Source organism: Planococcus citreus (genome assembly GCF_003664125.1).
In the GTDB taxonomy this organism is placed as follows: Bacteria; Bacillota; Bacilli; order Bacillales_A; family Planococcaceae; genus Planococcus; species Planococcus citreus.
This window is the reverse complement of the sequence record NZ_RCCP01000001.1, coordinates 344370-459712: the sequence shown is the minus strand read 5'-3', so window position 1 is coordinate 459712 and position 115343 is coordinate 344370. Positions and strand designations below refer to the sequence as shown.

Sequence of the window (115343 nt, the reverse complement as noted above, 5' to 3'; positions counted from 1 at the left end):
GAGCACGCGAACCGTTATCCGCATGAATTCTCAGGCGGGCAGCGCCAGCGTTTAGGTATTGCGCGTGCTCTGGCGGTAGATCCGGACTTTATCATCGCGGATGAGCCGATTTCTGCTCTCGATGTTTCCATCCAGGCCCAGGTCGTCAACTTGCTGAAAGAGCTTCAGGAAGAAAAAGGTTTGACGTATCTGTTCATCGCACACGATTTGTCGATGGTTAAATACATTTCAGATCGCATCGGCGTTATGTACTTTGGTAAGTTGGTGGAATTGGCGCCAGCTGACGAATTGTACGAAAACCCTATGCATCCATATACGCAATCATTGCTTTCGGCGATACCGCTTCCGGACCCGAACTATGAGCGCAACCGTACGCGTAAAGCATACGACCCGGCAGTCCATAACTATGTGGATGGGGAAGATGTGAAAATGCGCGAAGTTTCACCGAACCATTTTGTCGATTGTTCAGAGAAAGAATTTGCTGAGATTCAAGAGCATCTAGCAGCCAAAAAATAGAACTCGTAAAGCACGTACCTGTTTATAAGGTGCGTGCTTTTTTTTGAACGGAACAAATGCTGGGGATATTTTCTCAAAACAAATAAATGTCTGAGTTTCTCTAAATTTACTAAATTATCCTGCTTAAAGTACGTAAAAATGGTAGACTGGAGAAAAGCGGAAAAGGTGTGTGAATTTTTGTGAAATCCTTGAAATGGCTTGCTGCATCCCTAGTTTTAGTGGGAAGTGCCAATGTAGTGCAGGCAGCTGAAACCGCAACAGAAGACTTTTCGACCCGAACATATGAATTAGCGAGCATCGACTCTGGCTTGCTTGGGACATCGGAACGATTCCGCTTCGATTCAGGATTGAATTTTGATTATCCTGATGTGGTCCGGGGAATATTCGTCACTGGAAACTCAGCCGGGGGAGAGCGATTTTCTTCACTGGTCGATCTCATAGGAAATACCGATTTGAACGCGATGGTCATTGACGTCAAGGAAGACATGGGGCATTTAACGTATATCCCGGAAGAAGATTCCTCGCTGGCTGATAAAGACATCGGAACTTCATTGATTAAGGATCCCCGTGCAATGCTTGAACAAATGGAACAGGAGCAAATCTACCCGATTGCGCGCGTGGTTGTCTTCAAGGACACAGTGCTTGCAGAGCAGCAGCCAGAGCTTTCATTTACTTCCGGAGGGGAAGTATGGAAGAACAACAGGGGCGAGGCGTTCGTCAATCCGTTCATGCAGGATGTGTGGGATTATAATGTAGAAGTGGCGATCGAAGCAGCTAAACTAGGTTTCAAGGAAATCCAGTTCGATTATGTGCGCTTTCCAGAAGGGTTTGAACGGCTTGGTGAGCAACTTGACTACTCGATGGGCGATTATGCAGAATCCAATTTAGACCCGGTTCAGCGCCGTGTGGAAGCTGTGACAGATTTCGTCGCTTATGCGAAAGAAAAGCTTGAACCTTATGGAGTAGAGGTATCGGTTGATATCTTCGGCTATGCAGCCACTGTTTCGGAAGCACCTGGCATCGGCCAGAACTTCTCGAAGATCTCCGAGAACGTCGATGTCATCTCTTCAATGATTTATCCGAGCCATTGGAAAAAGTACTTCGGAATCGAAAAGCCAGATCTGGAACCTTATAAATTGGTCGCTGAGTATGCTAAAGTGGAAAACGATGTTCTTTCCAAGCTAGACGATGCGCCCGTATCGCGCCCGTGGCTACAGGATTTCACGGCTAGCTACCTGGGGGCAGGAAACTATAAGCGCTACGGTAAGGCAGAAGTGGAAGCCCAGATTCGCGCTTTAAACGAACAAGGAATTGATGAATTCCTTCTTTGGAACGCTGGAAACCGCTATTCAGCTGGAGTCGACTATACACCCGAATAAACGAAATGCCCTTGCTGTCATACAGACGACCAGCAAGGGCACTTTTTTGCAGGCGTTATGCTTTTTAAATAAACTTTAAATTTGAAACCTTTCACGATATGAAACGTACTATATGATAGAAGCTTTGTTTTCAAAAGAAATTTGTAAATGAGAATAAAATTTTCTTATTGAAGTTTAATTGATAAAAGAAGCGGGTAAATTCTTAATGTATAAGTTTTACAAACTCTCAGAAAATGTAGCGAGACTGTGACAAAATCAATGTTTTTTTGAAATTCTCGCCGTTAGCTATATATTACTGAAGCCCAATGTTGTATAATGATTGTAGAGCTTCTAAACGATAGTGATTCTAATTTAAGAATGAATTTCCTCAACACCTATGAATCCGAAAGGAAGTGCTTCATTATGATGGTTACATTATTCACTTCTCCAAGCTGTACGTCTTGCCGTAAGGCGAAAGCGTGGCTGGAAGAACATGATATCCCATATACAGAACGCAATATTTTCTCTGAACCTTTGACAATTAGTGAAATCAAAGAAATTTTACGTATGACAGAGGACGGAACCGATGAAATCATTTCGACTCGTTCGAAGATCTTCCAAAAACTGAATGTAGACGTAGAGAGCTTGCCATTGCAGCGCCTCTATGAATTGATCCAAGAACATCCGGGCTTATTGAGACGCCCGATCATCATGGATGAAAAACGCCTGCAAGTCGGTTATAACGAAGACGAGATTCGCCGGTTCTTGCCACGCAAAGTGCGCGCGTATCAATTGCTGGAAGCTCAGCGCATGGTCAACTAAGAATAAGGAGAAAAAGCTGTCCGGTCTTTATGGTATTTCATAAGGGATCATGGGACGGCTTTTCTTTATCTTTTTACAGAACGCCTAGAAAAAGTTTTCTGTCGACCCTATGTCGATCAACCTGATTAGTTGCAAAAGTCTGTCGATTCGATTAGACTCTAAGATAATTATCTTCTGGTGCCGCCTATAGGCAGAAAAATGTTTTTAAGCCTTCAGGAAAGGTATAATGAAGGTAGTAATAAATCACGGCTTTTGAGGAACTTCCTCTTAATCCGATCCGAAAAGGAGAGGTGTAAAATGGAAATAGAACGCATTAACGACAACACAGTGAAATTTTACATTTCCTATCTTGATGTTGAAGAGCGAGGGTTCAGCCGTGACGAAATTTGGTTTAACAGAGACAAAAGCGAAGAGCTTTTCTGGGAAATGATGGATGAAGTCAATGAAGAAGCCGATTTCGTTATGGAAGGGCCGCTGTGGATCCAAGTGCAAGCCATGGACAAAGGACTTGAAGTCACTGTCACTCGTGCGCAATTGACGAAAGACGGGCAAAAACTTGATTTGCCGGATGATATAGAAGAACGCCGCAAAATGTTTTCAGGGGAAGAAGCTGGTTCCCAGGAGTTTGATGAATTTGAACCGGTTTATGACGAGGGTGATACGAAGAAACTCGAATACTCGTTTGTTCTTTCTGAAGTGGAAGAATTGCTTCCGATTGCGAAGCGCCTCATGTATATGCCGGTCGATACGGCATTGTACCACTTTGACGGAAAGTATTATATGCACGTGAAATTTGATGAAATTCTGCATTCCGAAAAAGACATTAAAGACCAGTTGAGCGTCATCACTGAGTACTTGCAGCAAACCCCGATGACGATTCACCGTCTTGAAGAATACGGCAAGCCAATCTTCAAAGAAGATGCGTTGTCGAATGTATTGCATTATTTCGGCTAAAAACCTCCTCTTGGGAGGTTTTTTTTATGCTATTTTATGTAGGGGAAGCTGTGGCAGATTTTTAGAAGCCGCAGTATTTTTCGTATTGCGCATAATGGCTCTTCAACGTAAACTGAAAAAAAGGAGAGTGATTTATATACTGACAGCGCTCGATAATGGCTATTTATTCACGTTGCAAGCTTATCACACCAGGCAAGAGCTGATTCAGCTGCGAAGGGACCGAACGTTTCTATGTCCCGCCTGTGAATCCCCAGTCGTCTTAAAAGTCGGCACGACGAAAATTCCCCATTTTGCCCATCTCCAGCAATTCTCCTGCACGCCGGGCGGTGAACCGGAAACTCCGCTTCATCTGCTCGGAAAATCCCGCCTGTCCTCTTTTTTTTACGACAACAACATTCCGGTCCATGTCGAGCATTACTTACCCGCGATCAAGCAGCGGCCGGACCTGTTGGCCGAGAAATCTGCGATTGAATTCCAATGCAGCACATTAGCTGTAGAGCAAGTTGTGAAGCGCAGCCAAGGATATGCCAAAATGGGTCTTCACGCCGTATGGATCCGCGGCATAGAAAATGTGCCGGCTCCAGGACTGGGTATTTTCCAAATTCGCACCTTTGAAAGAGCAATGTTCCGCAGCACGCCACTTCATCCCCATCTCCTGCAATTCAACCCCAATCATTCCCTCTTCGTCTACTACTCCAACCTTTTTTATGTACAAGGAAACCGCTGGATCGGGAAGGCGTCGCTTTTGCCAATGAAGGAACAAGTTTTTCCTTTCGCGGTGCCGAAAAAATTAACAAAAGCAGAATACAAGCAGGTAATATCGCTCATGCGGATAGAAAAGAATAAATACATCCGTTCCCAATTATTTGCGAAAAATCGGATGAGAAACCCATTTTGGCGATTAAGCTATGAACTGCAACTCGACAAGGGGGACATCCCGGAAATTTTCGGGTTGCCGCTTGCAGGCGGGCATCTTTTTTTAGAGCATCCTCTTATTTGGCAAATGAAAGCAGCGCTTATAATCGAGTCTGGAAAACCTGTGGAGACCTTATTGGCTGATCAGCTGGTCAAGCTTGCGCCTTCTAGCATAGACAAGTGCAAGCCCTTGGAGGTGCTTTCGGCGTATGAAACTCTCTACAGAAATGGCCATTCCGTGTGTTTTTCGGAAGTGGTGGATATTTCCTATCATCTGCTTGCAAAAGCGTGGGAAAATTGAGAAAATAAGGTGTAATTCGTTTCCCGAAACAAGGGAAAGAGGAGGCAGCCAAATGACGGAAAAATTATTGACCAGAGATCAAGTGCCTGCAGAACTGACGTGGCGCTTGGAAGATATTTTTGCTACAGATTCACAATGGGAAGAGGAATTCAAAGCCGTCTCAGCACTGGCTGAGAAAGCTGGACAATATGAAGGTACTCTATCAGGAGGCGCGGACGCTTTGTATGACGCGCTAAGCTATAAAGATGAATTGTCGGAGCGATTGCGCAAACTCTATGCATACGCTCATATGCGCTACGACCAAGATACGACGAATTCAACATATCAGGCGATGGACAGCCGCATCAAATCGCTTTTCGCCAAAACAGCAGCAGGCTTGTCATTCATGACGCCTGAAATCCTGTCTTTGGATGAAGCAGAACTGAACCGCTATGTAGATGAACATCAAGGTCTGAAGCTATATAAGCATGCCCTTGAAGAACTTAATACGATGCGTCCGCACGTACTGAAAGCGGAGCAAGAAGCGCTGCTTGCACAATTATCGGAAGTGGTCGGAGCATCTTCCGAAACCTTCGGCATGCTTAACAATGCCGATCTGGAGTTTCCGGAAATCGAAAATGAAAACGGCGAAAAAGTGCAGATCACACATGGCAATTACATCCGTTTCATGGAAAGTAAAGACCGCCGCGTACGTGAAGACGCATTCAAAGCCGTTTATGCAACATATGGAAAATTCCGTAATACGTTTGCATCCACTTTATCCGGAAATGTTAAACGGGATAACGTTCACGCGAGAATCCGTAACTATTCATCGGCTCGCGAAGCGGCACTGTCGGATGACCATATTCCGGAAGCTGTCTACGATCAATTGGTCGAAACCGTCAACAACAACCTTCATCTATTGCAGCGCTACGTAGCGCTCCGCAAGGAAGTATTGGGCCTTGACCAAGTCCATATGTATGACATGTATACGCCGCTTGTTAAGGAAGTCAAGATGGAGATCCCTTATGACAAGGCGACAGGCATGATGCTCGAAGGCTTGAATGCGCTCGGTGAAGAATATGTCGGGATCGTCAAAAACGGCATCGACAACCGCTGGGTCGACGTGAAAGAAAACAAAGGCAAACGAAGTGGCGCTTATTCTTCCGGCGCTTATGGCACAAATCCTTATATACTGATGAACTGGCAGGACAATGTAGACAACCTGTTCACTTTGGCACATGAATTCGGCCATAGTGTACACAGCCACTACACAAGAGAAAACCAGCCGTTTGTCTATGGCGATTATTCCATCTTTGTGGCGGAAGTTGCATCGACGACAAATGAAGCCTTGTTGAATGAACACTTGGTCAATACGACAGAAGATGAGCAAGAACGCATTTACTTGCTCAACCACTGGCTGGATGGTTTCCGCGGCACAGTTTTCCGCCAGACGATGTTTGCTGAATTCGAGCACACAATCCACCAGATGGACCAGAACGGTGAAGCTTTGACGGCTGACCGGTTGACGGAAGTGTATTACGAATTGAACAAAAAGTATTTTGGTGAAGACATGGCAGTGGATGAAGAGATCGGCCTCGAATGGGCACGCATCCCGCATTTCTACTATAATTACTATGTATTCCAATATGCGACAGGATTCAGCGCAGCTACTGCATTAAGCAAAAAGATCCTTGAAGAAGGGCAGCCAGCTGTAGAGCGTTATATTAACGAATTCCTGAAAGCGGGCAGCTCCGATTACCCGATTGAAGTATTGAAAAAAGCCGGTGTGGACATGACCTCATCCGAGCCGGTCGAAGAGGCGTGCAAAGTCTTCGGGCAAAAGCTTGAAGAACTCGAAGGATTGCTATTGAAGAAATAAAAGACCGACGAAAACCTCTGCAGCGTGAGACCTGCAGAGGTTTTTTATGCGTTGTCTAGGGATTGTGATACTTGCATCGGTGGAAGAGGAGGGATGATGGACGATATTATAGCGAAATGGAAATAGGTAAGGATGGACAATGGAAAAAGGGGGTATTAGAGGATAATAAGTTATTCTTAAATAACTTATTTATCCGTTATGTTTATGTAAGCGCTTGATATTATGACAGATTTGTGAAATGGTTTGTGATTTATTGCATTAACTATTATGGCGTGATATTATTAGGTTGTGAAATTAATCACATACAAACATACACCCCTTTGTTTGAGCGTGAACATTTCTCCCATCCCCTTTGTGTAAGATAAGAAAGGCGCCTTCCGGACGTGGAAGGCGCCTTTCGCTATTATATAAAAGAAAAAATAAGCTAAGCTCCTATTGGGAGCTTAGCTTATTTTACTTTCCACAATGTGTCGTCCTGCATCGGGATGCGCTCCAGTTTCTGTTGCAGCACTTGCTTTTTCAGCTCGCGTTCTGCGGTTTGCTCGCTGATATTGTAGATGCTTGCGACCTCGTGCGTCGCCATTGTCGGATACTTTATGAACAGGTCATAGAGAGAAGGCGGGGATTGCCGGTTGAGCCGGTCTTTTCCCAGCATTTCCTGTAGGATGGTCAAATAGACGTCGTATGAATAAAGGCCTGAAACTTTGACGCCTTCGTCTTCGATGCATTCATTGAAAAAGACGATGCTTGGTACTTCGGAAATTTCCATTTCCCGTGTGATGCGAAGATCGCATTGGAATGCTTTGGCGCTGTGGACCGAATGAAAGTCATCCTTGAATTCAGCTTGGTCCAATTCCGCTTCTTCCGCAATTTCAAGCAGTACATCGTAGGATGTGACGTTTCTTGATTGTAGAAAAAGTTGTTCTTGCAGTTTGTGCAGGAAGCGATTGCCTGCCCGTTTGCCCTGGAGCTCTGCCGCTTTGATGGCGACGGACGGAAGTGCGGGATGTTCAAGCTCGTCTCCGGTCATATCGGCATTTTTTACGCTCATATTCAGGGCGGATAATTGTGTGCTTAAGATCATCCGCATGGAAAAATAATGGCCATACTCGATTTGTAATTTACGGATGATGGATTGAAGTTCCCAGCATGCGGGATTCATCGGATCCATGAACACGTATAATTCCATTGGTTTGCAGGAAACTTGGTGTTCGCGGATATCCTCTGCCAGATCCAGGTTGCTCACTCCAACTCCTCCTCACTGTCGTAATCATTTACCATATGGTGGGCGGTCAAAACGAGGCGGTTGAAAAATGTCTCGCGGAATTTGCCGCTGAGCCCGACTTCATCCATAGCTTCACTCATGCACTCAAGCCAAGCTTGTGCACGGTCTGGAGTGATTGGAAATGGATGATGGCGCGCTTTTAGGCGCGGGTGCCCGTGTTCCGCTGAATAGATATTTGGGCCGCCTAAGTATTGTGTTAAAAACTGTTTTTGTTTTCTCGCTGTTTCGGTCAGATCATCAGGGAAAATGGGTGCAAGTTGCGGATGTGCTGAGACGCGTGCGTAAAAGGCGTCCACCAGGTTTGATAAAGTTTCCGCGCCGATTTCATCGTACGGAATAAGCGGTTTTCCAGTCATCAGTCTTGTCCCCTTTGTGTTTGCTGTAAATCCATTCTATCAACGCCTGGTAAATATCTCAAACAAATCGCATGCCACCGAACGGCTGTGCTGCCTTTAGCGCTTGGAAGCCGCCTTCATAAAACGCGCGATTTTCTTGTCTGCCGGACGCAACGGGATGCATTTTTCTTCGAGCAAAGAGAGGAAACTCCGCTTGCCGGCAGCTTCGTCTGTAACTTCATATTCCAGCTCGTAATCTTCCACCCCTAAGTATTCCGAATGGTCCAGTACGAGAAGGCCGCCTTCGTAAGCAGCTTCTGCACGATGGGTCGTTAAAGAACCGATAAGCACCAATTCGGACGGGGACACCCCGAGCCGTTCGAGCTCAGCGGAAACATCCGGGGCATCGAATCGCTCCAAGTCCAGGATGGCGGACGCCTGTTGTTCGTCCAAGCTATCGGTCGTTTCGTAATTTCCGGAAGCGGCCGGTGTTTTAAGTGTGCATTCAAAACGGCTGCCAATGCTGCGCAGGCGAAGGGCCGCCTTTTGGTCGCGCAGCTGGAAATCCGCTGTGTCGAAATAATGGTTGGTCTGGCTGATCGGGGAGGTATTTTGCTCCGCCAATAATTTGCTATACTCTTCTTTTGTCAGCATGTTCTTGAATTCAATTTCAAGTTCTTTTGTCATTTGTTCACCTCATTAATCGCGCTTTTGCAATACTGTTTCCTTTTCTATAGGAAAGAAGCGGCATTTCAAAAGCGCGGTGGGTCAACCGGCGAGGAGCGGGAATTTCATGCTCACGCCGATTGCTCTTGGAATAGCCGTTAATTCATTATCGGATAGTTGGGTGCAATCTGCAACGCAGAGCATTGCTGTGGTAAAATAACGGTATGAAGAATCAGCCCTGTGCTGGGCTTAATGGATAGTGAAATGGGCAAAGCAGTGAGGAGGGCCAGACATGGGGCAATGGAATCGTTTTTTGGCGCCGTATAAACAGGCGGTCGACGAGATGAAAGTGAAATTTAAAGGCATGCGCAAGCAATTTGAAACGAATAACACGAATTCACCGATTGAGTTCGTTACCGGGCGCGTCAAGCCGCTGGCGAGCATTTATGACAAGACCTTGGAAAAAGGGCTATTATTTGAACCGTCGGAAGAATTGGCCCGCAATTTGCAGGACATCGCCGGGTTGCGGATGATGTGCCAATTCGTTGGAGATATCGAAACCGTCGTGGAGCTGTTGCGCCAGCGCAACGATTTGCGCATCGTTGAAGAAAAGGATTATATTTCGCATGAAAAGCAAAGCGGCTATCGTTCGTATCATGTCATCGTCGAGTATCCGGTACAAACCATCGACGGCGAGCAGCTGATCCTAGCGGAAATCCAGATCCGCACCTTGGCGATGAATTTCTGGGCGTCGATTGAGCATTCCTTGAATTATAAGTATAAAGGCGTCTTCCCTGAGGAGATCAAACTCCGGCTGCAGCGTGCGGCGGAAGCGGCATTCCAGCTCGACGAGGAAATGACGCAGATCAGGGATGAAATCCAGGAAGCGCAAGCATATTTCAGCGAATACAAAGAATCTCCGGGAACACGATTTCCGGCGGATGCGGAAGGAGGTCGAAAGGATACATGAAATTTTATATCATATCGAGAAGTGATGATCTGTCCAATCGATTGATGAAAGAGGCCCGTGAATATCTAGAGGATTTCGGCATGGAATGGAACGAGGAATCCCCGCAGATCGTCTTATCGATCGGCGGGGACGGTACTTTGCTCCATGCATTCCATAAGTACAGCGACCGTTTGGATGCTGTCGCATTTGTTGGAATCCATACAGGCCACTTAGGGTTTTATGCGGACTGGAAGCCGATCGAGATCGAGAAGCTCGTCTTGGCAATCGCGAAAAAGGAATTTGAAGTCATTGAATATCCTTTATTGGAAGTGACGGTGCATTACCGAAGTGACCAGGAATCTTCCACTTATTTGGCTTTGAACGAATCGACCGTGAAATCCCCGGACGTCACGCTTGTGATGGATGTCTTCCTGAACGACAGCCATTTTGAACGGTTCCGCGGAGACGGCTTGTGCATGTCGACTCCTTCAGGAAGCACGGCGTATAATAAAGCGCTCGGCGGGGCGATCATCCATCCGTCTTTGCCGGCGATGCAATTGACCGAGATGGCTTCAATCAACAACCGGGTGTTCCGGACTGTCGGGTCACCGCTTGTGTTGCCGTCCCATCACCGCTGCACTTTACTTCCGGTGAAGGCGCCGGATTTCATGGTGACGATCGACCATCTTCAATTGCTGCATAAAGATGTCGAATCGATCGAGTATCGGGTGGCGAAAGAAAAAGTACGCTTCGCCCGTTTCCGTGCATTCCCGTTTTGGCGCCGCGTCCATGACTCATTCATCGACAGCGAACTGTCGGAGGATTGAAAATATGAAAGCATTTCAAGTTGAATTCACTGCAAAAAAGCGCGGCCTGTTACGGGAAGCGCTGCAAAATTATGGGATTTCCAAAAGGACCTTGGCTTCTGTGAAGTATAGCGGAGGCCATTTGCTGGTCAACGGTTCGGAAGTGACGGTCAGGCATCCGCTCGAAGTTGGGGATGCCGTGACCGTTATTTTTCCGATAGAGACACAGGGCAAAGGCTTGACCGCAGAAAACGGGCCGCTTGCCATCGTTTATGAAGACGACGCACTTTTAATTGTCGAAAAGCCGCCAAGGCAAAACACTATCCCGTCACGTGAACAGCCGTTCGGCAGTTTGGCGAATATTGTCGCCGGGCATTTCGAACGTCATGCAATCCCGTCTACATTGCATATTGCGACCCGCCTTGATAAAGACACATCGGGGCTAGTATGCATCGCCAAAAACCGCCATATCCATCATCTGCTCTCCGTACAGCAACAGGAAAAGCGGATGAACCGGCGCTATGAAGCGTTTGTGCACGGCGAAGTGGCTGCTGGAAAATCGGTAATCACCGCCCCAATCGCCCGAAAAGGAACCAGCATCATCGAACGTGAAGTAAGGGAAGACGGCAAATTTGCAGAGACTGAGATAGAGTTAATCCAGTCAATCGGCGGCATCAGCCATGTTCGGCTGAAATTGAATACTGGCAGGACACACCAGATCCGCGTCCATTTATCCCATATCGGGCATCCGCTGCTGGGGGATGATTTATACGGCGGCGGACGCGAGTTGATCGACAGGCAAGCGCTGCATTGTACGGAATTGCAGCTCGATCATCCTGTCTCCGGGGAGCGGCTGGCATTTACATCTGCGCTTGCCGGTGATATGCGTATACTGATTTAATTATAATGGTGGAAGCGTTCTGGTTGGTAAGCCTGTTTTGACGGCACTTGGCAAATCTCCATTTCTGGAAAACGCAGTGCGGTCAAGGTTCCGCCGAAGACGCAGCCTGTATCGATATTGACGGTGTTATTCTGGAAATGCGGCTTCCTGACCGGAGTATGGCCGTAAACGATCCACGGTTCGCCTTTATAGCGCTTCGCCCAATTGCCGCGCACTGGACGGCCATCGGAATGGTACCTGCCGGTGATTTCGCCGTATAGAGCGAATGTGATCATTTGACGGTTCAATGCCTGACCGATCATATCCTCTCGCAGGCCCGCATGGACGACAATCAACTCATCCCGCAGCTGGTGATAAAGGGGAAGAGCTTCATAAAACTGGAGATAGCGATCCTTGAACTTTTTCTGTTGTTGCTTTTCTAATCCGCGCCATTCGGCAACGGTCATTTCCAAGCCGTGTAAAAGCTCAACGGGATTTCCCTTGAAAAAACGATAGAGTTTGTTGCAATGATTGCCAGGGGAATAATAAAGGATGCCCGCATCTTGCATCGCGAATAATAATTGCAACACCGCGAGGGATTCCGGGCCGCGGTCCATGGCGTCACCGACAAAAGCGAGATGGCGGCCTTCGGGATGAACAGGCAGGCCATTTTCGAAATGGTAGCCGAGTTGTTCGATCAATTCGATCAACTCATTGAAGCATCCGTGGATATCACCGATGACATCATATTTCATATTCTTCAGCTCCTAACTGCCAACTGGTGATTTCAGTGTAACGCATATCGGGAAAAAAGCTGAAACAATTGAAAGGAGGGAGTATACATGATGGACGAAACGAAGATCCGTGACGAGGAACTGAACGAAGAATTGATGCATGAATTATTGCAAAAAGGGGATGTTGAAGCATTCCGAGAAGAATTTTTGTCCCACCATCCATACGACCAAGCAAGCTTTTATGAGAAAGCGGACGAAGAAACGAGGCATTTGCTCTATCAGTATCTCTCTCCGAAAGAAATGGCGGACATTTTTGAAGCCATTGAAGTGGACGATGACGAATACGAAGACCTGTTTAAGGAAATGGATGCTCGCTATGCTGCAGATATCCTGTCTTATATGTATACCGATGATGCAGTCGATGTACTCAATGAATTGAACAAAGACCAAGTCGCCAGCTATTTGACGATCATGGACAAGGAATCTGCCCAGCAGATCAAAGACTTGCTGCATTACGAAGAGTATACGGCGGGCTCCATCATGACGACGGAATTTGTCGCGATCCCGAAAAACTCGACGGTGCGTTCAGCGATGAACATCCTGCGCAATGCCGCACCGAACGCCGAAACGATCTATTACGTTTTTGTTATCGATGAAGATCGAAAATTATCGGGCATCGTGACTTTGCGTGATTTGATCGTTGCGGATGAGGACACCTTGATCGAATCGATCATGAACGATCGTGTCGTCAGTGTCCAGGTAAGTGAAGACCAGGAAGAAGTCGCGCGCATGATCAAAGACTATGACTTTCTCGCATTGCCGGTAGTTGATTTCCAAGACCACCTGCTCGGCATCATCACAGTTGATGACATCATCGACGTGTTGGATGAAGAGGCGTCTGATGACTACTCCAAATTGGCTGCCGTATCCGATATGGATACCTTTGACCGTGGACCGCTGACAGCAGCGAAAAAACGCTTGCCGTGGCTCATCCTGCTGACCTTCCTTGGCATGCTGACAGCGAATTTGATGGGCATGTTCGAAGCGACGCTCGACCAGGTGGCGCTGCTTGCCGTGTTTATTCCCTTGATTGCCGGAATGGCAGGGAATAGCGGCACGCAGGCGCTGGCGGTTGCTGTCCGCGGTATTGCCACGGGTGATATCGAAGAAGAAAGTAAAATGAAGCTGTTGTTCCGCGAGGCGGGGACAGGCTTGATCACGGGCGTCATTTGCGGCATCGTGGTCGTGGGACTGGTTTATTTTTGGAAGTCTGAACTCCTGATTGGAATGTTGGTTGGCACGGCGGTCGCCAGTTCGATTTTTGTCGCGACATTGGCCGGCTCTTTTATCCCGTTATTGATCCACCGGATGAAGATCGACCCTGCCGTAGCGTCTGGGCCGTTCATCACGACTTTGAACGATATCATTTCCATCCTCATTTATTTGGGCTTGGCGACGACATTCCTGACGAATTTATAAGCCGTCAACTGACTAAATGAAGCAATATCCTAGAAAGTGCAATTGCACTTTCTTTTTTTATGGGGTAATATTAGTACCAGGTAATAATATTAGGAGGTATATATATGTCAATTTCATTAAAAGATAAAACATACGTCATCATGGGTGTCGCCAATAAGCGCAGCATTGCATGGGGAATTGCGCGTTCGTTGGACGCAGCTGGAGCAAACTTGATCTTTACATATGCAGGGGAGCGCTTTGAAAAGTCGGTGCGTGATTTGGTCGCGACACTCGATGGCAATCATGAGCAGATCTTGCCGTGTGATGTGACCAGTGATGAAGATGTGGAGAAATGCTTCAACACAATCAAAGAAAGCGCTGGGAAAATTGACGGGCTTGCGCATTGCATCGCGTTCGCGAAAACCGAAGAATTGTCAGGCGACTTTTCCGATACCTCCCGCGACGGCTTTTTGCTCGCGCATAACATCAGCTCGTACTCATTGACAATCGTTTCGAAATACGCAAAACCGTTGATGACAGAAGGCGGTAGCATCGTTGCCTTGACATACATCGGCGGAGAGCGCGTCATGCCGAACTACAATGTCATGGGTGTTGCCAAAGCATCGCTTGAAATGTCTGTCCGTTATTTGGCAGCGGATCTTGGCAAGCACGATATCCGCGTCAATGCGATTTCATCCGGCCCGATTCGTACACTTTCTTCCAAAGGCGTCAGCGACTTCAACTCGATTTTACGTGAAATCGAAGAGAAAGCACCGCTTCGCCGCAATACCACCCCGGAAGAAGTCGGCGACACGGCCGTCTTCCTGTTTAGCAATATGTCCCGCGGCATCACTGGCGAAGTCTTGCACGTCGACAGCGGCTATCACGTATTATAATATTCATGAAAAAACCCTTCCGGAATTCCGGAAGGGTTTTTTATTATAGCGTTTTTTCCATTTGGCGATGCGGAATGCCGGCGTCCATGAATTCTGGAGAGACCACGTCGTAGCCAAGCCGTTCGTAAAACGGGATGGCATGGCTTTGGGAGTTGAGCTGCAAGCGGAAATAGCCGATCGAGCGGGCATATTCCTCGAGCTGTTCCATCATCTCCGCGCCGAAATGATGTCCACGGTATTCAGGCAATACGCAAACGCGTTCGACTTTGCCGACGCCTTGTTCGTATTCGCGGATCCGGGCAGCGGCAATCGGCTGTTCGAGTTCATATCCGATAAAATGAGTGGCGCTGTCGTCATGTTCATCCATTTCCACATGAAGTGCGACGCCTTGCTCATCGACGAAAACTTTCCGGCGGATTTCAAAAGCCTGTTCTTTTTCGAGTTCGGTTTCAACGATTTTCACTTTCTGCAATTAAGCTTCATCTCCTGACAACCGGAATGTGTCGTATACAGTCCACGATCCATCTTCCAATTGGTAGAGCAAGTGGACGCGGTCGATCGTCTCTTCGTGGTCGATGCCAGCCATTTTCAATTGGCCGTACACATCAGCATGCTCCGAATCTGAAAGTTTCTGTGCAATGGTGATGTGGGGCACAAAAGGATGATCCGGCATGCCGCCTAGAAAATCGGAGTGGAGGTCTTCGTGAAGATCCATCAGCTCTTTTGAAGGCTCGATCTTGAAGTACAAAGCGTTCGTCACCGGGGTGAACGTGCTGACGCGCGTCGCATGGATGCGGAAAGGCTTTTGGCGTTTGGCGATATTGCCGAGCTCCTCCGCCATTGCTTTGACTTCAGAGTCATCCGCTTCGAAAGGCCCTTTCAATGTAATATGGGGCGTGATCAACTCGTAATGCGGGTCATAGCGTTTCCGGTAGGAATTCGCCAAGTCTTGTAGTTTTTTTGATGGAAATGCTGCAATACCATATTTCATAATCAATAGACCTCCTCATCTAATAAATGATCTTCTCTTCAATTATATCAAATTGTTCGCTTTGTTTCCTTAAGGCCTACATGCCGAAATTCATCAACAGCGCCCTCTTCAGGTCCGGCTGCCAGTATTTCCATGTATGGTCTCCTTTGAATTCTTCGTAAAAGAGCGAAAACCCTTTATTTTTCATCAACTCATTCAACTCACGGTTCGGCGTGAGAAAGTCGGCGGTTTCCCCGTTGGTCAACTTGACTTCGGTTTCTTCCGAGCCGATGACATGGTAGACCGTGAATGAATTGTTCATCGGAAACTTCTCGACGGCTTCCATCATTTCCGGCCCGACTTTTGGCGACTGGAGAATGACGCGCCCGAAAATATTCGGGTATTTAAGTGCGGCCATCAAGGAAGCGGTGGCTGCGAGTGAATCGCCAATCAATGTCCGGCCCATGCCCACTTGGTAGGTCGGGTATTTTTCGTCTAGATAAGGTGCCAGCTCATGGGCCAGGAAACGCAAGTATGCGCCATGCTGTTCGCCGGTCGGTTCGTATTTCCGGTTGCGGTCTTCTACGCTTTTATAGGGAATGCCGACGAAGATGATGTTTTCGATCTCCTGGTTTTCAAGTAATTCGTCGACGACCCGTGGAACACGGCCAAGCTGGAAATAATCCTTGCCATCCGATGCAATGACGAGGCTGTATTTATAGAGGGGAGAATAATTTGCGGGCAAGTGGACGAGCACCTGCATGTCTTCCCCAAGAGCATCGCTATAAAGCGTGAAATCTTCTACGCTTCCTTTGTTCATGATGTTGCCTCCTTCTAATTCTATTGTACAAAAATTGTAACATATTCCACTATGCAAGGTATAATGGACAGGAAGACAAATCCAAATAGAGAGAGGGGATGGCAACATGGATGGAGGACATTTCCGTGTGCATTCAGAAGAAGTGAATAAAGCGACGCATGATGCTTTGGAAAGAAGAGGCGTCACGAAAGAAGATATCGCGAAAATCGTGTTGGAAATGCAATTGCCTTTTAATGAAGGATTGACATTGGCCCATTGCGTCGAGTCGGTCGAAAGCGTCTTGCGCAAACGGGAAATGCAGCATGCCCTGTTGGTTGGCATTGAACTCGATGAACTGGCTGAACAAGGGAAGTTATCCCAACCGCTTCAGCAGATCGTCGGTTCGGATGAAGGCTTGTTCGGAGTCGATGAAATGATCGGCCTCGGAGCAGTGCTCACGTACGGCAGCATCGCCGTGACGACGTTTGGCCATTTGGACAAAAACAAGACCGGCATCATCCATAAACTCGATACGAAATACGGCGAGCATGTCCACACCTTCCTCGACGATCTTGTAGCAAGCATCGCAGCGTGTGCCTCGGCCCGCATCGCACACCGCACGCGCGATTTGGAAGAGGAAGGCAGAAGCTTCGAAGACCTCACTCCTGAAGAGACGACGCCGGAAACTCATGTGCCTGGAGCAGAAATATAAAAAAAGGGTTTTATTGCCAGAAATTTGGTTTGAAACCGATTCCATTTGAAAAAATTAAATTGACAGATGGACAGAAAGTCATGGTATTATGAAGGATGAAAGAAACTATAGATAAAGGGAGGCCGATTTATGTTAAACAAAAAGTTTGGATTCTACGCGACTGTCGCTTTGGCCGGATCCGTATTCCTAGCAGGCTGTGGAGACGATGCAGCAAATGAAGGAGAAGGCGGCGGAGCAGCTGAGCCGGAATTCATCAGTGTATTGACTGGTGGAACAACGGGAACTTACTACCCGCTTGGTGGAGCGATGGCGACGATCATCGAAAATGAGACAGGCATCGATACGACTGCCGAAGTGTCCCAAGCATCTGCAGCCAATATGACATCACTTGCTGATGGCACGGGCGAAATCGCTTTTGTGCAGACAGACACGGCTTTCTACGCATCTGAAGGTTCGAACATGTTCGAAGGGGAAGTCATCGACAGCGTCTCTGCAATCGGTGCTCTATACCCAGAAACAATCCAGATCGTCACGACTGAAGGATCTGGCATCACTGCGTTTGAAGACTTGGCAGGCAAATCGGTATCCGTCGGTGCACCTGGTTCAGGTACGTATATCAACGCTGAGCAATTGCTTGAAATCCATGGCATGACAATGGATGATGTAGACGCACAGAACTTGGACTTTGGCGAGTCGCAGGAAAGCTTGCAATCCGGACAAATCGATGCAGCATTCATCACAGCTGGAACGCCAACAGGCGCGGTTGAAAGCTTGAGTGCAACATCAGATGTCAATATTGTCCCAGTAGCAGCGGAAAAAGCAGCGGAATTGATCGAGAAATATCCGTACTATGCAGAAGATGTCGTCCCATCTGGCACTTACGGGTTGACTGAAGACGTTCCAACGGTTTCCGTTCTTGCGATGCTTGTTGTGCAGAACGATATCTCTGAAGACACAGTCTACGATATTACAAAAGCGATTTATGAAAACACAGATCAAATCCAACACGCTAAAGCAGAATTCATCAAGGCGGAAACAGCTCTAGATGGCATCGGGATTGATATCCATCCTGGCGCTCAGCGTTACTTCGATGAAGTAAACCAATAAGAACTGGTCAAAATAACTGACGATAAAGCGCAAGCTTTATCGTCGTTATTTATTTTTTGTCGCTAGGGGGATCATCTTGCAGAATAAAAGAATTCTCAAAGTCCTTCTTATATTAATCATCCTCATCCTTATCTGCTCCGCACTTTTCTTCATCCCATATCAGAAAAACTTCATCTTCATCGATTCGGAAACAAACGAGATTGCAGCGCGTGTTCCAGTTATAGAAGACCGCTTTAAGATCCGCTATACGCATTCGATCCATCTATCGGATGTGATCGAAAGTTACCGCCTTGATGATGAGGGGCAATTGGTGATGACGGAACTTGAGTACGAAGATTTCAATATCGGCATGCCGTCGAATGCAGGAGAAGGGGAGCGCTTTGTCGAAAAAGACGGGAAATACTTTATTAAGGATATGAAGCGGAAGCTGCCCGAATTCCGGTTGCTAGTCGGGGACGTGGACGCGGAACTCGCTTTCCTGTTCGCAGGGAAAGAACTCGATTTGAAAAAGAGTTTGGAAAGAGGCAAGATCTACACATTCCGTGCCAAGCGCCTATCCATTTATCAGCAATTAGAAGGAGTGAACATCTATGAGTGATAAATTATCGCCAGAAGAAAGAGAAAAGAAAAAGCTTCCGCCAGAAGACGAAAGCCATTTTTCAGAGGAGCAGCAAAAAGAGCTTCTCCAGAAGTACGATCCTGAGTCGAATACACGCGATTTGTCAGGCATAATCAAACATGTTGTGTTTTTTGGGCTTTTGGCCTTTTCACTGTTTCAATTATATACAGCCATCTTCGGCCAATACACAGCGTACATCCAGCGTTCTGTCCACTTAGGATTCGCATTGTCACTCATTTTCATCCTATTCCCGCTGCGCCGCCGGAAAGGCGCGCGCCATAAAGTGGCCTGGTACGATTACATATTCGCCTTATTGTCTATCGGAGTCGGTGCATATTGGCCGATTATGTACGATGATTTGGTCTTCCGCATCGGCCGCGTAACGGAACTGGATTTGATCGTCGGGATCTTAGCGGTCATTTTAACGCTTGAAGCAACACGGCGGGCCGTTGGGATGCCGATTACAGTCATTGGCATACTGTTTTTGACTTATGGTTTCTTCGGGCCTTATTTCCCGGGATTCATGCGCCACCGCGGTCAAGACCTGGAATCTTTGATTCAATTGATGTTTTATACAACGGACGGGATTCTCGGTACCCCGATCGGTGTTTCTGCAACATTCATCTTTACGTTCCTTTTATTTGGTTCGTTCCTGGTCAAAACAGGCGTGGGCCAGTATTTCAATGACCTTGCTGTGTCGCTGGCAGGTAACTTGACCGGTGGGCCCGCAAAAGTAGCGATTTTCTCCTCTGCCTTGCAAGGAACTATTTCGGGGAGTTCGGTCGCAAACGTTGTTACATCCGGGTCTTACACGATCCCGATGATGAAAAAGCTTGGATATAAGAAAGAATTTGCTGGCGGCGTTGAGGCAGCGGCTTCGACAGGCGGTCAGTTAATGCCACCGATCATGGGGGCCGCAGCGTTCCTGATGGTCGAATTCATTGGCGGTGTCACCTATTGGGAAATCGCCAAAGCGGCAGCCATCCCGGCGCTTCTTTACTTCACGGGCGTTTGGATCATGACGCATTTTGAAGCGAAACGCATCGGCTTGAAAGGCCTGTCGCCGGAAGAAATGCCCGATCGCAAAGAAGTATTGAAAAAAATCTACCTATTGACGCCGATCCTTGCAATCATCGTGTTCTTGTTAATCGGAATTCCGACGATGCAAGCGGCTTTATACGGGATTTTGCTGACAATCTTCGTCAGTGCCTTCAATAAAGAAACCCGCCTTGGCTTTAAAGACATCATCCATGCACTTGTGGATGGTGCGAGAACTGCACTTGCGGTCGCAGCAGCGACAGCAACAGCAGGAATCATAGTCGGGGTGGTCGTAAAAACCGGCTTGGGCTTGTCCTTGGCAAACGGGCTCGTTTCCGCATCCGGCGGGAACGTCCTCTTGACATTGTTCTTCACCATGCTTGCAGCAATCGTGCTCGGTATGGGATCGCCGACAACGGCTAACTATGTCATCACGTCCACCATTGCCGCTCCTGCCATCATTACTTTGCTGATGGTCGACGAGCCGGCTGGCGCAGCTGTTCCGATCGTCGTTGCATTGTCTGCGCATTTGTTCGTCTTCTATTTCGGAATCATTGCAGATATCACACCGCCGGTCGCGCTTGCTGCGTTCGCAGCTTCCGGGATTTCCGGCGGGGAGCCGATACGGACCGGGTTCAATGCGGCGAAGCTTGCTATTGCGGCATTCATCATTCCGTATATGTTCGTCTTGTCTCCAGAACTGTTAATGATCGATACCACCTGGACACAATTGATCTGGGTGTTGATCACCGCGATCACTGGTATGATCGCTATCGGGGCCGGTTTGATCGGCTATTGGTACCGCAAGCTCAATTGGCTTGAGCGGATTATCACGTTCGTCACAGGGATCGCCTTGATCTATCCGGAAGGTTTCACAGATCTCATCGGGGCGGCTGTCTTTATCGTCTTGTTCGTAATTCAATGGATGTCGAGAGACAAAAAGACAAGTAAAGCTCAAACTGCATAGAAAAAAAGATGGAAGCCCGCGGACTTCCATCTTTTTTTGTTTGCAACAATAATATTAAAAAACCACCAGCCGGAAAACCGGCTGGTGGTTTGTGCAGCGCGTAGCATGCATATGATGATTCCTACTGGGCTCGAACCAGCGACCTCTACCCTGTCAAGGTAGCGCTCTCCCAGCTGAGCTAAGGAATCGCAATCTCAAGGACATTTATTATTATATATGCCAGTTTGAAAAAAGACAATAGTTTTTGTAAAAAAACTTTCAGCTTTTTAAAACCGGCATTATTGTTTAGCTTTCCAAGAACAAGCTCCATTCGATTGTCGTGCGGTTGCCGATCACAGACCAGCATTCCAATGCAGCACCTGTCCCTTCTAGCGGATTGAACTCCAGCGCCAACCTGGCAAACAACGGGCCCCAAAATGGAGCGGGAACATTGTCGATGAGTGGAATATGCGGCTGCCACTGTGCATTAGCGCCATTCGGAAATTCGTGTGCTGCCAATTTCAGCGAGCTGTAAAGTTCGTTTAGTGTTTCATTCGGAAGGACCTGCAGATAAAATCGGGCACCTTCTTTAGAAAATCCGATATTACTGGCATGAAAAGAAGGGGGCTCGATATTTTTTGCGATCGGTTCCAGTGCTGCCTTCAAATGAAGCGGGTCGGTATTTTCATAAGCCAGCAGCGGGACATGCGGCAGTTGCAACGCCAGTTTGGAATTCGGCTGGCGGAGCTGTCTTTGAAGGCTTTCAATCATTTTAGAGCTGCGGTAATCAAGGCGCAGGACAAGCAATTGCATCGTATTCCTCCTCTGGTTACTGGCCGGAACTGCGGAAACCAGCATCTTTTGCTTGCTGCTCTGTGCAGAACCATTGTTCGGGATTGGTTTCTTCATATGAAGGGGAGCCCGGCAAGTGATAGATTTTATTGCCACTCCGGTTAATATTGCCTTTGATGCGGCAGTCTCCATCGATATCCGGGGCGTCAGTTTCAGTTTGCTGGTAAGCATCCTCATTGAATCCGCGGTCCGTTGAATAATTTTCATATTCCCATATACCGATTTCGGCATCTTTCGCTTCAGATTCGGCAGCACGGAATTCATCGACATAGCGAGTGTTCGGCGGGAAGACATAGGCGACGCGAGCGAAGCCTTCTTCAAGTAACTGTTCCTGTACGCTTTCCCCATCAGCGTAAAAATACGCGAGCAGGCGGTCATAGTCGTCGAAACGGTCGCCGACATCGAATTCGATTTCGATTTGCTGTGCCTGTTCGATCAGTTCGCGGTTGCGCTCGGTCGCTTCTGGGCCGAGTGGCTGCTCGCCGAACCTCGGGTGATTCGTTTCCGGCGTGTCGACCAACAAATAACGGACCGTGGTCTCTTTGCCGTCATAGATGATTTTCACCGTGTCCCCGTCGATGACCTCAGTGACTTCCACAGCCGTCCTGTCAGTGGAGCTTCCGGTATCGGTAGCTCCAAGTAGATTGCATCCAGACAACAACAGCAGGCTGATCAATAATAAGATGAATGATTTCATGGCAACCCCTGCTTTCTATCTCGAATTATAGCGAAAACAACTGCAGCCGACAATAAAACTTCCGGATTCCATAAAAAAGCGCTTGCTCCGCATGAGGCCGGATCAAGCGCTGCTATGTACTTGCGAAATAGTTGAACATCTTTATTGCTCTAAAGTGTTTGCTGCATCCTCAAAGTATAAAAGGCTGTCCTCGTTGATTGTTTCGAGTCTTTCTTTGTCGACGCCCATTTCCAATGTTCCCGTAAAGATCGGCTCCCACCAGTTTTTCTGTTCATTCATGATGATTCCTCCTAGTTTTCCGAATGTAATTGTTTGACTATTCTATACCCCGGAAGGTTACACTTATAAACAATGAAACTCAAAAAGGGGCGATGGTTTTGATAGCGATTGGAATTATTGGTGCCGGCATTGTCGGGGAGCGCATCATTAAGCAAATTTTACAAGACGATGCCGCGCAGGTCGAAGCGGTTTATGACACGGACAGGAATCGTCTAAACTATATTAAAGAACAATACGATGTAGCCGTCACCAATTCCTTGGACGAACTGTTTCAGGCTGATATTGATTGGGTGTACATCGGCACGCCCCCAAACAGCCATGCAGAGCTTGCAGAAACTGCAGCAAGAAGGGGCCTGCATGTATTATGCGAAAAGCCGCTTGCCCATGACGAACAGGCAGCGCAGGCCATGGCGGAGTCCGCGACGAATAACCGAATCCACACCGCCATGCATTTTCCGTTGATGTATTCGCCGATCGTCCGCGATATGGCAGTGCGCATCAAAAGCGGAGACATCGGAAAAGTCCGCCGCATTGAGTTGCATACCGTATTTCCTGAATGGCCGCGTGCGTGGCAGCAAAACCCATGGATTGCCACGAGAGACCAGGGAGGATTTGTGCGGGAAGTCTTTCCTCATTACTTGCAATTAATGCATCGCTTGTTCGGCACATTGGAGATTGCCGCCCACCAAGTGGATTTTCCGGAAGACACCGAAAAATGCGAAACCGGGGTCATCGCCTACGGCAAGACGCAGCAAGGTTCACCGTTTCTGTTGTCCGGCATGAGCGGGGCAGGGCAGAACGAGTTGCTGCAATTTAAAGTGTACGGCGAAGAGGGGGTGCTGACGCTTGAAAATTGGTCGCGTTTGTACCTCGAAGAGCGGGGGAAAACACGTGTAGAAGTGCAAACGGAAAAAACAGTGCATTCCCTATTCGATGAAATGAAAGAGCAATCAACGTTCCTCGTCGGCTTTGACGAAGGACTGGTTGTCCAGCGTTATATTGACCAATTATTGCAATGACCCACAGGAGGTTTTTAATAGTGAATTTTACAGCCAATGATGTAGAAGATATGATAGCCGATCAACGCGGCTATTATTTTACAGGCGTGACCAAGTCGGCGGATTTCCGCATTGCGCAGCTGCAGCGCCTAAAGTCTGCGATTCAAGCTCATGAAGGCGATATTATCGAAGCGTTGCAATTGGACCTTGGAAAAAGCGAGTTTGAAGGATATGCCACGGAAGTGGGCTTTGTACTCGATAGCATCGGCCATATGACAAAGCATCTTGAAGATTGGATGAAGCCTGAGCAAGTTAAAACGCCGATCCATTTGCAACCGGCAAAAAGTTTTATCATCCGTGAACCCTATGGCTCGGTGCTGGTTATCGGTCCGTTCAATTACCCGTTCCAATTAGTCATGGAACCGCTCATCGGTGCCTTGGCATCAGGCAATTGCGCCATCGTCAAACCATCTGAAGCGACACCGAACGTCGCACGCGTCATCCGCACAGTGTTGGAGGAGAGCTTCCAGCCGCATTACGTGAGAGTGGTCGAAGGGGAGCGCGAGGAAGTGACGGCTCTGATCCATGCTTCCTTTGATTATATTTTCTTCACCGGCAGCGTGCCGGTCGGGAAAGTGGTCATGAAAGCGGCATCCGAACGGCTTACCCCGATTACTTTGGAGCTCGGCGGCAAAAGCCCAGCAATCGTCGACCAGACGGCGAACCTGGAGCTTGCGGCAAAACGTATCGCCTGGGGCAAATTCATGAATACCGGACAAACTTGCGTGGCGCCGGATTATCTTTGTGTCCATGAGTCGGTGAAAGAAGACTTTATGAAGATCTTTATCCAGACGATCCGCAAGTTTTATGGAGACAATGCACAGGACAGCCCCGACTACGGACGCATTGTCAACGAAAAACATCATGATAGGCTGACTGACATCATCGAAAAAGAACGTGACCATATCGTTTACGGCGGTGACACTGACCGTGCCGATCGGTACATCGAACCGACCTTGCTCGATGGCATACAATGGGACAGCCCATCGATGGAAGATGAATTGTTCGGGCCGGTCTTGCCAGTCATCACCTATAACGATTTGCCGCAATTGCTGCGGGACATCCGGCGTTTACCGAAGCCGCTTGCTGCCTATCTGTTTTCCGAGAATGACCGGGCTATCCGGTTCTTCCTGGACCAATTGCCATTCGGCGGAGGGTGCATCAACGATACCGTCTCGCACGTCGGCAGCCATTACTTGCCGTTCGGTGGTGTCGGGCCATCCGGCATGAACTCCTATCACGGCAAAGCAAGTTTTGAAACCTTTACACACGCCAAATCGATCGTCAAGAAGTCCACAAAATTGTCGACCAATTTGACGTATCCCCCTTATAAAAACCGGGCGAAATGGATCCGGACAGTATTGAAGTAGAAAGCGGCCTTTAGGTCGCTTTTTTCTTTTTGAACCTGCTATGATTAAGAAAAATGGGGGTGCGCAGATGACGGAACGCATATTGATTGTGGAAGATGAAAAAAGTATCGCCCGCGTCCTGGAGCTGGAACTGAAATTCGAAGGTTATGAGACCGCGGTCGCTTTGACCGGTTCCGAAGCCCTGATTCATTTCAGGGAACAGGAATGGGATCTGGTGCTGCTCGATTTGATGCTGCCGGAAATCCATGGGCTTGATGTCCTGAAACGGATCCGTGCATCTGATGCCAAGTTGCCGGTCATTTTGCTGACCGCCAAAAATGATGTCAAAGACAAAGTGGCTGGGCTTGACCTTGGTGCCAATGACTACGTGACTAAACCATTTGAAATCGAGGAGCTGCTTGCCAGAATCCGCGCCAACTTAAGGGTGAAAAATCCAGTGGATGAAAATTTGCACCGTTTTGAAGAGCTCACGCTTAACGAAAGCACACGGGAAGTCGTAAGAGCGGGGCGGCAGATCGAATTGACCCCTCGTGAATTCGATCTGCTATTGTATCTCATGCGCCATCCGAAGCAAGTGCTGGGCCGTGAACAATTGTTGAATGCAGTATGGGGCTATGATTATTACGGCGACACGAATGTCATCGATGTCTATATCCGTTATTTGCGCAAAAAGATCGACTTCGGGGAAGATGCCACTTACTTGCAGACCGTGCGGGGCGTCGGGTATGTCTTGAAGGAGCAGCCTCATGAAGCTCAAGCATAAAATCCACTTGTCCTCGACTTTGTTGATGTTCTTCGTGCTGCTGATCCTGGCAGTTGTCATTTACTATTCCTTCAGCAACCTGGCTTATGAAACGGAAGTCGAACGGCTAGAAGCTGAAGTGGGAGTGATGGTCGCGACATTCAATGCCAACAGTAGCGAAGAAACACCGGATAATATCTTGCGTGCCTATGTGCCGGTGGACGGCTTGATCAAAGAGAAAAACCGAAGCAGCGGCTTGCTGAATACAATTATCCAGGATCCATCCGTCAGTGTAGAATTTCCAAATGATGTCGCAGACACATCCGGACATATGGCTGTTGAAGGAGAACAATTTGCCTACGTTACGGCTCCTGTGATCTGGCCTGGCGGTGAAGTGGTGGAATTGATCGTTGCCCAGTCGCTCAGGGAAGTGACAGCAAACCTCGCGACTTTGCGTTTAGTGCTCATCTCCGTCACGCTGCTCTCGATGATCCCGATTTTTCTCTCGAGTGCATTACTAGGGCGCGTGTTGACCCGCCCGATCGAAGGGCTTACCGGGACGATGCGGCGCATCCAGCGCGACGGCTCTTTCGAGAAGCTGCCTGTCGCGGGAGAATCGCGGGATGAATTGAGCCAAATGGGTGTCACCTTCAATGAAATGATCGGTTTATTGGAAGAAAACTACCGCAAGCAGGAAGAGTTTGTTTCAAATGCCTCCCATGAATTGAAAACGCCGCTGACGGTCATTTCTAGCTATGCTGATTTATTGCAGCGCAGGGGTGCACAGGACCCGGCACTGCAGGATGAAGCCTTGACTGCGATACGTGCAGAAACAGAGCGCATGCGCCAGCTGATTGAACAATTATTGCATATCGCGAGGCGCAGCCAAGCCCAAATGGATTGGCAAAAAACGGATCTGGAACCGGTGCTGAGACAAGTCATGACAGCAATGAACGCATCCTATGACAGGGAGTTCCGCCTGCAGTCCGAACAGCCGCTGATTGTCGAAACTGATGTCCAACAACTCAAGCAATTGCTCTATATCTTGCTCGACAATGCCCGCAAATATAGTGAAGACAGCATTGATCTGGAGGCGGGGACAGACGGTGCGGTATACATCAAAATCCGTGATTACGGCGTCGGCATCCCGAAAGAATCGTTGCCTCATGTGTTTGAACGCTTTTACCGCGTCGACAAGGCGAGAAGCCGCGAGACTGGCGGATTTGGGCTTGGCCTTTCGCTCGCCAAAGAATTGGCTGATTCTCTTCATCTTCGTCTCGAGATCGACAGCATTGAACAATTGGGGACAACGGTAACAATCGTTTTCTCAGAGAATTTTAATGTTGGAGAGTTACAATCAGGACAGGAGGGATGATCATGCGAAAATGGTGGGCTATCGGTATAATCGTCATCGTATTTTCCGTCGCTGCACTGGCCTTTTTCCTGTTTCCGAGAACGGCTGCTGATTCCGTGACAATGGATGAAGCGGCGCAATCGATTGAACAGCTTTACGGCGGTTCGATTGAAAATGCTACTGAAACAGAAGGGTTTTACCAGATCGAATTCAAACGGGACGATGGAACGTATTTAGCGGCCATCAACCGCGCCGATGGACAAGTCGAATCACTTGAATTGCTGGAGAAAACCGGCCCTGCAAAAGCACTTTCTGAAGATCAAGCAAGCGAAGCGGCCACAGCAGCAGAGTCAGGTGAAATAAAAGAAATCCAATATATAGAATCGGATAATCGTTACGAAGTGGAAATCCATAGCGAGACGGAACGGAAAATCTTGGCCATTTCCGCAGAAACCGGGGAAGTGCTGGATGTCCAAACAGAAGCGCTGGAAACTCCGGCTGAGCCTGAACCGGATTCAGCGCCCGCTCAACAAGAACCGGAACGCATCATCAGCCAGGATGGGGCAATCGCTATCGCAAAAGAGACTTTGAATGGAACAGTTGACGAAGTCGAATTTGTCCAGACCACAGATGGCGGCTATTATTTGGTTGAAATGGATGATGACGCATCCGACCGGGAAGCGACGATTCAAATCCATGCGATTCGTGGAGAGACGATGACCGTGGAATGGGATGATTAAGAAGAGTTGAACGAATGCCGTTTTCACGGAATCGGGGCTGATGGGAAATCAGCTATGATTCGAATTGAAAACGGTTTTCTTTTGAATAGATTGCGCTGAATCTGCCTGTTCTCATGAATTTCTCATCTTAGTCTAAGCGCAGCTTAAGCTTCGCTGGTTATATTCAAAGTAACAACAGAACAGGAGGAGATTAAGATGAAAAAATTGATCTATGTTTCAGCAGCGGCAGGAATTTTGGCATTCGGTGGGATTGTTCTTGCAGATACAGATGACACCGGAGCGGAGTTGGAGGCGCAAAACGTCCAAGGGGAAAAGCTATTCGAGGATTCAGAAGACCGCTCTAATGGGCAATCGGCAGATGACGCTGTGACGGCAGAAGCTAGCGCCAAAGAACAATCCGGAACAAATGGCCAAGCGTTCATCGGAAAACAGCAAGCGATCGAAGCAGCACAAAGCGCAGCTCCAGGAAAAGTGGAAGAGGTAGAGCGTGAGAATGATGACGGCTGGGTGTATTACGAAGTGGAGCTTGAAGATGGAAAAACCGATTACGATGTCATTGTGGATGCAGCAGATGGGACCGTGGTGTCGGTAGAGTCCGATGACGACAAAGATGACGACCAAGATGATGACAATGATAGCCGCTATGATGACGACGATGAAGATGAGGACGATAATGATTGATATAAGACCTGAAAAAACCTCTCGCCTGATTCTTAGGGCGGGAGGTTTTAAGGTTTTCATTGCTCAGGCAATAGCGGCAAAGTAACGATGACGCATGCACCTTGATCTTCCGTGCTGTCGATCGCCAAGCTGCCGCCATGTTCTTGCGTGATTTTCTGGGAAATCAATAAGCCGAGGCCGGTTCCTGTCGCTTTTGTCGTGTAGAATGGTTCGAATACACGTTCCGCCAGTTGAGGAGGAATGCCGGGGCCATCGTCTTTGAAATGGACCTTCAGCTTGTCCACATCGCGATTGGCGATGATTCTCAAGGTGCCGCCGTCTTCCATCGCTTCGATTGCGTTCTTCAATAAGTTAATGAACACTTGCTTTAAGTGATGCTCTTCGCCCTCCGCGATAAATGGGCCTGGGACTTCCGCTTTAACCGAAATATCATGGAGTACGAATTCCGGCCCGAACAGGAAAATGCATTCGTCGAGAATTTTCCCGATATCGAGTTGTTTCTTTTGAGGCGCTTGCGGTTTTGCAAGGATCAGGAATTCGCTGATGATCAGATTGATGCGGTCGAGTTCCGATTGCATCAATGACGTGTAACTCGGATAGCGGTGGTTCGGGTCATTATGCATCATTTGGACAAAGCCTGAAATGACCGTCATCGGGTTGCGGATTTCATGTGCTACTCCGGCGGCAATTTCACCTGCCATCTTGAGTTTTTCCGTTTGCAACAGCATCCGTTCGGTTTCCTTCCGATAGCTGATGTCGCGGGAAATGACCGAGGTCGCGATGACTTGCCCCTGTGAATCAAAAATCGGGGAGAGCGTGATTTGAGCAGGGAAACGCGTGCCGTCTTTTTTGACATCGTCCGTTTCGAGCGTAAAACTTTCGCCTTGCCGGACTTGTTCGGCACGCAACTCCGCTGCTTCTGCATGTTCCGGAGGATAAAGCGCAAGAACTTTTCCGAGGCATTCCTCTGCTGTCCAGCCGTATAATTGAACAAACGCAGGATTGATCGCAATGATGCGCCCTTCGAAATCAAATACGGCGATCGCGTCTTTGGCCGCTTGGAAGAACAAGTCGAGATAACCTTCTTTTGAAGTGAGCGCTTTTTCCATCGACGCATTGCGAAGTTCCAGTTGCCGCCAATAATTGCTGAAATAAAAGCTATGTAAAATTGTCAGCAGCATGACCAGACTGAAAAACATCACCATCGAAACATGGATATACTCCAAGGAACCGCTCGTTTGAAAGCGGCCGAAGACAAATGTTAAAAGAGCCACTTCGATGATGGTCAAGACCGACAAGGAAATAATGGACCGGGTATCGTTATAAAGCGAAGCGGCCACGATTGGGATGATGAAGTAAATGGCTGTGACAAACGACAGCGATTCGAATTGAAGAATTAAAATATAGACATTTAACGCAAACAATATGGCAAAACGCAACCGAGAAGGGGGCAATTTCGTATATAGTAGAGTGAATAGCACCGAGTAGGCGAGCATGCCGAAGATCGGCGCTATAATGGAAGCGTTGAAGTCGACGAAATAATTCAGAACCAAATGGGACAGGCTGCCGAAGCCGAACAGGTGGATAAATAATTGATTGCGCTTGCGGGTTGTCAGTGAGCGTTCCATAATTGCACCTCATCATGCTAAGAGTCTTATTCATCTTACTATAGTCGGGACTGTGCGAAAATGGCAGTTTTTGATATGATTAAAAAATCAGGGAGTGATTAAATTGGCTTTTAACTGGAAAGAACAAGAAACAATCAGCACGTTGGAGAAACTGGTGAACATTCCAAGCCCCTCCGGCTACACGATGCAAGTGATGGATTTCGTCACGGATTTTTTCGACCAGGCAACGATTCCATACATAATCAGCAATAAAGGCGGCGTCATCGCCACGATCAAAGGACAGGACGACAAGCGCCACCGCTTGCTCACGGCACATGTCGATACACTCGGTGCGATGGTGAAAGAAATCAAACCTTCGGGGCGCTTGAAGCTATCGCTTGTCGGAGGATTCAAATTCAATGCCATCGAAGGCGAGAATTGCCTCATCCATACAGCCGGCGGCGAAACGATCACCGGCACGATCCTGCTTCATCAGACAACTGTCCATGTGTACCGTGATTCCGGTACAGCGGAGCGTTCGGCAGACAATATGGAAGTGCGCTTGGATATCAAATGCGATTCCGCAGAAGATGTCCGCAAACAGGGCATCGAAGTGGGCGATTTTGTTTCATTCGACCCGCGCTTCACGAAAACGGAAAGCGGATTTATCAAATCGCGCCATCTGGATGATAAGGCGAGCACGGCACTATTGCTGGAATTGGCAAAGCAAGCTGCAAACGGTGAAACCTTGCCTCAGACAACCCATTTCTACATCTCCAATAATGAAGAAATCGGCTATGGCGGCAATTCCAATATTCCGCTGGAGACCGAAGAATACATTGCTGTCGATATGGGGGCGATTGGGGATGGCCAGGCTTCAGATGAATTCACGGTCTCCATTTGCGCAAAAGATTCAAGCGGGCCTTACCATTACGGGCTAACACGCCAATTGATCGCATTAGCGAAAGAGCAGGAGATCGATTACAAAGTGGATATTTATCCGTATTATGGATCCGATGCTTCGGCAGCAATCGGGGCAGGCGCTGATGTGAAACACGCGTTGTTCGGTCCTGGAATCGAAGCGTCCCATGCGTATGAACGAACGCATACCGATTCATTGAAAGCGACAGCAGCGCTTCTTCATGCGTATATCAACTCACCGCTCGGGTCATAATACTAGGAGGATTTCAGATGGACAGCAAGCAACTATTTTTAAATATTCCAATTTCATCCATAAAAGGAGAATTGCCGCAATCCATTTCCCATATGACAATGGATTCCCGGGACATTGTCCAAGGCTCTCTTTTTGTCTGCATTAAAGGCTATACCGTGGACGGCCACGACTTCGCTGAACAAGCGGTGATGCAGGGCGCATCGGTCATATTGGCTGAAAAACCGCTGGCTATAGAAAGGGCAACGGTCATCACGGTAGCCGATACGAGCCGTGCGCTCGGCATGTTGGCGGCACGTTTTTACGGCCATCCTTCCCAAAAGTTGAATATGATCGGCGTGACAGGGACGAACGGCAAGACAAGTGTCGCCGGCATGCTGCACGCGATGCTCATGGAGCTTGGAAAAACCTCGGCTTTAACCGGTACGATCGGCTTTAATTTAAACGGGGAATTGCACCCGTCGGCGAATACGACGAGCGATGCACTGACCACCCAGCAAATGATCAGCCGTGCTTTAGAGGCGGGCAGTTCCCATATGACGATGGAAGTTTCTTCTCATGGCCTCGTATTGGGACGTTTGGCCGGTGTCGAATTCGATACGGCGATTTTCACGAATTTGACGCATGACCATCTGGATTTCCATGGAACGATGGAAGAATATGGCCACGCCAAAGGGCTGCTGTTCTCACAGCTTGGCCAGGATTTGACGCAGAACAAACGGGCGGTGCTGAATGCAGACGATGAATGGTCCGAGAAATTTGCAGCCATGACGCCTTTTCCCGTCTATACCTACGGCTTGGAAAATGAAGCGATGTTCCGTGCAGCCGATATCCGCTTGGAAGCAAGAGGGACGTCTTTTACATTGCTTTGCCCCGAGGGTGAATTTTCAGTTGAGATGAAATTGCTTGGCCATTTCAATGTCTATAACGCACTCGCGGCCATTGCCGCGTTGTCTGCAGAAGGCTATCCGATTGATCAGGTCATCGCCGCACTCGAAGCCATTTCGCCTGTCGAAGGCCGCATGCAAAAAGCGGAAATCGATGCCCCGGTGTCGGTCTTCATCGATTACGCACATACACCGGACGCCATAGAAAAAGCGATTGCCGCTGTGGAGGATTTCAAGACCGGCCGCCTTATCTTTCTGGTCGGCACAGGTGGCAACCGCGACAAGACGAAGCGGCCGATCATGGCAGAAAAAGCGTCGGTCGCAGATTATGTTGTATTGACGACAGACGATCCGCGCTATGAACCATATGACAGCATTTTAAATGACTTGGCAGCGGGCATGCAGCACGACCACTACGCGTGCATCGGCGACCGTGAACAAGCGGTACGCCACGCAGTGCAGCAGGCAGAAGCGGGCGATATTATCATTCTGGCCGGCAAAGGACATGAAGATTACCAGATTATCGAAAATACGAAATATCCGCACAGCGATAAAGAAATAGCAGAACAAGAAGCCCAGCGTAAATTCGGATCATAAATGGAACGGAGAAAAATCGAAGCATTTTTCTCCGTTCATTTTTGCGTTTTTGCCGATGTCGCTTTCTGCGACTTCAGGCGATAGTTCTTGTTTTTTGAACGTCCCTTCTCTAAGATAGAGAGAGGAAATTAAAGGAGCGTATACAATGTCAGACCAATTACAACAAGCAATTGAAAGTAGAAGAACCTTCGCAATTATCTCTCACCCGGATGCCGGGAAAACGACCTTAACCGAGAAACTCTTGCTGTTCGGCGGCGCGATCCGCGATGCCGGGACGGTCAAAGGGAAAAAGACTGGCAAGTTCGCCACATCCGACTGGATGGAAATTGAGAAGCAGCGCGGCATTTCCGTCACTTCGTCCGTCATGCAATTCGATTATTCAGGACACCGCGTCAATATCCTCGACACGCCTGGTCACCAAGATTTCAGTGAAGATACGTACCGTACGTTGATGGCGGTCGACAGTGCCGTCATGATCATCGATGTCGCCAAAGGGATCGAAGCACAGACCGTGAAATTGTTCAAAGTCTGTAAGATGCGTGGCATTCCAATTTTTACATTTATCAACAAAATGGACCGCCAAGGAAAAGAGCCGCTTGAGTTGATGGAAGAGTTGGAAGAAGTGCTAGGCATCCAATCCTACGCAATGAACTGGCCAATCGGCATGGGCAAGGAATTCATGGGAATTTACGATCGCTACAACAAACGCATAGAACCATTCCGCACGGATGGAGACCGTTTCATGGAACTTGATGAAAACGGCCATCTCGCTGGCGAGCATGAAATGACGAAAACTTCCTATTATACACAAGCTCTCGAAGACATCGAGTTATTGGAGGAAGCTGGAAATGAATTTTCCATCGACCGCGTAAAAAAAGGTGAACTGACACCTGTCTTCTTCGGCTCTGCACTTGCCAATTTCGGTGTGGAAACTTTCTTGGAGACGTATCTGCAATTTGCGCCTCAGCCGCAGCCTCGCTTGACGAAACAAGAAGACATCGTGGACCCAGTGGAAACGCCATTTTCAGGATTCGTCTTCAAGATCCAAGCCAATATGAACCCGGCTCACCGAGACCGCATCGCTTTTGTACGTATCGTCTCGGGAAAATTCGACCGCGGCATGAACGTCACCCTATCCAGAACCGGTAAATCGTTCAAGCTATCCCAAACGACACAATTTTTGGCGGATGACCGGGAAATGGTATCCGAAGCCGTCGCCGGCGATATTATCGGCCTGCACGACGTCGGGAATTACCAGATCGGCGATACCATAACGAGCGGCAAAAAGTTCGAATTCGAAGCCTTGCCGCAATTCACCCCGGAATTGTTCATGAAAGTCACGGCGAAAAACGTCATGAAGCAAAAGCATTTCCATAAAGGGATCCTGCAGCTCGTGCAAGAAGGCGCAATCCAGTATTATAAAACGCTACACCTGGAAGAAGTCATTCTCGGTGCGGTCGGGCAGCTTCAGTTTGAAGTGTTCGAGCATCGCATGAAAAACGAATACAATGTCGATGTAAGAATGGAGCCAGTCGGCAATAAAATTGCGCGCTGGATCGAGAACGAAGAAGACGTCAAAGAGTCGATGTCGAGCGGCCGCTCGATGTTGGTTAAAGACCGTTACGACAACTTGGTGTTCTTGTTCGAAAATGATTTTGCAACCCGTTGGTTCCAGGACAAAAATCCGGAAATCCGCTTGTACAGCCTGCTTTAAAAGTGGAATTTTCAACAGCCTGCCTTTTCCGGCAGGCTGTTTTCTTCATTTAGCGAACAAATTTCCGAGATTCGCCGTGGTTTCCATCGAACAGGAAAAACATGGCGTTCTTGTGAACACACGGCCTCAAGTTTGCGGTATAAGGCTTTTTTTCTTATGATAAAGGGACCAGGCATAGAGAGGGATTGAACACATGAAATTAAGCGATTTTTCCATCAAACGACCAGTATTGACCATCGTCACGATGTTGTTGGTCATCATTTTAGGGGCAGTGTCATTTCTCCGCATACCTGTCACCTTGATTCCGGAATTGAATCCGCCGATCGGCGTTGTAGTCACAAACTATCCAGGGGCAAGCCCGACGGAAGTGAACGAAAAAGTAACAAAACCGCTGGAAGAGAGCTTGGCGACATTGCCGGGAATCGAATCAATTCAGTCGAACAGCCAGGAAGGATCCAATTTCATTTTGCTAGAGTTCGGATGGGATACGGATATTGATGATGTCCAGGCGGAAGTTACGCAGCGAATCGACCAGACGCCGATTCCTGACGACTCGAACGACCCCCGGTTTTTGAAGTTCGACCCTTCGCAATTCCCGATTATCCAATTATCTTTGCGCGCCACTGATGCAGAGCAGGATGTCCGGGTCATTGCCGAAGAATTGGAAACACAGCTGCGCCAGACAGATGGTGTAGCGAGCGTAAATGTTTCGGGTTCGTTGATTGAAGATATTTCCATCAAGCTGGATCCGGCAGAATTGGAAGAGCGTGGCTTACAGCAGGCAGATATCGTCCAATTGATTCAAGCGAACAATATTTCCTTGCCGGGCGACCCAATTGAAACGGAAGATGGGCGCAATTTAACGACGCGCATCGTCAGCACGTTGGAAAGTGTGGAAGACATTGAAGACCTGATCGTGACGGTCGACCCGATGTCTGGCGACAATGTTACCGTGGCCGACGTGGCTGAAGTAGCGGTGACAGAACGGGAGACCAATAGCGAAACCCGTGCCAATGAAGAACCTGCTGTTTTGCTGTCAGTGCTTCAGGAGTCTGGAGGCAATACAGCAGACGTCTCTACGGCATTCCAGGAACGCCTCGATGAATTGCTTGCTGAAGAGCGTTTTTCGGCTGTCGAAGCCGATATCCTGTTTGACCAAGGAGATTACGTTAAACTCGCCATCAATAATATCGGTCAGACCCTAATACTCGGTGGCATCTTTGCAATGCTCGTGTTGTTCTTCTTCCTTCGCGGGATCAAGAGCCCGATCATCATCGGTGTCGCGATCCCTTATTCGGTCATCGTGACCTTTGTCTTGATGTTCTTTGCCGATTTCGCTTTGAACATCTTGACGCTCGGTGCTTTGGCGCTCGGCATCGGAATGCTCGTCGATAATGCCATTGTCGTCATCGAAAACATCGAACGGCATCTGGCGATGGGCAAAAAGCCGAAACAAGCGGCATCAGACGGTTCGCGTGAAGTAGCCGGTGCAATCACCGCTTCGACATTGACGACCATTGCCGTCTTCGTGCCGGTCATTTTCATCTCCGGCTTGATTGGGGAGATTTTCTTTGAATTCGCGTTGACGATTTCGTTCAGCTTGATCGCCTCGCTCGCTGTCGCCTTGACCGTCATCCCGATGATGGCTTCAAGGATGCTCGGCCAAAAAGACGGCGTACCAAAGCCGGTGAAGCCAGATTCAAAAGGCGTCCAGCGCTTTGAGAAAAGCGTCTTGTGGGCCTTGCGTCACCGCATCCTGGTGCTCTTGACAGCGCTTGTGTTCCTTGGAATCGGCGCATTTGGCGTTTCCCAAGTGGGCACTGAGTTCCTGCCGGCAACGGATGAAGGCTTTGTCAGCGTAACTGTCGAACTTGAAAACGGTTCTTCAACGTCTGCGACCAATGAAGTGGTCCAGAGCATTGAAGAAGAGCTCAAGGCTCAAGAAGACGTTGATGTGTATGTCAGCTTAATCGGTACGACCCAGCAAGGACAGGCGCAGGGCAGTGCAGAATCCAATACGGCAGAAATTTACGTGAAATTATTGCCGCTAGATGAACGCGATCGCTCGGTTTTTGAATTTGTCGATGATGTACAGCCGCAGGTGCTGGAGAAAATCGGCGACGATGCGCTCGTCAGCTTCAATCTCCAGACAGCTGCCGGCTCTACGCCGAATACATTAAGTTTTACCGTGACCGATACAGACAAGCAGCGCTTAGATGAAGCCGTGGCAGCAATCGATGAAGAGTTGTCGAGTCTGCCGAATGTTGTTGAATTGACGAATGACCGTCAGGAGACCATCGATGAAATCCAGATGACAATCGACCGGGAAGCGGCGACTGAAAACAACCTGGCGCCGGCACAAATTGCCCAGACGGTCAATAATATTACCCGCGGCGTGCTCGCCACACAAGTCATCGATGAACAGGATGAAGTGCTCAGCGTGTTCGTCTCCTATGACGAAGAACAGCGCAACAGTGTAGACAGCTTGCGTGAATTGACGCTTCGAACGCCATCCGGTGCATTCGTCGAGCTGCAGGAACTGGCGGACATCGAAGTTGCACAAGGTCCTGTTTCAATCAGCCGGGTTGACCAAGCGGAAAGTGTATCCTTTACACTGCAGTATCCATCCGACCAGACTTTGGGCGATATGTCGACTGCTGTCGACACAGCTATAGCGGATCTTGATTTGTCAGAACAGACGGAAGTCTCTTTCGGAGGAGATCGAGAGCTGTTCGACGATGCGATCGATGATATGCTGCTCGCGGTCGTATTGGCGATTGTGCTCGTCTACATCGTCATGGCAGCACAGTTTGAATCGTTCAAATATCCATTGGTCATCATGTTCACGGTGCCATTGATGGTCATTGGTGTTTCCATCGCGCTATTTGTGACACAAACACCGATCAGCATTACCGCTGTTATCGGCGTGCTGGTGCTCGTCGGGATTGTCGTCAATAACGGCATCGTGCTTGTCGATTACATCAATCAGCGCAAAGCGGATGGATTAGGTTCCTTTGATGCGATTGTAACGGCAGTCCATGATCGCAGAAGGCCGATCCTGATGACGGCCTTGACGACGATTCTAGGCCTCTTGCCGCTAGCCATTGGCATCGGTGAAGGAACGGAAATCAACCAGCCGATGGGAATTGCTGTCATCGGCGGACTGATCAGTTCGACTTTCTTGTCTTTATATGTCGTGCCAGTCGTCTATAGTTTATTTGACCGGGAAACACGTTTCATGAACAGCAAGAAGAGAAAACAAGCAAAAACCGGAGAATAACCAATCCTGTGCAGAATTATCTGCACAGGATTTTTTTGCATAAGTTTTATGGGCACAGCTATCCATTTTTTAGTAGAATACAGAAAAGGGGTGTGATTGGATGAAGATGATGGTGTTTACCGGGTTTCCGGGGTTTATTGCAACGCGGTTGATGGAAGCGTGCGCCCGAAAAGGGTGGGGCTTGGCGGCAATCGTTCTGCCCAGTGAAATGGAAAAAGCGCAAAAGCAGACACTCAGCATTGAGGGGAAGACAGGCTGCGGGCCGATCCGCTTACTGCCGGGTGATATCACGGTAGAAGGCTTGGCGCTTTCACGAGAAGACCGGTCCTGGCTTAGAAACCAGCAACTCGTCTTTTGGCATTTGGCGGCAATCTACGATTTGGCGGTGCCGGAAGATATTGCGAAAAAAGTCAACATCCTAGGCACTCAAAACGTTAATGATTTAGTGAAAACACTCGATAAACTGGAGCGCTATATGTATTTCAGCACGGCATATATCGCTGGAAAGCGTGAAGGACTGTTGCTCGAAAGTGAACTCATCCGTCCGGAATCATTTAAAAACCATTACGAAGAAACCAAATTTGAAGCAGAACTTCTCGTTGAACAATTGAAAAAGGAAGTGCCGACGACCATCATCCGTCCAGGAATTGTCAGGGGTCATTCCGCAAGTGGCGAAACCTCTAAATTCGATGGGCCCTATTTCTTTTTGAATATGATCGACCGGATGAGGCATTTACCTGCCATTCCATACATCGGACACTCGAACACAGTCATTAACGTCGTGCCTGTCGATTACATCTTGGATGCCACCGTGTATTTGAGCGAACTTAAAAAGGCCGAGTCTGCGACGGTTCATCTAACTGACCCCAATCCTCATCCTGTAGAGGAAGTGTACCGGGCAATGGTCCATGAAATGACCGGGCGTTATCCGAAAGGAAGGATCCCGAAAAAACTGGCGGCTATATCGATGAAGGCACCGGCGATCCGTAAATATCTCGGTGTCGAAGCAGAAACTTTGGATTATATGGACTGGCAAGCGCAATTCGATACGCGAAACGCCCAGTCTTTATTGGAAGGAAGCGGCATCCGCCCGGCGGATTTTCTGGAAACGATTCCGGCAATGGTGGAGTTCTACAACGAACATAAAGAAGACCGCAAATACCACGTGACAATCGCCTAATTGTTTACACTTTCCGTACAAGTGCTATAATACATCTACAGACCAATAATTCGAACTCTCGACAAAGGGGAGTAGCTATAGGGAAACCTATTTCACAGTCGTCAAGACGTGGCTTCTGGCCATCGGTTGTGATAGCGGCATAATTACGACGCTTAGCAAGACCTTTGCCTTTTATTAGGCATGGGTCTTTTTTGTCGGGAAAAAATAGGAGGGAAATTATGGATACTATCTTATTGGAATATGCATGGGTGCTGCTTGTGCTCATCGGGCTGGAAGGTTTGCTCGCTGCAGATAATGCGGTGGTTATGGCTGTCATGGTCAAGCATTTGCCGAAACCCCAGCAGAAAAAGGCCTTGTTCTACGGTTTGGCAGGAGCATTTATCTTCCGTTTTGCAGCTTTGTTCATGATCACATTCTTGGTGAATATCTGGCAGATTCAGGCCCTTGGCGCAGCCTATCTGTTGTTTATCGCGGTCAAGCACATATATGACCAGCGCAAAGGCGAAGAACATACAATAGAACCCGAAACGACAAAAGGATCGGGATTCTGGATGACCGTCTTAAAAGTGGAATTGGCAGATATCGCCTTTGCCATCGACTCAATGCTCGCGGCCGTTGCACTCGCGGTAACATTGCCGCATCTTGGCGATTTTGACATCGGCGGCATCAATGGCGGACAGTTTGGCGTCATGCTTGCAGGTGGGTTGATCGGTGTAATCATCATGCGTTTTGCGGCCCATAAATTCGTCCGGCTGTTGGAGAAATACCCGCAGCTTGAAACGGCGGCATTCGTCGTGGTCGGCTGGGTAGGGGTCAAATTGGTCGTTTTGACCTTATCCCACGACAAACTTGGTGTCTTACCGCATGATTTTCCGCATTCGACGCCGTGGACGATCACGTTCTGGCTTGTGCTTTTAGGCATCGTCTTGACCGGAGTGTTTACAGGCCTTAAAAAGAATAAAGAACAAAACGCTTAATTGAATAAAGATTGGTCGAATAGCCTTGCGGAGCATTTTCTCCGCAGGGCTATTTTTATGCATTCCTTCATTAGTAACGGACACAAACAATCACTGTCACACGAATGTAATACGTAGCAGCCCCCCTCAATCTTCCAAATTCCTGGACTGAAAGCTACAATAGAGAAAATGGAATTGAAATGAGGTGAGTTGCATGCTATTGACTGCTTTGGGCGGTTTGTTTGGATATGGAGCAGAAATGCCCCCTGAAACATTGGTGAAGCTTGCACAACAAGGCGATGAAGAGGCGGAAGAACAATTGATTTCTTCTCATATCCCGTTTGTGAAAAAAACCGCTGCACAAGTATGCAAAAGATTCATCGATGATAATCAGGATGAATTCAGCATTGCGCTCTTGGCATTTCATGAAGCGATACGCCAATATCGTACGGGACATGACGCTTCGTTTTTGACTTTCGCGCATATGGTCATCAGGCGTAGAGTGATCGACCATATCCGGAAAGAAAGCAAACGCCTGGAATTCAGCCACGATTTCACAGCTTCGCCAAATGAAGACCATCATAACCATATCGGCGACCGGGCATCAACGGTTTTTCATACGGAGCAGGAGCAAATAGCCAAGCGGCGTGAAGAGATTTTGCAGTTCGAGGAGATGCTCTCAGAGTTCGGCTTGTCTTTCCGGATGATTGCCAAAGTTTCTCCCGTGCACGAAGATGCAAGGAGAAATGCAATCCAAATTGCTCAATTGGTGGCGGAAACCGATGAATACAAACAATTCTTGCTCGATAAGAAAAAACTTCCGGTCAAGGATATCGAGGAACTTGTCCAGGTCTCAAGAAAAACTATCGAGAGAAACCGGAAATACATAATTGCAATGGCGTTATTGATGACGAGCGAGTTGTATTACTTAAAAGATTATTTAAAGGAGCGGTTGAACTGATGCGAATGCAAAAAGGCATATGTATGGAACTTGATGGAGACCGTTCTGTCTACATGCTTGCAGATGGCAGCTTTGTAACTGGCAGGCCGACAGAGGGCACTCTAGTGGGGGAAGAGGCATATTTTGAAACCGTAGATAATACCTTGAAAAAGCGACGCTTCAAGCCGGTTGCCTTGCCGCTCATTGCGTCGGTTGCAGCGCTGTTTTTGCTAATTTCCACATGGATGCTTCCTGCTGAAGAAGCCTATGGATACGTGCAAGTCGAATCAAACCCGGCCATCGAACTCGGCGTAGATGATGAATGGCATGTCATCTCGCTAAGGGAACTAAATGATGACGGCAAACAATTAATTGCCAAACTGGCAGACTGGGAGAACAAGGAACTCGAAGTAGTTTTAGAAAACGTGCTCGCCTTATCCGTGAATGAAGATACGGAGCATGTAACGATTACTACTGTGCAAGGAGACGAGGAAACGGATGCTACGAACAATGTGGAGAAAATTGCATTGGCGGCATTGTTTGCCGGCAGCAATAAAAACTTGCGGGTGCATTTGAAAGAAGCGAATAAAAAGCAATGGCGCGAGGCAAAAGAACAACAAGTGCCAGTCGCGAAGCTGATCGAAAAAGATCGAACCTTCACATCTCCGCATGAACAAGAGAATGATGTGCAGCCTGCGCAAAATAAAGATGCACAGGAAAAACAAGCCCCAAATAGCCGGAAAGCTCCTTCCAAAGCTGAAGATCCTGCTATTCCAGAGGCTCAACCGAAAAATGAACCTTCATCTTCAGGCAATAATAAAGCGGAAAAAACGCAGAAGCCGGACACTCAGGCAAAGCCTGTCCCAGAAAAGAAAACGAATAACAAACCAAAAGAACCTGCCTCAAAAGCTCCAGCAGCACAAAAACAACCGAAAAAGCCAGAAAAGCCCGAACCTGCCAAACCGAAAAATCCGAACGCTGGCAAAGATAATAACTCCGGGAACTCAAAAGCTGAACCAAAACCGAAAAAAGAAAAGCCTTCTTCCGGGAACAACAAAGCCAAACAGCCGCCAAAAGATAATAAAGGCAAAGGCAGTCCTGTTGATAACAAGCCGGAAGAAAAGAATAGCAAAAACGGCATTTCCAACAGCAACAATAGCGGCAATTCTTCCAAAGCGAATGGGGCAAAAAAAGCAGAACCGAAGGACTTGAAAGCTGAACAGTCTAAACCTCCTGTGAAGAAAAAGGATGCTTCGGATTCACCCAAAGCTGAAGAAAAGAAAACCCCTAAAGCTAAAAAGCAAGTTGAGCAAGATAAGAAGAATCAATGATGCTTTTCTGCGAATAGCGCTTATTCCTTCAGGTCCGCATTCAGCGGAGCAGCCTAAAAGAATAAGCGCTTATTCTGTGGCATTAAAAAATAAGACAGGAAAAGCGGCTCTTTTCCAGTGGAATAGTTACAACGGATGGCGCTTTACAAAAAAGCCCTTTTCTTTTCACTGTACTTTACATAGAATGGGAAGAGAGTCAGTTGCAGAAGGGAATTTTACGCCTATGAATAAATCATTTCAACGTGTCCGAAATCTTACACCTGCACAGGCAATCGTGGCGTATTATTTCGTAGCGATTGCTTTTTCCTTTTTGCTCCTGCGGCTTCCGGGAGTCCTGCAGCCTGGAGTAAGCATGACCTATATCGACACTTTATTCACTGCTGTCAGCGCAGTCAGCGTCACCGGCCTGACGGTCATTGATGTTTCGCAAACCTTATCGGTGTTCGGCATCATCGTATTAATGGTCATCCTTCAATTCGGCGGTATCGGCATTATGTCGATCGGGACGTTTTTCTGGATCCTGCTCGGCAAACGGATTGGGCTCCGTGAGCGCCAATTGATCATGGTCGACCACAACCAGTCGAGCATGTCGGGCGTTGTCAAATTGATCACGGAAATCGTCAAGATCCTGTTGCTGATCGAAGCAATCGGTGCATTGATCTTGACCGTCTATTTCACGCAATACTTCTATACTTTTAGTGAAGCTCTGTTGCACGGCGTCTTCGGGTCAATCACAGCCACGACCAACGGTGGATTCGACATCACCGGCGCCTCCCTGCAGCCTTATGTCGACGACTATTTCGTCCAGATCGTCAATATGCTGTTGATCATCCTTGGGGCGATCGGGTTTCCCGTGCTGATCGAATTGAAGGAGTTTTTGTCGAATGAGACGAAGAATTTCCGCTTTTCGTTGTTCACTAAAATTACGACAAGCATTTTCGGGATGCTTCTTGTTGTCGGGACGGTCGGCATCTTGATCTTGGAGTCGGTCAATGCGTTTAAAGGGATGTCTTGGCATCAAACCTTTTTCGGGGCGCTATTCCATTCGGTGTCATCTCGCTCCGGCGGTTTGGTCACCATTGACATTACGCAGTTCAGTGACGCGACCAATGTGTTCATGAGCGCGCTCATGTTCATCGGGGCCTCGCCAAGTTCAGCGGGGGGCGGCATCCGGACGACCACTTTCGCGATTGCCATCCTGTTTTTGATCAATTTTGCGAGAGGCAAGAACACGATTCAGATCTTTAACCGTGAAATTGAATTGATCGACGTATTCCGATCATTTGCCGTTTTGTTCCTTGCAGGCACAATGGTCATTGTTGCGACGATGCTATTGATCATCACCGAACCGAACGCATCCATTGTGGAGATTCTCTTTGAGATCACTTCAGCGTTCGGTACGTGCGGTATGTCGCTCGGGCTGACGAGTGAATTATCCTCAATCGGCAAAGTGATCGTCATGGTCCTGATGTTCATCGGTCGGGTCGGCTTGATTTCCTTCCTGTTCACGATCGGCGGCAAGACAGACCCGACGAAATTCCATTATCCGAAAGAACGTGTCATCATCGGCTAAGTCGGCTTAGCGTGCTATTCGGCTGTTAAAGGGATATAATTAAAGTAATCGAGTAATCATAGCGGAAATGAGTGAACGAAAATGAATGAAGACATCAAGCAGTCGTTGAAACTGTTTATCGTTTTGTCCCGTGCGCATAAAGCGATTTCGGAACAAACCAATCAATTTTTCCAGGAGAATGGCGTCAATCCGACAGAGTTTGCCGTGTTGGAGCTGCTCTACCATAAAGGGCGCCAGCCACTGCAGAAAATCGGCGGGAAAATCCTGCTGGCCAGCGGGTCGATCACTTATGTCATCGACAAGCTGGAAAAACGCGGGTTTATCACGCGCGTCAATTGTCCGACAGACCGCCGCATCACTTATGCGGAAATTACGGAAGAAGGCAAGACATTCATGGCAGACATTTTCCCGGCACACGAGCAAAAGCTTCACGAACTGACGGCAGCTTTATCATCGGAAGAAAAAGAGCAGGCCATCGAATTGATGAAGAAAATCGGCTTGTCGATCAAAGACTTGTCCTATTGAAAAAAGATCCTCCGCTTGGGAGGATCTTTTTTTATTTCTGCACACGTTCGATCGTTTGGGCCATTTGGATGAAATCGTCCCTCGCTTCGACGGTGCTATGGTCGAAGATCGTCACACGAACCACGATATTATCGGATTCGAAGGCGATTCCGGTTACGTGGCCTTCAGCCGTTTCCACTTCATAGGCGGCTGAATTGCTGAATGCGGAGCTATCATAGTCTGTGAACTCAGCCAGTTCAGCGTCAGGGTTGGAGGCCTGGACAGTATCTTGTGTATTGCTAACCAGCTCATCGAAATCGATATCACTTGGATAATAAGTTTCAACACGCATGAAGATGGCATCGTTTTCCTGCAGGAAGATGACGTCGCGGTTCGGTTCTTCTGCAGTGAACTCATAGCCATCCAGCACATAAAGCTGATAAGCCTGGTTATCGCTCATCGTCAGCTCGCCTTCAGAAGTCTCGCTATGTTCGTTGCCGGAACTAGCTTCAGGCTCTTCAGGTGCTTCTTCAGGCGTTTCCATGTCTTGTGTCGTGTCGCTGCTTTCTTCCTCAGTGGTCTCGGCTGGTTCCGTCTCAGGCTCTTCTCCTGCAAGGTCTGCAGTTCCGCAGCCTGTAAGCAGAATCCCGGCGGTGAGGATAGCTGGAATGAATAAGGCATTCTTTTTCATAATTTGAATTCCTCCTTCCAATTTCCCAATTAGACGGGCAGAAGGAGGGAATGTTTCAAACTATTCGATAGGCGCCGGGTTTTGAAATCACCGACCATTTTAAATCGGCAGTGGCATGATAATGAACAGGAGGACCAAGACCATCAAATGAGTGATGATCAAAAGAGGCATGCTGCGTTTCCATTCATACAGGATGCCGAGTAATGCCCCTGCCACAATGCCTGCCACAATACTTGGCCAAAAGCCGCTGAAGGCAAGCGCGATGCCGAATAAGAGGGATGAACCTAAAATGGCGAACGGCAGTTTCATGTATTTTTTCAATTGCTGTTGGATATAGCCTCGCCAAAAGAGTTCTTCACCTGGAACGATGACAAACATCAATAATAGGTAATGCCAGATGCTTGTAGGGGCGAACAGGGTTTGCATGGCGGTGACGGGGCCTTCCACATTGAGCGGAAGGATATCGAAGAATAGATAACCGAACGCCAGGAAGGCATAGATCATCCCCCCGAACAAGGTACCGTACACTAGTGATTTCCAGGTTTTCATTTCATCGAATACAGCGTAATTGATAAGTGCAATCGACATCAGCACCAGAATGGCAAATGTATACATATACCAGAAGATGGCTGTATTTTCGAAAGCTAGATGGTACAAATAAAGCGAAAGCGGCAATAGCCAAATAAGCGTATGGCGCTTTAATAGAGTAAGCATAGAAAAATCCTCCTAAAATCAACAAAGGCTGCCCGGATTGGGGGCAAAGCGCAATGTGGCTGGACGGGTATGGTTTCGTCCGTATAGTATTATAACAGAAGGGTTTTAACAACACGAAAGGAAAGGAGAACATTTCATGACTGATTATGCGAACGAACTGGAGCGATTGAAAAATGGCGAGATCGACACGCTGGATATTCCAAAAGACGAATTTTTTGAGTTCCGCAAGATATTGACTGAACGGGAAGACTTTAAACATTTTCGGGGGACGGCATTCCATCACGGCAAGACGCAATATGAATATACGGTAGAACCGTCCAAATAAAGTCGCAACATGATGAGGCGGCGCCGGAAAATCATGTAATGAAATTTTTTTTGAGAAAAAGGTTTATCCTATGTTTGGAGGGGGCATAGTATACTTGAACACAGCAACATTCTCATTTCCCCCTTTTGTGGTCGGCCCTTTATGGACCGGCCTTTTTTTTATGCCAAAAAAGAAGAATGAATAGACTGATGATTTTTGCTATTATGGAAATATAAAGGAGGCAATCAAATGAAAATTGGATTTATCGGTACCGGGGTCATGGGCAATAGCATCGGACGCCATTTGCTGGAGGGCGGCCATGAACTTTCCGTATTTACGAGAACGGCCAAGAAAGCTGAGGATTTACTGGAACAAGGCGCATCCTGGGAAAACAATCCGAAGGAACTGGCGGCAGATGCGGAAGTGATCTTTACGATGGTCGGATACCCATCGGACGTGCAGGAAATCTATTTCGGGGAAAACGGCTTGTTGGCAAATGCCGTCGAAGGAACGGTGCTTATCGACTTGACTACTTCCCAGCCAAAGCTGGCGCAGGAAATTGCAGACGCTGCACGCGCTAAAGGCTTGCATGCCCTGGATGCGCCAGTCTCTGGAGGGGACATAGGCGCCAAGAATGCAGTGCTGTCTGTCATGGTCGGCGGCGAAGAAGAGGTTTTCAATCGCTTGCTTCCGCTGTTTCGTTTGTTTGCGGGCAATATCATTCTGCAAGGGCCGGCGGGTTCCGGACAGCATACAAAGATGTGCAACCAGATCAATATCGCCAATAATATGCTGGGGGTCTGTGAATCTCTTATATACGCGAAAAAAGCAGGGCTCGATCCCGAGAACGTATTGCGCTCCATTTCAGCTGGTGCAGCCGGATCTTGGTCCTTGTCGAATTTAGCCCCGAAAATGATCGAAGGCGATTTCCGTCCAGGATTTTACATCAAGCATTTCATCAAGGATATGAAAATAGCGGTAGAGGAATCCGAGCGATGGGGCCTGGACCTTCCAGGGCTGAAATTATCACTCGGGATTTATGAGGAATTGGAACGTGCAGGAGATGGGGACCTAGGCACCCAAGCATTGATCCGCCATTTCGATTTTGCGGAAAAATAAGCACAAAAAAACCGGCAGTACAGGACCGACGGCCGGCTCAATCAAAATAGGATTTTTTCGGTGAATAGAAACGATTCATTTCTTTCGGTTCGTAGCGTTTGGAAAAAGCCGAGATAGCGGGCTTTTTATCCGGCGCCTCCAGCCCGGTGTAATTTTGAAGCAATTCTTTTGCATGTTTCAAGTTCATGCGGCTCGGTGGATTGCGATAGGATTCATCCAAGTCTCCAAAATGCTCAAGCGAATGGAAATCTTCCTTTTTGGGGAGCATGTGGAAATAATAATTGCCGCATTTCACGAGGACAGATGATTGTTGTTGGCTTTTTCGGGGGTTTTTACTGAAGTGCAGGCCCAGTTTTTGTGCCCGTTTTTGTTGAATCATCAGATTCAATGCTTGCTTTTTTAATGCATACAGAAATTGATTATCAGGAGCAGTCTTAGCGTGGCGGTTGACAGTGAAAATAGCTTGTGCGATTTCCGAATCTTTCGTCGTTTGGGACATGGGCTCATTCCTTTCGCAATAGTGGATTGATCAGTCTTTGTTCATCATATCAAAATTTTCAGTCACTGTACATAAACCGAATCCAGTGCCGAACTGCAGGAAATGATCCAAAAAAAGGGGATGTTGAGATGTTGAGTGAACAAACAATAATCGTGACCGGAGGCTCCAGTGGGATGGGCTTTCATATGGCAGAAAAATTTGCCTCTGAAGGAGCAAACGTCATCATTACAGGGCGGGATATGGAAAAATTGAATGAGTCATTGACGAAATTGTCCGGGCTGCGGGGACAGGCGGAAGCGTTCCAGATGGACGTGCGTGAACCTGAACATGCCAAGGCGATGGTCAATTTCGCGCATGAGAAATTCGGTCAGATCGATGGCCTTGTTAATAACGCGGCGGGGAATTTCATCGTCCATGCAGAAAAATTATCACCGAATGGATGGCGCTCTGTTATTGATATCGTCTTGAATGGGACTTTCTTTTGTTCTCATGCCGTCGGCAATTATTGGATTGAAAATGGCACAAAGGGGAATATACTTAATATGCTGGCAACGTATGCCTGGAATGCCGGAGCCGGCGTCGCTCATTCCGCCGCCGCTAAAGCGGGCGTCATGTCGCTGACCCGAACGCTCGCAGTTGAATGGGGCACTCAATACGGCATCCGTGTCAACGGGATCGCTCCTGGCCCGATCGAACGCACTGGGGGCGCAGATAAACTTTTCGAATCTCAAGAAGCGATGCAGCGGACCTTGAAATCTGTTCCTTTAGGCCGGCTTGGAAAACCGGAAGAAGTAGCAGATCTGGCAGCGTTCATCATGTCAGAGAAAGCGGCTTATATGAATGGAGAAATCGTGACCTTAGACGGTGGACAGTGGTTGAATAAATTCCCTTTTTAAGCCAAAACACCCAATTAAATAGTTTCGGGAATCGTGTTATGTTATGATGTAATCGAAGTGTTTCGGCATCAGACCATGCGATGCAAAAGGAGTAGAGCACATGATTTCATTACCGAGCAAAGATTTTCTTGAAACCCCGATCGAAGAATTTGTCATCTCGTCCGAAAAAGTAGCACATGTCCAAATCGGCAATAGTGCCGAGCATGCTTTATTGGTTTTGACGAAGACCGGCTATTCAGCCATCCCGGTTTTGGATGCGAAGTACCGGTTTCACGGCTTGATTAATGCCCAGCGCATCACAGACGCCATTCTTGGAATGGACCATATAGAGTATGAGAAACTTGGCGATATTCGAGTCGAAGAGATTATGCAGACCGACCTGCCGCTGATCCATTTGAATGACCGCTTCCAAAGAGCTTTGGATCTGGTGATCGACCAGAATTTCCTTTGTGTAGTGGATGACGATGGAATGTTCATGGGGATTTTGACAAGACGGATTGTCTTGAAGCAATTGAAAAAACAACTTTACCAGTTCAAACGATAATTACCCTGAAAAAGGTCTCATCCATTGAGGCCTTTTTTTCTGCTGGTTGAAAGAAGGGATCACTATGGAACAAACGAAACGCCCGCTCATCTTGATTGCGGTCATGCTGGCGATGTTCGTTTCTGCAGTTGAGGCGACCATTGTCTCGACCGCGATGCCGAGCATTGCTGCAGATCTCGGCGGGTTTTCGAAATACAGTTGGGTATTTTCCGCTTATTTGCTGATGAGCACGGTGACGGTGCTGTTATATGGGAAATTAGCTGATCTTGTGGGCAGGAAAGCGGTTTTCACTTTCGGCATGCTGCTGTTTTTAATTGGCTCCTTGTTATGCGGTTTAGCGGATTCGATGGAGCAGTTGATCGCCTTCCGCTTTATCCAAGGGGCGGGAGCGGGAGCTATCATGCCAATCGCGTCGACGATCGTGGGGGATATTTATTCTCCTGAAGAACGGGCGAAGATCCAAGGATATTTGTCCAGCGTCTGGGGCATCTCGGCCATCGCCGGCCCTGCCATCGGCGGTGTTTTGGTAGCGACCATCGGCTGGCAATACGTATTTTGGGTCAACTTGCCGCTCGGGATTTTGTCGCTGCTCGGCATCTTGGTTTATTTGAAAGAACCGGTGCGCATGAAGCGGGCGAAAGTCGATTACAGAGGGGCCTTGTTTTTGACGATTGCACTTAGCAGCGTCTTGTATCTGCTTATCGAAGGAGGCGTGTCTTTTGGCTGGCTTTCGGCTCCTTCTTATTTGCTTGCCATTATCGGCGCTTTGTTCATGTTCTGGTTTGTCAAAGCAGAACGCGCGTCGAGTGATCCGATGATGCCGTTTGAAATATGGCAAAACCGCGCGATTCTCTATGCGAATTTGGTTTCGCTCGCAACAGGGATTATATTGATCGGCATTTCCAGTTATCTGCCGGCTTATGTGACCGGTGTCATGGAACAGCCAGCAGCCATTGCCGGCTTCACGTTGACGACAATGTCGATCGGATGGCCGATCGCTTCTGTCCTGTCAGGAAGGCTCTTGATCAGCATCGGCTATTTCCGCACCTCGCTTCTTGGTGGCTCGTTCCTTCTTATCGGAACGGCGTTGTTTGTAACGATGCAGCCGGGGTTCGGTCCGCTATGGGCAGGGATGTCGAGTTTCTTCGTCGGTGTCGGCATGGGATTGACCAGCACCGCCTTTATTGTCTCGATCCAATCCGCAGTGTCCTATGATAAGCGGGGAGCGGCAACCGCTTCTAATATGTTCATGCGCAACCTTGGCAGCACGATCGGCGTAGCGCTTCTCGGCAGCATATTGAACAGCTCGCTATTGAACCGGCTGGACGATTCAAGCAATTTATCGCTGGAATCCGTCAACTCGATTTTAAGCATCGATAGCCGAGTGCAGTTGCCGGAAGCGGATAAGCTGGTGTTGCAGGAAGCTTTGGCTTTCGGGCTGCGCAATGTATACAGCATTGCATTTCTCTGCGCTTTGGTCAGTTTCCTGCTGATTTTCGGATTGCGCGGATTAAAAGGAGTGAAACCGGATGTCAAATGAAGAAATGATCATTAAAGTACTCGCTGAAGAAGGCAATATGCGAAAAGCGGCAGAGCGGCTTTTCTTGTCGCAGCCTGCCTTGTCCCAGCGGCTGCAATCGATTGAAAAGGAGTGGGGCCAGCAATTGTTCGTGCGCTCACAAAAAGGGCTGACGCCGACGCCAGCTGGTGAATTGGTTATTCAGTACGCAAAGGAAGCGGTAATACGCCGGGAAGAGATTTTCGAACAGCTGCATACCTTAAGTGAAAAAGTGCATGGCACCTTGAAGATCGCCTGTGCGTCGATCATCGGCCAAAACTGGCTTCCAAAAGTGTTGAAAGATTTCATTACCCTGTATCCGGAAGCGAAAGTGCAATTGATCACCGGTTGGAGCTCTGAAATTGTCCGTGCCCTGTACGACGGCGAAGCCCATATCGGCATCGTCCGGGGACAGACAGACTGGAAAGGCCCGAAGATCCATTTATTTAAAGACACTTTGTACTTGGTCGACAAAGAAATCAGTTCGCTGGAAGAAGTGATGAAGACTGAACGGCCGTTTATCCAATTTAAAAGCGATTCGACCTATTATGAAGAAATTCAGCAATGGTGGCAAAAGCATTTCGCTTCCAACCCGAAACGCCAAATCACGGTGGACCAAATCGAAACGTGCAAGCAGATGGCAGTCAATGGCATCGGCTATGCGATTTTGCCCTCGATTACCTTGACAGGGGCAGAAGATGTTCACACGATGCCGCTGACGAATAGTGAACAGGAACTGGAGTTGACACGGGATACGTGGCTGATCGGCTATGAATCGTCTTTCCAGTTGCGACAGGTCGAGGCATTTGTCGATATTGTCAAAAAACATGCCACTCTGTTAAGCTAAAGGATGTATTATTATACTGAATCAGATATAATAACACCATTACACGAGAGAAAGAGGTTTTGATCAATGGAACAAATGGATGCAAATCAAATTATTTCGTACATACAGAATGCGAAGAAATCGACGCCTGTAAAAGTATATGTCAAAGGTGAAGGCGTAGCTGCGCTTGATTTTGGCGAAGGCTCGAAAGTATTTGGAGAAGGCAATCATGCAACAGTATTCGGCGAATGGGCTGAAGTGGAGAAGGCACTAGAGCAGCACGCTTCAGTCATCGAAGATTCCGTAGTGGAAAACGATCGCAGAAACTCAGCGATCCCGATGCTTGACTTGAAGAACATCAATTCGCGGATCGAACCTGGTGCGTTTATCCGCGAGAACGTGGAAATCGGCAGCAACTGCATCATCATGATGGGCGCTGTCATCAATATCGGTTCTGTCATCGGCGATGGCACGATGATCGACATGGGCGTCATCATGGGCGGCCGCGCGACAGTCGGGAAAAACTGCCATATCGGTGCTGGCGCTGTACTTGCTGGCGTAATCGAGCCTGCATCTGCTACACCGGTAATCGTTGAGGACGATGTCATGATCGGCGCGAACGCAGTCGTATTGGAAGGCGTCCGCATCGGCAAAGGCTCCGTCGTCGCAGCAGGCGCTGTCGTCATCGAAGATGTGCCTGAAAACGCAGTTGTCGGCGGCACGCCAGCACGTGTGTTGAAGCTAATGGATGAAAAAACCCGTTCGAAAACGGAAATCAAGCAAGAACTTCGCCAGCTGTAAGAGGCCTTCCTATGGATCTTATTCAAATCAGGAGAGAACTGCATGAAATTCCAGAAATCGGGTTTCAGGAATTCAAAACACAAAGTTACTTAATAGACATCATTTCCAAAATGGCCCCAGACCGCATCGAGCTGGTTGAATGGCGCACAGGACTCGTGGTCAAAGTCAAGGGCAGGTCGCCTGAGAAAACAATCGGTTGGCGCACGGATATCGACGGTTTGCCGATCCTTGAAGAAACCGCATTGCCGTTTTCCTCACGCCATGAAGGGTTCATGCATGCCTGTGGGCACGATATCCATATGGCAGTCGCGCTCGGCTTGCTGGAACAGTTGGTTGAACATCCGCTTGATAACGATGCAGTGATCTTGTTCCAACCTGCAGAAGAGGGGCCGGGCGGCGCACAGCCGCTCTTGGCATGGCTTGAAAAAGAGCGTCCGGATCTCTTGCCGGATGAACTTTTTGCCTTGCACATTGCACCTGAACTGCCGGTCGGCACTGTCGCGACGAAACCTGGTCTTCTCTTTGCCAACACATCGGAATTGTTCATCGATCTGCACGGCAAAGGCGGCCATGCCGCATACCCGCATCAGACGCGCGATATGGCCGTGGCAGCAGCGGCTTTATTGATGCAATTGCAGACAGTCGTCAGCCGCAATGTCGACCCGATGGATTCGGCCGTTTTGACGGTCGGGAAAATGTCTGCGGGCACTGTGCAAAACATTATCGCTGAACGGGCACGACTGGAAGGGACAATCCGCACCTTGACACCTGAGTCGATGGAAAGCGTAAAAAAACGCGTTGAATTGCTGTGCCGGTCGATCGAAGAAGGCTATGAATGCCAAGTGTCGATCGATTACGGGGCGAACTATCGCCAAGTGGACAATGATGAACAGCTTGCCGAGTCATTTTTGCGCTATGCACAGGATGTTCCGGACATACAAGCTGTGCGCAGTAAATCCGCCATGACGGGTGAAGATTTCGGCTATTTCACCGAAAGGCTGCCGGCTTTGATGTTTTGGGCAGGGGCCGGAGCGGAGTATGGCCTGCACCATTCAAAACTGATGCCGGACGAGAGAATCTTATCGTTCATGCCACGATTCATTTATGATTATTTCAAGCAACGATAAAAAGAAGCGAGACGCCATAGCGGCGTCTCGCTTCTTTGCATTTAGATTAATCTATGAATCAGGTACTGCGGCTTTCCTGCAGTAGCTCTTTTTTTCTCGCCGACCAGTTAAAGGCGATGAAGAAGCAGACGAGTAGGATGAAGGTTCCTGTAATGTACGGGAAGCTCATGTCGATGTCGAAGAGAATCCCGGCAAGCGCAGGCCCGATCATATTGCCGAGGCTCATGTAAGCATTGTTCATCCCAGCCGCATATCCTTGCGAGTCGCCGGCGAGTTTTGAAATGAGCGTGTTGATTGCCGGGCGCAGGAGGGAGGCGGCTGTGAAAAAGACAGCTGCCACGAATAGAATCGTCCAGAATGTATTGACGAAGAGAATGCCGATCATGGCAGCGGCTGAAATGAGCAGATTGACGAGGATGACGCGCATCTCACCGAAACGCTTGAACAAACTGTCGATGACGAAAGTTTGGACGATGACGCCGACAAAGCCGCCGACAGTGATGACAACCGAGATTTCTTTCGGTGTGAATTGGAATTGCTTATCGACATACAAGGCGATTGTCGACTGGAAATTTGACAGCCCGAATGCAAAGATGAACATCACCAGCAGCATGACGAAATACGGTGTGTAGACAGAACGTTTCATCTGCTGGTATAAATTTTCTCGTTTATAATCCACAGCCTGCACCGCTGGTTTGACATTCGGCAAGGCGAAGAAGGAGAGCAAAGCGGACAGCAAAGCGACAGAGGTCGCGACATAAAACGGGAATTGCAGGCTAACTTCAGAGAGGAAGCCGCCGATACCCGGCCCGATCATGAAACCGAGAGACATCGAAGCGCCGAGCAATCCCATTCCTTTGCCGCGTTCTTCGTAAGTTGTGATATCGGCTACAAATGCCATCATCGGCGGGATCAGGAATGCGCCGCCGACGCCGCTGAAGAAGCGTGCGAGATAGAGGACCCATAATTCGGTTGCCATGCCGAAGAGCAGCTGCGACAAGCCGAATACGACCAGTCCGAAAATGATCAAGTTCTTGCGCCCGTATTTATCGGAGAGTTCTCCGGAAATCGGCGAAAATAGAAATTGGGCAAAAGCGAAAGTGGCGATCAAGGTACCGAGCGCTTGGCCTGCGACACCGAATGTTTCCAGATAAGCGGGCATGATCGGGATGATGAGGCCAATTCCGCTCATGGCGATGAACATATTGAACATGAGTATATATAAGGCGAATTTAGTTGATTTGACGGCCATGAGGCTAACCTTCCCTCGTTTTTATTTCGTGTGGCTAAATTTTGGTGTTATGAACTTATTTACTATACCTTATTTAAACGGAAAAAAACAGGCAGAAGTTCTGCCTGTCATTTTTCCATATCCATCTTGAATTCCAAAAACAGTTCGTTGTAGACGCCGAGCATTTCGAGCCCGAGGTTTTCATAGACTTCGAGGCGGTCGCGCATTTTTTCTGTCGGATAGAAACGCTCATCACCTGTCACTTCAGGATCCATCAACTCGAGTGCGGCTGCATTCGGGGAAGAATAACCGACATAATCCGCATTTTGCGCAGCTACTTCAGCGTCCAGCATGAAGTTAATGAACTGATGTGCGCCGTCGACATTGCCGGCTGTCGACGGGATGATCATGTTATCGAACCAAAGATTGGAGCCTTCTTCCGGCACTGCATAATCGATGTCTTCGTTGATCCACATCATATCTGCAGCTTGCCCCGACCAGGTGACGGCAACTGCCGCTTCCTCGCGGCGCATCATTTCGACAATTTCATCGCCGATGATCGCTTTGACGTTGGGCCCGAGCGTTTTCAGTTTATCGGTCGCTTCGCGCAATTCCCCGAGATCGGTGGAGTTCAGCGAATAGCCGAGGCTGTTCAAGCCCATGCCGATGACTTCGCGGGCGCTGTCGACCAAGATGACTTCCTGTTCGAGCGTCGGGTTCCACAGGTCATCCCAGCTTTCGAAAGTCTGCCCTTCGAGAAGTGTCGGGTTGTAGGCGATGCCGACGGTTCCCCAGAAATAGGGAATGGAATATTCGTTGCCCGGGTCGAATGGCAAATCCAAAAAATACGGATCGATGTTTTTGAGATTCGGGATCTTGCTGTGGTCGATCGGCAACAGCAAATCGTTTTCCTTCATTTTTTCGATGGCGTATTCCGACGGCATGGCGACGTCATAAGACGTTCCGCCCTGCTCGACTTTTGTCATCATCGATTCATTCGAATCAAATGTCTCGTAGATGACCTGGATGCCGGTTTCTTCTTCAAATTGGCTGATCAGTTCGGGATCGATGTATTCGCCCCAGTTATAGACCGATATCGAGCCACTGCCGCTGGTGGCAGAACTGCTCTCCAACAGATGGACGGCGTAGAAAAGGACGGCGGAAATGATTACGATCGCTGCACTTGCTCTAATGATGCCTTTCATGGTCGTGTCCCTCCTGTTCCAGCATTCGCCCCGGAGCGCTGATTAAAGAAATAATATCCGAGGACAAGGCCAAGCGTCACAACGAAAATCAAAGCGGACAAGGCATTGATCGTTAGCGTGATACCTGCTCGCGCCATCGAGTAAATTTCAACGGACAATGTCGCGAAACCATTGCCGGTGACGAAGAACGTGACGGCGAAATCATCGAGCGAATACGTCAGCGCCAGGAAAAAGCCGGCGAATATCCCCGGTTTGATGTAAGGGATAATGACGCGCGTCAAAATATCGCGCTGTGATGCCCCGAGGTCCGTCGCCGCGTCAATTAAGCTTGAGCTCATTTCCTGCAGTTTTGGCAATACCATGATGACGACAATCGGGATGCTGAAGGCGATATGCGATACCAGGACGGACGCAAAGCCGAGCTTGACGCCGACCATCGTGAAGAGAATCAGAAACGATGCCCCGATGATGACATCCGGGCTGACGATCAACACGGTGTTCAAGGACAAGACGGCGTTGCGCATTTTCCGGTTGCGCAGAAAAATGATGCCGATGGCGCCAAGCACGCCGATCGCTGTCGAGATGAGTGCAGACAGCAAAGCGACGATGACCGTGTTCAAGACAATGATGAGCAGGCGTGTGTCATTGAATACGGCCGCGTAATGTTCCCAAGTGAAATCTTCAAAGCCGGACATGGTGCCGCCGCTATTGAAGGAATAGAAAATCAAATAGAAAATCGGGGCATAGAGAATAAAAAAGACGAACGCCAAATAGATTTTGGCGGGTTTACTTAGCTTTGCCATTCAATGCCCCTCCTTTCTCTTTCGGGCCTGTGAGCAGCATGATGATAATCATGAACAAGATCAAGAACACGGCAATCGTCGAACCCATGCCCCAGTTTTGCGTCACCAGGAATTGCTGTTCGATGGCCGTACCGAGCGTGATCACTTTATTGCCGGCGATAAGCCGTGTAATGACGAACAAGGACAAGGCCGGGATAAAGACGGCCTGCACGCCGGATTTGACGCCGTTGATCGCCAGCGGAAAAATGACGCGGCGGAATGTTGTCCACTGGGATGCACCGAGGTCGCGCGATGCGTCAATCAAAGCCGAATTGATTTTATCGAGCGAGTTGAAGATCGGCAATACCATGAACGGGATGAAAATATAGACGGCGACAAAAACAAAGCTGAAGTCGGTGAACAGGATCTGAAGCGGTCCTGCACCGAAAAATTGGATCAATTGGTTGGCAGGCCCGTACAGCCCGAAAATACCAATGAACGCATAGGCTTTGAGCAACAGGTTGATCCACGATGGAATGATGATCAACAGCAGCCAGAGTTGCTTATGCTTTGTTTTCGTCAGCCAGTAAGCTGTCGGGTAGGCAATCAGCACCGAAATAAAGGTGATGAGGAAGGCGTACCAGAACGAGCTGAGCGTCATGCGGAAATACGTTGATGAAAAGAAATTCGCGTAGTTTTCCAGAGTGAAATTGCCGGCCAAGTCAAGAAAAGAAAAATAGACGACGAGTGCGATCGGCGCAATGACGAATAACAAGATCCATATATAATAAGGTGCCAAGTACCATGGGCGCGATGAGCGATTAGTCATTGGAAACGGCTCCGTACGACTCAAGCCTTGCATCGAAGGCTTCTTCGGATTCGTTCAAGCGCATGACGTGAATCGCTTCTGGATCGAAATCGAGGCCGATTTGTGCGCCGACTTCCACGCGTTTTGTCGAATGCACTAGCCATTCATTACCCGTTTCGTCGTAAGTGGAGATTTCGTAATGGACACCGCGGAACAATTGGCTGTCGACATGAACCGCCATTTTGCCGGTTTCCGGCTTGGTGATTTCCAAGTCTTCCGGGCGGATGACGATTTCCACTTGTTCGTTCGAACTTAGGCCTCTATCGACGCATTCGAACTCTTTATTGGCAAAGCGCACGCGGTAATCAGCGACCATGACGCCCTCGGCAATATTCGACTCCCCGATGAAATCGGCGACAAAACGGTTGATCGGTTCATCGTAAATATCCATCGGCGTGCCGCTCTGCTGGATTTCCCCGGCATTCATGACAAAAATTTCATCAGACATCGCGAGTGCTTCTTCTTGGTCATGCGTAACGAAGACGAAAGTCTTGCCGAGGCGCTGCTGCAGCTCCCGCAATTCATATTGCATTTCGGTACGCAGCTTCAAGTCGAGTGCGGACAGCGGTTCATCGAGCAGAATCACTTCCGGGTCATTGATGATGGCCCGTGCGATGGCGACGCGTTGGCGCTGGCCGCCGGACATTTCGTGAATTTCGCGGTTTTCATAGCCGCTCAAATTGACGAATGCCAAAGCTTCTTTGACGCGTCGCTCGACTTCCGCTTTTTTGATTTTTTTGATGCGTAAGCCGAATGCTACATTTTCGAATACATTTAAATGAGGGAACAGCGCATAATCCTGGAATACGGTGTTCACTTGCCGCTCATTTGCCGGTGTCTTATTGACTTTTTTGCCTTTGATATAGATGTCACCGCTCGTTGGCTGATTGAATCCCGCGATCAATCGCAGGATCGTCGTTTTGCCGCAGCCGGAAGGGCCGAGCAAGGTGTAGAATTTACCTTTTTCCATTTCAAAACTGATGTTGTTCAAAACATTGCCCGCGCCTTCGAAAGTTTGGACAACATTATCAAAGCGGATGATTGCTTGGTCCGTCATAATATACCTCCTGGATTATAAATAAGATTTCGTCGCAACGATGATCATTTCTGAACGGCCCGTTGAATGGTTCGCTAATTGGTGTTCATGATCCGCGCTATAGTAGATGGAATCGCCGGCTTTAGCTGTATAGGACCGGCTGCCAATATTCAGGCGAACTTCACCTTTTAGGACATAGACGAAGGTTTCGGATGCCGAGGGTTCGAAAGTTTTGAAATGCCCCGACGATTCCAAGGTCAGGTAAACCGGTTCCATTTCCTTTTTGTTCGATGTCGGGACAAGCCAATCGACTTCATAGCCAGTTTCCCGGTCGATGTGGACCGTATGATCTTCTTCCTTGAAGACGAGCTTTGTTTCTTCAGCATCCGTGAAAAACTCTTTTGGAGTCGTTCCAAGAACTTCAAGGAGAGAGAACAGCGTTTCGATGGAAGGGGAGTTCATGTCGCGTTCAAGCTGTGAAATGAATCCTTTGCTCAAGTCCGTCCTCGAGCCGAGCTCTTCTTGTGTCAAACCGTTTTTTAGCCGCAAATTCTTGATCTTTTTGCCGATTTCCATACAGTCTCCTCGATTCTTCAGTAGTGGTACAATATAGAAGGAAATTGCGATAGGTGGTGTGAACCCTGTCATTCAGATGAAATAAATGCAAATGGCTTAAATGATTGAATGAACAGAGGGTGGTTTAGTTAAAATATACTTTTAGTTTAGTTAAAGTATTTATTCATTATACAAAACCTGCGCTGAAATTCAAGGGAAAAAAACTTTGGGAAATGAATCCGAATCTATTGCAATCAGCTAAGGCAATTACTATTATAGAGAAAGTGCAAAAACCATAAAGTCCACAAAGACTGATATAGAAGTTTTCGGTTGTGCAAAATTGACAGATGACAGGGACATAAAAGCCCAACCAACTACGGGAGTGATCAACTTGAACGGAAAGATGAATTTTTTCCTCGACCCGAAAAATCGGGTAGCGCAAAAACCATCCATCATGAATTACAAACAAGACGAAAAAGGGCTTTATTTATTGGCTGACAAAAAGTTCATCAATTGGATGGACGTCCACACGTTTTGCCATACGTGCATGGATCCTTTAACTTTCGATAATGAATTCGACGCAAGCTATTGCGCGAGCTGTAATGAATGGCGCGAAGAGCGCTGCAGCGACATCAGTTGCGAATACTGTGAAAATCGCCCTGCAAGGCCACTAGATCCCCGTAAATAAGCGGGGGTTTTTTTATAGAAGAAAGAAGGATATGATGAAGAAGAGCAAACAAGAATATGGGGGATGGACATGAAAAAGGAATTCGTGGTAATAGGCTTAGGGCGTTTCGGCGGAAGCATCGTCCGGGAACTGATTGAACAAGGCGCCGACGTGATGGCTATCGATAAAGACCATGAGCGGGTGGATGAATTTGCCTCGATCGCGACACAAGCTGTCGTTGCCGATACGACAGACGAATCAGTATTGAAATCTCTTGGGGTCCGCAATTTCGAACAGGTCATCGTTGCGATTGGGGAGAATATCCAAGCGAGCATCCTGACGACGCTTATGCTGAAGGAAATTGGCGTCAAGAAAATCACCGTTAAAGCCCAAAACGATTACCATGCCAAAGTGCTGCATAAAATCGGGGCGGACAAAGTCGTACATCCAGAGCGCGATATGGGTATCCGAATCGCCCATAACATCCTATCGAACAATGTGCTCGATTACCTGGAACTGTCCGACGAGCATTCAATCATGGAAATCAAAGCAAACGAAAAACTGGCTGGTTATACCTTGATCGAATTGGATATCCGCGCCAAATACGGCATCAATATCGTCGCAATCAAAAGAGGTGACGATATCATCGTATCCCCGCAAGCGGATATGGAAATCGAACGGGAGGACATCCTGATCATCATCGGATCCGATGCCGACATCAACCGTTTCGAAAAGAAAGTCATGAACTAAATAAGGCAAAAAAAAAGAAGCCGCTGAGGGCTTCTTTTTTTTATACTTCCATAATCACTGGGAGAATCATCGGGCGGCGTTTCGTTTTTTCGTAAAGATACGGCCCGAGGACATCTGAAATTTCGGTCTTCAGTTCAGCCCAGTCGGTATTTTTGCTGTGGATTTTTTTGTTCAAGTGACGGTTCAGCATCTGCTGTGCCTCGTAGATCATCGTACCGGATTCGCGCATATAGACGAACCCGCGTGAAATGAGGTCAGGTCCTGACACCATACGGCTTTTCTTCTTGTCGACGCTGACGACAACGATGACTAGTCCTTCTTCAGACAGCACGCGGCGGTCGCGAAGGACGATATTGCCGATGTCGCCGATTCCACTGCCGTCGATGTAAACATCGCCGGAAGGGATACGGCCTGCAACCGAAGCTTCGTCTTGGCCAAGAGCCAAAACATCGCCGTTTTCCATGATGAAGGTATTTTCGCGCGGAACATCGCAGTCGACTGCGAGTTCTGCGTGTTGAGCCTGCATCCGGTATTCGCCATGGATCGGCATGAAGTATTTCGGTTTGATCAAGCGCAGCATCAATTTGTTTTCTTCTTGTGAACCGTGGCCGGATGTGTGGATATCATTCAATGAACCATGGATGACATCAGCCCCTGCACGGAACAATAGGTTGATCGTGCGATTGACGCTGCTCGTATTGCCCGGAATCGGGGAAGACGAGAAGACGACGGTATCGTTTGGCTGGATCTGGATTTGACGATGTGTACCGTTGGCGATACGTGATAGTGCAGCCATCGGTTCGCCTTGTGAACCTGTACATAGGATGACGACTTTATCGGCAGGCATCCGGTTCAAGGTTTGCGTATCGATAAACGCATCTTCAGGAGCCGTGATATAGCCGAGCTCGCGTCCGATCGTCATGGCATTATCCATGCTGCGGCCGAAAACGGCGATTTTGCGGCCTTGGCGCACAGCTTCATCGGTCACTTGTTGCAAACGGTAAATATTAGAAGCGAACGTAGCGAAAATTAAACGCCCTTCGACTTTCCGCATGATTTCCTTGATCGTTTCGCCGACTTTGCGTTCGGACATGGTGAAATTCGGGATTTCAGCATTAGTCGAGTCAGACAATAGGCACAATACCCCTTCGCTGCCGATTTGGGCCATTTTCAATAGGTTGGCCGGTTCGCCGACTGGTGTGAAGTCAAATTTAAAGTCACCCGTGTGGACGATGCTGCCGGGCGGTGTTTTGACGACTACGCCGAATGAATCGGGAATACTGTGGGTCGTGCGGAAGAAACTGACCGAAGTTTTACGGAATTTGATGACATCTTCCTCTTCGATTTCGATCATTTTCGTTTGGCGCAACAAGCCGTGTTCTTCCAGTTTTTTACGCAATAAGCCAAGTGCTAGCTTACCACCGTAAACTGGCATATTCACTTGCTTGAGCAGGTAGGGAATGCCGCCGATATGGTCTTCGTGGCCATGTGTAACAAACAGGCCCTTGATTTTATCGGCATTTTTAACCAAATAAGTGTAATCCGGAATGACGTAATCGATTCCGAGCAAATCGTCTTCCGGGAATTTGATGCCGGCATCAATGAGGATGATTTCATCCTGGAATTGGACACCGTATGTGTTTTTGCCGATTTCGCCCAGTCCGCCGAGCGCGAAAACAGCTGTTTGATCATTTTTCACGAATTTCATTATGCGTCGATAGACTCCACTTTATAATCTTGGGAGGCTTGTTCATATTCGAGGTGCTGGCCTTCTAGAAGCTGCACGAGCTCGATGTTGAAGTTGCGGTCCTTCAGGTGGTGACGGACTTCCCGCTCGGTGGAAGCTTCTACATACAAACTTTGTGTGTTTTCGCGAACTGGTACTTCAAAACGGTTTTCTTGGTAATATACTTTAAAAATCATATTTTGCTCTCCTTTTTCCACGTTCAATATAAATGCACTTTCTTTATATTATCATGTCATTGTTCTAAAATAAAGAATAGCCCTCCTATTTATTAAGAAGGGCCGAAACAAACCTTATGCTATCTTCTTTTTGTTCATAATGCCGTTGAGCTGTCTGAGTAGTCTGCGTTTCAACCGTTTCAGCATGGCTCACCACTCCTTATGTATAGTATACTGTTTTTTCTGACAAAAGCAAAGAGGGTGTATTGAGAAATGCCCCAAAAGATTGGAGATAGGATTATGTCGAAATTATTATTATTGGATATCGATGGCACCTTGCTCGATACGAACAAACAATTGCCGGCAGCTACCAAACAAGCATTGATTGCAGCCCGCGCGAACGGGCACCAGCTGGCCATCGCGACGGGACGTGCGCCGTTTATGATCGGTGCGCTTCTCGAGGAATTATCGATCGATACGTATATTACGTTCAATGGCCAGTACATTGCATTTGAAAATGAAGCGGTGCACAAACAGGCTATTGATTCGGAAACCTTGGAAAAAGTGTTGGCGTTTGCAGAGCAGCGCGACCATCCGCTAGTCTTCTTGAACGAGCATAAGATGGTGTCTTCCATCGATTTTCATCCGGACATCGACGAAAGCATCAAGAGCTTAAAATTCCCTCATCCGGAAATGGACAAAGATTTCTACCGTACGAATGATGTGTACCAGGCGCTCGTATTCTGTGAAGAGCACGAAGAAAGCCAATACCATGAAGAATTCCAGAACGTGGATTTTGTCCGCTGGCACCGTGTATCGTGCGACATTCTTCCAAAAGGCGGCAGCAAAGCGGAAGGCATCAAGCAATTGATCCGCGCGACTGGCCATCGCTTGGAAGATACGATTGCGTTCGGCGATGGATTGAACGATCTTCAAATGATGGAAATCGCCGGTTTCAGCGTTGCGATGGCGAACGGCCACGAAGAAACGAAAAAACGCGCCAACCACATTACAGGGCACGTCGACGAAGGCGGGCTGGCCAGCGCGTTCGAGTTCCTTGGCTTGAGCCGGTAATTTTTTAGCTAGTTTAGAAGTTTTAACTTCCATAGAAAAACCCCGCCTCCAAAAAATGGAGGCGGGGTTTTGTCATTCCACGGTTTCAGCTTGAAGGTCGATGGGTGAAGCATTTTCGACTTCCTGGAATGGGTCGTTCGGGTTGATGTGGTCGTAGAACATGATGCCGTTCAAATGATCAAGTTCGTGTTGGAAAGCGATGGCTGGAAGGCCCTTCAAGCGCATTTTGAACTCTTCGCCGGAAAGCGTATGGCCTTTGACGGTGATGCGGGCATAACGCGGAACATAGCCCGGAACTGAACGGTCGACAGACAGGCAGCCTTCGCCGCTGGATAGATAGGTTTTCTCGACAGAATGGCTGACAATTTTCGGATTCACTGCCACCAGGCTCAAATTCTCGCCGGAATGTTCGTCAAAATGCAAAGCGAAGATCCGTTTGGAGACATTGATCTGGGGAGCGGCAATTCCGACGCCCGGGCGCAAATCATATTTTTCCGCCAGCTCGTCATCCTGGCTGTTCTTTACATATTCCAAAAGCTCTTCACCGAGCTTGCGGTCTTCTGCAGAAAGCGGGAGCTTGACCTCTTCGGCTTTCTGGCGAAGAGTGGGGTGCCCTTCACGGATAATGTCATTCATCAAAATCACGTATGTTCATCCTTTCATGGTGCTCACTAGTATCTCTATTGTAGCGTATGATCGCATTTTTGAAAAAAGAAAAAGCTCTTGCCGTTATTGTATTTTGCCGATATTCATTCTATAGTTAATTCATGGAAATCAAGGGGGACTTTATTGTGAAGAAACTAACCATCGCCACGGTTTTGACAGGCACTCTCTTTCTTTCGGCATGTTCAGGGGCATCGACAGAGGAGCAACTGAACGAAATCCTGGAGACGACTTTCGAAGAGGAAGCCGAGTACCGTGATGTGCAGAGCGAATTGCAAAGCCGTGAACAGAACGAGCAAGAAATCTTCGAATCGATTATGGCTTTGACCAAAGAGCAACAGGCAGAAGTGGAAGAGAAGTCTCAGGAAGCGATCACTTCAGCCGATGAACGACTCGAACTTTTGGAAACAGAACGTGAATCGATGCAAAATGCAGCTGAGGAATTCAAGGAAATCGACCAATTGATCGAACAAACGGAAGACGAAACTGTCCAGTCAGATCTCGAAGCGCTGAGAGATCAGATGAATCAACGCTTTGTAAAGCACGCCGAATTCACGGACGCTTATGAGACTTTGATCGAACGGCAGAAAGAATTGTATGCAATGGTGGCAGAGGAAGATATGGATCTTGCCACTCTTCAAGATAAGACAAATGAAGTGAATGAGCAGAATGAGCTGGTCCAAGAAGCCGTAACAGCCTTCAACGAACAAACGGAACAGTTCAATGAGCTAAAAAACGAAACCACAGAAAAAATGAATGCAGAAAACGACTGAGCAGCCGCCCCGGCTGCTTTTTTCTGTGCTATAAAAGAGTGGTTTTTTCTTTTCGTATTATAATACAGTGGCAATTATTCTTATAGTACAGTTACGATTATTTTTAAGTTCTGCAAAAACGGGTATACACGTATAATGTAATGTTCTTCTATGATTGACCGTAATATTGTGGTGGCGTATACTGAAAAAGAATGTGGCAATTGTATCACTAAGCTAGTGTTAAAATTTTAATACAGATAAAGGAGAGTTGCTTTTATGGCTGCGAAAAAGAATCAGCAATTCGATCCGGTGGAAACACTTCAAGCGATCGAAGAAAAGTTCGAAATGGTTCAAGTATTGAACGAAGAAGGCGAAATTGTTAATAAGGATTACGATCCGAATCTATCCGATGAGCAATTGGAAGAATTGATGAAGCGCATGGTTTACACGCGCATCCTGGATCAGCGCTCGATTTCATTGAACCGCCAAGGGCGTCTTGGGTTCTATGCACCGACTGCCGGACAGGAAGCGTCTCAATTGGCTTCCCATTTCGCGTTGGAAAAAGATGATTTCATCTTGCCAGGATACCGCGATGTACCGCAATTGATCTGGCACGGCTGGCCGTTGCACCAAGCGTTCTTGTTCTCCCGTGGGCATTTCAAAGGGAACCAGATGGCTGAAGGCTTGAACATCTTGCCTCCGCAAATCATCATTGGCGCACAGTTCATCCAGGCAGCTGGTGTTGCGCTTGGCATGCAGAAACGCAAAAAAGAAGCAGTCGCAGTCACTTACACAGGCGACGGCGGATCTTCACAAGGTGATTTCTACGAAGGCATCAACTTTGCCGGCGCATTCCGCGCACCGGCAATCTTTATCGTACAAAACAACCAATTCGCGATTTCGACACCGCGTGAATTGCAGACATCAGCAAAAACGATTGCACAAAAAGCTGTATCAGCAGGGATCCCAGGAGTGCTTGTTGATGGCATGGACCCGCTTGCAGTATACGCAGTCACTCGTGATGCACGTGAGCGCGCCGTGAAAGGCGAAGGGCCGACGTTGATCGAAACGATGTGCTACCGCTACGGGCCGCATACGATGGCCGGGGATGACCCGACGCGCTACCGTACTTCGGACATTGACAGCGAGTGGGAAAAGAAAGATCCACTTGTACGTTTCCGTAAATATCTTGAAGCTAAAAAGCTTTGGAACGAAGAAAAAGAAAACGAAGTGATTGAGAAAGCAAAAGAAGAAATCAAAGCGGCAATCAAAGAAGCAGATGGCACGCCGAAACAAAAAGTATCCGACCTTCTCGGAATTATGTACGAGGAAGTTCCATTTAACGTACAGGAACAACTCGATATCTATAAAGCAAAGGAGTCGAAGTAAGCCATGGCACAAATGACGATGATCCAAGCGATTACGGACGCTCTGAAAACAGAAATGAAAAACGATGAAAATGTTCTGGTTTTCGGTGAAGACGCAGGTAATAACGGCGGTGTATTCCGCGCAACTGAAGGTTTGCAAAAAGAATTCGGCGAAGATCGTGTATTCGATACGCCACTCGCTGAATCAGGAATCGGCGGCCTAGCGATCGGTCTTGGATTGCAAGGCTATCGCCCGGTACCGGAAATCCAGTTCTTCGGCTTTGTTTTCGAAGTCATGGACTCCATCAGCGGCCAAATGGCGCGTATGCGCTACCGCAGCGGCGGCACGTTGACATCGCCGGTGACAATCCGTTCACCATTCGGCGGCGGCGTACATACGCCGGAAATGCACGCTGACTCACTCGAAGGGCTTATGACTTCACAGCCCGGCTTGAAAGTAGTCATTCCATCGACACCATACGATGCAAAAGGATTGTTGATCTCTGCAATCCGCGACAACGACCCGGTCATTTTCCTTGAGCATATGAAATTGTACCGTTCATTCCGCCAAGAAGTGCCGGAAGAAGAATACACGATTCCACTCGGCAAAGCCGACGTGAAACGTGAAGGCACAGACCTTTCCATCATCACTTACGGTGCTATGGTGCAGGAGAGCATGAAAGCAGCTGAAGAATTGGAAAAAGATGGCCACTCAGTGGAAGTCGTCGATTTGCGCACAGTTCAGCCGCTTGATATCGAAGCGATTATCGCATCCGTTGAAAAGACAAACCGTGCAATCGTTGTACAGGAAGCACAAAAACAAGCTGGAATTGCAGCGAATGTGGTAGCTGAGATCAACGACCGTGCAATCTTGAGCCTTGAAGCTCCAGTACTCCGCGTAACAGCACCGGACTCTGTCTTCCCATTCTCGCAAGCTGAGCAAGTTTGGCTGCCGAATGCAAAGGATATAGTAGAAACAGCGAAAAAAGTACTGAATTTCTAATTGCCGGATAGCGGAAGCAACACGCCGTTCTTTCCAGCGTGAAATTAGAAAAACAGCTTGAATTCAGTACCGGCTTTCGCGTAATGAAAGCCGGTACTGAATCATTGCTAAACAGCAGCATTCCGTATGGCGCGCCGTATCGAATGTACAATAGAAAGGGTGACTAGAATGGCTTTTGAATTTCGATTGCCGGATATCGGTGAAGGTATCCACGAAGGTGAAATAGTAAAATGGTTTATCAAGGCCGGAGACACGATCGAAGAAGACGATATTCTATGTGAAGTACAGAATGATAAAGCGGTCGTAGAAATCCCGTCTCCTGTTTCAGGAACCATCGAGGAAGTGCTCGTAGAAGAAGGAACCGTCGCAGTCGTCGGAGATGTACTCGTGAAAATCGATTCTCCGGATGCGGATGATGTCCACTTCAAGGGCGGAAAAGACGACGAAGAAAAACCTGAACCTGAAGCGAAGCAAGAAGAGCAGCAAGAAGAAACAGAAGAGCAAGTTCAATCCGGAACAGCTGAATCCGGCGAAAACGTCGAAAAAGAGCCGGCTCCGGAAAGCAAGCCAGAAGGCGAAACCGGCGCAGGCGACCAGCCGCAAGCAGATGAAGCAGACAGCGACTCGAATAAACGCGTCATCGCAATGCCATCTGTGCGTAAATTCGCTCGTGAAAAAGACGTCGATATCAAGAAAGTCAAAGGGTCCGGCGACAACGGGCGTATTATGAAACAAGATATCGAAGCGTTCTTGGAAGGCGGCCAGGAGCAAGAAGCACCGGCAGCAGATCAAGAAACGGCTTCACAAGAAACACAGGAAACAAAAGAAGCACCAGCGAAAGCCGCTCCAGAAGGCGAGTTCCCGGAAACTCGCGAGAAAATGTCCGGCATGCGCAAAGCGATCGCCAAAGCGATGGTGCATTCGAAGCACACGGCTCCTCATGTTGCGTTGATGGACGAAGTCGATGTAACAGAACTCGTTGCACACCGCAAAAAGTTCAAAGACATCGCTGCAGAAAAAGAAATCAAGCTGACGTATTTGCCGTACGTAGTCAAAGCTTTAGTCAGCACATTGCGCGAATTCCCTGCGCTTAACACGTCGTTCGACGATGAAACCGGCGAAGTGATCCACAAGCATTACTTCAATATCGGGATTGCTGCAGATACGGATAAAGGCTTGCTCGTTCCGGTCATCAAAAATGCAGACCGCAAATCCGTCTTCGCCATTTCCGATGAAATCAACCAGCTCGCGACAAAAGCTCGCGAAGGGAAATTATCATCTGCAGAAATGAAAGGCGCTTCATGCTCGATCACGAATATCGGTTCTGCAGGCGGCCAATGGTTCACGCCAGTCATCAACCACCCGGAAGTTGCTATCTTGGGCATCGGGCGCATTGCTGAAAAACCGGTAGTGAAAAATGGTGAAATTGTAGCAGCTCCTGTGTTAGCATTATCATTGAGCTTCGATCACCGCATGATCGACGGAGCAACCGCACAACACGCATTAAATCACATCAAGCGTTTGTTAAGTGAACCAGAATTACTATTAATGGAGGCGTAAAACTTATGGTAGTAGGAGATTTCCCAATCGAAACAGACACGCTCGTCATCGGCTCAGGCCCTGGCGGCTATGTCGCAGCTATCCGTGCAGCACAGACTGGCCAAAAAGTTACCATCGTTGAGAAAGAATACATCGGCGGCGTTTGTTTGAACGTCGGCTGTATCCCTTCAAAAGCGATGATTTCTGTCGGCCACCGTTTTGAAGAAGCCCAGCATTCCGATGAGATGGGCATCGTGGCAAAAGAAGTTTCCTTGAACTTCGAAAAAGCACAAGCGTTCAAAGATAGCGTCGTCAAGAAATTGACTGGCGGCGTCGAATCTTTGCTAAAAGGCAATAAAGTGGAAATCGTACGCGGCGAAGCATATTTCGTGGACGAGAACACTGTTCGCATCATGGACGCGGACTCTGCCCAAACGTATAAGTTCAAAAACGCGATTATCGCAACGGGTTCACGCCCGGTTGAAATCCCAACATTCAAATACTCAGAGCGCGTCATCGATTCAACAGGCGCCCTTGCGTTGAAAGAAGTTCCGAAAAAACTTGTTGTCATTGGCGGCGGTTATATCGGGACTGAGCTTGGAACAGCTTATGCGAACATGGGTTCTGAAGTGACAATCCTTGAAGGTGCACCGGATATCCTTGCCGGATTCGAAAAGCAAATGACATCAATTGTCAAAAAAGGCTTGAAGAAAAAAGGCGTCGAAGTCATCACAAAAGCGTCAGCTAAAGGCGTAGAAGAGTCAGATTCAGGCGTTTCGGTTTCATACGAAGCTGGCGGCGAAGAGAAAACAATCGACGCGGACTATGTATTGGTTACTGTCGGTCGCCGTCCGAACACGGATGAAATGGGCCTTGAAGAGCTCAACATCAAAATGGGCGAGCGCGGCCTTATCGAAGTCGACAAGCAATGCCGTACAAGCATCCCGAACATTTATGCGATCGGTGATATTGTGGCAGGACTTCAATTGGCGCATAAAGCTTCATACGAAGGTAAAATCGCTGCTGAAGCGATTGCCGGCGAAAAATCAGAAGTCGATTACTTGGCAATTCCAGCGGTTTGCTTCACAGACCCTGAACTTGCAAGTGTTGGTTTGACTGAAGAGCAGGCAAAAGAAGAAGGCTTTGAAGTAACAGCTGCTAAATTCCCATTCGGCGCAAACGGCCGTGCTTTGTCACTGAACGCTGCAGAAGGTTTCGTGAAACTTGTCTCTCGTAAAGAAGATGGGCTGCTATTAGGCGGGCAAATCGTCGGAGCAGGCGCTTCCGATATGGTTGCAGAAATTGGCTTGGCCATCGAAGCGGGCATGACAGTAGAAGATATCGCAATGACGATCCACGCTCACCCAACTTTGGCTGAAACTACAATGGAAGCTGCCGAAGTAGCTTTAGGTACGCCGATTCACATCATTAAATAAATAATTGCAAAAGGACCGCAAAATGCGGTCCTTTTTTCTATGCTTTGTACGTACTGCGTATGTTAAAATTTTACACAAGGAGGTTGATTATGAAAAAACAGAATTGGCTATTGCCAGCATATGCGATATTTCTGCTTGGGGCTTGTTCTGATGAGACTGCTTCAGAGCCGGAAGATACAGCACAAGAACAATCAGCGCAAACGGATGATGTCGAGGAAGATGTGGCATCAGAGCAATCTCCAAGCGATCAAGAAGAACAAGCAGAAATAGAAGAGCAGGAAAACGCGGAAGAGCAGGGGGCTGAAGAAGACAGCGAAAAGGTTGCCGAGCCGCGCTACCGTATCAATCCGCAAAACTCGAAAGTCGAACCGATCGGCGATGCGAACGAACAAGCGGTCTTGATCACGATCGACGATGCACCGGATACATATTCGCTTGAAATGGCCGAAACCTTGAAAGAACTTGATGTACCGGCTATCTTTTTCGTCAACGGGCATTTCCTCGATACAGAGGAAGAACAACAGACATTGTCTGAAATTCACGACATGGGCTTTGCGATTGGCAACCATACGAATACCCATGTCAACTTGAAACAGTCCACAGAAAGCGTCCAGCAAGATGAAATCGTTTCGCTGAATGAGCGTGTGGAAGCGATCATCGGGGAGGCGCCGAAGTTTTTCCGTGCCCCGTTTGGCGTAAACACCGAGTTCAGTAAAGCCCTTGCCGAAGAACAGGGCATGGTGCGCATGAACTGGACCTACGGCTATGATTTCATGCAGGGCTATATGGAACCGGAAGCATTGACGGAGATCATGGTCAATGCTCCTGAACTCAATAGCGGCGGGAATCTGCTGATGCATGACAGGGAGTGGACAAATGAGGCACTGCCACAAATCATCGAAGGGCTGCGCGATAAAGGCTATGAATTTGTAGATCCAGATGAAATAGAAGAGGTCCAACCGTAAAAAAAAAGGATCCGGCGCTGATTGCGCTGGATCCTTTTTACTGTATATCGTTAACGGAATGCATGATGTTCTTTGATGACATGAAGCGTTTGGAGCGAATCATCTTCAGGCCCCTGCACCGGCAGCCCGGCTTTGACGTTCGTGTGGATATAAGAAATGTTCTCTTCGGTAATGATTTCCCCGGGGATGAAAATCGGGATTCCTGGTGGATAGACCATAATGAACTCGGCCGAGATGCGTCCTACCGCTTCATCGATTGGAATGATTTCCGTCTCTGCGTAAAAAGCATCGCGTGGCGTCATCGCTAGCCGTGGAATTTCCGGCAATAAGACAATCGGTTCCGAAACCGCATGCTCAGTCTCCAAGGCTTCGCTCATGCGCTGCAAGGCATTGACGAGCAAGTTGATTTCTTTCCGGCTATCGCCGAGCGTGACGAGGCAGAGGATGTTATACAAATCGGATAGTTCAATTTCGATATTGGCGTTCTCGCGCAGCCATTCTTCCGCCTGATGCCCGGTAATGCCAAGGTTTTTGACGCTGATCAATAACTTAGTCGGGTCCATATCGTAAGTCGCAGAAGAATTAAGCAGCTCTTTCCCGACGCATACTAAATGGGGGATCTTATTGATCCGCTTGCGTGCGTCCTGTGCCAGCCGAATCGTCTGGTCGATCAGGTCAAAGCCGTGTATCGCGAGCTGGCGCCGTGCCGTATCGAGCGATGCCAATATCGGATAGGAAGTGGATGTTGTCGTAAGCATCGACAAAGTCGCTTGGACGCGCTTCGGCGACACCAAGCCTTCACGTACGTTCAGCACAGAACTCTGCGTCATGGAGCCCCCCAGTTTATGGACCGATGTGGCAGCCATGTCCGCTCCTGCTGCCATCGCGGAAATCGGCAAGGATTTATGGAAATGGATATGGACGCCGTGCGCTTCATCGACGAGCACAGGAATGGATTTGTCATGGGCGATATCGACAATGCGCTTCAAATCAGCCGCCACGCCGAAATAAGTCGGGTTGATGACGAGCACCGCTTTGGCATCGGGATATTCAATTAAGGCTTTCTCTACTGATTCAGGCGAAATGCCATGGGAGATGCCGAGTTCCGGATCGACTTCCGGATGGATAAAGACAGGGATGGCGCCGGCAAAAACAATGGCGGACATGATGGATTTATGGACGTTGCGCGGGACGAGAATTTTATCGTTCGGCCCGACGACGCTCAAAATCATCGTCATGATGGCACCGCTCGTTCCTTGGACCGAGAAAAAGGTGTGGTCTGCGCCGAACGCCTGCGCTGCCAATTCCTGCGCTTGTTTGATGGCGCCTTTTGGAGAATGCAGGTCATCTAGTGGCGCTATATTAATCAAGTCGATCGACAGGATATTATCGCCGACGAATTCCCGGAATGCGGGATCGACTCCTTGGCCTTTTTTATGGCCGGGAATGTGAAATTGTATAGGATGCCGGTTTCGATGCTTCAATAAAGCATCAAAGAGCGGAGTTTCGAGTTGTGACAATGGGACGTGCACCTCACTTTATCAAAATGAAAACAAGAGAAATTATAGCATGCAAGACGCCTCGTTACTATACTTATAGTATGGATGTCTGACTTATTTTCGTCCGCATGGAACAAGCTGCACGCATGGAAAAGGGGATTTCGAAATTGAAGCGAATAGACAAATAGAGGACAAAAAAGGAGTGGGATAATGGCGTTTAAGACAAGAATCACTGAATTACTTGGAATCGACTATCCGATCATACAAGGGGGCTTGGCATATTTGGCTTATGCAGACCTGGCCGCAGCGGTCTCGAATGCCGGAGGGCTTGGCCAAATCACGGCGATGAGCCTGCCGGGGCCTGATGAGTTGCGCGAAGAAATCCGCAAAGTCCGGGAATTGACAGATAAGCCATTCGGCGTGAACTTTGCGATCGGTGAGCATGGGCGTGCATTTTCGCATATGCTCGATGTAGCAATCGAAGAACGGGTGCCTGTTGTGTCGATGACTGGCGGCAACCCGACACCGATTTTTGAACAATTGGAAGGCACCGATATCAAGAAATTGGTGTTGGTGGCAGCAAGGCGCCAAGCTGAAAAGGCGGAGACGCTTGGGGCAGATGCCGTTATGGTCGTCGGGCATGAAGGTGGTGGGCACCTCGGCCGTGATGATATCGGGACAATGGTCCTGATTCCGCAAGTGGTCGATGCCGTGTCGATTCCTGTGATCGCGTCTGGGGGCATTGGCGATGGGCGCGGATGGATGGCGGCGCATGCGCTTGGAGCTGAAGGAATTGAAATGGGAACGCGCTTCATCGCAACGAAAGAATGCATTCACGCGTCCCAGCTATATAAGCAGCAGTTGATTGACAGCACAGAAAACGATACAGTAATTATCAAGCGCAGTATCGGTGCACCGGCCCGTACATTGTCCAATGCATGGACGGATCGCATCTTGGATATCGAAAAAGAGACGCCGAACTATGAAGCGCTAAAAGATTATATTAGCGGAACCGCCAATAAACGCTATATTTATGATGGAGAACAAGAAAAGGGCTTCGGCTGGGCAGGGCAAGTGACGGGCTTGATCCGGGATGTGCCGACTGTCCAGGAATTGTTCGACAGAATGATCCAGCAAACTGAAGAAATCCGCAAACGCTGGGGGATTAATGAAAGAGAGTAGGTGAAGGCCATGGAATATTCATATCCATTTTCCATCGATTGGACGACCGATGAGATCGTCGATGTCGTGGAATTTTTCGAAGCGATAGAAAAAGCTTATGAAAAAGGGGTCAAACGTCAGGAATTGATGGACAAATACCGTAAGTTTAAAAAAGTTGTGCCATCGATGGCAGAAGAAAAGACATACTTCCGTGAGTTTGAAGAAGAAAGCGGCTATGTCAGTTTTACGGTCGTCAAAAAGATGAAAGAAGCTTCAGGCGATGAATTGATCCGCATCAAAAGATAGAAAAACCGCCGTTCAGCGATGAACGGCGGTTTTTTCGTTTGCTTGAAGCAACTTCCGGTAAATCGGAAGCAGCTCGCGGAATGTTTCTTCTGCAAAAGCATAGAATCCATCTTTATCGAGCGCAGCAGCATCAGCACGTGCCAACTGCCTGCCGATGACGAGCTCCCCTTTTTTGACATCGCGCAGCCGCGTGAGCAGCTTTTCGATGCCCTCTTCGCCAAGCGATGCAATGGAATCGGCTTCAGGCTTCATATGATCGCCTGAAACGACAAATTCTTCCGGCATGTCGGCTAAAGCCGCAGTGGAAATCAGTTGATTCGCCATTTGCGGTTTGCCGGGCGCTTCGTAAATGACAGCAAGAATGACAAATACATGGCTTTCCCAAAGCCCAATCTGGAAATGCGGGACGGCTTTATAGCCGCGTTTATAAGGTGCAAATGCCACCCAGCTGTCATTCGGCGGATTAACAGTCCGGCGCATGTGTTTCGCGACATGGGGGAAAAATTCATCCCCGGTTTCTCCAGAGAAATAAGCGGAAAAGTCTTGGCCCAATGCTTCGAACTTTGGCCGTACATAAGTCGATAATGCTTCCATGCGTTCCTCGAGCCCTGGAGTTTCAAATACTTCAAAATCCTGTTCAGTCCAGTATGGATTCACGGACATCCCCTCCTTAAATAATCATCACGGTTTATTTTAACGAAGTTTTGGAAGAATGAATATAAATAAGTTTTCAAGAAGAAAAAACGGGGTAAAGATGTGTAACAAACATCGCAATCGGAATATTCCGATTATGAGGGAAGGGGGGCGCTCACTTATGAAGCAGATGATACAGATTATCCGGAAAGCGGATGTAGAAAAAGAGTATATCAATACCTTGAAGCTGGAGCTTGATTACGAATTGGCCACCTTGTATGATGCAATGCAGCAAAATGACAGCAGCCAAAAAGACAAGAGCAAGAAACGGCTTGCAGAAATACAGGTAGAACTGGAGGCTCTTCATGCATTGTAAACAGACGACCATACCGTAGAAGCATCTGCTGGCTAAAGACAGTGGATGCTTTTTTCGTTATACTGGAAAGAAATAAGGGGGAGCTCATACATGGACCAGCACGCAATGGACCGATACATAAAATCAATGATCAAAGAAGCGGGGCACCGGATCCGTAATTCATTTCTTAGTGACATCTCGGTGGATACGAAAGCCCATGCAAATGATTTGGTCACAAACGTGGATAAGGAAGTGGAGAAATTCTTCATCCAAAACATCCGAAAAGATTTTCCTGGCCACCGCGTTTTTGGTGAAGAAGGATTTGGAGACACAATCGAAGAATTAAGCGGCACGGTATGGATGCTCGACCCAATCGATGGCACTATGAATTTTGTGCACCAACGACGCAATTTTGCCATTTCGCTCGGTATTTATGAAGATGGTGTCGGCAAAATGGGTTATATCTATGATGTCGTCAATGACGATTTGTATCATGCAATAGCAGGAGGCGGCGCTTATTATAACGATGAACGCCTGCAGCCGCTCATCGAGACGGACATTAGCGAATCGATCATCGGCATGAACGCCATGTGGGCAACGCCGAACCGGCACGTGGAGCATGAAGCGACGATACGCCTCGTTCATGATGCGCGTGGCATGCGTTCGTACGGTTCCGCGGCGCTTGAGCTCGCTTATCTGGCGAGCGGGCGAATCGATGCTTATATTTCCATGAGGCTATCGCCGTGGGACATCGCCGGGGGATTGGTCATGGCAAAAGAAGTAGGTGCTGTTGCGAGCAATTTTTCGGGCGCAGCTGCAAACCTGCTGAAGTCGGATACATTCGTCGCCGCTAACCCGTCCATACACGGAAAACTGCTCCAGGATTATATCAAGCCAAAGCAAGCATAATAAAGCTGAAAATGGATTGCGCATAAAATCGTTCTTTCTGCAGGAGTGGGGCAATGCCCATTTAACAGAAAGGACGATTTTTTTATGCTTTGCTAGAAGGAAAAAGGGGCTGCCCAAAAGGTCATTTTTCATGACCTTTTGGGCAGCCCCTTTTTTTGTCTATAATACGCCTGCTTCGCGCATTTCTTTTTTGCGTTTGAACCCAAAGCCCATGATGACCAACAACAATAGAATGGAAAGCAAAATACCGGTCACGCTGCGAAGTGCCACTGCGACGCCGATGAGCACCATCGCCCCGATTGCCGCCAATGAATATAGTACAAAAATCCATTTTATATTATGCCATGATTCTACGATCGCTTCTTTCATCCCATCTAACCTCCTGCATACAAGAAAATAAAATCGTAGGGTTTTTCCCCTATATGTGCTATACTAGCACAGTTATAGGCTCGAAAAAAGAATATTGGAGTGAAAGTATGACTAACCTTAGAAACGATTTACGAAACATTGCAATTATCGCACACGTTGACCACGGCAAAACGACATTGGTGGATCAGTTGCTTCAGCAATCAGGAATCTTCCGATCAAACGAACATGTTGATGAGCGGGCGATGGACTCAAACGACATTGAAAGAGAACGCGGAATCACAATCCTAGCTAAAAACACCGCGATTCAATATAAAGACGCTAAAATCAACATTTTGGATACTCCTGGACACGCCGATTTCGGTGGTGAAGTTGAGCGTATCATGAAAATGGTTGATGGTGTCTTGCTCGTTGTCGATGCGTACGAAGGCTGTATGCCACAGACACGCTTTGTCTTGAAAAAGGCGCTTGAGCAAAACCTCAAACCGATTGTAGTCGTCAACAAAATCGACCGCGATTTCGCGCGACCGGATGAAGTTGTCGATGAAGTCATCGAATTGTTCATCGAACTAGAAGCAAACGATGACCAGTTGGAATTCCCTGTCATTTTTGCATCAGGCATGAACGGAACGGCAAGTCTTTCATCTGACCCATCCGACCAAGAAGAAAACATGCAGGTCATCTATGATGCCATCATGGACCATGTACCTGCACCGATCGATAACCGCGAAGAACCATTGCAATTCCAAGTGGCGCTTCTTGACTACAACGACTATGTTGGCCGTATCGGTATCGGGCGCGTATTCCGCGGAACGATCGAAGTCGGGCAATCCGTTTCCTTGATGAAACTGGACGGCTCCGTCAAAAACTTCCGTATTACGAAAATCCATGGCTTCATGGGCTTGAAGCGTATTGAAATCCAAAAAGCCGAAGCAGGCGATTTGATCGCAATCTCTGGTCTAGAAGATATTAACGTCGGTGAGACGGTATGTCCTCAAGATCATCAAGAAGCCTTGCCGATTCTGCGTATCGACGAGCCGACGCTGCAAATGACATTCCTTGTCAACAACAGCCCGTTCGCTGGTAAAGAAGGTAAGTTTATTACATCAAGAAAAATCCAAGAGCGTTTGGATGCTCAATTAGAGACAGACGTTTCCTTGCGCGTTGATCCAACGGATTCCCCGGATGCATGGGTCGTATCGGGCCGCGGCGAGTTGCATCTATCGATCTTGATCGAAAATATGCGCCGTGAAGGATTCGAGCTTCAAGTATCAAAACCTGAAGTTATCGTCCGCATGGTCGATGGCGTCCGCTGCGAACCGGTTGAACGCGTTCAAGTGGATGTTCCTGAAGAATACACTGGCGCGATCATCGAGTCACTCGGTGAACGTAAAGGTGAAATGCTCGACATGATCAATAACGGAAGTGGACAAGTACGTTTAGTATTCAATGTCCCTGCACGCGGATTGATCGGCTACACAACTGAATTCCTGACGCAAACACGCGGATATGGAATCATCAACCACACATTCGACAGCTATCAGCCAGTTGCATCAGGACGCGTAGGCGGCCGTCGCCAAGGCGTGCTCGTTTCAATGGAACGCGGCAAATCTTCAACTTACGGCTTGATGGGCATCGAAGACCGCGGAACTTCATTCGTTGAAGTCGGAACTGAAATCTATGAAGGCATGATCGTCGGTGAACATAACCGCGACAACGATTTGACAGTCAACATTGTCAAGATCAAAGCGGCGACTAACATCCGTTCTGCCAACAAAGACCAGACGACTACGATGAAAAAAGCGCGTTTGATGAGCCTTGAAGAAGCACTTGAATACTTGAACGATGACGAGTACTGCGAAATCACTCCTCAGTCGATCCGCTTGCGCAAGAAAATTCTTGATAAGAATGAGCGCGAGCGCATGGCGAAGAAAAAGAAAGTAGCCATCGAAGAATAAACAACTGGAAGGATGTATAATCCGTGGACGAGCAGGCTTTTGTCTATGAAAATATGTATCCGGTAGCCCGCATTCTTTACCAGAACATGCCTAATTTCGATGTGGCGGGATATGCACTGTTTGCCGTCATCTTCCTGTTATCGGCACTTGTGTATAAGCTGGGCTTTGCCAAAAAATTATCGATCGGAAAAAATGCAGTCATCATCTTGTTCTTGGCTGCGGGAGGATTGGGCCTGACATTCCTGGCCTTTTTCCTGCCCGTTGTCGAGGGCTTGGTCATTGCCGCATTGATTCTCATCCTTTATAAGATCCGCCTTTGGCGCGAAAAACGCGAAAACGCTGCTTCTCAATGAGAGGCAGCGTTTTTGCGTTCAAATGTTTTGTAAAGTATCGGCAACAGTAGCGCATACGTCAGATGTGCCAAGATCCAATAGAGGAAAGCCCCCATATCGGTCGGTTCCGGGACATCGGCTTCTACCGCGAGCATGGCCAGCGGGAAAAACAGGATGTAGGTCGGTATGGTAAGTACCAAGCTGATGATCGTCAATTGGCCAAATGTATAGTTGCGGCGTTTGGCAATATACACATAAACGATGCCGATTATCAGTGAGATGATCAAATGGAAAACGAATTCAGTCAGCTCCGACCAGTTCACTTGATTGACCAGCGGGATGAAATCGACGTTCAATAGCAATTCGTAATTCCGGACACCGGTCACTGCCTGCATCCATTTCAGCAATAATCCGAGAATGAGGCCGCTCCAGAAACCAATCCACAAACCTTTTAGGATTTTCATCAGAAATCATCCTCGATGCTGCGGGAGCTGCGGAAGAAATGAAAATGTCCGGTCGCTAGACGCTCTTCTGTCCGTTTGGTGATCCGGTCGTGGCATTCTTCGCACATACGGGTGTGGATCGGCCGGTTGCGAAGGCGCTTGGCTTGCAGCGTATCGTCTTCAAGTTCTTCGATTTTATCGCAGATGACGCATTGAACACGCATAGATATTCCTCCTATTCGACCCGGATAGCGGAGACATGGGTAATCGGCTGATCGGTATTCGAGCCATCCGGAAATAGGATATGGACGGGTCCATCTTCACGGAGAGGCTTCCCATCCTGGCTGAATTTGAAAATCAATTGCTTGGCATTTTCAATTTCGAAAGCATGGTCTCCTGAAGCCGTTTCGAACACGACTTTGGACGAGCCAGCTGTTGGCTCGGCGTTCTCTAAGAATGGCTGGAATCGCATGCCGAATGTGCCTGTAAGCATGTCTTGTTTTTCCTGGCGCTTGTATTTTTTCTCTGAATTCAAGGTCGGCGGAACGGTAGCGCCTTCCATGATTTCACGTGACCAATGTTCGCCCATGCCGCGCTTGTATTCTTCTAGATCGTCCTTATCGACATGCTCTTCTGTGAAAAACGTCTTAAGATCCAGTTTGCGGTCATCAAAAATCCACACGGTCGGATCCAAGGTCAGTTTGTATGTGACTTTCCCTTTGAACGGTATGATGAATTCCATAAATAAAACCCTCCATTATAGTATCTCTCTTCTTCAGTATAACTGTTCACATACAATTCCCAAAGGGTTTAATCCCTTTTATGAGAGACTTGCAATTTGACAGCGTAAAAGATACACTTTAAACAGGCTAATGGAGCAGAAATACAAGTGATGGGGGAGTCCTCATGGAACATACAGAAGAACAGACTTATCAGGAAAAAGCGCTGGAACTCCTTAAAGCTGATGCAGAGAAAATCGAGCAATTGATCAAGGTGCAGATGGATCATCTTACATTGCCTTCCTGCCCTTTATATGAAGAAGTTCTTGATACGCAAATGTTTGGCTTATCACGGGAAATCGATTTTGCCGTCAAACTCGGCTTGATCGAACGTGAGACCGGTAAAAATTTAATGGATACGCTGGAGAAGAAACTGTCCATCCTCCATGACGCGTATACAAATAAATGACCCAAAACTCAAACGATTCCAGTTTGAGTTTTTTTACTAATGAATCCAATTGAATGAGGTATAAAAAACAATGAAATCCTACATCAAGAAATACGGCAAGTACATAGACTACCCGCTTCTCTTTACATACCTGGCATTGACCATTTTTGGTCTGATCATGATTTACTCCTCGAGCATGGCTTGGTCTGTAAACTATTACAATGACTCACCGGACCGCTTCTACATACAGCAATTGATCAACTTGGCCATCGCATACCCTGTATTTCTGCTTGCAGCCGTATTCCCGTATAAGCATTTCAAGAAAAAGTGGATGATGGCGACCGTACTCGCAGTCATCTTCACCGGACTCATCTTGGTCCATTTTATCGGCTTTGCGGCAGGCGGTGCGAAAAGTTGGATCAGCCTCGGCTTCGCCAATATCCAGCCATCGGAAGTCGCTAAAGTCGGCTTGATTTTTTATTTGGCGGGTGTGTTTTCGAATAAATATCGTAACGGGTCCATCAATAAACTGAACGAATCGATCATCCCGCCGGTCATCATTTTGACCGCAGTTTTGCTGCTAGTCTTCCTTGAGCCTGATTTGGGGTCGATGGTCATCATCGGCGCGGTCGGCTTGTCGGTAATGGCAGCATCAGGCGTCCGCCTGAAACCGTTCGTGAAATTGGCAGGAATCGTCGTTGCAGCTGCCGCCGTCTTCATCGTGCCTGCGATGATTTTCGCCAAAGACTTGATTTTCACTGAAAAACGGGTGGGGCGCATCGACGCCTTCTTTAACCCATTTTCTGATGAGCTCGGATTCGGTTTCCAAATCGTCAACGGTTATTTGGCAATCGGCTCAGGTGGGCTTAGCGGCCTTGGCCTCGGCCAGTCCATCCAAAAGCTCGGCTATTTGCCCGAGCCCCATACCGATTTCATCATGTCGGTCATTGCGGAAGAACTCGGCGTTCTGGGCGTCTTCGTCGTCATCGGCGGATTGGGCTTCGTTGTCCTTCGCGGATTGTGGATCGCGATGACGACTAGCGACCCGCTTGCGCGCATGCTCGCAGCGGGCGTCGCAAGCATGATCGGCATCCAATCGTTCGTCAATCTGGGCGGCCTGTCGGGCATCATACCGCTGACTGGCGTTACACTTCCATTTATAAGCTATGGCGGAACTTCAGTAATTTTGTTATCGTTAGCTATGGGAGTATTAATGAATGTTTCCATGTTCAATAAATACGAAAAAACGAAAAAGTAAAGGGTGTGCGTCGGAGTGAAAGAGATTAACAAGATCTTAGTAGCCAACCGCGGAGAAATTGCAATTCGGATCTTCCGCGCCTGTACAGAACTGAATCTTCGGACAGTTGCGATTTATTCGCAGGAAGACAGCGGTTCGTTTCATCGTTACAAAGCTGACGAATCGTATTTAGTCGGCAAAGGAAAAAAGCCGATTGATGCTTATTTGGACATCGAAGACATCATTCGCATCGCCAAGGACTCAGGAGTGGACGCCATCCACCCAGGGTACGGATTCTTATCCGAAAACGTGCATTTTGCGCGGCGCTGTGAAGAAGAAGGCATCGTATTCATCGGGCCAACATCCCGCCATCTCGATATGTTCGGCGATAAAGTCAAAGCCCGTGATCAAGCGATCGCTGCAGGAATCCCAGTCATTCCGGGAACGGACGGCCCTGTCGAATCATTGGCTGAAGTAGAGGCATTTGCCGACCAAGCCGGATTCCCGTTGATGATCAAAGCATCACTAGGCGGTGGCGGACGAGGCATGCGCATCGTCAAAGACGCCAGTGAACTGGCATCATCTTACGAACGTGCGAAATCCGAAGCGAAAGCTGCCTTCGGTTCCGACGAAATGTATGTGGAAAAATTCGTAGACAAACCGAAGCACATCGAAGTGCAGATCCTCGGCGATGCAGAAGGCAATGTCGTCCATCTGTACGAACGTGACTGCTCTATTCAGCGGCGCCACCAGAAAGTCGTGGAAATCGCCCCATCCAACTCGATCAGCAATGAATTGCGAAATGAAATTTGCGACGCTGCCGTTAAATTAATGAAAAACATCGATTACATAAATGCCGGGACAGTTGAGTTCCTGGTGGCGGGAGATGAATTTTACTTTATCGAAGTAAACCCCCGCATCCAAGTTGAACACACGATCACTGAAATGGTCACAGGCATCGATATCGTCCATGCACAGATCCATATCGCCCGCGGGCATATGTTGCATAGCGAAACGATAGCTATTCCGAAACAAGAAGATATCCCTTTGTTCGGCTTCGCCATTCAATCGCGTGTGACCACAGAAGACCCATTGAATGACTTCATGCCGGATGCCGGAAAACTGATGGTCTACCGTTCAGGCGGCGGATTTGGTGTACGCCTAGATGCCGGAAACGGTTTCCAGGGGGCTGTCATTTCCCCGTATTACGATTCATTGCTCGTTAAAGTGTCTACATGGGCAACAACGTTCAAAGAAGCCGCAGCGAAGATGGACCGCAACTTGCAGGAATTCCGCATCCGTGGCATCAAAACGAATATCCCGTTCCTTGAAAATGTAGTAAAACATCAAAATTTCATCAACGGAGATTTCGATACCAGCTTTATCGACAGCACCCCAGAATTATTTAAGTTCCCTGTGCGCCAAGACCGTGGAACGAAATTGCTTAGCTATATCGGCAATGTGACGGTAAATGGCTTCCCTGGAATCGAGAAGAAAAAGAAACCAATTTATGCAGCACCGCGCAAACCCGAAATTGACATCATTACTGAAGTTCCACAAGGCACAAAACAAATCCTCGATGAGCGCGGCCCAGAAGGTTTGACGAAGTGGATACTTGAGCAAGATGATGTGCTACTGACGGATACGACTCTTCGCGATGCCCATCAATCGCTGCTTGCAACGCGCATGCGTTCACACGATATGTTCGCAGTCGCGAAAGAAACTGCCCGGCTCCAAAGCGATTTGTTCTCGATGGAGATGTGGGGTGGCGCGACATTCGACGTGTCTTACCGCTTCCTGAAAGAAGACCCGTGGCAGCGCCTCATCAAATTGCGCGAAGACATCCCGAACGTGTTATTTCAGATGTTGTTCCGTGGAGCGAATGCGGTCGGTTATAAAAACTACCCGGATAATGTCATCCGCGAGTTTGCCCGGACATCGGCTGAAGCTGGAATCGACGTATTCCGCATTTTCGACAGCCTTAACTGGATTAAAGGAATGGAAGTTGCCATCGATGAAGTGCGCAACTCCGGAAAAGTCGCAGAAGCGGCGATTTGCTATACAGGAGACATTCTCGACCCGAGCCGCGATAAATACACGGTTCAATACTATAAGGATATGGCGAAAGAGCTGGAAGCGGCAGGCGCGCATATTCTCGCGATCAAAGATATGGCGGGCCTTTTGAAGCCAGAAGCAGCGTACCGTCTCGTTTCTGAACTGAAGGATACGGTTTCATTGCCGATCCATTTGCACACGCATGATACGAGCGGAAACGGCATCTACCTTTATTCCAAAGCGATTGAAGCCGGAGTCGATATCGTTGATACTGCTCTTGGCACAATGGCGGGGCTCACATCGCAGCCAAGCGCCAACTCGCTTTATTATGCGATGAGCGGCGGCAAGCGGAAAGTCAGAGCGGATATTGAGTCTCTTGAGACCATGTCTCATTACTGGGAAGATGTCCGCAAGTATTACAGCGATTTCGAGAGCGGAATGAACAGCCCGCATTCCGAGATTTATGTCCACGAGATGCCAGGCGGGCAGTACAGCAACCTGCAGCAGCAGGCAAAAGCGGTCGGCCTGGGCATGCGCTGGGAAGAAGTGAAGGAAATGTATTCCCGCGTCAACATGCTGTTCGGCGATGTCGTAAAAGTCACGCCGTCATCGAAAGTCGTAGGGGACATGGCTTTGTTCATGGTCCAGAACGAATTGGATGAAAAAACAGTACTGACACGCGGTGAGAATATCGATTTCCCTGAATCGGTCATCGAGTTCTTCGAAGGCTATATCGGCCAACCGCACGGGGGCTTCCCGAAAGAGTTGCAGAAAGTGATCTTGAAAGAACGCGAGCCGATCACGGTGCGTCCGGGCGAATTGCTCGAACCTGCTGATTTTGAGGCGATCCGCGAGAAATTATTCGAACGCCTGAAGCGCCCGGTCACTAGCCACGAAGTGCTGGCCTATGCGCTTTATCCGAAAGTATTCGAAGAGTACAGCGTGACGAACCAGACCTTCGGGGATGTATCGGTCCTTGATACCTTGACCTTCCTTTACGGCATGCGCCTCAGCGAAGAAATCGAAGTCGAGATCGAAAAAGGCAAGACCTTAATGATCAAGCTCGTGTCCATCGGCGAACCGCAAAAAGATGGCACGCGGATTATCTATTTTGAATTGAACGGCCAACCACGTGAAATCAGCATCCAGGATATGACAGTTGAAACCGATTCAGCAGCAAAACCGAAAGCCGACCCGACAAAAGAAAATCATATTGCAGCGACAATGCCTGGCACTGTCCTGAAAGTAGTCGGGGAAAAAGGGCTGAAAGTAAAACGCGGCGACCATCTGTTGGTCACGGAAGCAATGAAGATGGAGACAACTGTTCAAGCACCATTTGACGGCACGATCCAGGAAATCTATGTAACAGCCGGAGACGGCATTTCAACGGGCGATTTGCTCATTGAAATGGAATCAAAATAAAATAAAAAAATCCGGTGCGAATTCGCACCGGATTTTTTTATTTGGATTTAATGTACTTGCTTCTGGATACGAGAAGGACCATATAACATAATAATCCGAAAAGCATTGAGATGAGCAAGGAGTGGAGCAAGGCAACCGCAAGATTCAACTTCGTCAAGACGACGAGCATGCCGCTCGTTGCTTGAAGAAGCACGATGGTGAAAGCGATGAGCCAGCCCCAATAGATGACGCGCTGGTCGCGGTAATGGCGATACGCATGGAGTGCGATTACGCCGATCCAGATCACGATGAGCGCAGCTGCGAAGCGATGCCCCATCTGGACCCATTCATACATATTGCTTGGCAGCGCGAACTGGTCGTTGCGGCACAATGGCCAATCGGAACAGATCAAGCTTGATTCTGTATGGCGGACAAGAGCGCCAGTGTAGACAACGACATAAGAATACAGTGCGACGCCAAGCGTATGGAATTTCAAAGTGCGTCCGATTTGTACACGGTCCGCATCGAACTTGCGGTCCACTTCAAAGATGAGCAAGGTCAACAGCAGGACAGCTGCGAACGACAGGAGAGAAATCCCGAAGTGGAGCGCGAGGATAAAATCGCCTTGGCCCCATAGAACTTGCGCGGCACCGATCAATGCTTGCAACACGAGGAAGAAGACAGCCATAAAGGCGAGGAACTTCGTCTCCCGTACATGGCCGAACTTGCGCCAAGCCCACACCGCTAACACCACGATCAAAATTCCGACCACGCCCGTTACCAGGCGGTGGGAGAACTCGATCAGCACTTCAGGGGTGATTTCCCGCGGAATCAAATTGCCGTTGCAGTCCGGCCAGTTGCGGCCACACCCCATGCCACTATCGGTTTTGGTCACCAAAGCCCCGCCGAGGAGGATGAGCAGCATGCCGACAGACGCAAGAACCCCGAATATTTTTATATAAATGTTGCTTTTCAAAATGCCACCTACTTTTTTTAGAAAAACTTTTAGCGTTAACGATAACCTGCATACTCGATGATAGCGAAACTGCGTTTAAAATACAACGAGAAATGGGCGTTCCCCTAAACTTTCAAGAATTGGACATAATAATAGAGACCTTCACAAACTGTTCAAAAACAGCGTTTTTTCTATCTTAAAATAACGAGGGGGCTACTGTATGATTAGAGATGAATATTTGTAAGACCAATTGCGTGAAATCATCACTTTATATCAGGAAATTTCAGTAATATGTAGAAAAGAAGCTGGAATTTAGATATAGTTATGGTTAGCGGAATATGCTTACAACTTTGAAAGGAGGGAGTTATATGTCAAACGGCCGGTCTTTGTCTGCAGAACCGACCGATGCTGTAGAATCGAGTACGTTCACTAAAGATTTTCTGGCACTTATTAAGATTGGGATCGTGAATTCCAATTTAATTACCGTCTTTACGGGACTGTGGCTCGCTTTCCAGTTTTCGGATAAGAATTTCCTTGACCATATGGATATTCTTGTCTATACCATCGTCGGTTCGGCATTGATCATTGCGGGGTCTGCGGCGATGAATAATTATATCGACACAGATATCGACCCATTGATGGCCAGCAAGAGAGCCCGTCCGACAGTTACGGGCAGGTTCAAGCCATCCGCTGTCTTGGCACTCGCCATTTCTTTCATCGTTATAGGCGAACTATTTTTGTTTTCCGCTTCTGTTTCAGCAGGTCTGTTTGGAATCGCCGGCATCTTGGCTTATGTTGTCCTCTACTCGATGTGGTCAAAGAGACGGCATGTCGGCAATACGATCGTCGGCAGCATTTCCGGCGCAATTCCGCCGCTTATCGGCTGGGCTGCGGTGGAGCCGACGCTCGGTACGGGCGCTTGGGCGCTGTTTCTGATTATGTTCATCTGGCAGCCGCCGCATTTTTATGCGCTTGCCATGAAACGGACGGAAGAGTATCGGGCTGCAAATATTCCGATGCTTCCGGTGGTCAAAGGATTCCACCGGACAAAAAAATCGATGCTTGCATGGGTTTTACTGCTTTTCCCATTGCCGTTCCTGCTTATGGAACTTGGGATAGGCTTCATCATCTTAGCTACAGCGTTGAATATCGGATGGCTTGTTCTTGCAATCCAAGGCTTCAAGGCAGCTGATGATTTGAAATGGGCGAAGAAAATGTTCATCTATTCGTTGAACTATATGACGATTCTATTTGTCTCGATGATCATTTTCGCAGTATTCGTCTAAATTTCTCTTTTACTTAACTGTAAAACACTTTATTCAGAGAGGGGTATGAAAAGCTATGATGAAAGGACCTAAGAAATGGCGCCTCTTCGCCTTGATGACCGCATTGCTTGTTTTTCTTTCAGGCTGCGGGCGCGAAGAGATCTCGACGCTGATACCGGCTGGTAAGGTTGCACAAGATCAGTTCAACTTATTGATTTTGTCATCCATTGTCATGTTATTCGTTATCGTCGTCGTTACTATCATCTATGTATTGGCAATTGTTAAATTCCGCCGTTCAAAAGTAGGGGAGGACATGATCCCTGAACAAGTTGAAGGAAGTGCGCGTCTTGAGTTTATCTGGACAGCAATTCCGATCGTCCTGCTTTTGATCCTCGCTGTTCCGACGGTCTACTCAACATTCGACTTGGCTGATGTCACGGCGATGGACGCACAGGATGAAGACGGCGCGGCTGAGAACTTGACAGTCAATGTAACCGGTAAACTTTACTGGTGGGAATTCGAGTATCCTGAACAGGAAATTCGCACTGCACAGGAACTGGTCGTCCCGACTGGCGAGCGCGTCTACTTCAATTTGATTGCCGCAGACGTTAAGCACTCGTTTTGGATTCCTTCTGTTGGCGGTAAACTTGACGTCAACCCTGAAAACGTCAACACCTTCTATTTGGAGTTTGATAAAGAATCTTCAGAACTTGAAGAGGGCGTTTACTTCGGTAAATGTGCCGAGCTTTGCGGACCTTCCCACGCTTTGATGGATTTCAAAGTTAAAACGCTTAACCGCGAAGACTTTGATGCATGGGTAGCTGCAATGCAGGAAGAACAAGCTGCGCCTACAGAAACTGTTGCCCAAGAAGGACAGCAAATCTTTGAGCAAAGTTGTATCGCCTGCCACGCAACTAACGCAGCAGGAGCGGCTACTGGAGTAGGACCGAACCTTGCAACATTCGGCGACCGTACAACAATCGCCGGATTCATGGAGCATGATGAAGAAACATTGAAAAACTGGATTGCTGACCCTCAGCAATATAAGCCAGGCAACTTGATGCCTAATCCAGAAGAAATCAACAATGGAGAGCCATTCTCTGATCAAGAGCTTGATGCACTTGCTGCATATTTGATGGGCTTGAAAGTTGAAGAGTAAAAGTTAAAAAAGGAGGTAAACTATTGTGAGTTCTAACTCTCAGAAAAAGGGTTTCGGCGCTACAATTTGGGACTACATGACAACGGTAGACCATAAGAAAATCGCGATCCTCTACTTGATCTCCGGCGGATTCTTCTTCCTAGTCGGCGGTGTAGAAGCGATGATGATCCGGATTCAGCTGATGAAAGCCGGAAACGATTTCCTTAGCGCAGGAACGTATAACGAAGTTTTAACGATGCACGGAACGACCATGATCTTCCTTGCAGCCATGCCGATTCTTTTGGCATTCATGAACGCGGTCTCACCTTTGCAAATCGGTGCGCGTGATGTGGCGTTTCCTTTCTTGAACTCACTTGGGTTCTGGCTGTTCTTCTTCGGTGGTGTGTTCTTGAACCTTTCATGGTTCCTAGGAGGAGCACCGGATGCAGGATGGACAAACTACGCTTCTTTGGCACTTGCCTCTGAAGGACACGGAATCGATTTCTACTCACTCGGTTTGACGATATCCGGTTTCGGTACATTGATTGCAGGGATTAACTTCCTTGTTACGATCATCAATATGCGTGCTCCGGGTATGACGTATATGAGAATGCCGCTATTCACTTGGACGACTTTCGTAGCGTCCGCTTTGATTCTCCTGGCATTCCCTCCACTAACTGTTGGTATCTTCTTTATGGTATTCGACCGTTTGTTCGGGGCTAATTTCTTTGATGTAACAATGGGCGGTAACACCATCATCTGGGAGCACTTCTTCTGGATCTTCGGTCACCCAGAAGTTTACATCTTGATTTTGCCAGCATTTGGTATTTTCTCTGAAATTTTTGCGATTTTCTCACGCAAACGCCTATTCGGTTACACGGCATTGGTCTTTGCGACCATCCTGATCGGTTTCTACGGATTCATGGTTTGGGCTCACCATATGTTTACAGTTGGTCTTGGACCGACAGCTAACGCGGTATTTGCCCTTGCAACGATGATTATCGCAGTTCCAACAGGGATTAAAATCTTTAACTGGCTACTTACGATCTGGGGAGGAAACATTTCCTTCACAGTGCCGATGATTTACGCAGTCGCGTTTATCCCGTCATTCGTAGCAGGTGGGGTAACTGGCGTTATGCAGGCGATTGCGCCGCTGGATTACCAGTTGCACGATTCTTACTTTATCGTTGCCCACTTCCACTACGTAATCGTTGGTGGTGTCGTGCTCGCCATTTTGGCAGGTACGCATTTGTACTGGCCAAAAATGTTCGGTACGATGTTGAGCGAAAAACTTGGGAAATGGACATTCTGGTTCTTCTTTATCGGATTCCATTTGACATTCTTTATCCAGCATTTCCTCGGCCTCATGGGTATGCCTCGCCGTGTTTACACGTTCGGAGCAGACCAAGGTTGGGATCTATTTAACGCAATCAGCTCGGCTGGTGCCTTGCTGATGGCGATCGGGGTTATCATTCTCCTCGTTAACGTTGTCATGACAGTTGTTAAAGGCGAACGTGTCGGCAACGACCCATGGGGCGACGGACGTACGCTTGAATGGGCAATCCCGTCACCACCGCCATTCTACAACTTTGCACAAACACCGCTTGTCCGTGGACTCGACCCGTATTGGATCGAGAAAATGGAAGGCAATAAAGAAGGCATGGTCTATGCTGAGCCACTTGGTGATATCCACATGCCGAATGGATCATTCATTCCTTTCGTTATCTCACTAGGTATGTTCATTGCAGCGTTTGGTGCTATGTACCATATGGATGGCCATGTTTGGGCGCTTCCTGTTTTGATCGGTGGTCTTGCGATCACATTCGGTTCGATGCTTGTCCGTTCATTGAAAGATGATCTTGGGTTCCATATTTCCAAAGAAGAATTGATTGCGGATAACGAACGCATTCAAAGAGAAGCAAGAGCGCTGGAAGGAGGCAAAAAAGGTGGACTTAAATAAACGATATACCCCACAAACTTGGCCCGATCATCCTGAAACGGCGACGCTCGAAGGGAAAAACAAGTTCGTTGGTTTCTGGTTGCTGCTGGCAGCTGAGACCGTCACCTTCGCCTCTCTCTTCGCAACTTATCTTGCGTTGAAAGATAAAGGCCCAAGCGGAATGGAATTTTCCGCTTCTGGCTTGTTTGAACTACCGCTTGTGTTTGCCATGACAATGATTCTTTTAACATCTTCGTTGACGAGTGTCTACGCGATGTATCATATGAAGAATCATAATTTCAAAGCAATGCAGGCATGGCTCGGAATTACCGTGCTTTTGGGGCTTGCGTTCCTAGGCTTGGAGATTTACGAGTTTAACCATTATGTGCATTTAGGCTTTGGCTATACCAATAGTGCCTTTAGTTCCGCATTCTATACCCTAGTCGGGACTCACGGGGCTCACGTAGTCTTCGGTCTTAGCTGGTTCATCGCATTGATGCTCCGCAACGCAAAACGCGGCTTGAACATGTACAATGCACCGAAGTTCTATCTTGCCGCTCTTTATTGGCATTTCATTGACGTAGTATGGGTGTTCATCTTCACTGTAGTCTACTTGATGGGAGTGATTGGTTAATATGGCACATGATACTCACGACATTCACAGATCCAGAGCGGAATTTGAATTCATCAAGAGAAAACGTGCTACTGAGATGCGCGGCCAGTTGACATCATTCGCTATGATGATCTTCTTGACGCTAATCGCATTCACTGTAGTAGCGGCAGATTTCTCGAATTACTTGATCGTGCCGATTATCTTGCTATTGGCTGCTATTCAAGTAGTGCTTCAGCTGTATAATTTCATGCACATGAGCAATAAAGGGCATGGCATGATGGCATTCTTCATGTTCAGCGGCATTTTTGTCGCATTCACTATCGTACTCACGATGGTCACCATCGTTTGGTGGTAAACTGAAAAACTCCGGACTATAAAAAGTCCGGAGTTTTTTTATGTGGATGGGTTGTGTCTGCCGGCAAATGTCATGATTCGTTCATTGATATGGCAAGGCATCCCCTATATAATGAGGGTACTTAAGGAAAAAAGGAGGTACGGTCTAATGCCAATCAGCATTTTCGGCTTCGAAGCGTTGTGGAGCCCCTGGTATTTTGGATTTCTCGTACTGATTACGCTTTTATATTTTCTAATCACCACTAAGTGGAGATATAAATTCACTGATAGTGAACCGCTTCAAACCAAGCAGGCCTTGCTCTTCGTGTCAGGCATGGCTTTGATCTACATCTTGAAAGGCTCGCCGGTCGATTTGCTTGGGCATATCACCTTGACGATGCATATGGTTCAGATGGCGCTGCTCTTGCTATTGGCTGCCCCGCTTGTGATCATGGGGATTCCTTCCTATATTTGGCGGGCGTTCATCGAGTTGCCAATTATCAACCCTCTGTTCATGTTCTTCACTAAACCATTGATTGCCTTGCTGCTATTCAGTTTATTCTTCTCCGTTTACCATTTGCCGCTTGTCTTCGATTTCGTCAAGCAAGACATGCTGATCCACAGCATCGTCAGCACCTTGCTGTTCGTGTCGGCACTGCTTTACTGGTGGCCGGTGGTCAACAATCTTGAAGGCATGCATAAATTCCACGGACTGAAGAAATTGGGCTATTTATTCGGCTTGAGCGTCTTGATGACGCCAGCCTGTGCCTTGATCATTTTCAGCACGACACCGTTTTATGCAACGTATTCAGATGGGGAAGCGTGGATGCAAGCGATGGCCTTATGCGTGCCTGCAGGAACGTTGGCACAGCTTAACTTGTCAGGCCCTGAACTCTTCACGAATATGTCGCTGCTTGAAGACCAACGCACCGGCGGCATCACAATGAAAATTATCCAGGAATTGGTATTTACTGTGTTCATTTGGCTGGTTTTCCATGAATGGCTCAAAAATGAAACAGCCAATGCCGATGAAATCACCGCTAAAGTTTTGCAGGACCGCAAAGATATGGCGTATTACAGACATAATGGGCAATGACCCAAAAGGAGTTTAATTAAATGAATTTGCCGCTATTGCCAACCATCAGTACATTCTTTATCGTCTTGAGCGCCGTATTAGTGGCGATCGGATGGAACTTAATCCTTAAACGCCGCATCGAAGCACATAAAAAAGTGATGCTTGGCGCGGGTGCTGCTGCGCTCACGTTTTTCATTATCTATGTCTCGCGTACGCTATTTGTAGGAAATACGGCATTCGGGGGACCGGATGAATTGAAGATCTACTATACCGTCTTTCTGATTTTCCATATCACGCTCGCAACGATCGGAGCTGTGATGGGACTGGTGACCATTTTCTGGGGCTTGAAAAACCGCCTCGACAAACACCGCAAAATAGGCCCATTCACCAGCGTTGTCTGGTTTTTTACCGCGATCACAGGAGTAATGGTTTACTTATTGCTCTACGTATTCTATGAAGGCGGCCATACGACATCAGTTTTCAAAGCGATTCTGGGCGGATAAAAAAAGCACTGAGCATAATTTGCTCAGTGCTTTTTCGGTTTTCGAGAAAGGTTAGACACCGTATTTTCCGAAGCTTAGCGCTCGCTTTCCGTGGGCTCGCGCCCAAGCCTCCTCATCCGCTATCGAAAACCCGCTTGCTCCCACATCTGCACGCAGATGCGTCGCAAATGAATGCGCTCAGCGAAGCTTCGCTCATTCATTGCTTGCGGGGTCTCGGTCGTCTCGCTGATCCACTGGAGTCGAGCGAACGCTTCTCCAAATACTTGCATAGAACATTGATTTTTGATTGTGGAATAAGTGGTTTCCTTTTTCATTTATAGCGATTTCAGATTTCTTCAACATTATGAAAAAGCACTGAGCATAATTTGCTCAGTGCTTTTATTTTGCATTTTAAACTTTAAACTCCATTTTGATGATCCCGGCTTCGCGTGCCGAAGTAAAGAGAATGACCAATAGCGGCCCGATGAAAAAGCCAAGAAAGCCGATCAATTGAAGGCCGATGAACATGGCGATCAATGTGGCAAGAGGGGACAGCCCGATTTGAGTGCCCATCACTTTCGGTTCAACAGTTCTGCGGATGACCAATAGCACCAAGGCCAAAATCGCAAGCTGCGTTCCTTGGACGATATCGCCGACGATGAACATGTAAATGAACCAAGGGGTCAATACGATAATCGACCCGAGTATCGGGATAAAGTCGATGACCCAGATGACGAGCGACATGACCAAGGCATATTCGGGGGCGATGAACAACAAGGCGATCAATGAAACCGCAAAGATGATCAAGCTGACGAGAAATTGGGCTTTCAGGAAGCCGAAAACGACATTGTTCAACCGTGCGCTCATAAAGCGTACCTTCTCGGCTGTCGATTCCTTCAAGCGGTTGAACAGCATGCCTTTCAAATCCATCAAATCAAGCATGAATAAGAATAGGGCGATGAGGAAGACGATGAAGCTGACCAAAAAAGAAGGGATGCCCGTCAATAAATTAGTGACTGTATCGTAGTTGACGAATGTTAAGATCCAGTCGCGAATGCCTTCTGCAAAAGCGATCATTTCCGTTTCGAATGAATTGACGACTTCAACAGGCATTTCGGCGGTAGAACGCAGGAAGAAGGCTTCCACTTCGCCCCACATATGTGAGAGGGAATTTGTATACTCTGGAACCATTTTTGAGAATTGTATAATTTGCCCAACCAACTGCGTAATAATCCAGTAAACCAAGCCGGAAGCGATGACGAGGAATAAGATGAATACCGTGATGACTGCACCTTTGCGCTCCCATTTGAACCTTCTCTGCATAAATTTGACGAAAGGCTCAAGAAAGATGGCGGTGAGCAACGCAATGATTAACGGAACAGCAATCGGCAATATGTATATAGAGATTAAAGCCACGATAGCGATGACCAGCAATATGGTCGCCAATTTTTTATTAAACCACTTGCCCACAATAAACCTCCTTCAATTGACTGCGTGAAATTCCACGGCAAAGCATTTGTTTAAAAAAACCGCAGTTCGTATTGAACTGCGGAAATTTTACGCTTTGATTTCGAACTCGGAAATTTCTTTTTTGATGGAAGCCAAAATTTCAGCGCCAGTTTTCAATAGGTGATCCGGGAAATGCTCGTCTTCACCGTATTCAACGCCATGCGGGTAGTAGTGCTTGCCGATGACCGGCTTCAAGACGCGGACAGTCGCATCGTTGGCATCAACATCTCCGTCGATCGCGTATGCGAAAACGCGCAAGTAATAAGTGCCTTCGCGGACGATGAATTTGCGGTCGTATGTGACACGCTCATAATCCCACTGGCCTTCTTTCGTTAAGCCATGCTTGTTCATGATGTCTTCAAGCAATGTAATATCCACTTCGATGTTCTCTAGTCCTGTATTTTCAAAATACATGGGATCTCCTCCTCTATAACAAAAAAAGACTGAATGCTCCTTTAATAATAGATCATATTTTAGGTACATGCAATGGCTAGATTGTGTCAGAATGCAGGCGGCTGTTATAATGGGGAAAATGGGTGTCAGGAGCTGATTCAGTGAAGGACTTGTTACGCATCATGATTTTCTTGGCGATTGTCCTGATTGGACTGTTTTACTTGGACCCGTCAATCAGTGAAAATGAATTACTTGAAGCACCGCGGCCAGCAGATCCTTTACCGGCCGATAACTTGACGGAATCTGTGCTTGATGTTGAACGGCCAACGAGCGGGCTTTCCGTTCACATTGGGGAGCCATCGGAAGACTGGTTGGCAGAGCATGGCCAGCCCGACCGCATCGAGCCATCCGCTTTTGGCTATGAGTGGTGGGTGTACGATGCCGCATATTCCAATTTCGTCATGGTGGGAGTAAAGGAAGGGCGCGTTGTCCAAGTTTATGCAGCTGGTGAGTCTACAGATGTCGAACCTTATACGATCGGGCAGACGCTCGCTGACTTGTACAGGTTTACGATCGTCGAGAATGAAGTGACCGTAAAATATGGCACCAATACGTATACTTTTAATTTAAGTGAGCAGGATATGGATAAACGGATCTTGGTCAGGTTTGAGGACCTCTACGCGCAATTGTATATTGACGCTGAAGACCAGCAATTAGAGGCGGTTAGGTTCATGGATGCGGAAACGCTGATCCGCCATCAGCCTTACGATATGATGTATTCAGGCGATTTATTGGTGACTCCAAGGCCGTCGTCGACCTTGCAGCGGTCGATTGATGATGCGAACGCTAAACAACTGGTCGATTTGACCAATGTCTACCGGCTTCGCCATCAGCGCTCCTTGGTCAAGGAAAATGTCGGCATCAGTATATTGGCAGAGCAGACAAGCGAAGAAATGGCACGCATGGAGTTCACTTCCGTTGAGATGGAAGTGTCGGATTTGGAAGCCCGCCTGCAAGGTGCGGATATTCCGTTTGATCTGGCGGCAATCAATACGGCTTCGCGCTATTATGATGCACCGGAGACCTTGCATGGATGGTTCAACTCCCCGAGCCACAGGGGAACCTTATTGAGTACACAATACAACCAGGTCGGCGTCGGCGTGTTCGGCAAGTATTATAGCCAGATCCTGTTGAAGCAAGATTCGGGCGTCTACGAAAGCCAATAGGGCGAGCTTTCATTTTCAGCTATTTTCAGGAGTAATCGGTGTATGAATCTGGAAAACAATCTGATATGATGAAAGCGTAGAGGAGGAATGCAAAGTGATCATGACCTACGAATGGGTCGGTATAACTGACTCTGCGGACGAGCTGAGTGAAATGATACTGCAATCAGAGCAGGCTGCGAAATACCGCGATGCCTATGACTCTGTCTATAGCGATAAACTATTGGCGAGGGAGATCCATGATTTCGCCAGGCTGAAGGAGCTGTACGAAGAAGTGCAGCGCTTCGGCAAATACCACCCTGACTACAAACGGGTGATGAAGCAAATCCGCGTGGATAAACGCCGGCTGGACCTTAATGAAAAGGTAGCAGAGCTGCGGCTCGCGGAAAATGAGCTGCAGGATTTGATGGACCAAGTGAGCTTTATCCTGGGCCGTTCGGTGTCAGAAGCCGTTAAGATCCCCTCGAGCAATCCGTTCTTTTCTTCGGATTCCTCGTGCGGAAGCGGCTGCGGCACAGGCGGCGGCTGTTCCTGCTCCGCATAATAAAAAAGTGCAACCTCAATGGGTTGCACTTTTTTTATTGGCGTTTTTCTTCTAATGCCGAAATCAATTCGATGGCGATATCAGGCCGGTCGGTGATGATGCCTTTGGCTCCGGCGTTGATCAATTTCTCCATCGCTTCCTTGTTGTCGATGACCCAATAATGAACCGGGACATTCAATCGGTCAAGGAAGGCAATGAACCGTGCAGAGTCGAGGCGGAATACCGAATGTTTCACCGGAATCTGCACGACATCCGCTCGCGGTGCATACAGATGGCCGAACTGGCTATTGAAGGAAGTGAAAGCTTTGCGCACTTCATTTTCTCCAGCGCCAAGAGCCACACGGTTTTGGGCGTATAAATTGAAGCGGTCGATTTGTTCGTCGTAGAAGCTGGTGACGACGACACGGTCTTCCGCGCCAAGTGATTCGATCAAGCGCCACAGCTTCGATGGCACCAGACTGCCTTCATACGTATCAGGTGCGTCTTTGATATCGATATTGATATACATCTGCGGGAACTTCTCCAGCAGTTCACGAAGCAGGACGACTTTTTCGCCTTTTCCGCGGTAGGAGTTTTCGCCCTTGTCATCAACGAAATGATAGCCAAGGTCAAGCTCCCGCAATTCTTCGAGTGTCATTTCGGCTACGCGGCCGGCTGAGCCGGACGTGCGATCGACAAATTCATCATGGAAAACCAGAATTTCTTCGTCGTTGGTCATGCGAATATCGATTTCAAAGCCGTGCACGCCGAGTTCTGCGGCGCGGTCAAAAGCCGCCATCGTATGTTCGGGCGCGAGCGAGCTGCCGCCGCGATGGGCCAGTACGATCGGATGCTTATAATCGAGCACGGCTTTTTGAGGCCGTTGCTGTGGTTCCGTAAATGCTTTAGAGCCGGCCCATGCGGCTGCGCCAACAGCGGCTGCGGCCAGTCCGATTTTCGTTTTCTTACCCATATATGTATTACCCCCTGTTTTGGTAGTATCCACATTATAGCGGAACGCTTCACTTGCTGTCAGTTTATTCGGTTGCGGCTTTTTTTAGACCTATGGTATTCTAGAGTTTAGAAAAGAGGGATAGATATGCATGATCGCCAAGGTCTGATTGTCTATGTGCATCAGCTGAAACAAGCAAAATCGCTGCGGAAGTATGGACACGTCCATTTTATTTCCCGCAAATTGAAATATGTTGTCGTCTATATGGATCAGGACAAAATCGAAGCCACAAAAGAAAAACTATCCAAGCTGCCGTATGTCAAGAAAGTGCTGGAGTCCCAGCGTCCTTTCCTTAAGACGGAATATGAAAATGCCAAGCCCGATAAAGCGAAGGAATACGATTATAAAATCGGCTTGTGATCATTGCATCGGCGGAATATAATGGTTGAGCCTGAGAATGGCGATGAGATGGCCGAAATAAAGTTTGGTGTCTGCGTATTGTGAAGAATGCTTGACGTCCATGCGAATCGGCTCATGGCCCAATTGCTTTACTTTGTCCTCAAACACGGCCAATCGTTTTGACCCGTCCGGTACGCCTTCGCGGCATAAATAGATCGGCATGAAATTGCCTTCTTGGGCTGGCCGGAATGCAGCTGCAACGGAAACGACTGGATGGCCATCTTTTGTTTTTGAAACGAAGACGAATCCGTGCATAAACCGTTCTTGATTGCTTTCCATCAATTGGCGAAGTTCATATATATCGCCGTACCCTTCTCCAAGCTCGATAAAACGTTGTATCATCTAAAACACGTCCTTTCCAGAATCCATTCTAACATTATGGGCGGTATTTGCAGTACTAAAATGATAAAGTAAGAGGCGATAGTATGCGTGTAGTAGCAGGACAGGCGAAAGGCCTGCCTTTGAAAGCGGTTCCCGGGAATTCGACGAGGCCGACGACTGATAAAGTAAAAGAATCCATCTTCAATATGATCGGCCCATTTTTTGATGGCGGAACGGCAGTGGACTTGTTTGCCGGAAGCGGCGGGCTCGGGATTGAAGCCTTGAGCCGTGGTGTCGACCATGCGATTTTTACCGATAAAGACAAAAAAGCCGTAGAGACCATCCAGGCCAATCTGGAAAAAACCAAGTTTGCGGAATCAGCGGAAGTATACCGCGCCGATGCTGAACGCGGGTTGAAAGCCATGAAGAAAAATGGCGTAAAAGCTTGCTTGCTGTTTCTCGATCCGCCATACCATATGGAAAAAGCCTACGGATTGATGGGGAAGGCAGCTGAATTCGGCTTGCTTGAAGAAGAGGCAATCATCGTGTGTGAACATGAGCGGGACATTGAATTGCCGGACGAAACAGCTGGATGTGTTCGGTTTAAAAAGGAATTATATGGAAATACGATCATTTCAATTTACCGCTACCAGGGGGAAGAGGGAGAACGCATTGACTAAAATTGCAGTAGTACCGGGGAGTTTCGACCCGATTACGATGGGCCATTTGGATATCGTCAAACGGGCGTCATCGATTTTTGATGAAGTGAAAGTGGTAGTCATGAACAATTCGTCGAAGAATCCATTGTTCGATGTAGATGAGCGGATGGCTTTGATTGCTGAAGTGACCAAAACCATTCCGAACGTGACGGTCGATTCCTTCGCCGGCTTGCTGATCGATTACGCGGTGGAAGCAGAAGCGAATGCGATCATCCGCGGCTTGCGGGCCGTATCGGATTTTGAATACGAGATGCAAATCACGTCCATGAACCGTTTCTTGAATGAAAACATCGAGACTTTGTTCATGGTGTCGAACAACCAATATTCTTTCCTCAGTTCGAGCATTGTCAAAGAAGTGGCGAAATATCAAGGCAAGATTTCCGGGCTGGTCCCGGAAGCGGTGGAAAAAGCATTAATAGAAAAGTTCAAATAAGTCACGTGACACGTGGCTTTTTGTTGTGGTTCGAACGAAAAGGAGAGGATATGCGATGAAAAATAAAAAACTATGGTTTTTTGTTCTGGTGATGGCGCTCGTCGTGTTTGTCAGCTCCTACCGGCTGGATGCCTATATTTCACGCCCAGGCGATGCATATGAGCTATCGCCGCTGGTGGAAGTGGAGGGACGGGATGAAGATGATGCAGGTACGCTCAGCTTGATGACGGTGACGATGTTCAATGCGACTCCAGCTTTATACATCATGGCGCAATTTCAGGAAGGTTATAAAGTGCTCGACCCGGAACAAGTGAGAAGCCCTCATGAAAGCGATGAGGAATACAATGTAAGGCAATTAAAGCTGATGTCCGATTCACAGGTCAATGCGCTGCAAGTGGCCTTTGAAGAAGCAGGAAAGCCCTATGAAGTATCGAGTAACGGCGTGTTCATCCTAAACGTGCTGGAAGACGGGGCGGCTGCCGGTTTATTGTCGCCAGGCGACCGTTTATTGGAAATCGATGGGCAAGCTTATGATTCGATGGAAGATTTCCTTGATTATTTAGGCACCAAGAAGGTGGGGGATGAAGTGGAACTGGTGATCGAGCGCGATGAGCGCACGATTAACCAAACGGTCACGCTAGCCCCGCTGCCGACAGAGCCTGAGCGTGCGGGCATCGGCATTTCGTTTGTGGAAGACAAAGAAATCGAAACGACTCCGGATGTTTCGATCGATTCCGACACCATCGGCGGACCGTCCGCCGGGTTGATGTTCACCTTGGAAATCCTGAACCAATTGCTCGATGAAGACATTACCCACGGGTATGACATCGCGGGAACCGGCACAATGGAAAGCGACGGGACGGTCGGGCCTATCGGCGGGATCGACCAAAAGGTCATGGCGGCAGACCGTGCCGGCATCGACGTTTTCTTCGCACCGGACAATGAGGGCGAATCCGGAACGCCGAGCAATTTTGATGTCGCGATGGAAACCGCAGAAGAAATCGGCACCGAGATGGATATCGTCCCGGTCACCGATATCGATGCGGCACTTGATTATTTGTCGGAACTATCGCCCAGGTAAATAGGCGGTGTTGTGTATTCCTTTTTCAATGAGTCTGCGCCGATCGCTTGAAGGTAAAGTGCCGATGCGCGGATATCGAGCTGTCCCATGTTTCCTGTCAAATCCGCTGCGCGGCTGATGACAGGGAGCGGGATGGCTTTTTTTCGTTCATTCAAATAACGCCTGCCGCTATGCGTCATGCCAAGCAAGCGGATGTATTCCGGCTGTTTGGCCGCTTGTGCTTCCTGTTGCGTGTACCCCGTGAAGATGTGGGTCAACATGCGCTGTATACGCGTCCGTGTGAAGCGTTTGCTCTTCACGCGGCTGATGAAGACATCAAAGGTCTCCGAGCGCTTAGCCGACTCATGGATCAAGTTTTCGATGCCTTCCGTTACTTCGGCAAAACGTGCAAGTGCTTTTGGCCCTTCGCGTAAAATCGTGAAGCGCAACGTGGGATAGAATCGTTGCCAGTCGACAAATCCTTGCTGTTCCGCGTGAACCTGCTCCAGCAAACGGATGCTGCTCGACGGTAAATAGGGTGCTAGTTCCCCGAGCTCCTCACCTTCGAAAAAGGCATTGCGGATGCCGGTCGCACTGGCAATCGCGACACCAGGCTCTAGCGGATCGTGATAGCCTGCACCGATGCGCTGTATCGTCAGCGGCGCCATTGCTCGGTTGATCGCATGCGCGGCTTCGACATAATGATAGCCGAGGATATTGTTCGGTTTGGTTAAGTCGGCATAGCGGTTGCTGTTATTCGTTAAAGAAAGGTAAGCGTCGTTCAACGCTTTTGGGTAGCTGATTCCGGTCTGCACCCTGTCATGGATGATTGTTTCGTATTGCTCTCTTTTGGTGTTCAATAATTCCAGGCTGTTCAAGAACGGTTCAATTTCGCCTTGTTCGCTGCCGAAGCAAAAAGAATCGCATCCTGCTGCGTCGAGCAAATGGATGGCGCCGCGCGCGAATTCAGATGCCTGAGCGGTCGCGAAAGCATAAGGCAATTCGATGACCACATCGACGCCAGCCGACAGCGCCATTTCCGTGCGCGTCCATTTATCGGCAAACGCCGGCTCGCCGCGTTGGAGGAATTGGCCGCTCATGACGGCAACGACCACATCTGCGCCTGACAGCTCCTTTGCTTTCGACGCATGATGCAAATGGCCATTATGAAACGGGTTATATTCAACAACGATTCCTGTCGCTTTCATTACATCACCTTCTTTTGGTATGATTGGTTGTATATAAGTTAAACAAAAATTTTATAATCCGTAAAAGTTAGAAATGAAACCGTTCGAGACGGACGCTTTCCACTCTTTCATTTGAGATATTTAGCAGATATGGAGCAAAATAGCGCAGACTCCTTGGGGATTAGCGAAGTGCTGAAATCCATTCGGGCGGCTAGCCCGAATTAGTTCAGCGCAAGCCCCCAGGAAAGCTAGCTGTTTTGCGGAATATCGTTTTATATTAAATTATTAAAGCATTTGTTCAACTTATATAGTATAACGATGAGCGAATTATGGTGACAAGATTTTTTCTTGACATCGTTTGTTCTACATTATATAATCAACTTTGTTGTCTTGAGGTGATTACTTATGAAAATAGCGATTCAACAGCTACAAAAGTATCGTAACGACGGGATGCCAATTGACCAGTATGTTCAATTGGATGAGGCGAAAAAGCGCAATAGCGATATTCGCGCCGTATCTCCTATACACGTCACAGGACACTGTACGATTGGTTCGCAACAAATGACGTGCATGCTCCATCTTGAAGGGACGCTTACGCTGCCCTGTGCACGAACTTGGGAAGATGTCGAATACCCGATCAGCATCGACACCGTGGAAATCTTCGATTGGTCTGAAAAAGGCCGTGAAGAAGGCGAGGACGAATATGTCCACACGGTAACGACTGAAGTCATTAATCTTCAGCCGATATTGGAAGAGCTGATCGCCCTTGAAGTCCCTATTCAGGTCTTCAAGGAAGACTCAGAACAAACCGTCATCAAAGGCGGCAACGACTGGTCTTATTTGTCAGACGAAGAAGTTCAGGCCGAGAAGGAAGAAGCACAATCAAAACCGGATCCAAGACTGGCTGATTTAGCCAAGTATTTCGATCAGACAGATGAATAGAATCATTGTAAGGAGGTGTCACCAATGGCTGTACCGTTCAGAAGAACATCCAAAACCGCTAAAAGAAAACGCCGTACGCATTTCAAGCTATCCGTACCTGGTATGGTAGCGTGCCCAAGCTGTGGCGAAAGTAAATTGGCTCACCATGTCTGCAAAGCATGTGGATCATACAAAGGCAAAGAAGTAGTAGCTAGCAAATAAAACAGTATTTGCTTAGAAAAAGGTTATCCGGAGGCCATGGCTCCGGATAACCTTTTTCATTTGCCGAAAAACAGGTAAACTAGAGCCAGAGGTGAGTCAAAACATGGCATACATAATCGAAACAAAAAATCAGGTAATGACATTTACGATCGACCGGCCCCATATCCGCAACGCTATCAACAACGAAGTGATGGAAGGGTTTGAAGAACTCGCTAACCGCGCCAGGGAAGAAGACATCCGTTATGTCATCATCACGGCAACAGGCGAGCAGGCATTTTGTTCAGGCGGCGACTTGTCCGTTTTCCACGAACTGAAAACAGAACAGCAGGCTTGGCCGATGCTGAGCCGCATGGGCGAAGCCTTGTATCGCATCAAGACAATTCCTGTCCCGGTCATTGCGCTCGTCAACGGCACCGCGGTTGGCGGGGGCTGTGAGATTGCGACAGCGTGCGATTACCGGCTGGTGAAGAGCCACGCCAAATGCGGCTTTATTCAAGGGACGCTGGCCATCACGAGCGGGTGGGGAGGCGGCACCTATCTTTTTGAAACTTTGAAGCATGACGCGGCACTCAAAATGCTCAGCGATGCGCGCGCTTATACAGCGACCGAATTGCTTGAAAACGGATGGGCTAGTGCCATCATCGAAGAGGACGGGGATATCGAACAATTCCTGGCATCAATGAACCGTGTGCTGCCGTCCGTACACCGTGCTTATAAAGAGATCGCGATCCGTAAATGGCAGGAAACGAATTTGAAACAGCGGGTCGATCAGGAGATCCGTGAGTGCGCTAGATTGTGGGCCAAAGAAGCCCATCATCAAGCCGTCGATGGGTTTTTGAATAAAAGCAAAAAATAAGGCTCCTAAGGGGGCTTATTTTTTATGGATTGACAACAGCTTCGCCGCGTAATAGAAGCGAACAGACGGAACATTATGGAAAATATTTTTTTCAATAGTTGAAATCGCTTACAAAATTCGTATATGCTAGAGAAGGGAGAAAACTTAGGGGGTATTTCATACATGAAAAAAATCCTGATTGCCAACCGGGGCGAAATTGCACGGCGGATTATCCGCACGTGCGACCGCCTCGGCATCGAAACAGTCGCGATCCACTCCGAGGCGGATGGGGAACTGCCATATGTGAGTGAAGCGACAGAAGCGGCAGCGATCGGCCCGAATCCGGTCGCGCAATCCTATTTACAAGCAGATAAAATCATTGAAGAAGCATTAAAGCGCAATGTTGAAGCAATCCATCCAGGCTATGGCCTGCTATCGGAAAATGCGGATTTCGCGCGCAAAGTCACAGAAGCGGGGCTAATCTTTATCGGCCCGAAACCTGAAGTCATCGAAACGATGGGCGATAAGCTCGGCTCTCGGCACACGATGAAACAAGCCGGTGTGCCGGTCGTGCCAGGTACAGCTGAAGGGGTGTCAGACATTGATGCGGCTGTCTTGGAAGCGAAAGCGATCGGTTATCCGCTGATGTTGAAGGCGAGTGCAGGAGGCGGCGGCATCGGCATGGTGCTGTGTGAAAATGAGCAAGCGCTCACTCAACAGTTTGATTCGGTGAAAAACCGTGCTAAAGCGTACTTCGGGAACGATATCGTTTATTTGGAGAAATTCATTGCCAATGCACGCCATATCGAAGTTCAGATTTTCGGCGATGAGTCGGGCAATATCGTCCATTTGTATGAGCGCAATTGCTCTGTGCAGCGCCGCAACCAAAAAGTCATTGAAGAATCGCCGTCACCGGATTTGCCGGAATCCGCCAGAACCAAATTGTGCGAAGCAGCCGTTCAAGCGGCTCGCGCGGTGGGTTATACCAATGCAGGAACGGTTGAGTTCATCGTTGATGAGAATAATGACTTTTATTTTCTGGAAATGAATACCCGATTGCAAGTGGAACATCCAATTACTGAAGAAGTGACAGGCGTCGACCTCGTCGAATGGCAAATCAATGTGGCCAAGGGTGAAACTTTGCCCGGTCAAGATACGATCCATACAAACGGCCATTCGATCGAATACCGCATTTATGCGGAAGACCCGAAAACATTCTTCCCGTCACCAGGGTCGCTAGCTGTCTTGAAATGGGGTACTGGCGCCCGCATTGAAACTGGATACGAAGAAGGCAATAAAGTAACGCCTTTTTACGATCCGATGATCGCCAAAGTGATTTTGACAGGAGCTTCGCGAGAAGAGGTCTTGGAGAAATCCAGGAAGTTCTTTGACGAAACGGCGATTGAAGGCGTGAAGACCAATTTGCCGCTCTTCGACCAATTCATTGAATCGAAACCATTTATAGAAGGAAATTATGCGACCGCTGTATTGGCTCAGTGGCTTACACAACAAAAGGAGGAAAAAACAGTATGAAACAACTAACAGCATCTATGGCCGGAACGGTCTTGAACATTGCAGTATCCGAAGGGGATTCCGTATCTGCGGGACAAACCGTCATGACTCTTGAATCAATGAAAATGGAGATTCCGGTAGAAGCGGAATTCGGCGGAAACGTTGAAAAAGTCGATGTGGAAGTTGGCAGCTTTGTCAACGAAGGGGACACATTGGTGACGCTCGGCGAATAAGGCATTTGAATCCAAAGGGGTGGAAGAAATGACGAAAACGACTGAAACAACGGGATATAATACACGGCTCGAAGAAAAGCTTTCCAAGATTTTCGCGGGCGGGCAAGAGAAATACCATGAGAAATTGAAAGAAAGCAATAAACTATTTGTCAGAGACCGCTTGAATTTACTTTTTGATGACGGTGACTATATTGAAGACGGCCGTTTCGCGAATGTGGAAGCGGGCGATCTTCCGGCAGATGGCGTCGTCACGGCGATTGGCAAAGTGAACGGCGAAACCGTTTGCGTCATGGCGAACGATTCGACCGTTAAAGCCGGGTCGTGGGGATCACGGACTGTAGAGAAAATCATCCGCATCCAGGAAACGGCTGAAAAGATGCAAGTGCCGATGCTCTATTTGGTCGATTCTGCAGGCGCCCGCATCACCGATCAATTGGAGATGTTCCCGAACCGCCGCGGCGCAGGCCGTATTTTCCACAACCAAGTACGCATGTCCGGAATGGTGCCGCAAGTTTGCTTATTGTTCGGCCCGTCTGCAGCTGGCGGGGCGTATATCCCTGCGTTTTGCGATATCGTCATCATGGTCGAAGGAAATGCTTCGATGTACTTGGGGTCGCCGCGCATGGCCGAAAAAGTCATCGGCGAAAAAGTATCGCTCGAGGAAATGGGCGGCGCCCGCATGCACTGTACCGTGAGCGGCGTTGGCGATGTTCTCGTTTCCACTGAAGAAGAAGCAATTTCAGAAGCGCGCCGTTATATGGCATTTTTCCCGGCGAATTTTGCCGGCAAGCCTGAAGTGCTCGAAGCGAAAGCGAAAAAAGCGGGCCGCAGCCTGGAAGAGATCATTCCGGAAAATCAGAACGCACCATTCGATATGTATGAATTGATCGACCAATTGATCGATGAAGACAGCTTCTTCGATATCAAGAAGCTGTTCGCGCCGGAATTGATTACCGGTCTTGCGCGCATCGACGGGCAAGCAGTCGGCATCATTGCCAACCAGCCGAAAGTAAAAGGCGGCGTCTTGTTCGGTGATTCTGCCGACAAGGGCGCCAAGTTCATCAATCTATGCGATGCCTTCTCGATTCCACTCTTGTTCTTGGCCGATGTGCCTGGATTTATGATCGGCACGAAAGTGGAACGCGCAGGCATCATCCGCCACGGCGCCAAGTTCATCTCTGCGATGAGTGCGGCTACTGTGCCGAAGATTTCAGTCGTCGTGCGTAAAGCATACGGTGCTGGTTTGTACGCGATGGCGGGCCCTGCCTTTGAGCCGGACGTGTGCATTGCGCTACCGACAGCGCAAATTGCCGTCATGGGCCCTGAAGCGGCAGTCAACGCAGTATACTCCAACAAGATCGAAGCGATTGAAGACCCGAAAGAACGCCTGGCCTATGTCCAGCAAAAACATCAGGAATATAAAGAAGAAATTAATATTTACCGCTTGGCATCAGAGCTCATTGTCGATGAAATCGTCGCGCCATATGCACTTCGCGAGGAACTGTCCAAGCGCTTGTCGATTTATGCGACGAAAGATTTGCCTTTGCCATATCGAAAACATCCGATCATTCCTGTATAATGAGTAATAGACGTGGAGTCTGCCTTATAAGGCAGGCTTCTTTTTTAGCAGACGCCCAAGACAAGGGACCGTTTGCTACCTACGATTGCTCTTTAAAAAAGGAGGGGTTTCCATGAAATTCGCAATTATTGGCGGAAACGCCCAGGCATTGCTGCTGGCACATCTATTGAAAAAAGAAGGCGATGTGCAGCTGATCATCACGAATGAAGAACAAGCCGCTGAACTTAACGCGCATGGGCTCATTTATGGAACAGAACAACAGCAAATCGCCGTTTATAATGATTTTGAACAGGTGGACCCGGATGCTTATATATTTATTACGGTTCATTCAGATGAACTGCCGCCTATCTTAAGGTTGCTGAAAATTCGCCGGCCTAGCAATCCGCTCGTGTTTGTCCAGCAAGGGATGCTGTATATCGAAAAAGCCCGCTTATTGGCGCATCGCCAAATCGCGGTCGCCACATTGGATTGCGACGCAGTCAAAATCAATGCACACGAAATTAATTACTCGAAAACGCCTCAGCTTAGCCTTGGCGTATTGAAAGGCGAGCCGGCTCAATTCGAAGTGCTCACGAATGTGGGCCACATGGCGGTGCAATGGACAGAGGATATCGAGAGCCGGTTGTTCGAACAGCTGTTGAGAGACAGCCTCATCAATCCGTTGACGGCGCTGATGAAAATCGAAAAAGGGCGTTTGATTACTGATCCGAATGCCTACGAACTGTTCCGCAATCTGTATAACGAATTGTATTTAGCATTTCCGGAAATCGAAAGCTTGCAGCCGATCGAACGCGTCGCTGCTTATTGCGCGTCACGCCCGGAAGAAATATCTTCCATGCTTGCAGACCGAATGGCCGGTGACTCGATGGATGTGGATGGGCTGATGCTGTACATCCTGCAGATTTCGAAATTGGATTTGCCTTTGTTCAAAGCGTTCTACCACTTATTGAAGACTGTTGAGGAAAACTGATGGAATGGATATCTACTGCCGGGAACGTGCTGCTTTACGTCCCGTTTATCTTGTTTTTATTTGTTTACGCATTGACCTATAAATCACAAAAACGCAAAGCGCTTGGCATTGCGGCTGATGTCACTGCCTTTCTGTTGTTTTTTTCAGTGCCGGCATCGATTGAATTGCTGTTTGGCTTCGAAGTTCAGCCTTTTATCCTCATGGCAGCTTTACTGTTTGCGATCTTTCTGCTGATCCGTGAATGGAAGACTCAAAAAGAACTCGAAGTGATCAAGTTCCTGCGCAAAGTCTGGCGCATTTGTTTTTTGGCTTTGTCTGCCATTTATGCCGTCACTTGGCTTGCCGGCCTCATCTTTTTAGCAATCCAATCATTCCGCTAGGCGGATTTTTTCTCAAGCAATCCTCCTTTTGTTATAGTAGTCTTTGAATGTAAAGCGAAAAGGGGATTCAACTTCATGAAATTAGAGGAGAAATACATACCGCCATCCTCCAAACTGATGGCTGATTATACGAACGAAGAACAAACGATTTTGCGATACTTTTCCTATGGGCCTTCCTTGAAACAAGCCCGTAAAAGGCTTGAAACTCTTGAAAGCCATCCGGTCGATCGCGAAAAGCTGGTGTCCATCATCGCAAGTTATATGGAACCTTTCGGAATCTCTGAAGCGGCAAGGCAAAATCTTGAGCGTTTCGAAAAAGGCGCATCGGTCGTCGTCACTGGCCAGCAGGCCGGGTTATTGACAGGTCCTTTGTATACGGTGCACAAAGCAATTTCTGCGATTTTATTGGCGAAAGAAGCTTCTGAAAAGCTAGATACACCGGTCGTGCCGGTATTTTGGATCGCCGGGGAAGACCATGACTTGGCCGAGATTTGCCATATTTACCGCGAAACGAACGGACGTGTCGAAAAGCTGAATTACCCGCATGCCAAACTTGGGAAATGCGCTGCTTCACACGCACCGCTTAAAGCAGATGAAATCGAGGCGTTTTTGGAAGAATATTTCCGCAGCCTGCCCGAGACCGTGCATACGAAGGAAATCCATTCCTTAGTATTTGGCCATCTCGAGAAAGCCGATACATTTACCGCATTTTTTGCAAGTTTGCTCAATCATTTCTTCAACCAGGAAGGCTTGCTTTATATCGACGCAGCCTATGAGCAATTGCGCGCCTATGAATCAAGCTTTTTCTCACAGATCATCGGAAACAGCAAAGCGATAGCGAAAACGGTTGTGGAAACTGAAATAGCGCTTCAAGAGGACGGTTATACAGCAGGGATCGATGCCAAAGAGGAAGCGGCGCATCTCTTCATCACGATCGAAGGCGAACGCCTATTGCTCGAGCGTGATGGTAGCCGTTTTGCCGTCAAGAATACGGCGATCAGCTATACGGAACAGGAACTCTTGGAGATTGCCAAGAACGAACCCCAGCGTCTCAGCAATAATGTCGTAACACGGCCGTTGATGCAGGATCTCGTCTTTCCGGTGCTCGCTTTTGTCGGCGGGCCAGGCGAAATCGCCTATTGGGCGGCGTTAAAAGGCGCATTCGAAGTCATGGGAATGGAGATGCCGATTGTCATGCCAAGGCTCAGTGTCAGCTTGGTCGACCGCCGGACTGCAGCACTTTTGGAGAAGCGGGACTTGAGTTTTGAAGAGGTCGTCGTGGAGCGGAAAATTCCCCAATTGCGCAATGAACTTTTCGATCACATAAGAGACGAAGAAACGGAAGCGAAAATTGATGAAGTCAAACAAGGCTTGGCGAAAGAGTACGAAGAACTGATCAGCCGTTTTACAGCGGTTAGTGCCGGACTCACGCCTTTGGCCGAGAAGAACTTGCGCATCCACTTGGCTCAGCTCGATTTCTTGAAACACAAACTGCAAGATGAAGTGGCGATCCAGAACAGCACGCAGTTCAATCAACTTGCAACGATCGAAAATGCCCTCTTGCCGGAATCAGGGTTGCAGGAGCGGATATATAACCCGGTCCCTTATTTGAACCAGTATGGCAAAGCTTTAGTGGAAGACCTATTAGCGCTGCCGATGAAATACGATAACACCCACAAAATTGTCACTCTTTAACTTGGAAAAGCCTGCATATGCAGGCTTTTTTTATGTGAAGTAAACTCTTTGAGATGAAATGCTGTAACAATAGTGAAATATTTCAAAAACAAGTGGTGGCATGTGGGGGAATGTGGTACATTAATTATAATAAGTGGGGTGAAAGGCATGTTCATGGGCGAATTTCAACACAATGTTGATGCTAAGGGCAGATTAATCGTTCCTGCAAAATACCGTGAATTGCTTGGTGAGCATTTTGTGATCACCAGAGGCCTGGATCAGTGCTTATTTGGTTATCCGATGAATGAATGGAATAAAATTGAAGAAAAATTAAAAGAAATGCCAGTTACGAAAAAAGATGCGCGCGCATTCACCCGTTTTTTCTTCTCAGGGGCCCAGGAAGTGGAACTTGATAAGCAGGGGCGCGTCAATATACCTGCCAACCTTTTGTCATATGCCAAAATCGAAAAAGAGTGCGTCATTCTCGGCGTCTCCAACCGCTTTGAAATATGGTCGAAAGATGCATGGGAAGCGTATTTCGAAGAATCCGAAGAATCCTTTAATGAAATTGCCGAAAACTTAACTGACTTTGATTTTTAATTAACGAACGGGGGGACTGGGTTGTTCAATCACACTACAGTTTTGCTGCATGAAACTGTCGATGGGCTGAACATTCGTCCTGATGGCATATATGTAGATTGTACACTCGGCGGTGCCGGCCACAGCGAATATTTGGCCCAGCAGCTATCCGATCAGGGACATCTGTACTGCTTTGATCAGGATGTAACAGCAATCGAACATGCAAAAGAAAAACTGAAAGACCATTTACATAAGATCACTTTTATCCATGCAAACTTCAAAGATTTAAAGGAAGAATTAGAACAACGCGGAATCGAGCACGTGGACGGCATCTTATATGACCTGGGCGTTTCGTCGCCGCAGCTCGATACGCCGGAACGCGGATTCAGCTATCATCATGACGCCCCACTCGATATGCGCATGGACCAAAGTGCGGAACTGAGCGCTTACCATGTCGTGAACGAATGGCGCTTCGAAGATTTGGTACGCATTTTCTACCGTTATGGAGAAGAAAAGTTCTCCAAGCAGATTGCACGTAAAATCGAAGCTGCGAGAGAAAAACAACCAATCGAAACGACAGCGCAACTGGTCGAATGCATCAAAGACGGCATTCCGGCGCCAGCGAGGCGTAAAGGCGGGCATCCGGCAAAACGTGTATTCCAGGCGATCCGCATCGCGGTGAACGATGAGCTTGGGGCTGCTGAAACTTCTTTGCAGGATGCGATCGACATGCTCGCAATCGGCGGAAGAATCAGCGTCATCACTTTCCATTCGCTCGAAGACCGCTTGACGAAGGCATTATTCAAGGAAGCTTCATCACTTCCGGAACTGCCGCCGAACTTGCCGGTCATCCCGGACGGTCTTGAACCGAAATTGAAATTAATTACTCGAAAACCAATATTGCCATCGGAAGAAGAATTGGCGCATAATAATCGGTCGCGTTCCGCCAAGTTGCGGATTGCGGAGAAAATCAAACTCTAAGGACGTGTTTAAATGGCGTTGAATGCGAGAACCCAAACCTACATCCAGCAGCCGGCCGTTCCGCAAAGTCCGAATAGACAGCCGGCAAAAAAGAAAAAACGCATTACGAAGGGCGAGAAAATTCTTTACACAGCTTTCCTGGCTGTCTGCATCATGTGCGCATTGCTCGTCTTGCAAAATCAGTCGACAATCCAAGCTTCCACGCAGGAAATCCAGACAATTGAAAATTCAATCAATGAAACGACGAAACAAAATACCGATTTGTCCGTGCAAGTAAGTGAACTGTCTTCATATGAGCGCATTTGGTCGAAAGCAAAGGATTACGGCTTAAAATTAAATGAGCGAAATGTAAAGGTAGTGCCGGGACAATGAAGAAAAAATTTCGTTTTCAAGGAGGAGCCTTTCTGCTATTTTTACTATTTGCAGGGCTCTTTTTCCTTTTAATGGCCAGAATAATCACAATTCAAGCGACGGGCAAAGTGGAAGGTCAGGAATTGGCTGCGAGAGCAGCTGCCAAATACAGCCAGGAAGAAGTACTGACCGCAGAACGCGGGAAGATTTTGGACCGCAACGGCGAAGTCATTGCAGAAGACACATTGACGTATAAATTAGTGGCGGTGCTGGATGAATCGGTAACGACGAATCCAAAAGAACCGAATCACGTGATCGATGCCGAAGAAACGGCAGCGTACCTCTCTGAGCAATTGGGGACGCCGAAAGAAGAGTTAGTCAGCATTCTGGAAAATGGAATCGAAAAAGACCGTTATCAGGTGGAGTTCGGCGCAGCCGGACGCGAAATCAGCCACACACAGATGCTTGAGATGAAGGAAAAAGATCTGCCGGGCTTATTGTTCGTCAAGGATCTTAAACGCCTTTACCCGAACGGTGTGTTTGCTTCCCATCTAATCGGCTTCGCCATGAAAGAAGAAGTCGAGGATGGCCAAGTGAAGACCAAAGGCAAAATGGGCTTGGAGTCCATTCATGACGAAGTCTTGACGGGCAAAAACGGTAAAATGGAGTTTGATACGGATAAATGGGGATATCTATTGCCTAACAGCCAAGAAGCTGTCACTCCCGCTATCGACGGATCCAATCTGCAATTGACGCTGGACCGCACGCTTCAGAACTTTTTGGAAGATGCCATGTCGAGCGTCCAGGAAGAATACAACCCGGCACGCATGATAGCTGTGATCGCCGATCCGGATACCGGCGAGATCCTGGGCATGTCCCAGCGCCCGACCTTCAACCCGAACACGCGTGAAGGCTTATCGGACAATTGGTTAAACGAGAGCATCGAACTGACAATCGAGCCTGGCTCGCCGATGAAAGTATTCACATTGGCGGCAGCTGTCGAAGAAGGCAAATGGGATCCGAATGCTTATTATGATTCCGGGACCTATACATTGCTGGACCGTACAATCGGCGACCATAACAGCGGCCGCGGCTGGGGCAGCATCACGTTCCTTGAAGGCTTTCAGCGTTCTTCCAACGTATCGATGGGTTATTTACTTGAGCGCCTCGGTGCGGATAATTTCATGAATTACATCGATGCTTTCGGTTTCGGCGAAAAAACCGGCATCGATTTGCCGAATGAAGCGGCAGGAAAGATCCTGGATCAATACCCGATCAATAAATTGACCACTTCCTATGGACAAGGGTCGACCGTTACGCCGATTCAGATGATCCAGGCAGCAACAGCTCTGGCCGGAGATGGCACGATGATGAAACCGTATATCATCGATCAAATCAAGAATCCGGATACAGGCGATGTAACTGTGAAATCTGAACCACAAGAAGCCGGTACGCCGATTTCAGCAGAAACCGCGAAAAAAGTGCGTGAAATCATGGCTTCCACTGTCACATCGGAAGTTGGCTCTGCGCAAGGCTTCGCATTGCAGGATTATTCTGTAGCAGGGAAGACCGGTACCGCACAAGTTCCTGGAGAAGACGGACGGTATATGACGGGCTCGAACAATTATTTGTTCTCATTCCTCGGAATGGCCCCGGCAGATGACCCGGAACTATTGATTTACATCGGCGTGCAGCAGCCTCAATTGCCTGCGGATGAATACGGTTCTGTCCCGGTATCCAAAATCTTCACGTCTGTCATGGAAAACGGATTGAAGTATTTGAACATCGCACCTGAGAATTCAGTGGAAGCAAAGACTGTTGAAATTGAAGACTATAAAGGGCTTCCTATGGAAGAGGCGGTTTCTCAGCTAAAAGCCAAGGGGTTGAACCCGATTATCGCTGGTGATAATTCTCAAATAAGTGATCAATATCCAGCAGCCGGCGAGAAATTGGTGGCTGGTGAAAATATCATTTTGAGAACTGGCGGTACCACGGCCATTCCAGATTTCACGGGCTGGTCGAAGCGGGAACTATTGGCGTTCCAGGCGCTCAGCGGATTGCCGCTTGAAATTGCAGGCCAAGGTTTTGCCATGACGCAAAGTGTTGCACAAGGAGCAGTACCGGATAAAGGCGAATCGGTAATCATCGAATTGCAGCCACCGGAAATATTTTATCCGGAGCAATCGCTGAATGCTGAAAAAGCGCAGGAGACTGAGACTGAACAAGCTGCAACAGAAAGCCAGGAAACCACTGAAACTACAACAGAACCCATAACTGAAGAACCAACAGAACCAACAGAACAACAAACGGAACAACCTGTGAATAATGAATAAATGAACGAGTGTACTCGTCTTTAAAGGAGCTCTATTATGGAAGGTATAAATATATTTGGATTTGGGATTGCATTGGTCATGACCGTTGCATTGATGCCAGTATTCATCCCACTATTGAAACGCATGAAATTCGGGCAAAGCATCCGTGAGGAAGGCCCGCAATCCCATTTGAAAAAAACAGGGACACCAACGATGGGCGGATTAGTATTCCTTATTTCCATCATCGTCACGGTCCTATTGGTCGCCGCTTTCAATGGTGAATTGACAACGCCAGTGGTCATTTTGCTGATTGTTCTATTCGGTTACGGATTGATCGGATTTTTGGATGACTTCATCAAAGTGGTGCTCAAGCGCAATCTTGGGCTGACGTCACTGCAGAAATTGCTGGCGCAAATTGTCATTGCCGTTTTGTCGTTCTTTTTACTGCGCGCAAACGGCTTTGATACGGCACTCGGCATTCCCTTTACGGATGTATCCATCGAACTTGGTTGGGTATATGTCTTGTTCATCGTGTTCTGGTTGGTCGGCTTCTCAAACGCCGTCAATTTGACGGATGGTCTTGACGGGCTGGTCGCTGGAACGGCATCCATCGCTTTTGCTGCATTCGGCATATTGGCGATCGTCCAGCAGGAAACCGGGATTGCCTTGTTCACGTTTGCTGTTGCAGGCGGGCTGATCGGATTCCTCGTTTTCAACAAATACCCGGCAAAAGTATTCATGGGCGATACAGGTTCCTTGGCTCTTGGCGGTGCACTTGCCATGGTTTCGATCCTACTGAAACAGGAATTGCTCTTGCTCTTGATCGGTTTGGTGTTCGTCATCGAAACCGCTTCGGTCATTTTGCAGGTCGGAAGTTTTAAACTACGGAAAAAACGCATATTCAAAATGAGCCCGATCCATCATCATTTTGAATTGAGCGGCTGGTCTGAATGGAAAGTAGTCACCGTATTTTGGGGTGTCGGCTTCATCAGCGCTGCGATTGCCGTTTTATTGGAGGTCATGTAAATGAAAGATTTGCCGCAACTGCATCAAAAGAAAGTGCTTGTGCTCGGATTGGC

Annotated in this window: 120 protein-coding genes and 1 tRNA gene (2 of these 121 cut by a window edge); 85 read left to right on the top strand and 36 right to left on the bottom strand. The window is 48.1% G+C overall.

The annotated features are described in order from the left end of the window. The 6 genes from DFR62_RS02410 to pepF all read left to right on the top strand — a co-directional run. Positions 1-516: the 3' portion of an ABC transporter ATP-binding protein gene (locus DFR62_RS02410; RefSeq protein ID WP_121297863.1), read on the top strand. 426 nt of this gene lie to the left of the window's left edge; 516 of the gene's 942 nt are visible here — the last part of the coding sequence; its start codon lies beyond the left edge, outside the window; it ends in the stop codon at positions 514-516. A gap of 179 nt (positions 517-695) precedes the next feature. Beyond that, complete coding sequence (locus tag DFR62_RS02405; RefSeq protein ID WP_175578519.1) at positions 696-1895, top strand: putative glycoside hydrolase; 1200 nt, start codon at positions 696-698, stop codon at positions 1893-1895. Positions 1896-2300: 405 nt separating this feature from the next. Then, positions 2301-2696 (top strand): transcriptional regulator SpxA, encoded by a 396-nt coding sequence (gene spxA / locus DFR62_RS02400; protein ID WP_008429739.1) that lies wholly within the window; start codon positions 2301-2303, stop codon positions 2694-2696. Positions 2697-2993: 297 nt separating this feature from the next. Next, positions 2994-3650 (top strand): adaptor protein MecA, encoded by a 657-nt coding sequence (gene mecA, locus DFR62_RS02395; RefSeq protein ID WP_121297861.1) that lies wholly within the window; start codon positions 2994-2996, stop codon positions 3648-3650. Then, entirely contained in the window at positions 3628-4866 is a 1239-nt protein-coding gene (locus tag DFR62_RS02390) for a competence protein CoiA (protein ID WP_158290806.1), read from the top strand. Before mecA ends, DFR62_RS02390 begins: the two co-directional genes overlap by 23 nt. 52 nt (positions 4867-4918) lie before the next feature. Further along, the gene (pepF, locus tag DFR62_RS02385; RefSeq protein ID WP_121297859.1) at positions 4919-6727 is read left to right on the top strand and encodes an oligoendopeptidase F; all 1809 of its coding nucleotides are present in this window, start codon (positions 4919-4921) and stop codon (positions 6725-6727) included. Positions 6728-7175: 448 nt separating this feature from the next. On the opposite strand, the gene DFR62_RS02380 is transcribed toward pepF, so the two are convergent. The 3 genes from DFR62_RS02380 to DFR62_RS02370 form a co-directional block, all read right to left on the bottom strand. Next, positions 7176-7973: a ClpXP adapter SpxH family protein gene (locus tag DFR62_RS02380; RefSeq protein ID WP_121297858.1), complete on the bottom strand. Its 798-nt coding sequence runs from the start codon at positions 7971-7973 to the stop codon at positions 7176-7178. Then, complete coding sequence (locus tag DFR62_RS02375) at positions 7970-8368, bottom strand: globin domain-containing protein (RefSeq protein ID WP_121297857.1); 399 nt, start codon at positions 8366-8368, stop codon at positions 7970-7972. Before DFR62_RS02375 ends, DFR62_RS02380 begins: the two co-directional genes overlap by 4 nt. 96 nt (positions 8369-8464) lie before the next feature. Then, positions 8465-9034, bottom strand: a complete 570-nt coding sequence (locus DFR62_RS02370) for a CYTH domain-containing protein (protein ID WP_121297856.1) — start codon at positions 9032-9034, stop codon at positions 8465-8467. A 271-nt stretch (positions 9035-9305) separates the two neighbouring features. Here DFR62_RS02370 and yjbM point away from each other — a divergent pair, with 271 nt between their 5' ends. From yjbM to DFR62_RS02355, 3 genes are read left to right on the top strand one after another with little or no spacing between them, the layout of a single operon-like run. Further along, on the top strand, positions 9306-9983 hold the full coding sequence (gene yjbM / locus DFR62_RS02365) for a GTP diphosphokinase (protein WP_058383404.1): 678 nt from the start codon (positions 9306-9308) through the stop codon (positions 9981-9983). Beyond that, positions 9980-10789 (top strand): NAD kinase, encoded by an 810-nt coding sequence (locus tag DFR62_RS02360; RefSeq protein WP_121297855.1) that lies wholly within the window; start codon positions 9980-9982, stop codon positions 10787-10789. Before yjbM ends, DFR62_RS02360 begins: the two co-directional genes overlap by 4 nt. 4 nt (positions 10790-10793) lie before the next feature. Continuing rightward, complete coding sequence (locus DFR62_RS02355) at positions 10794-11669, top strand: RluA family pseudouridine synthase (protein ID WP_121297854.1); 876 nt, start codon at positions 10794-10796, stop codon at positions 11667-11669. Here the strand turns inward: DFR62_RS02355 and prpE are convergent. Then, complete coding sequence (prpE, locus tag DFR62_RS02350; RefSeq protein ID WP_121297853.1) at positions 11666-12403, bottom strand: bis(5'-nucleosyl)-tetraphosphatase PrpE; 738 nt, start codon at positions 12401-12403, stop codon at positions 11666-11668. The genes DFR62_RS02355 and prpE overlap by 4 nt on opposite strands. An 87-nt stretch (positions 12404-12490) precedes the next feature. Between prpE and mgtE the strand changes: the two genes are divergently transcribed. Both mgtE and fabI read left to right on the top strand, forming a co-directional pair. Continuing rightward, on the top strand, positions 12491-13861 hold the full coding sequence (mgtE, locus tag DFR62_RS02345; protein WP_121297852.1) for a magnesium transporter: 1371 nt from the start codon (positions 12491-12493) through the stop codon (positions 13859-13861). Positions 13862-13965: 104 nt separating this feature from the next. Then, complete coding sequence (gene fabI / locus DFR62_RS02340; protein WP_058383409.1) at positions 13966-14736, top strand: enoyl-ACP reductase FabI; 771 nt, start codon at positions 13966-13968, stop codon at positions 14734-14736. 43 nt (positions 14737-14779) lie between these two features. Here fabI and DFR62_RS02335 read toward each other — a convergent pair whose 3' ends face one another. The 3 genes from DFR62_RS02335 to DFR62_RS02325 all read right to left on the bottom strand — a co-directional run bounded on the left by DFR62_RS02335 (position 14780) and on the right by DFR62_RS02325 (position 16526). Next, positions 14780-15208: a GNAT family N-acetyltransferase gene (locus DFR62_RS02335; protein WP_058383410.1), complete on the bottom strand. Its 429-nt coding sequence runs from the start codon at positions 15206-15208 to the stop codon at positions 14780-14782. Further along, positions 15209-15727 carry a YjcG family protein gene (locus DFR62_RS02330; protein ID WP_058383411.1) on the bottom strand — a complete coding sequence of 173 codons (519 nt, stop codon included), beginning with the start codon at positions 15725-15727 and terminating at the stop codon, positions 15209-15211. It lies immediately after the preceding gene. Positions 15728-15803: 76 nt separating this feature from the next. Next, complete coding sequence (locus DFR62_RS02325) at positions 15804-16526, bottom strand: alpha/beta hydrolase (RefSeq protein WP_121297851.1); 723 nt, start codon at positions 16524-16526, stop codon at positions 15804-15806. Positions 16527-16632: 106 nt separating this feature from the next. On the opposite strand from DFR62_RS02325, the gene DFR62_RS02320 reads away from it, so the two are divergent. The 4 genes from DFR62_RS02320 to DFR62_RS02305 all read left to right on the top strand — a co-directional run bounded on the left by DFR62_RS02320 (position 16633) and on the right by DFR62_RS02305 (position 20948). Next, the gene (locus DFR62_RS02320; RefSeq protein WP_121297850.1) at positions 16633-17217 is read left to right on the top strand and encodes a phosphatidylglycerophosphatase A family protein; all 585 of its coding nucleotides are present in this window, start codon (positions 16633-16635) and stop codon (positions 17215-17217) included. 129 nt (positions 17218-17346) lie between these two features. After that, entirely contained in the window at positions 17347-18324 is a 978-nt protein-coding gene (locus tag DFR62_RS02315; protein WP_121297849.1) for a TAXI family TRAP transporter solute-binding subunit, read from the top strand. Between the two features lie 76 nt (positions 18325-18400). After that, a complete protein-coding gene (locus DFR62_RS02310) occupies positions 18401-18922 on the top strand; it encodes a DUF1850 domain-containing protein (RefSeq protein ID WP_121297848.1) in 522 nt (173 codons plus the stop codon). Beyond that, positions 18915-20948: a TRAP transporter permease gene (locus tag DFR62_RS02305; protein WP_121297847.1), complete on the top strand. Its 2034-nt coding sequence runs from the start codon at positions 18915-18917 to the stop codon at positions 20946-20948. The genes DFR62_RS02310 and DFR62_RS02305 overlap by 8 nt, the downstream gene beginning before the upstream one ends. 115 nt (positions 20949-21063) lie before the next feature. Here DFR62_RS02305 and DFR62_RS02300 read toward each other — a convergent pair. From DFR62_RS02300 to DFR62_RS17325, 4 genes are all read right to left on the bottom strand, one after another. After that, positions 21064-21136 (bottom strand) — tRNA-Val (locus DFR62_RS02300). 97 nt (positions 21137-21233) lie between these two features. Further along, entirely contained in the window at positions 21234-21740 is a 507-nt protein-coding gene (locus DFR62_RS02295; RefSeq protein ID WP_121297846.1) for a 2'-5' RNA ligase family protein, read from the bottom strand. 16 nt (positions 21741-21756) lie between these two features. After that, the gene (locus DFR62_RS02290) at positions 21757-22476 is read right to left on the bottom strand and encodes a thermonuclease family protein (RefSeq protein ID WP_121297845.1); all 720 of its coding nucleotides are present in this window, start codon (positions 22474-22476) and stop codon (positions 21757-21759) included. Between the two features lie 141 nt (positions 22477-22617). Next, positions 22618-22755 (bottom strand): hypothetical protein, encoded by a 138-nt coding sequence (locus DFR62_RS17325; protein ID WP_167456511.1) that lies wholly within the window; start codon positions 22753-22755, stop codon positions 22618-22620. A gap of 98 nt (positions 22756-22853) precedes the next feature. On the opposite strand from DFR62_RS17325, the gene DFR62_RS02285 reads away from it, so the two are divergent. The 6 genes from DFR62_RS02285 to DFR62_RS02260 all read left to right on the top strand — a co-directional run bounded on the left by DFR62_RS02285 (position 22854) and on the right by DFR62_RS02260 (position 28700). Beyond that, complete coding sequence (locus DFR62_RS02285; RefSeq protein WP_121297844.1) at positions 22854-23774, top strand: Gfo/Idh/MocA family protein; 921 nt, start codon at positions 22854-22856, stop codon at positions 23772-23774. A 20-nt stretch (positions 23775-23794) separates the two neighbouring features. After that, positions 23795-25183 (top strand): aldehyde dehydrogenase, encoded by a 1389-nt coding sequence (locus tag DFR62_RS02280; protein ID WP_121297843.1) that lies wholly within the window; start codon positions 23795-23797, stop codon positions 25181-25183. A 67-nt stretch (positions 25184-25250) separates the two neighbouring features. Further along, on the top strand, positions 25251-25946 hold the full coding sequence (locus tag DFR62_RS02275) for a response regulator transcription factor (RefSeq protein ID WP_121297842.1): 696 nt from the start codon (positions 25251-25253) through the stop codon (positions 25944-25946). Continuing rightward, positions 25930-27300, top strand: a complete 1371-nt coding sequence (locus DFR62_RS02270) for a sensor histidine kinase (RefSeq protein ID WP_121297841.1) — start codon at positions 25930-25932, stop codon at positions 27298-27300. The genes DFR62_RS02275 and DFR62_RS02270 overlap by 17 nt, the downstream gene beginning before the upstream one ends. A gap of 2 nt (positions 27301-27302) precedes the next feature. Continuing rightward, positions 27303-28019, top strand: a complete 717-nt coding sequence (locus DFR62_RS02265; RefSeq protein ID WP_158290858.1) for a PepSY domain-containing protein — start codon at positions 27303-27305, stop codon at positions 28017-28019. 195 nt (positions 28020-28214) lie between these two features. After that, a complete protein-coding gene (locus tag DFR62_RS02260) occupies positions 28215-28700 on the top strand; it encodes a PepSY domain-containing protein (RefSeq protein ID WP_121297839.1) in 486 nt (161 codons plus the stop codon). A gap of 56 nt (positions 28701-28756) precedes the next feature. Here the strand turns inward: DFR62_RS02260 and DFR62_RS02255 are convergent, their stop codons facing one another. Further along, entirely contained in the window at positions 28757-30328 is a 1572-nt protein-coding gene (locus DFR62_RS02255) for an ATP-binding protein (RefSeq protein ID WP_121297838.1), read from the bottom strand. Between the two features lie 103 nt (positions 30329-30431). Here DFR62_RS02255 and DFR62_RS02250 point away from each other — a divergent pair, with 103 nt between their 5' ends. The 10 genes from DFR62_RS02250 (at position 30432) to DFR62_RS02205 (ending at position 44461) form a co-directional block, all read left to right on the top strand. Next, a complete protein-coding gene (locus DFR62_RS02250; protein ID WP_121297837.1) occupies positions 30432-31481 on the top strand; it encodes a M42 family metallopeptidase in 1050 nt (349 codons plus the stop codon). A 17-nt stretch (positions 31482-31498) separates the two neighbouring features. Next, entirely contained in the window at positions 31499-32962 is a 1464-nt protein-coding gene (locus DFR62_RS02245) for a UDP-N-acetylmuramoyl-L-alanyl-D-glutamate--2,6-diaminopimelate ligase (RefSeq protein WP_121297836.1), read from the top strand. A 145-nt stretch (positions 32963-33107) separates the two neighbouring features. Beyond that, complete coding sequence (locus DFR62_RS02240) at positions 33108-34676, top strand: peptide chain release factor 3 (protein ID WP_121297835.1); 1569 nt, start codon at positions 33108-33110, stop codon at positions 34674-34676. A gap of 193 nt (positions 34677-34869) precedes the next feature. Continuing rightward, positions 34870-37956, top strand: coding sequence for an efflux RND transporter permease subunit (locus DFR62_RS02235; protein WP_121297834.1), 3087 nt, complete (start codon positions 34870-34872; stop codon positions 37954-37956). A gap of 100 nt (positions 37957-38056) precedes the next feature. Then, positions 38057-39136: an SDR family oxidoreductase gene (locus tag DFR62_RS02230; RefSeq protein WP_121297833.1), complete on the top strand. Its 1080-nt coding sequence runs from the start codon at positions 38057-38059 to the stop codon at positions 39134-39136. Positions 39137-39354: 218 nt separating this feature from the next. Then, positions 39355-40113, top strand: coding sequence for a TerC family protein (locus DFR62_RS02225; protein WP_121297832.1), 759 nt, complete (start codon positions 39355-39357; stop codon positions 40111-40113). Between the two features lie 193 nt (positions 40114-40306). Further along, positions 40307-41053, top strand: coding sequence for an RNA polymerase sigma-I factor (sigI, locus tag DFR62_RS02220; RefSeq protein WP_121297831.1), 747 nt, complete (start codon positions 40307-40309; stop codon positions 41051-41053). A gap of 23 nt (positions 41054-41076) precedes the next feature. Then, on the top strand, positions 41077-42363 hold the full coding sequence (locus DFR62_RS02215; RefSeq protein ID WP_135449529.1) for an anti-sigma-I factor RsgI family protein: 1287 nt from the start codon (positions 41077-41079) through the stop codon (positions 42361-42363). A 223-nt stretch (positions 42364-42586) separates the two neighbouring features. Further along, the gene (locus tag DFR62_RS02210; protein WP_121297829.1) at positions 42587-43936 is read left to right on the top strand and encodes a TrkH family potassium uptake protein; all 1350 of its coding nucleotides are present in this window, start codon (positions 42587-42589) and stop codon (positions 43934-43936) included. Positions 43937-44017: 81 nt separating this feature from the next. Next, a complete protein-coding gene (locus DFR62_RS02205) occupies positions 44018-44461 on the top strand; it encodes a MarR family winged helix-turn-helix transcriptional regulator (protein ID WP_121297828.1) in 444 nt (147 codons plus the stop codon). 31 nt (positions 44462-44492) lie between these two features. Here DFR62_RS02205 and DFR62_RS02200 read toward each other — a convergent pair whose 3' ends face one another. Further along, entirely contained in the window at positions 44493-45131 is a 639-nt protein-coding gene (locus tag DFR62_RS02200) for a hypothetical protein (protein ID WP_121297827.1), read from the bottom strand. 99 nt (positions 45132-45230) lie between these two features. Continuing rightward, the gene (locus tag DFR62_RS02195; protein WP_121297826.1) at positions 45231-45845 is read right to left on the bottom strand and encodes a CPBP family intramembrane glutamic endopeptidase; all 615 of its coding nucleotides are present in this window, start codon (positions 45843-45845) and stop codon (positions 45231-45233) included. Positions 45846-45981: 136 nt separating this feature from the next. Here DFR62_RS02195 and DFR62_RS02190 point away from each other — a divergent pair, with 136 nt between their 5' ends. Continuing rightward, the gene (locus DFR62_RS02190) at positions 45982-46170 is read left to right on the top strand and encodes a hypothetical protein (protein WP_121297825.1); all 189 of its coding nucleotides are present in this window, start codon (positions 45982-45984) and stop codon (positions 46168-46170) included. A 228-nt stretch (positions 46171-46398) separates the two neighbouring features. Continuing rightward, positions 46399-47268: an NAD(P)-dependent oxidoreductase gene (locus tag DFR62_RS02185; protein WP_121297824.1), complete on the top strand. Its 870-nt coding sequence runs from the start codon at positions 46399-46401 to the stop codon at positions 47266-47268. Between the two features lie 37 nt (positions 47269-47305). Here the strand turns inward: DFR62_RS02185 and DFR62_RS02180 are convergent, their stop codons facing one another. Then, positions 47306-47767 carry a YkyB family protein gene (locus DFR62_RS02180; protein WP_121297823.1) on the bottom strand — a complete coding sequence of 154 codons (462 nt, stop codon included), beginning with the start codon at positions 47765-47767 and terminating at the stop codon, positions 47306-47308. A 128-nt stretch (positions 47768-47895) separates the two neighbouring features. On the opposite strand from DFR62_RS02180, the gene fadH reads away from it, so the two are divergent. From fadH to DFR62_RS02150, 6 genes are all read left to right on the top strand, one after another. Further along, positions 47896-48663 carry a 2,4-dienoyl-CoA reductase gene (fadH, locus tag DFR62_RS02175; RefSeq protein WP_121297822.1) on the top strand — a complete coding sequence of 256 codons (768 nt, stop codon included), beginning with the start codon at positions 47896-47898 and terminating at the stop codon, positions 48661-48663. A gap of 100 nt (positions 48664-48763) precedes the next feature. Beyond that, on the top strand, positions 48764-49207 hold the full coding sequence (gene cbpB / locus DFR62_RS02170) for a cyclic-di-AMP-binding protein CbpB (protein WP_058383441.1): 444 nt from the start codon (positions 48764-48766) through the stop codon (positions 49205-49207). Between the two features lie 64 nt (positions 49208-49271). Then, positions 49272-50747, top strand: a complete 1476-nt coding sequence (locus DFR62_RS02165) for an MDR family MFS transporter (protein WP_121297821.1) — start codon at positions 49272-49274, stop codon at positions 50745-50747. Continuing rightward, positions 50737-51612, top strand: a complete 876-nt coding sequence (locus tag DFR62_RS02160; RefSeq protein WP_121297820.1) for a LysR family transcriptional regulator — start codon at positions 50737-50739, stop codon at positions 51610-51612. The genes DFR62_RS02165 and DFR62_RS02160 overlap by 11 nt, the downstream gene beginning before the upstream one ends. Positions 51613-51678: 66 nt before the next feature. Further along, the gene (gene dapD, locus DFR62_RS02155; protein ID WP_112231247.1) at positions 51679-52392 is read left to right on the top strand and encodes a 2,3,4,5-tetrahydropyridine-2,6-dicarboxylate N-acetyltransferase; all 714 of its coding nucleotides are present in this window, start codon (positions 51679-51681) and stop codon (positions 52390-52392) included. An 11-nt stretch (positions 52393-52403) separates the two neighbouring features. Continuing rightward, on the top strand, positions 52404-53519 hold the full coding sequence (locus tag DFR62_RS02150; RefSeq protein WP_121297819.1) for an N-acetyldiaminopimelate deacetylase: 1116 nt from the start codon (positions 52404-52406) through the stop codon (positions 53517-53519). A 58-nt stretch (positions 53520-53577) separates the two neighbouring features. Here DFR62_RS02150 and DFR62_RS02145 read toward each other — a convergent pair whose 3' ends face one another. From DFR62_RS02145 to DFR62_RS02120, 6 genes are all read right to left on the bottom strand, one after another. Further along, positions 53578-54771 carry an MFS transporter gene (locus tag DFR62_RS02145; RefSeq protein WP_121297818.1) on the bottom strand — a complete coding sequence of 398 codons (1194 nt, stop codon included), beginning with the start codon at positions 54769-54771 and terminating at the stop codon, positions 53578-53580. 107 nt (positions 54772-54878) lie between these two features. Continuing rightward, on the bottom strand, positions 54879-55955 hold the full coding sequence (locus DFR62_RS02140; protein ID WP_121297817.1) for an ABC transporter substrate-binding protein: 1077 nt from the start codon (positions 55953-55955) through the stop codon (positions 54879-54881). Next, complete coding sequence (locus tag DFR62_RS02135) at positions 55952-56758, bottom strand: ABC transporter permease (RefSeq protein ID WP_058383448.1); 807 nt, start codon at positions 56756-56758, stop codon at positions 55952-55954. Before DFR62_RS02135 ends, DFR62_RS02140 begins: the two co-directional genes overlap by 4 nt. Beyond that, positions 56742-57566 carry an ABC transporter permease gene (locus DFR62_RS02130; RefSeq protein WP_121297816.1) on the bottom strand — a complete coding sequence of 275 codons (825 nt, stop codon included), beginning with the start codon at positions 57564-57566 and terminating at the stop codon, positions 56742-56744. Before DFR62_RS02130 ends, DFR62_RS02135 begins: the two co-directional genes overlap by 17 nt. Further along, entirely contained in the window at positions 57559-58662 is a 1104-nt protein-coding gene (locus DFR62_RS02125) for an ABC transporter ATP-binding protein (protein WP_121297815.1), read from the bottom strand. The genes DFR62_RS02130 and DFR62_RS02125 overlap by 8 nt, the downstream gene beginning before the upstream one ends. Before the next feature lie 15 nt (positions 58663-58677). After that, a complete protein-coding gene (locus DFR62_RS02120; RefSeq protein WP_121297814.1) occupies positions 58678-59217 on the bottom strand; it encodes a helix-turn-helix domain-containing protein in 540 nt (179 codons plus the stop codon). Between the two features lie 370 nt (positions 59218-59587). Here DFR62_RS02120 and DFR62_RS02115 point away from each other — a divergent pair, with 370 nt between their 5' ends. Together DFR62_RS02115 and DFR62_RS02110 are read left to right on the top strand one after the other, a co-directional pair. Then, entirely contained in the window at positions 59588-59884 is a 297-nt protein-coding gene (locus DFR62_RS02115) for a hypothetical protein (protein WP_121297813.1), read from the top strand. A gap of 69 nt (positions 59885-59953) precedes the next feature. Beyond that, the gene (locus DFR62_RS02110; protein ID WP_121297812.1) at positions 59954-60613 is read left to right on the top strand and encodes a potassium channel family protein; all 660 of its coding nucleotides are present in this window, start codon (positions 59954-59956) and stop codon (positions 60611-60613) included. Between the two features lie 40 nt (positions 60614-60653). On the opposite strand, the gene rnjA is transcribed toward DFR62_RS02110, so the two are convergent. Together rnjA and DFR62_RS02100 are read right to left on the bottom strand one after the other, a co-directional pair. Next, a complete protein-coding gene (gene rnjA / locus DFR62_RS02105; protein WP_121297811.1) occupies positions 60654-62321 on the bottom strand; it encodes a ribonuclease J1 in 1668 nt (555 codons plus the stop codon). Continuing rightward, on the bottom strand, positions 62321-62536 hold the full coding sequence (locus tag DFR62_RS02100; protein ID WP_058383454.1) for a DNA-dependent RNA polymerase subunit epsilon: 216 nt from the start codon (positions 62534-62536) through the stop codon (positions 62321-62323). Before DFR62_RS02100 ends, rnjA begins: the two co-directional genes overlap by 1 nt. Positions 62537-62815: 279 nt before the next feature. On the opposite strand from DFR62_RS02100, the gene DFR62_RS02095 reads away from it, so the two are divergent. Next, the gene (locus DFR62_RS02095; RefSeq protein WP_121297810.1) at positions 62816-63589 is read left to right on the top strand and encodes a Cof-type HAD-IIB family hydrolase; all 774 of its coding nucleotides are present in this window, start codon (positions 62816-62818) and stop codon (positions 63587-63589) included. A gap of 72 nt (positions 63590-63661) precedes the next feature. Here DFR62_RS02095 and def read toward each other — a convergent pair whose 3' ends face one another. Then, positions 63662-64234: a peptide deformylase gene (gene def / locus DFR62_RS02090; protein WP_121297809.1), complete on the bottom strand. Its 573-nt coding sequence runs from the start codon at positions 64232-64234 to the stop codon at positions 63662-63664. Positions 64235-64380: 146 nt separating this feature from the next. Between def and DFR62_RS02085 the strand changes: the two genes are divergently transcribed. The 6 genes from DFR62_RS02085 to DFR62_RS02060 all read left to right on the top strand — a co-directional run bounded on the left by DFR62_RS02085 (position 64381) and on the right by DFR62_RS02060 (position 71314). Continuing rightward, positions 64381-65025, top strand: coding sequence for a YkyA family protein (locus DFR62_RS02085; RefSeq protein ID WP_241663056.1), 645 nt, complete (start codon positions 64381-64383; stop codon positions 65023-65025). A 255-nt stretch (positions 65026-65280) separates the two neighbouring features. Next, positions 65281-66393: a pyruvate dehydrogenase (acetyl-transferring) E1 component subunit alpha gene (gene pdhA, locus DFR62_RS02080; RefSeq protein WP_121297807.1), complete on the top strand. Its 1113-nt coding sequence runs from the start codon at positions 65281-65283 to the stop codon at positions 66391-66393. 3 nt (positions 66394-66396) lie between these two features. Further along, positions 66397-67374, top strand: a complete 978-nt coding sequence (locus DFR62_RS02075; protein ID WP_121297806.1) for an alpha-ketoacid dehydrogenase subunit beta — start codon at positions 66397-66399, stop codon at positions 67372-67374. A gap of 168 nt (positions 67375-67542) precedes the next feature. Further along, positions 67543-68934: a dihydrolipoamide acetyltransferase family protein gene (locus tag DFR62_RS02070; protein WP_121297805.1), complete on the top strand. Its 1392-nt coding sequence runs from the start codon at positions 67543-67545 to the stop codon at positions 68932-68934. Positions 68935-68939: 5 nt separating this feature from the next. Further along, the gene (lpdA, locus tag DFR62_RS02065; RefSeq protein ID WP_121297804.1) at positions 68940-70349 is read left to right on the top strand and encodes a dihydrolipoyl dehydrogenase; all 1410 of its coding nucleotides are present in this window, start codon (positions 68940-68942) and stop codon (positions 70347-70349) included. 89 nt (positions 70350-70438) lie between these two features. Next, positions 70439-71314 (top strand): polysaccharide deacetylase family protein, encoded by an 876-nt coding sequence (locus tag DFR62_RS02060; protein ID WP_121297803.1) that lies wholly within the window; start codon positions 70439-70441, stop codon positions 71312-71314. A gap of 50 nt (positions 71315-71364) precedes the next feature. On the opposite strand, the gene DFR62_RS02055 is transcribed toward DFR62_RS02060, so the two are convergent. Then, on the bottom strand, positions 71365-72834 hold the full coding sequence (locus DFR62_RS02055) for an aminotransferase class I/II-fold pyridoxal phosphate-dependent enzyme (RefSeq protein WP_121297802.1): 1470 nt from the start codon (positions 72832-72834) through the stop codon (positions 71365-71367). Between the two features lie 189 nt (positions 72835-73023). Between DFR62_RS02055 and DFR62_RS02050 the strand changes: the two genes are divergently transcribed. Then, on the top strand, positions 73024-73995 hold the full coding sequence (locus DFR62_RS02050) for an NAD(P)H-dependent flavin oxidoreductase (RefSeq protein ID WP_121297801.1): 972 nt from the start codon (positions 73024-73026) through the stop codon (positions 73993-73995). A gap of 9 nt (positions 73996-74004) precedes the next feature. Continuing rightward, positions 74005-74280 (top strand): UPF0223 family protein, encoded by a 276-nt coding sequence (locus DFR62_RS02045; protein WP_121297800.1) that lies wholly within the window; start codon positions 74005-74007, stop codon positions 74278-74280. 12 nt (positions 74281-74292) lie between these two features. Here DFR62_RS02045 and DFR62_RS02040 read toward each other — a convergent pair whose 3' ends face one another. Then, positions 74293-74937, bottom strand: coding sequence for a YktB family protein (locus DFR62_RS02040; protein ID WP_121297799.1), 645 nt, complete (start codon positions 74935-74937; stop codon positions 74293-74295). Positions 74938-75094: 157 nt separating this feature from the next. Here DFR62_RS02040 and DFR62_RS02035 point away from each other — a divergent pair, with 157 nt between their 5' ends. Continuing rightward, on the top strand, positions 75095-75289 hold the full coding sequence (locus DFR62_RS02035) for a hypothetical protein (RefSeq protein ID WP_058383467.1): 195 nt from the start codon (positions 75095-75097) through the stop codon (positions 75287-75289). A 90-nt stretch (positions 75290-75379) separates the two neighbouring features. Continuing rightward, positions 75380-76177, top strand: coding sequence for an inositol monophosphatase family protein (locus tag DFR62_RS02030; RefSeq protein WP_121297798.1), 798 nt, complete (start codon positions 75380-75382; stop codon positions 76175-76177). A 159-nt stretch (positions 76178-76336) separates the two neighbouring features. On the opposite strand, the gene DFR62_RS02025 is transcribed toward DFR62_RS02030, so the two are convergent. After that, positions 76337-76546 carry a YlaF family protein gene (locus DFR62_RS02025; RefSeq protein WP_121297797.1) on the bottom strand — a complete coding sequence of 70 codons (210 nt, stop codon included), beginning with the start codon at positions 76544-76546 and terminating at the stop codon, positions 76337-76339. 107 nt (positions 76547-76653) lie between these two features. Between DFR62_RS02025 and typA the strand changes: the two genes are divergently transcribed. Then, positions 76654-78501 carry a translational GTPase TypA gene (typA, locus tag DFR62_RS02020; protein WP_121297796.1) on the top strand — a complete coding sequence of 616 codons (1848 nt, stop codon included), beginning with the start codon at positions 76654-76656 and terminating at the stop codon, positions 78499-78501. A gap of 23 nt (positions 78502-78524) precedes the next feature. Beyond that, entirely contained in the window at positions 78525-78854 is a 330-nt protein-coding gene (locus DFR62_RS02015) for a YlaH-like family protein (protein ID WP_121297795.1), read from the top strand. On the opposite strand, the gene DFR62_RS02010 is transcribed toward DFR62_RS02015, so the two are convergent. The 3 genes from DFR62_RS02010 to DFR62_RS02000 are packed head-to-tail and all read right to left on the bottom strand — an operon-like array spanning position 78848 to position 80018. Then, positions 78848-79297 (bottom strand): hypothetical protein, encoded by a 450-nt coding sequence (locus tag DFR62_RS02010; protein WP_121297794.1) that lies wholly within the window; start codon positions 79295-79297, stop codon positions 78848-78850. The genes DFR62_RS02015 and DFR62_RS02010 overlap by 7 nt on opposite strands. Further along, entirely contained in the window at positions 79297-79500 is a 204-nt protein-coding gene (locus DFR62_RS02005; protein WP_121297793.1) for a YlaI family protein, read from the bottom strand. Before DFR62_RS02005 ends, DFR62_RS02010 begins: the two co-directional genes overlap by 1 nt. An 11-nt stretch (positions 79501-79511) precedes the next feature. Next, positions 79512-80018, bottom strand: a complete 507-nt coding sequence (locus tag DFR62_RS02000) for a peptidyl-prolyl cis-trans isomerase (protein WP_121297792.1) — start codon at positions 80016-80018, stop codon at positions 79512-79514. A 164-nt stretch (positions 80019-80182) separates the two neighbouring features. On the opposite strand from DFR62_RS02000, the gene DFR62_RS01995 reads away from it, so the two are divergent. The 3 genes from DFR62_RS01995 to pyc all read left to right on the top strand — a co-directional run bounded on the left by DFR62_RS01995 (position 80183) and on the right by pyc (position 85157). Then, positions 80183-80464 (top strand): Fpa/YlaN family protein, encoded by a 282-nt coding sequence (locus DFR62_RS01995; RefSeq protein WP_058383475.1) that lies wholly within the window; start codon positions 80183-80185, stop codon positions 80462-80464. Between the two features lie 70 nt (positions 80465-80534). Then, positions 80535-81701, top strand: coding sequence for an FtsW/RodA/SpoVE family cell cycle protein (locus DFR62_RS01990; RefSeq protein ID WP_121297791.1), 1167 nt, complete (start codon positions 80535-80537; stop codon positions 81699-81701). 15 nt (positions 81702-81716) lie between these two features. Beyond that, positions 81717-85157, top strand: coding sequence for a pyruvate carboxylase (gene pyc / locus DFR62_RS01985; RefSeq protein ID WP_121297790.1), 3441 nt, complete (start codon positions 81717-81719; stop codon positions 85155-85157). A gap of 37 nt (positions 85158-85194) precedes the next feature. Here the strand turns inward: pyc and DFR62_RS01980 are convergent, their stop codons facing one another. Continuing rightward, positions 85195-86112 (bottom strand): COX15/CtaA family protein, encoded by a 918-nt coding sequence (locus tag DFR62_RS01980; protein ID WP_121297789.1) that lies wholly within the window; start codon positions 86110-86112, stop codon positions 85195-85197. 347 nt (positions 86113-86459) lie between these two features. On the opposite strand from DFR62_RS01980, the gene cyoE reads away from it, so the two are divergent. The 7 genes from cyoE (at position 86460) to DFR62_RS01945 (ending at position 92957) form a co-directional block, all read left to right on the top strand. Next, entirely contained in the window at positions 86460-87377 is a 918-nt protein-coding gene (gene cyoE / locus DFR62_RS01975; protein ID WP_121297788.1) for a heme o synthase, read from the top strand. A gap of 55 nt (positions 87378-87432) precedes the next feature. Beyond that, positions 87433-88515 (top strand): cytochrome c oxidase subunit II, encoded by a 1083-nt coding sequence (gene coxB, locus DFR62_RS01970; RefSeq protein ID WP_121297787.1) that lies wholly within the window; start codon positions 87433-87435, stop codon positions 88513-88515. Between the two features lie 25 nt (positions 88516-88540). Then, positions 88541-90454, top strand: coding sequence for a cytochrome c oxidase subunit I (locus DFR62_RS01965; protein ID WP_121297786.1), 1914 nt, complete (start codon positions 88541-88543; stop codon positions 90452-90454). Continuing rightward, a complete protein-coding gene (locus DFR62_RS01960) occupies positions 90441-91067 on the top strand; it encodes a cytochrome (ubi)quinol oxidase subunit III (RefSeq protein ID WP_058383482.1) in 627 nt (208 codons plus the stop codon). Before DFR62_RS01965 ends, DFR62_RS01960 begins: the two co-directional genes overlap by 14 nt. Position 91068: 1 nt before the next feature. After that, positions 91069-91401, top strand: coding sequence for a cytochrome c oxidase subunit IVB (ctaF, locus tag DFR62_RS01955; protein WP_121297785.1), 333 nt, complete (start codon positions 91069-91071; stop codon positions 91399-91401). 147 nt (positions 91402-91548) lie between these two features. Further along, positions 91549-92475: a cytochrome c oxidase assembly factor CtaG gene (gene ctaG / locus DFR62_RS01950; protein ID WP_121297784.1), complete on the top strand. Its 927-nt coding sequence runs from the start codon at positions 91549-91551 to the stop codon at positions 92473-92475. A 20-nt stretch (positions 92476-92495) separates the two neighbouring features. Then, entirely contained in the window at positions 92496-92957 is a 462-nt protein-coding gene (locus tag DFR62_RS01945) for a DUF420 domain-containing protein (RefSeq protein ID WP_121297783.1), read from the top strand. A gap of 390 nt (positions 92958-93347) precedes the next feature. On the opposite strand, the gene ytvI is transcribed toward DFR62_RS01945, so the two are convergent. Both ytvI and DFR62_RS01935 read right to left on the bottom strand, forming a co-directional pair. Then, the gene (gene ytvI, locus DFR62_RS01940) at positions 93348-94406 is read right to left on the bottom strand and encodes a sporulation integral membrane protein YtvI (RefSeq protein WP_121297782.1); all 1059 of its coding nucleotides are present in this window, start codon (positions 94404-94406) and stop codon (positions 93348-93350) included. A gap of 87 nt (positions 94407-94493) precedes the next feature. Continuing rightward, the gene (locus DFR62_RS01935) at positions 94494-94859 is read right to left on the bottom strand and encodes a YugN family protein (RefSeq protein ID WP_121297781.1); all 366 of its coding nucleotides are present in this window, start codon (positions 94857-94859) and stop codon (positions 94494-94496) included. Positions 94860-94999: 140 nt separating this feature from the next. On the opposite strand from DFR62_RS01935, the gene DFR62_RS01930 reads away from it, so the two are divergent. Together DFR62_RS01930 and DFR62_RS01925 are read left to right on the top strand one after the other, a co-directional pair. Then, on the top strand, positions 95000-96064 hold the full coding sequence (locus DFR62_RS01930) for a CAP domain-containing protein (protein ID WP_121297780.1): 1065 nt from the start codon (positions 95000-95002) through the stop codon (positions 96062-96064). 94 nt (positions 96065-96158) lie between these two features. Then, a complete protein-coding gene (locus DFR62_RS01925) occupies positions 96159-96605 on the top strand; it encodes a YlbF/YmcA family competence regulator (RefSeq protein WP_058383489.1) in 447 nt (148 codons plus the stop codon). A gap of 34 nt (positions 96606-96639) precedes the next feature. On the opposite strand, the gene DFR62_RS01920 is transcribed toward DFR62_RS01925, so the two are convergent. Beyond that, positions 96640-97557: a glycerophosphodiester phosphodiesterase family protein gene (locus DFR62_RS01920; protein WP_121297779.1), complete on the bottom strand. Its 918-nt coding sequence runs from the start codon at positions 97555-97557 to the stop codon at positions 96640-96642. 126 nt (positions 97558-97683) lie between these two features. Between DFR62_RS01920 and DFR62_RS01915 the strand changes: the two genes are divergently transcribed. Then, on the top strand, positions 97684-97956 hold the full coding sequence (locus DFR62_RS01915; protein WP_058383491.1) for a YlbG family protein: 273 nt from the start codon (positions 97684-97686) through the stop codon (positions 97954-97956). Here the strand turns inward: DFR62_RS01915 and DFR62_RS01910 are convergent, their stop codons facing one another. After that, entirely contained in the window at positions 97957-98337 is a 381-nt protein-coding gene (locus DFR62_RS01910) for a DUF7147 family protein (RefSeq protein ID WP_121297778.1), read from the bottom strand. 83 nt (positions 98338-98420) lie between these two features. Between DFR62_RS01910 and rsmD the strand changes: the two genes are divergently transcribed. Genes rsmD through DFR62_RS01895 form a run of 3 tightly spaced genes read left to right on the top strand, consistent with a single transcriptional unit; the run spans position 98421 to position 100549 of the window. Next, positions 98421-98996: a 16S rRNA (guanine(966)-N(2))-methyltransferase RsmD gene (gene rsmD, locus DFR62_RS01905; RefSeq protein WP_121297777.1), complete on the top strand. Its 576-nt coding sequence runs from the start codon at positions 98421-98423 to the stop codon at positions 98994-98996. Continuing rightward, positions 98989-99468, top strand: a complete 480-nt coding sequence (gene coaD, locus DFR62_RS01900; protein ID WP_121297776.1) for a pantetheine-phosphate adenylyltransferase — start codon at positions 98989-98991, stop codon at positions 99466-99468. Before rsmD ends, coaD begins: the two co-directional genes overlap by 8 nt. A gap of 55 nt (positions 99469-99523) precedes the next feature. After that, positions 99524-100549, top strand: a complete 1026-nt coding sequence (locus DFR62_RS01895; protein ID WP_121297775.1) for a SepM family pheromone-processing serine protease — start codon at positions 99524-99526, stop codon at positions 100547-100549. Here DFR62_RS01895 and DFR62_RS01890 read toward each other — a convergent pair. Further along, complete coding sequence (locus DFR62_RS01890; RefSeq protein ID WP_121297774.1) at positions 100522-101736, bottom strand: nucleotidyltransferase; 1215 nt, start codon at positions 101734-101736, stop codon at positions 100522-100524. The genes DFR62_RS01895 and DFR62_RS01890 overlap by 28 nt on opposite strands. Positions 101737-102120: 384 nt before the next feature. Here DFR62_RS01890 and DFR62_RS01885 point away from each other — a divergent pair, with 384 nt between their 5' ends. The 15 genes from DFR62_RS01885 to murD all read left to right on the top strand — a co-directional run. Beyond that, positions 102121-102657, top strand: a complete 537-nt coding sequence (locus DFR62_RS01885) for a YceD family protein (RefSeq protein ID WP_121297773.1) — start codon at positions 102121-102123, stop codon at positions 102655-102657. A 24-nt stretch (positions 102658-102681) separates the two neighbouring features. Then, positions 102682-102858, top strand: a complete 177-nt coding sequence (rpmF, locus tag DFR62_RS01880) for a 50S ribosomal protein L32 (protein WP_082799159.1) — start codon at positions 102682-102684, stop codon at positions 102856-102858. 103 nt (positions 102859-102961) lie between these two features. Next, complete coding sequence (locus DFR62_RS01875) at positions 102962-103714, top strand: enoyl-CoA hydratase/isomerase family protein (RefSeq protein ID WP_121297772.1); 753 nt, start codon at positions 102962-102964, stop codon at positions 103712-103714. A gap of 162 nt (positions 103715-103876) precedes the next feature. Then, positions 103877-105226 carry an acetyl-CoA carboxylase biotin carboxylase subunit gene (locus DFR62_RS01870; RefSeq protein WP_121297771.1) on the top strand — a complete coding sequence of 450 codons (1350 nt, stop codon included), beginning with the start codon at positions 103877-103879 and terminating at the stop codon, positions 105224-105226. Continuing rightward, positions 105223-105438: an acyl-CoA carboxylase biotin carboxyl carrier protein subunit gene (locus DFR62_RS01865; RefSeq protein ID WP_121297770.1), complete on the top strand. Its 216-nt coding sequence runs from the start codon at positions 105223-105225 to the stop codon at positions 105436-105438. The genes DFR62_RS01870 and DFR62_RS01865 overlap by 4 nt, the downstream gene beginning before the upstream one ends. A gap of 28 nt (positions 105439-105466) precedes the next feature. Beyond that, the gene (locus DFR62_RS01860; RefSeq protein WP_121297769.1) at positions 105467-107017 is read left to right on the top strand and encodes an acyl-CoA carboxylase subunit beta; all 1551 of its coding nucleotides are present in this window, start codon (positions 105467-105469) and stop codon (positions 107015-107017) included. Between the two features lie 112 nt (positions 107018-107129). Next, on the top strand, positions 107130-107987 hold the full coding sequence (locus DFR62_RS01855) for a ketopantoate reductase C-terminal domain-containing protein (RefSeq protein WP_121297768.1): 858 nt from the start codon (positions 107130-107132) through the stop codon (positions 107985-107987). Continuing rightward, a complete protein-coding gene (locus tag DFR62_RS01850; protein ID WP_121297767.1) occupies positions 107987-108367 on the top strand; it encodes a DUF3397 family protein in 381 nt (126 codons plus the stop codon). The genes DFR62_RS01855 and DFR62_RS01850 overlap by 1 nt, the downstream gene beginning before the upstream one ends. A 75-nt stretch (positions 108368-108442) precedes the next feature. Then, positions 108443-110062 (top strand): bacillithiol biosynthesis cysteine-adding enzyme BshC, encoded by a 1620-nt coding sequence (bshC, locus tag DFR62_RS01845; protein WP_121297766.1) that lies wholly within the window; start codon positions 108443-108445, stop codon positions 110060-110062. A gap of 147 nt (positions 110063-110209) precedes the next feature. After that, positions 110210-110641: a division/cell wall cluster transcriptional repressor MraZ gene (gene mraZ / locus DFR62_RS01840; RefSeq protein ID WP_121297765.1), complete on the top strand. Its 432-nt coding sequence runs from the start codon at positions 110210-110212 to the stop codon at positions 110639-110641. A 21-nt stretch (positions 110642-110662) separates the two neighbouring features. After that, complete coding sequence (rsmH, locus tag DFR62_RS01835; RefSeq protein WP_121297764.1) at positions 110663-111601, top strand: 16S rRNA (cytosine(1402)-N(4))-methyltransferase RsmH; 939 nt, start codon at positions 110663-110665, stop codon at positions 111599-111601. 12 nt (positions 111602-111613) lie between these two features. After that, positions 111614-111973, top strand: coding sequence for a cell division protein FtsL (gene ftsL / locus DFR62_RS01830; protein WP_058383507.1), 360 nt, complete (start codon positions 111614-111616; stop codon positions 111971-111973). Beyond that, positions 111970-114285: a penicillin-binding protein gene (locus DFR62_RS01825; protein ID WP_121297763.1), complete on the top strand. Its 2316-nt coding sequence runs from the start codon at positions 111970-111972 to the stop codon at positions 114283-114285. The genes ftsL and DFR62_RS01825 overlap by 4 nt, the downstream gene beginning before the upstream one ends. Before the next feature lie 36 nt (positions 114286-114321). Next, the gene (gene mraY / locus DFR62_RS01820; protein WP_121297762.1) at positions 114322-115290 is read left to right on the top strand and encodes a phospho-N-acetylmuramoyl-pentapeptide-transferase; all 969 of its coding nucleotides are present in this window, start codon (positions 114322-114324) and stop codon (positions 115288-115290) included. Then, positions 115291-115343: the 5' end (the start) of a UDP-N-acetylmuramoyl-L-alanine--D-glutamate ligase gene (murD, locus tag DFR62_RS01815; protein WP_121297761.1), read on the top strand. Its footprint extends 1312 nt past the window's final position; only the first 53 of its 1365 coding nucleotides appear in the window; it begins with the start codon at positions 115291-115293; the stop codon falls past the right edge of the window.

Bases quoted from the DNA above. Each gene is read 5' to 3' on its own strand.
- DFR62_RS01945 (WP_121297783.1), top strand. From the start codon at position 92,496: ATGAATTTGCCGCTATTGCCAACCATCAGTACATTCTTTATCGTCTTG.
- dapD (WP_112231247.1), top strand. From the start codon at position 51,679: ATGGAACAAATGGATGCAAATCAAATTATTTCGTACATACAGAATGCG.
- DFR62_RS01915 (WP_058383491.1), top strand. From the start codon at position 97,684: ATGCATGATCGCCAAGGTCTGATTGTCTATGTGCATCAGCTGAAACAA.
- DFR62_RS02160 (WP_121297820.1), top strand. From the start codon at position 50,737: ATGTCAAATGAAGAAATGATCATTAAAGTACTCGCTGAAGAAGGCAAT.
- bshC (WP_121297766.1), top strand. From the start codon at position 108,443: ATGAAATTAGAGGAGAAATACATACCGCCATCCTCCAAACTGATGGCT.
- DFR62_RS02360 (WP_121297855.1), top strand. From the start codon at position 9,980: ATGAAATTTTATATCATATCGAGAAGTGATGATCTGTCCAATCGATTG.
- DFR62_RS02320 (WP_121297850.1), top strand. From the start codon at position 16,633: ATGGATGGAGGACATTTCCGTGTGCATTCAGAAGAAGTGAATAAAGCG.
- DFR62_RS01920 (WP_121297779.1), bottom strand. From the start codon at position 97,557: ATGGGTAAGAAAACGAAAATCGGACTGGCCGCAGCCGCTGTTGGCGCA.
- mraZ (WP_121297765.1), top strand. From the start codon at position 110,210: ATGTTCATGGGCGAATTTCAACACAATGTTGATGCTAAGGGCAGATTA.
- DFR62_RS02045 (WP_121297800.1), top strand. From the start codon at position 74,005: ATGGAATATTCATATCCATTTTCCATCGATTGGACGACCGATGAGATC.
- DFR62_RS01870 (WP_121297771.1), top strand. From the start codon at position 103,877: ATGAAAAAAATCCTGATTGCCAACCGGGGCGAAATTGCACGGCGGATT.
- DFR62_RS02000 (WP_121297792.1), bottom strand. From the start codon at position 80,018: ATGGAATTCATCATACCGTTCAAAGGGAAAGTCACATACAAACTGACC.
- lpdA (WP_121297804.1), top strand. From the start codon at position 68,940: ATGGTAGTAGGAGATTTCCCAATCGAAACAGACACGCTCGTCATCGGC.
- DFR62_RS02260 (WP_121297839.1), top strand. From the start codon at position 28,215: ATGAAAAAATTGATCTATGTTTCAGCAGCGGCAGGAATTTTGGCATTC.
- ftsL (WP_058383507.1), top strand. From the start codon at position 111,614: ATGGCGTTGAATGCGAGAACCCAAACCTACATCCAGCAGCCGGCCGTT.
- DFR62_RS01885 (WP_121297773.1), top strand. From the start codon at position 102,121: ATGAAAATAGCGATTCAACAGCTACAAAAGTATCGTAACGACGGGATG.
- ctaF (WP_121297785.1), top strand. From the start codon at position 91,069: ATGGCACATGATACTCACGACATTCACAGATCCAGAGCGGAATTTGAA.
- DFR62_RS01855 (WP_121297768.1), top strand. From the start codon at position 107,130: ATGAAATTCGCAATTATTGGCGGAAACGCCCAGGCATTGCTGCTGGCA.
- rsmD (WP_121297777.1), top strand. From the start codon at position 98,421: ATGCGTGTAGTAGCAGGACAGGCGAAAGGCCTGCCTTTGAAAGCGGTT.
- DFR62_RS02245 (WP_121297836.1), top strand. From the start codon at position 31,499: ATGGACAGCAAGCAACTATTTTTAAATATTCCAATTTCATCCATAAAA.
- DFR62_RS01990 (WP_121297791.1), top strand. From the start codon at position 80,535: ATGAAATCCTACATCAAGAAATACGGCAAGTACATAGACTACCCGCTT.
- ctaG (WP_121297784.1), top strand. From the start codon at position 91,549: ATGCCAATCAGCATTTTCGGCTTCGAAGCGTTGTGGAGCCCCTGGTAT.
- DFR62_RS02010 (WP_121297794.1), bottom strand. From the start codon at position 79,297: ATGAAAATCCTAAAAGGTTTGTGGATTGGTTTCTGGAGCGGCCTCATT.
- DFR62_RS02240 (WP_121297835.1), top strand. From the start codon at position 33,108: ATGTCAGACCAATTACAACAAGCAATTGAAAGTAGAAGAACCTTCGCA.
- DFR62_RS02125 (WP_121297815.1), bottom strand. From the start codon at position 58,662: ATGACGGACCAAGCAATCATCCGCTTTGATAATGTTGTCCAAACTTTC.
- DFR62_RS02275 (WP_121297842.1), top strand. From the start codon at position 25,251: ATGACGGAACGCATATTGATTGTGGAAGATGAAAAAAGTATCGCCCGC.
- DFR62_RS02135 (WP_058383448.1), bottom strand. From the start codon at position 56,758: ATGGCAAAGCTAAGTAAACCCGCCAAAATCTATTTGGCGTTCGTCTTT.
- DFR62_RS02195 (WP_121297826.1), bottom strand. From the start codon at position 45,845: ATGCTTACTCTATTAAAGCGCCATACGCTTATTTGGCTATTGCCGCTT.
- DFR62_RS02005 (WP_121297793.1), bottom strand. From the start codon at position 79,500: ATGCGTGTTCAATGCGTCATCTGCGATAAAATCGAAGAACTTGAAGAC.
- DFR62_RS02230 (WP_121297833.1), top strand. From the start codon at position 38,057: ATGAAGATGATGGTGTTTACCGGGTTTCCGGGGTTTATTGCAACGCGG.
- DFR62_RS02095 (WP_121297810.1), top strand. From the start codon at position 62,816: ATGTCGAAATTATTATTATTGGATATCGATGGCACCTTGCTCGATACG.
- DFR62_RS02185 (WP_121297824.1), top strand. From the start codon at position 46,399: ATGAAAATTGGATTTATCGGTACCGGGGTCATGGGCAATAGCATCGGA.
- DFR62_RS02145 (WP_121297818.1), bottom strand. From the start codon at position 54,771: ATGGCCGTCAAATCAACTAAATTCGCCTTATATATACTCATGTTCAAT.
- DFR62_RS02215 (WP_135449529.1), top strand. From the start codon at position 41,077: ATGGAACTTGATGGAGACCGTTCTGTCTACATGCTTGCAGATGGCAGC.
- DFR62_RS01875 (WP_121297772.1), top strand. From the start codon at position 102,962: ATGGCATACATAATCGAAACAAAAAATCAGGTAATGACATTTACGATC.
- DFR62_RS01860 (WP_121297769.1), top strand. From the start codon at position 105,467: ATGACGAAAACGACTGAAACAACGGGATATAATACACGGCTCGAAGAA.
- DFR62_RS01850 (WP_121297767.1), top strand. From the start codon at position 107,987: ATGGAATGGATATCTACTGCCGGGAACGTGCTGCTTTACGTCCCGTTT.
- DFR62_RS02355 (WP_121297854.1), top strand. From the start codon at position 10,794: ATGAAAGCATTTCAAGTTGAATTCACTGCAAAAAAGCGCGGCCTGTTA.
- DFR62_RS02270 (WP_121297841.1), top strand. From the start codon at position 25,930: ATGAAGCTCAAGCATAAAATCCACTTGTCCTCGACTTTGTTGATGTTC.
- DFR62_RS02180 (WP_121297823.1), bottom strand. From the start codon at position 47,767: ATGTCCCAAACGACGAAAGATTCGGAAATCGCACAAGCTATTTTCACT.
- DFR62_RS02200 (WP_121297827.1), bottom strand. From the start codon at position 45,131: ATGAAAAAGAATGCCTTATTCATTCCAGCTATCCTCACCGCCGGGATT.
- DFR62_RS02370 (WP_121297856.1), bottom strand. From the start codon at position 9,034: ATGACAAAAGAACTTGAAATTGAATTCAAGAACATGCTGACAAAAGAA.
- pepF (WP_121297859.1), top strand. From the start codon at position 4,919: ATGACGGAAAAATTATTGACCAGAGATCAAGTGCCTGCAGAACTGACG.
- DFR62_RS02150 (WP_121297819.1), top strand. From the start codon at position 52,404: ATGGATCTTATTCAAATCAGGAGAGAACTGCATGAAATTCCAGAAATC.
- DFR62_RS02130 (WP_121297816.1), bottom strand. From the start codon at position 57,566: ATGACTAATCGCTCATCGCGCCCATGGTACTTGGCACCTTATTATATA.
- DFR62_RS02225 (WP_121297832.1), top strand. From the start codon at position 39,355: ATGGATACTATCTTATTGGAATATGCATGGGTGCTGCTTGTGCTCATC.
- coxB (WP_121297787.1), top strand. From the start codon at position 87,433: ATGATGAAAGGACCTAAGAAATGGCGCCTCTTCGCCTTGATGACCGCA.
- DFR62_RS02290 (WP_121297845.1), bottom strand. From the start codon at position 22,476: ATGAAATCATTCATCTTATTATTGATCAGCCTGCTGTTGTTGTCTGGA.
- DFR62_RS02075 (WP_121297806.1), top strand. From the start codon at position 66,397: ATGGCACAAATGACGATGATCCAAGCGATTACGGACGCTCTGAAAACA.
- rnjA (WP_121297811.1), bottom strand. From the start codon at position 62,321: ATGAAATTCGTGAAAAATGATCAAACAGCTGTTTTCGCGCTCGGCGGA.
- yjbM (WP_058383404.1), top strand. From the start codon at position 9,306: ATGGGGCAATGGAATCGTTTTTTGGCGCCGTATAAACAGGCGGTCGAC.
- DFR62_RS02140 (WP_121297817.1), bottom strand. From the start codon at position 55,955: ATGAAAGGCATCATTAGAGCAAGTGCAGCGATCGTAATCATTTCCGCC.
- DFR62_RS02030 (WP_121297798.1), top strand. From the start codon at position 75,380: ATGGACCAGCACGCAATGGACCGATACATAAAATCAATGATCAAAGAA.
- prpE (WP_121297853.1), bottom strand. From the start codon at position 12,403: ATGAAATATGATGTCATCGGTGATATCCACGGATGCTTCAATGAGTTG.
- DFR62_RS02390 (WP_158290806.1), top strand. From the start codon at position 3,628: ATGTATTGCATTATTTCGGCTAAAAACCTCCTCTTGGGAGGTTTTTTT.
- typA (WP_121297796.1), top strand. From the start codon at position 76,654: ATGACTAACCTTAGAAACGATTTACGAAACATTGCAATTATCGCACAC.
- cyoE (WP_121297788.1), top strand. From the start codon at position 86,460: ATGTCAAACGGCCGGTCTTTGTCTGCAGAACCGACCGATGCTGTAGAA.
- DFR62_RS01865 (WP_121297770.1), top strand. From the start codon at position 105,223: ATGAAACAACTAACAGCATCTATGGCCGGAACGGTCTTGAACATTGCA.
- DFR62_RS02050 (WP_121297801.1), top strand. From the start codon at position 73,024: ATGGCGTTTAAGACAAGAATCACTGAATTACTTGGAATCGACTATCCG.
- pdhA (WP_121297807.1), top strand. From the start codon at position 65,281: ATGGCTGCGAAAAAGAATCAGCAATTCGATCCGGTGGAAACACTTCAA.
- DFR62_RS02305 (WP_121297847.1), top strand. From the start codon at position 18,915: ATGAGTGATAAATTATCGCCAGAAGAAAGAGAAAAGAAAAAGCTTCCG.
- DFR62_RS02210 (WP_121297829.1), top strand. From the start codon at position 42,587: ATGAATAAATCATTTCAACGTGTCCGAAATCTTACACCTGCACAGGCA.
- mecA (WP_121297861.1), top strand. From the start codon at position 2,994: ATGGAAATAGAACGCATTAACGACAACACAGTGAAATTTTACATTTCC.
- DFR62_RS02110 (WP_121297812.1), top strand. From the start codon at position 59,954: ATGAAAAAGGAATTCGTGGTAATAGGCTTAGGGCGTTTCGGCGGAAGC.
- DFR62_RS02100 (WP_058383454.1), bottom strand. From the start codon at position 62,536: ATGATTTTTAAAGTATATTACCAAGAAAACCGTTTTGAAGTACCAGTT.
- DFR62_RS02025 (WP_121297797.1), bottom strand. From the start codon at position 76,546: ATGAAAGAAGCGATCGTAGAATCATGGCATAATATAAAATGGATTTTT.
- DFR62_RS02120 (WP_121297814.1), bottom strand. From the start codon at position 59,217: ATGGAAATCGGCAAAAAGATCAAGAATTTGCGGCTAAAAAACGGTTTG.
- DFR62_RS17325 (WP_167456511.1), bottom strand. From the start codon at position 22,755: ATGAATGAACAGAAAAACTGGTGGGAGCCGATCTTTACGGGAACATTG.
- DFR62_RS02190 (WP_121297825.1), top strand. From the start codon at position 45,982: ATGACTGATTATGCGAACGAACTGGAGCGATTGAAAAATGGCGAGATC.
- DFR62_RS02205 (WP_121297828.1), top strand. From the start codon at position 44,018: ATGAATGAAGACATCAAGCAGTCGTTGAAACTGTTTATCGTTTTGTCC.
- mraY (WP_121297762.1), top strand. From the start codon at position 114,322: ATGGAAGGTATAAATATATTTGGATTTGGGATTGCATTGGTCATGACC.
- DFR62_RS02060 (WP_121297803.1), top strand. From the start codon at position 70,439: ATGAAAAAACAGAATTGGCTATTGCCAGCATATGCGATATTTCTGCTT.
- DFR62_RS02235 (WP_121297834.1), top strand. From the start codon at position 34,870: ATGAAATTAAGCGATTTTTCCATCAAACGACCAGTATTGACCATCGTC.
- DFR62_RS01895 (WP_121297775.1), top strand. From the start codon at position 99,524: ATGAAAAATAAAAAACTATGGTTTTTTGTTCTGGTGATGGCGCTCGTC.
- mgtE (WP_121297852.1), top strand. From the start codon at position 12,491: ATGATGGACGAAACGAAGATCCGTGACGAGGAACTGAACGAAGAATTG.
- DFR62_RS02325 (WP_121297851.1), bottom strand. From the start codon at position 16,526: ATGAACAAAGGAAGCGTAGAAGATTTCACGCTTTATAGCGATGCTCTT.
- spxA (WP_008429739.1), top strand. From the start codon at position 2,301: ATGGTTACATTATTCACTTCTCCAAGCTGTACGTCTTGCCGTAAGGCG.
- DFR62_RS02070 (WP_121297805.1), top strand. From the start codon at position 67,543: ATGGCTTTTGAATTTCGATTGCCGGATATCGGTGAAGGTATCCACGAA.
- DFR62_RS01910 (WP_121297778.1), bottom strand. From the start codon at position 98,337: ATGATACAACGTTTTATCGAGCTTGGAGAAGGGTACGGCGATATATAT.
- sigI (WP_121297831.1), top strand. From the start codon at position 40,307: ATGCTATTGACTGCTTTGGGCGGTTTGTTTGGATATGGAGCAGAAATG.
- DFR62_RS02165 (WP_121297821.1), top strand. From the start codon at position 49,272: ATGGAACAAACGAAACGCCCGCTCATCTTGATTGCGGTCATGCTGGCG.
- cbpB (WP_058383441.1), top strand. From the start codon at position 48,764: ATGATTTCATTACCGAGCAAAGATTTTCTTGAAACCCCGATCGAAGAA.
- DFR62_RS01995 (WP_058383475.1), top strand. From the start codon at position 80,183: ATGGAACATACAGAAGAACAGACTTATCAGGAAAAAGCGCTGGAACTC.
- DFR62_RS02265 (WP_158290858.1), top strand. From the start codon at position 27,303: ATGCGAAAATGGTGGGCTATCGGTATAATCGTCATCGTATTTTCCGTC.
- rpmF (WP_082799159.1), top strand. From the start codon at position 102,682: ATGGCTGTACCGTTCAGAAGAACATCCAAAACCGCTAAAAGAAAACGC.
- DFR62_RS02295 (WP_121297846.1), bottom strand. From the start codon at position 21,740: ATGCAATTGCTTGTCCTGCGCCTTGATTACCGCAGCTCTAAAATGATT.
- fabI (WP_058383409.1), top strand. From the start codon at position 13,966: ATGTCAATTTCATTAAAAGATAAAACATACGTCATCATGGGTGTCGCC.
- DFR62_RS01825 (WP_121297763.1), top strand. From the start codon at position 111,970: ATGAAGAAAAAATTTCGTTTTCAAGGAGGAGCCTTTCTGCTATTTTTA.
- DFR62_RS02375 (WP_121297857.1), bottom strand. From the start codon at position 8,368: ATGACTGGAAAACCGCTTATTCCGTACGATGAAATCGGCGCGGAAACT.
- DFR62_RS01890 (WP_121297774.1), bottom strand. From the start codon at position 101,736: ATGAAAGCGACAGGAATCGTTGTTGAATATAACCCGTTTCATAATGGC.
- DFR62_RS01935 (WP_121297781.1), bottom strand. From the start codon at position 94,859: ATGTATTTTGAAAATACAGGACTAGAGAACATCGAAGTGGATATTACA.
- fadH (WP_121297822.1), top strand. From the start codon at position 47,896: ATGTTGAGTGAACAAACAATAATCGTGACCGGAGGCTCCAGTGGGATG.
- DFR62_RS02315 (WP_121297849.1), top strand. From the start codon at position 17,347: ATGTTAAACAAAAAGTTTGGATTCTACGCGACTGTCGCTTTGGCCGGA.
- DFR62_RS02035 (WP_058383467.1), top strand. From the start codon at position 75,095: ATGAAGCAGATGATACAGATTATCCGGAAAGCGGATGTAGAAAAAGAG.
- DFR62_RS02255 (WP_121297838.1), bottom strand. From the start codon at position 30,328: ATGGAACGCTCACTGACAACCCGCAAGCGCAATCAATTATTTATCCAC.
- DFR62_RS02330 (WP_058383411.1), bottom strand. From the start codon at position 15,727: ATGAAATATGGTATTGCAGCATTTCCATCAAAAAAACTACAAGACTTG.